This window comes from Amycolatopsis sp. NBC_01488 (assembly GCF_036227105.1).
Lineage (GTDB): Bacteria > Actinomycetota > Actinomycetes > Mycobacteriales > Pseudonocardiaceae > Amycolatopsis.
In genome coordinates, this window is the sequence record NZ_CP109434.1 from 7,847,679 (window position 1) to 7,963,021 (window position 115,343).

A 115,343-nucleotide genomic window follows, 5' to 3' on the forward strand; every position below is an offset into this window, starting at 1 on the left:
GAAGATGTCCCCACGCCCACCGCTGGAAGCCTGCTCGTTGAACTGGTTGCCGCCGCGGCCGGCGCCCTGCTCGTTCTGGAAGATGTCGCCGCGGCCACCCGACGAAGCCTGCTCGTTGAACTGGTCACCACCGTGGCCACCCGAGCCCTGCTCGTTCTGGAAGATGTCCCCCCGCCCACCGTCGGCAGCCTGCTCGTTGAACTGGTCGCCACCCCGGCCGGAACCCTGCTCGCTCTGGAAAACGTCGCCCGATGAAGTCGTCATCGTGTGCACTCCTGACATTCGGATCGGTGAAGCCCGTGCCCCTCCGTTGTCATCCAGTCTCGGTCCGGCGGGCGCCCGGGTCATGAGTAGCGGCCTACTCGGGTTCGCCCACGCAAACGGCGAGAGCTACCTAGGGACCGTCGCCGGGACTACTCCCCGAGGCGAGCGGGCCTACCACCGACGCCAGCTCGCGCCGCCCGGAAATACCCAGCTTCGCGTAGACGCCGTGCAGCACGTTGTCGACCGTGCGCACCGAAACCACGAGCCGGTCCGCGACCGCTCGGCTCGTCAAGCCCGTCGCCACCAGGCGGGCGATCTCCAGTTCGCGGACCGTCAAGTCCAACGGCGTGTCCAGCGACGAAAGCGCCGGCGTCGCAGCGTCCTCACAGGACGCCAGCCACGCCCGCGCGCGCTGGGCCGACATCGCCGCGCTGCCGTTCTTGCCCTCCGCGCGGTACACCCGCGCGGCCTGGGCCGAGGCCTCCGCCGCGAGCAGCCGCGCGCCCACCTCGGCGAAGGACGAAGCCACCTCGTCCAACGCCGAAGCGTCCGACACCGCGCAAGCGTGCGCGGAGTAGAGCGCCGCCATTCCGCCCGCCGCCGGGATTTCCCCCGGCGAGGCACCGAATCTCACCAGGTCGTGGCGGATCTCGGCCGCGACCGCGAGCCGGCCGTCCGCCGAAGCCACGGAAGCCGCCGAAGTCGCCAGCTCCACCGCCCGGGACAGCTCGCCCCGCGCCGCGGCCACCCACGCGCCGTCCCACTCGCCGACCGGCTCCGTGACCCGGCCGCTCATCGCCGTCGCGCGGACCAGCGCCGCCGCGACGGCCGGGCGGAACTCGTGTGGCTGGTCGTGCGCGTCCGCGGCGAGGGCCTCGCGCAGCCAGCGGATCGCGCCGCGGACGTTGCCGTAGGCGAGCGCGACCGTCCCGAGCGACGCCGCCGCGCCCGCGACCGCCGGGCCCCACCGGTCCCGGACGGCGTCCCGGTAGCCGTCCCCGGCCCGGTCTTCAGCCTCCTCGAGCCGGCCCGCCCGGCACAGCGCGACGATCCGCGCGTGCTCCAGCCGCACGCGCGCACCGGGCGCGAACGCGTCCGGGATGCGACCGGCGATCTCCAGACCTTCGTCGACGACGCCGAGACACGCGTCCGTCCGGCCGGACGAAGCCAGCGCCCCGGCCGCGACGACCAGCGCCGCGAGCCGGAGCGCGTCGCCGCGCCGGTTGCGGTCCAGCACCGGCCCGAGCAGGTCCACCGCCTCGCGCGACGCCCCCGCCGCCGCGAGCAGGGCCGCCTGGGCGGTCGCCAGCTCATCCGCGGCCGAAGCGCCGGACACCGCCGTCTCGGCCGTGTCCAGCACCGCGGAAGCCTCGTCGCAGCGGTTCAGGCCGAACGCCAGGTTCCGGGCGCGAGTCGCGGCGACGCGGGCGTGCTGCGCGTCCGACACCGTCTCACCGGCGAGCTCCACGAGCAGCGAGTCGGCATCGGCGTGGCGGCCGCCGGCGATCCGGACCTGGGCGAGCAGGAACTTCGCGCCGAAGCCGCCGCCCATCCGGGCGGCTTCGGCCGCCAGCTGCTCGGCCTGCGGGAAGTCCTTGCGCAGCAACGTCTCCGCCGCGGCCCGGACCAGCTGCGGGTCGGTCGGCAGCCCGGCGGCCAGCCGCCACCGCACCAGCCGCGGCTTGTCCTCGGCGCGCCGCGCGCCGGTGAGGTCGAGAGTCTGCGCGAGCATCCGGTAGGTGTCGCGCTGCCGCAGCGGCGACGTCCGGCGCCGGATCACGTCGGCGTAGAGCGGGTGGGCGAGGCGGACGTTCAGCCGCCGCCCGGTCCGCTCGGAGACGACCAGCCCGGCCCGCTCGGTCGAGGCGAGGACGCGCTCGGCGCCGAGCCGCACCAGCGGTTCCACGCCCAGCGGCTCCCCGAACGCGAGCAGCTCCAGCAGCCGCCGCTCGTCGGCGTCGACCCGGTCGGTGCGGGTCTCGATCAGCTCGACCAGCCGCGGGGTGGCGGCCAGGGCGCCGCTCCACCGCCACACGCCGTCCTCGGCCGACAGCGAGCCGCTGTCGAGGCCGCCCTGCACCAGCTCGCGCAGGAACAGCGGATTGCCGAGGGCCAGGCTCCACAGCCGGTGCTCGGCGCCGTCGTCGAGCCGCCCGCCCAGCGCCGCGGTGATCAGCTCGGTGGTCTGCGGCCGGGTGAGCTCGCGGATGTCCAGCCGCTCGGCGACGCGGTCCTTCCACATCGCGAACACCGGGTCGGGCACGCTCACGCCGTGCGGCGCGATCACGAGCACGAACGCCGACGCGGTCGCGGCCAGCTGGTGCACCAGGGTCGCGGACAGGTCGTCGAGCAGGTGGGCGTCGTCGACGCACAGCACCAGCCGGCGCCCCTCCGCGCCACGGGTGAGGTGGCCGGCGACCTGGTTGAGCCGGTGCGCGCGGTCCCCCGTGCCGTCCGCGGTGCCGGGCAGCAGGTGGGCGAACGCGCCGAACGGGATCGTCGACGCCGAGGACATCGCGCGCACCCAGTGCGTGCGCGCCCCGCCGGCGGCCAGCTCGGCCAGCAGCACCTTGGCCAGGCGCGTCTTGCCGGCGCCGGCACGCCCGGTCAGCAGCAGCCCGCACACCTCGGGATCGGCCAGCGCCCGGCGCGCGAACGCAAGCTCCTGTTCGCGGCCGACCAGCGGCCAGTCGTTCGCCACACCCACTGCCTCCCCAACCCCTCACGGGCTTTCCGGTGCCCGCGCACAACCGTTCCTCGGATAATGACTACGCGGGCCCCGCCCAAGTACCGAATCCGCGCGGCGATTTGGCATAAATCGATGAGCGGTGCCGCGAATGCGACACAACGGACAGTCGATCTCCCATTTCGCGTGAGCATTTATCGGTCATTGCCGGAATACCGTTATCAGCGACTTCCCGGTGATTCTTTTTCCGGCGCGAGCATCATTCCTACGACGCGCGGCAGGACCACCGCGTTCCACCCGGCCATCGCGGTGACCAACGCCGGCTCCGGGCCGCCGGTCCACACGCGCACCTGGCCGGCGCGCAGGTCGGTGCCGAGCACGCCGGCCCACGGCACCTTCGGCGCGAACCACCGCCTGCCGCGCAGCCCTTCGGCGTCCGCGTCGATCCGCGGGTGCCCGCCCCCGCCGAACCGGGCGGTGGCGCCGGCCGTGATCGCGTCGACCGCCGCCAGCGCGATCCGCGGGCAGGCCGCCGATTCGACCAGCTCGACCAGCCGCCGCCACGTCTCGCGCGCGTCGTCCAGCTCGCTGCCGCCGCGGAAGGCGTCGAACACGAACCGGCTCCGCACGGGGCCGTGGGCCAGGCCCAGCGCGTAGCTGGCCTGGTGTGGCCGGGCCGCCGCGTGGTAGGCGACCCGGTCCACTTCGGCCAGCCGGAAGACCCGGTCCCCGATCACGATCACCTCGCCCGCCGCGGCGAGCGTGCGGCCGCCGCTCGAGACGCGGACCTCGCCGGACCCGGTGAACGAGAACTTCCCGCCCGCCATCGGATTACTTGCCGGTCTTCGCCAGGCAGAGCACGACGCCGGTGTCCCCTTCCTTGCCCTCCCAGAACACCTGGTCGGCGTCCGGGTACGGGGTGCACGCGCTGATCTGCGCCTCGATCTGGGTCTTGTCTTCGACGCGGGCGACGACCTTGAGCGTGGCCTCCGGCGTCCCGCAGTCGACGATCTTCACGGAGTTCTCGCCGCTTTCGGTGACGCAGTTGCCGACCTGGGCGTTCTCGCCGTTGGACCGGGTGGCCACCCAGACCAGCGCGAGGACCCCGGCGACCAGGATCAGGAACACGGTGAGCACGATCTTCTGCCGCCGCTTCGACTTCTTCGGCGCGGCCGGCGGCTGGGGCGGCGGGCCGGGCATCCCGGCCTGCGGCGGCACGGGGCGGGTCGGGTCCGGGTACTGGGGTCCACCCGTCTGGGTCATGGCGTTTCCTCCCTCGAACGTCCAGCTGTCGCCTTCTAGGCGTTCCACTCGCGTTCCACGGCGTTCCACCCGCAGTTCCGCGCCAGGGGCCAGGATGGGACCGCCCCGCCGCCGACGTGAGGACCCGAGGATGACCCGACTGCCGGCCTTGGCCGTCACCGCTCTGACCACCGCCGCGCTGCTGACCGGCGGGACGGCCGAAGCCGCGAGCCCGCCGTTCACCGCCTCGGTCTTCCGCGCGACGCACAACAGCTATTCCGGCGACGTCGACGGCGCCAAGAGCTCGATCGCCTACCAGCTCGACCACGGCGTCCGGTTCATCGAGTACGACATCCACGACAACGGCTACGCCACGAACCACGACTACGGCGTCGGCCACGACTCGCCCGGCAACGCCGTCGACCACAGCGGCGGCAACCCGGCCTCGAACAACCTGCGCGACTGGCTGTCGGTGGTGAACACGTGGTCGGCCGCGCACCCGGCGGCCGCGCCGATCGTCGTCATGCTCGACCTCAAGGACGACCTGACCGACAACGCGAACTACGCGGCGGGCAACCTCGTCGCGGTCAACGACGAGCTGGAGTCGGTGTTCGGCAGCCGGCTGCTGCGCGCCCAGGACTACCCGGCCGGGCAGCCGACCGTGGACGCGCTGCGCGGGCGCGTGCTGCCGCTGCTGTCCGGGGACGGCGGCACCCGCAGCGAGTACAAGCGCGACGTCGGGTACCACCCGGCCGTCGCGATCAACGGCCGCGGCCAGGTCGTCGAGTTGCACGACTCGGGCGGCGGCGCACTCTGGTACTGGACCGGCACGTACGGCGCCGACGGCCGGGTGACCTGGCTGCGGCACGGGAAGTACGACAGCGGCCAGACGCCGGCCGTCGCGCTGAACGACGACGGCGACCTCGTCGAGGTCCACCAGTCGCAGACCGCGTCGACGCTCTGGTACCACGTCGGCAAGCTCGGCGCCGACGGCGAGATCACCTGGCAGGCCAGCCACCAGTACGACAACGGCGTGCAGCCGACGGTCGCCTTCACCGACGCGACGCACCTGCGGGAGATCCACCAGAGCCAGAGCAGCAGCCAGAACTGGACCTGGAACGGCACCCTGTCGGCCACGACGGTCGCGTGGACCGGCAACGCCAAGACGTCCGACGCGCGGTTCGCCAAGGACACCGCCACCACCGGCACCCGGCGCGTGCGGGTGTGGACCGGCGCGGACGGCCCGACGCCGTCGAACACCCTGCGCGCGGACACCGCGAGCGTCCCCGGCGACCGGATCCGCTACCGGCAGGTCGCGTTCGACGAGTTCCAGCAGGGCGACAGCGCGGAGCTGCAGCAGGGCGCGCTGTTCTACGGCGCGCCCGCGACGGAGTCGGCGTTCATCACCTCGGCCCGCCAGTCGGGCAAGCTGGTCCGCGGCTGGGACTTCGACTCGGCGGGCGACGCGACCACGCCCCTGGCGAACTACCCGGCGACGAACCACCCGTACGACGCCTGGTACCAGACCATGGTCACCCAGAACGGCGCGGTCGAGTAGGCCCCGGCGGTCGTGAGTGGGAAACAGTGTCAGTACCCTGTTTCCCACTCACGAGCCGGTCAGCCGGGGTGGTAGGAGCAGCGGGTGCCGGTGCGGACGCCGTCGCGCAGGACGTCGCCGATCACCGCGTCCGCCGCGGCGATCCGGGTCAGCGCGCGGCGGATCGCCTTGCCCACCGCGATCCGCGCCTTCTCCTCGGCACCCGCGAACTCGCGGACGCGGCCGGCGAGCCCGGCGGCGGCCGACAGCTCGCCCAGCAGCCAGTCGCGTTCGGTGCGCACCTGCTCCGCGCGGCTCGTGTCGTGGTTGGCCTCGTGCTCGTCGAGCTCGGCCTCGAGGTTCGCGAGCCAGCGCCGGTAGTGCGCGGTCGCCGTCCGGTCGAGCACCGGCTGCCCGGACGTCACCTCGGCCACCACCCCGTGCGCCAGCTCGACGGCGGTCAGCTCGTGGCCCGGGTTGTCCAGCAGCGTCGCGAGGTAGCCCATGCCGACGCTGTGCTCGACCAGCGCGGACCGCCCGTCCAGGGCGAAGAGCCAGTGACTGCCTTGACGCCGGCACGTCACGCGCCGGTCGGCGACGCGGGAGGTGAAGTCCGGCAGCACCATCCCGAGCTGCTCGGCCTCGCGCGCCGCTACGGCCCGCTCCCGCCCAGCCTCGGCCGACGCGGGTCCGAGTGCCTGCGCGAGCCGGGCGCGGGACAGCGCCGCGGCCGGCCAGTGCGCCAGCGCGAGGTTGTCGCGCACCGCCGCCCGGAAGTGCTCCGCGGCGCACTCCGGTTCGCCCGCGGTCAGCATCGCCACGCCCAGCGCGTGCTGCACCGAGCCGAAGCAGGCGACGCCGAGGCTGGCCGTCATCGGCAACCGCGCGAACGGCGTCAGCAGCGCGTACGCCGCCAGCGCCGATTCGACGTCCGCGAGCAGGTACGCGGACTCGACGATCCCGTACAGGGACACGAGCCAGCTGCTCGACCGCGGCAGCAGCGCCAGATCCCGCCCGCGCAGCCGGGCCAGCGCCCCGGCGGCCTCGCGCTCGTCCCCGGCCGTCGCGGCGGCCACGGCCAGCCCGGCGATCATCGCGTTGTCGACGGCGCTGAGCGTCGGCGAATGCACCGTGTCCCGCAGCACCGGCAGCAGCTCGGCGACGCGGCCCTGGTACCAGCGGACCGCCCCGACCTGCGCGGTGTACCAGCCGATCACGTCGGCGTCCCCCGCCTGCTCGCCGCGCAGCGCGCAGGCCGCCGCGCGCGCTTCGGCCTCGGCGAACCGGCCCGCGCGGATGCTGAGCATGACGTCGATCGCGTCGAGCACGAAGCCGACCGCGAGGTGGTCGCGTTCGGCCAGCAGGCCGCGCAGGTCGGCGAGCCCGCGCTGGGCGTGCGGGTCGCCGTCGAGGAAGAGGTCGACCGTGCGCCAGAGCGTGCCCATCAGCAGGTCACTGCGCCGTCCGGTCCGGAAGCCTTCGGTGATCAGCTCCTGCGCGAGCGCCCGGCGCTGGCTGCCGTGGTCGGGCCCGAGCAGGCAGTGGTGGGCGAGGCTCGCGGCCTCGGCCCAGGCGACCGGATCGCCCGCGCGCTTGGCTTCTTCGAGGACGGCGAGGATCTCGTTGCTCTCCCCCGCCACGTAGTCGGCCTCGCCGGCGAGCCGGGCCTTGAGGCGCAGGGCCAGCGACGACCCCGGGTCGACCGCCGTGCGTGCGCTGCGCAGCCGCGCCTGCAGCAACGCCGCCGCGGGCGCGCTCCGGTGTTCGTGGACCCACAGCCCGCCCATGCCGAGCGCGGCGCGTGCCATCCCGGTGCCGTCGCACTCGGCCTCCGCGGCCCGGTACGCGCGGTCGAACCACTCCCGGCCGGCGCGCAGGTCGCCGTCGGCCTCGAGTGCGCGCTCCCCGTTGCGCAGCAGCTCGCCCAGTGCGGTGGCCGCCGGTCGCGTTTCGCTGTCCAGCATCGCCGCCCCCTCTCCCCCGGGAGATGGTGCCCGTGCGACGCGCCGGGGTCAACGTCCGAAAACCGGCGGGAAAACCCTGATCACGGCCGGGAATTTTCCGCCATCACGGTCCGCGCGCGGTCCACTCGCGACAGTCGCTGACGGCCGCCGTCAGCGCTTCGCCAGGAACCGGTAAGCCCGCGCGGCGAAGCTCCGCGACATGAAGAACCTCAGCGTCCTGATCTCCGGCGCCGGCATCGCCGGCCCCGCCCTCGCCTGGTGGCTGACGCGTTACGGCTGCACCGTCGCCGTCGTCGAACGCGCCCCCTCGGTGCGCCCCGGCGGCCAGGCCGTCGACTTCAAGGGCGCCACCCACCGGACCGTGCTGGAGCGCATGGGCATCCTCGACGAGGTCATCGCCCGCCAGACCGGCGGCACCGACCAGACGATCATCGACGCCGACGGGCGGCCGCAGGCGGTGATCCCCGGCGAGTTCACCGGCGGCGAGATCGAGATCCGCCGCGGCGACCTGGCCGACCTCCTGTACGAGCGCACCGCCCCGCACTGCGAATACCTCTTCGGCGACACCGTCACCTCGCTGACCGAGACTTCCGACGGCGTCGACGTCACCTTCGCCCACGCCGAGCCGCGCCGGTTCGACCTCGTCGTCGGCGCCGACGGCATCCACTCGAACGTCCGCCGGCTGGCCTTCGGGCCGGAACGCGACTACGTCACCTTCCTGGGCCACTACTACGCACTGGCCGAGCTGGGCGCGCAGGTCGCGGACGGCGAAGCCGTGATGTACAACGAACCGGGCCGGATGGCGGCGGTCGGCGGCCCGAAGGCGTCGGCGTTCTTCGTCTTCGCCTCACCCGAGCTGGACTACGACCGGGGTGACGCCGGAACCCAGCGGAAGCTGGTGGCCGCCGCCTACCGCGACGCGGGCTGGCGGGTGCCCGAGCTGATCGCGAAGCTCCCGGACGCCCGCGAGTTCTACCTGGACTCGCTCGCTCGCGTCACGATCGACCACTATTCGCGGGGCCGGATCGTCCTGCTCGGCGACGCCGCCTACGGCAACACTCTCGGCGGCTTCGGCACCGGCCTCGCGACTGTCGGCGCGTACGTGCTCGCGGGCGAGCTGCTGGCCGCGGACGGCGACCACCGCGTCGCCTTCGCCCGCTACGAGGAGCAGTTCCGCGGCTACGCGAAGATCTCGCAGCGCGGCAGCGCGGGCCCGTTCCTCGCGCCGCCGTCACGCCTGCGGATCAAGCTGCGGGACTGGACGTTCAAATCCCGCTTCCTGCTCGGCCTCCTGCTCAAGGCGACCGACGAGTTCGCCACGGACATCGAGCTGAAGGACTACGCCTCGGGCTCGTAGGCCAGGTTCGGCCGCAGCCACTGCTCGACTTCGGACCGCTCGACGCCCTTGCGGCGCGCGTAGTCCTCGACCTGGTCGCGGCCGAGCCTGCCGACGGTGAAGTACCGCGAGTCCGGGTGCGCGAAGATCAGCCCGGACACGCTCGCCGCCGGCGTCATCGCGAACGACTCGGTCAGGTCCATGCCCAGCCGGCCGGCCTCCAGCAGCTCGAACAGCTCGCGCTTCTGGCTGTGGTCGGGACTGGCCGGGTAGCCCAGCGCCGGGCGGATGCCGCGGAACCGCTCCGCGTGCAGGTCCGCCAGCACCGGGTCGGCGTCCGGCTCGAACCAGTCACGGCGGGCCCGCAGGTGGATGTGCTCGGCGAACGCCTCGGCGAGCCGGTCGGCCAGCGCCTTGACCATGATCGCGCGGTAGTCGTCCTGCTCGGCCTCGTAGCGGGCCGCGAGCGGCTCGGCGCCGTGGATCGCGACCGCGAACCCGCCCAGGTGGTCGCCTTCCGGCGCGATGTAGTCGGCCAGGCAGCGGTTGGCGCGGTCTTCCGGCTTCGACGTCTGCTGGCGCAGCATCGGGAACCGGACGTGCGCGAACTCGCCGTCGAGCAGGATGTCGTCGCCTTCGCTGTGCGCCGGCCAGAACGCGTAGGCGCCCTTCGCGGTGAAGCTGCCGTCGGCGACGATCTGGTCGAGCAGCGTGTTCGCGTCGTCGAACAGCTCGCGCGCGACCGGCTGGTCCAGGATCGCCGGGTACTTGCCCTTGAGCTGCCAGGCCAGGAACAGGAACTGCCAGTCGATCATCTCGCGCAGTTCGGCGATGGCGGGCTCGACGACGCGTGAGCCGGTGAACACCGGTGTCGGCACGTCGGCGAAGACCACCTGCTCGCGGTTCAAGCGCGCCTGCTCGAGCGTGAGCATGGGGCGGCGCTGCTTGCTGGCGTGCTGCTCGCGCAGCACCTCCTGGTCGGCGCGGTTCTTCTCGGCGAGCGCGATCGAGCGGTCCGGGTCCAGCAGGTCGGACACGACGCCGACCACCCGCGACGCGTCGAGGACGTGCACCGTCGCGTTGTCGTAGGCGGGCGCGATCTTGACCGCGGTGTGCTGGCGCGACGTCGTGGCGCCGCCGATCAGCAGCGGCAGCTTCAGCCCGCGCCGCTGCATCTCGGCCGCGACGGCCACCATCTCGTCCAGCGAGGGCGTGATCAGCCCGGACAGCCCGACCGCGTCGGCGCCCTCGGTGACCGCGGTGTCGAGGATCTTCGCGGCCGGCACCATCACGCCGAGGTCGATCACCTCGTAGTTGTTGCAGCCGAGCACCACGCCGACGATGTTCTTGCCGATGTCGTGGACGTCGCCCTTCACCGTGGCGAGCACGATCTTGCCCTGGCCGCCGGTCGACGCCAGCCTGCCCTCCTGGCGCGCCTTCTCCTTCTCCGCCTCCATGAACGGCTCGAGGTAGGCGACGGACCGCTTCATCACGCGCGCGCTCTTCACGACCTGTGGCAGGAACATCTTGCCGGAGCCGAACAGGTCGCCGACGATCTTCATGCCGTCCATCAGCGGGCCCTCGATGACGTCGAGGGGCCGGGCCAGCTGCTGCCGGGCCTCTTCGGTGTCCTCGACGATGTAGTCGACGATGCCGTGCACCAGCGCGTGGGACAGCCGCTCGCCGACCGTGCCTTCGCGCCACGAGAGGTCCACGACGCGCTTGGTGCCGCTGCCCTTGACGTTCTCGGCGAAGCTCACCAGCCGGTCGGTGGCGTCTTCGCGGCGGTCGAACAGCACGTCCTCGACCAGCTCGAGGAGGTCCTTCGGGATGTCCTCGTAGACCGCGAGCTGGCCGGCGTTGACGATGCCCATGTCCAGCCCGGCCTTGACGGCGTGGAAGAGGAACGCCGAGTGCATGGCCTCGCGCACGATGTCGTTGCCGCGGAAGGAGAACGAGAGGTTCGAGATGCCGCCGCTGGTGCGGGCGCCGGGACAGCGTTCCTTGATCCGGGGCAGCGCCTCGATGAACGCCTTCGCGTAGCCGTTGTGCTCGGAAATGCCGGTGGCGACGGCGAGGACGTTCGGGTCGAAGATGATGTCCTCGCCCGCGAACCCGGCCTGCTGCGTCAGCAGGTCGTACGCCCGGCCGCAGATCTCGACCTTGCGGTCGGCGGTGTCGGCCTGGCCCCGCTCGTCGAAGGCCATCACGACGACGCCGGCGCCGTAGTTGCGGATCGTGCGGGCCTGGGCGAGGAACGGCTCCTCGCCCTCCTTGAGGCTGATCGAGTTGACCACGCCCTTGCCCTGCAGGCAGCGCAGGCCGGCTTCGAGCACGCTCCACTTGGAGCTGTCGACCATCACCGGGATCCGGGCCACCTCAGGCTCGGTGGCGATGAGGTTGAGGAACGTCGTCATCGCCTCCTCGGACTCGAGCAGGTCGGCGTCCATGTTGACGTCGAGCAGGTTCGCGCCGCCGCGGACCTGCTCCAGGGCGACGTCGACGGCGCCCTGGTGGTCGTCGGCCTCGATGAGCCGGCGGAACCGCTTGGAGCCGGTGACGTTGGTGCGCTCGCCGATCATCACGAACCCGGTGTCGGCGCCGATGCCGAACGGCTCGAGCCCGCTGAACCGCATGTGGCTGCGCGGCGCGGGCACCTCGCGGGGCGTGACGCCCTTCGCCGCGGCGGCGATCTTCGCGATGTGCGCCGGGGTCGTGCCGCAGCAGCCGCCGACGACGTTGACCAGGCCGTCGCGGGCGAACCCGCCGACCAGGCCGGCGGTCTCGTCGGGCGTTTCGTCGTAGCCGCCGAACGCGTTCGGCAGGCCGGCGTTGGGGTGACAGGCGACATACGTGTCGGCGAGCCGGGACAGCTCCTCGACGTGCGGGCGCATCTCTTCCGCGCCCAGCGAGCAGTTCACGCCGACGACCAGGGGCTTCGCGTGCTCGATCGAGCTCCAGAACGCTTCGACGGTCTGGCCCGACAGCGTCCGGCCGCTGAGGTCGACGATCGTCACGGAGATCCACAGCGGCAGGTGCGGCGCGACGTCGCGGGCTGCGGCGATCGCGGCCTTGCAGTTGAGCGTGTCGAAGATCGTCTCGATCAGCAGCAGGTCGACGCCGCCTTCGGCGAGCCCGGCGATCTGCTCGGCGTACGCGGCCTTGACCTGCTCGAACGTCACCGCACGGTACGCCGGGTCGTCGACCTTGGGCGACAGGCTGAGCGTGACGTTCAGCGGGCCGATCGAGCCCGCGACGAACCGGCCGCCGGCCTCGTCGGCCGCCTGGCGGGCGAGTTGCGCGCCGCGGACGTTCATCTCGTGGACGTACGCCTGGAGGCCGTAGTCGGCCTGGCCGATGCCGGTCGCGGTGAAGGTGTTCGTCGTGGTGACGTCCGCGCCGGCCGCGAGGTACTGGCGGTGCACGTCGAGGATGACGTCCGGGCGGGTGAGGTTGAGCAGGTCGGGGTCGCCGGTGACGTCGTGGGTGTGCTCGCCGAAGCGGTCGCCGCGGTAGTCGGCCGGGGTCAGCCCGGCACCCTGCAGCATGGTGCCCCAAGCGCCGTCGAGCACCGCCACCCGCTGCCCGAGCAGCTCGCGCAGGCGCGCGGTGGCTTCGGTCTCGCTGGGGGTTTCTCGCGGGGTGATCGGGTTCACCGGCAGCCTCCCTCATCCGGGAGGCGCCCTTGTTCGGTGGTTCCCGGTCGAGCGTGGCGGACCCGGCGGTCCGTTGCAGCGCCTCTCGACCTGTGGTCCACGGTACTGGAAACGGGCATCGGCACGCCAACCCGCCTCGCCGGTGCGTCCACTGGCTGGGACACCGAGAGTCCACAATGGATTACTGGGTCCACCCCTGCCTCCGTGTCTTCCCGGGTCTCCACCTTGCCGCGTCGCGCGCCGGCGCTCTGCTCTTCGCCTGCTGACGCGCGTCGCCTCGATCATCGCTCGAGCGCGCCTCGACGTTACTCTCCGCGTCCACGTTGCCACTTTTCGCACTCGCGCCCGACCTTGAAAACTGAAACACGTTCTAATACGCTCCTCGCGTGGACTACGGAATCGTGCTGTTCACCAGCGACCGCGGCATCACCCCGGCTTCGGCGGCGCGCGCCGCGGAAGCCGCGGGGTTCGCCACCTTCTACGTGCCCGAGCACACGCACATCCCGGTGAAGCGCGAGTCACCGCACCCGCGCACCGGCGACGCGTCCCTGCCCGACGACCGCTACAGCCGCACCCTGGACCCGTGGGTGGCGCTGGCGACGGCGGCGGCGGTGACGTCGCGGATCCGGCTGTCCACGGCGGTGGCCCTGCCGGTGGAGAGCGACCCGATCACGCTCGCGAAGACGATCGCCAGCCTGGACCACCTCTCCGGTGGCCGCGTCACGCTCGGCACGGGCTTCGGCTGGAACGTCGACGAGCTGACCGACCACGGCGTCCCCGGCCACCGCCGCCGCACGGCGCTGCGCGAGTACCTCGAAGCGATGAGTGCACTGTGGACGTCCGAAGAAGCCTCCTACGACGGGGAATTCGTCTCCTTCGGCCCGAGCTGGGCGTGGCCGAAGCCGATCCAGGCGCACATCCCGGTGCTGCTCGGCGCGGGCCCGACGGAGAAGACGTTCCGCTGGATCGCCCGCCACGCGGACGGCTGGATCACCACCCCGGCCGACACCGACCTGGACGCGCACGTGGCTCTGCTCAAGGAGATCTGGCTCGCCGAAGGACGCACGGGTGCGCCGCGGATCTGCGCGCTCGGGGAACGCCCGGACCAGGACCGGCTGGCGCACCTGGATTCCCTCGGTGTCACCGAGACCATCTTCGGGCTGCCGGACCGGTCGCCCGAGGAGGTCGAAGCCTGGATCGGGCGGCTGGCCGGAAAGCTCGGGCTCGCCGTCACCCTCTGAGGTCAGTCTCAGAACCAGTGCAGGCAGTGCGGGGCGCGCCCGGTGCGGAACAGCGCGTCGGCCAGGGAAGCGGCATCCGGGTGGTGGGCCCGGATCTGCCCGGCCCGCACGAGCGTGCCCGGCGTGACCCCGCCGAGGTACACCGAGCCCAGGTCGCTCACGTCCAGCGACAGGTCCGGCTCCCGATCGGTCGCCACGCAGTCACCCTTGCCGTCCCGGACCGTGAGCAGGTAGCGGCCCCGCTCGCCGAGGAACGGGTCGTCGACGTCGAGGACGAGATCGCCGTCGGACGCCCAGCCGCGCGCCGCCAGCGCCCGCGGGACGTCCAGCAGCCGCACCCACAGCCAGTCCGTCTCGTCGCTGATCCGGGCGGCGCGGAAGTCGGCCAGCTGCCAGCGCAGCGGGTGCTCCGGCGGGCAGTGCCGGAACACCACCTGGGTGGCCAGGTCGTGGTCGAGCAGGAACCGGGTCAGTGCCGTCGCGACGGCGTCGCCCGCGGCGATCGTCTCGTCGACCGTCAAGGTCTCGTCGAGCAGGTAGGTCGCGTACCCGTCCGGGACGCCGCCGGCGTCGCGGTGCAGGGCGACGTACCGCGGTGCCGCGGAGATCGGCGGCTGCCCCGCGCCCCGGGCCCACCAGTGGTGCGGACGGGACAACGCACCCGGCCGGCCGCGGCGGTACCGGTCGTAGACCTCCTCCAGGAGGTCGCCGCACTCGGCGCGCCGCAGCACCTCGATCGAGCCCTCCGCCGGGACAGCTGTCCTGCGCGGGGCGGCTCGGTGCCGTGGCACGGTCAGCCGGTGCGTGGTGGTCGCCGGTCCGTAGCCGAACCTGCGGTAGATCACGGCCTCGGTGGCCAGCAGCACGGACAGGAACTCCCCGCGCGCCCGCGCGTCGGCGAGCTGGTGGCGCATCATCGCGGTGAGCACGCCCCCGCGCCGATGGGTGGGCAGGACGCCGACGGCGGTCACCCCGCCGGCCGGGACGACGACCTCGCCGGGCAGGGTCAGCTCGAAGGAGTACGCGGCGGCGGTGCCGACGGCCCGCCCGTCCGCCACCGCGATCGAGCCGCGGTCCCATTCCAGAGCAGACCAGACGGCGTCCTCCGAGGCCGGGCAGCGCCCGAACGCGGCGAAGAGCGTGTCGACGAAGGTCTCGCGGTCCTGCTCGGTCGTGGAACGGATCTCCATCGGGGCACCGTCCCGCGGCGAAGCGGTGCCGGGCAAGCGAATTACGACGGGGCACGACGTCGCCGTCGTGCCCCGCCGCAATGATCCCCCGGGTCAGCTCTTGGCCGCGACCCCCTGGCGCGCCCGGAGGTCGAGCTCGATCTGCTCCAGCGAACGCCCCTTCGTCTCCGGCACGAGCCACTTGGTGAGCACGAACAGCACCACGTTGATCCCGGCGAACAGGAACATCGAACCGCCGATGCCGAGCGACTTCGGGTCGGAGATGAGCGGGAACACGGCGCTCACGATGCCCGTCGCCGCCCAGAGGACCACGCTGCTGACGCCCATCCCCGTCGCGCGGTACTTGAGCGGGAACACCTCGGACATCATCACCCAGACGACCGCGCCCCAGCCGAGCTCGTAGCCGACCAGGTACAGCACCATCATCACCAGCATCAGGATGCCGCGCGTACCGGTGTCGTGCACGTTGAGCACCACGAGCCCGGCCGCCACCAGCGTGATCACCATGATCACGTTGCCGATGAGCAGCAGCGGCTTGCGGCCCCAGCGGTCCACCACGAACACGACCCACGCGGTGAACAGGAACTTCGTGACGCCCAGCAGCACGCCGGACAGCAGCGCGGCCTGCGTGGCGAACCCGAGGCCGATCAGCATCGTCGGGAAGTACGCGTTGATCGCGTTGACCCCGCTGAACTGCTGGCCGACCGCCAGCAGCAGGGCCACCACCAGCATCGGCCGCACGAAACCGGAGAACAGGTCGCGCAGCCGCGGCTTCTCCTCGGTGTCGAGCCGGATGACCTCGTTGATGGTCTCGATCTCTTCGTCGAGGTTCACGGTGTTGCCGTGCGCGCTCGCCAGGACCCGCCGGGCTTCCTCCTCGCGGCCGTTCTTGACGAGCCAGCGGGGCGTCTCGGGCAGGAACGTGAGCCCGGCGAGCAGGATCGCCGCGGGCACGATGGCGCCGGCGAACATCCAGCGCCACGCCGAGATCGGCCCGAGCCAGTAGCTCACCAGGAACGCGATCAGGATGCCGAGCACGATGAAGATCTGGTTCAGCGCGCCCATCGCGCCCCGCAACCGCGCCGGGGCCAGCTCCGACAGGTACGTCGGCACGGTCGACGACGAAAGGCCGATACCGAGCCCGATGACCAGCCGCGAGAGCACGAGCAGCGTGAACGTCGGGGAGAACGCCGCCGCCAGGGTGCCCACGATGACGATCGCCGCGGCGACCTGGATCGTGCGGCGGCGGCCGAGGGCGTCGTTGGTGCGGCTGGAGAACAGCGCACCGACGATGGCACCGACCGACAGGCTGGCGGTGATCACGCCCTTGTCCCAGCTGGTCAGCGCCCAGAGTTTCCCGATGAACGGGAGTACCCCGGAAATCACGCCGAGGTCGTAGCCGAACAAGATGCCGCCGAGCGCGCCGAAGAAGTACAGAGTGGTTCGGCTGATATGCCGCGCCGGGGCTGTCTGCGTCATTGCCAGGTCGCCTCTTTCGTAGGTCCAGTCCAGCCAGCGGCCACCACACTCACACGCCGGAAAAAACCGGGCAAGACAGTCGTTGATAACGATTCAGAAACGTGATCGTCGTTCACATATGTGACACCGCTTGGCGCACAACATTGCTCCGTCCGCCACACCCTCCTTTCCGGTCGCCACCCCGGTACACAAAGGATCCCTGGAGTCCATAGTGGACGGTAACGGCAGGCGAAATCGTCGAAGACGTTTTACCTGGTCCGTGGAGGTTTACAACGCTTCGAGGGCAGGTCTACCGTTTTCTGGAAGCGCTCCCAGAACGAGTGGAGGCAGTCTTGCGAAGCCCGAAATCCCTGAGCCGAGTACTGGCGAGCACGCTCGCCCTCGTCGTCCCCGCCGCGATCGCGGTCACCGTCGCCGCGCCGGAGTCCCCGGCCGCCCCGGCGCCCTACACGTGGCGCAACGCCGAGATCGGCGGCGGCGGGTTCGTCCCCGGCATCGTCTTCAACCAGACCGAACCCGGCCTCGTGTACGCCCGCACCGACATCGGCGGCGCGTACCGCTGGAACCCCGCCACCGGCCGCTGGCTCCCGCTGCTGGACTCGGTGGGCTGGACCGACTGGGGCCACAACGGCGTCGTCAGCCTGGCCACCGACCCGCTCGACCCGAACCGCGTCTACGCGGCGGCCGGGATGTACACCACCAGCTGGGACCCCAATAACGGCGCGATCCTCCGCTCAGCCGACCGGGGTGCCACCTGGCAGGCCTCGGCGCTGCCGTTCAAGCTCGGCGGCAACATGCCCGGCCGCGGCATGGGCGAGCGGCTCGCGATCGACCCGAACCGCGACAGCGTGCTCTACCTCGGCGCTCCCAGCGGCAACGGGCTCTGGCGCAGCACGGACTCCGGCGCCACGTGGGCGAAGGTGACGGCCTTCCCCAACCCGGGGAACTACGCGCCCGACCCGAGCGACACGACGGGCTACTCCAGTGACAACGAAGGCGTCACCTGGGTGACGTTCGACCCGTCGACCGGCACCCGCGGCGGCACCACGCAGACCGTCTACGTCGGCGTCGCGGACAAGGCCAACACCGTCTACCGCAGCACCGACGGCGGCACGACGTGGGCGCGGCTGGCCGGCCAGCCCACCGGGTTCCTGGCGCACAAGGGCGTCCTCGACGCGACCGGCGGCTTCCTCTACCTCGCGACCAGCGACACCGGCGGCCCGTACGACGGCGCGAAGGGCGACGTCTGGAAGTACGCCACGAAGACCGGTACCTGGACGCGGATCAGCCCGATCCCGTCCGACAGCACGGACGACTACTTCGGCTACAGCGGCCTGACGATCGACCGGCAGCACCCGAACACGCTGATGGTCGCGACGCAGGTGTCGTGGTGGCCGGACGTGATCTTCTTCCGCAGCACCGACGGCGGCGCCACCTGGACGCGGATCTGGGACTTCACGAGCTATCCCGACCGGTCGCTGCGCTACACGCAGGACATCTCCTCGGTGCCGTGGCTGACCTTCGGCGTCCAGGCCGCTCCCCCGGTGCCCTCGCCCAAGCTCGGCTGGATGACCGAGTCCGCGGAGATCGACCCGTTCGACTCGAACCACCTGCTCTACGGCACCGGCGCGACGATCTACGGCACGTCCGACCTGACGAAGTGGGACAGCGGCGGGAAGATCACGCTCAAGCCGGTCGTCGGCGGCCTCGAGGAGACCGCGGTGCTGGACCTGATCAGCCCGCCGTCGGGCGCGCCGCTGCTCTCCGGGCTCGGTGACGTCGGCGGGTTCCGGCACGACAGCCTCGACGCCGTCCCGGCCACGATGTTCACCTCCCCGGTGTTCACCACGACGACCAGCCTCGACTACGCCGAGCTGACCCCGGCGACGATCGTGCGCGTCGGCACGCTCGACCGGACCGCTCGGCCGAACGACAACCGGATCGCCTTTTCCACCGACGGCGGCAAGAACTGGTTCCAGGGCGCCGAACCCGGTGGTGGCGCGAGCGGCGGGACGGTGGCCGCGGCCGCGGACGGCAGCCGGTTCGTGTGGAGCCCGGACGGCACGGGCGTCAGCTACTCCGTGGGCTTCGGTTCGTCGTGGACGGCGTCGGCCGGCATCCCGGCGGGCGCGGTGGTCGAGGCGGACCGCGTGGACCCGAAGAAGTTCTACGGGTTCGCGGCGGGCCGGTTCTACGTCAGCACCGACGGCGGCGCGACGTTCACCGCGACCGCGGCCACCGGGCTACCCGGCGCCCCGGTGCACTTCAAGGCGATGCCGGGCGTGACCGGCGACGTCTGGCTGGCCGGCGGCTCCGGGTCGACGTACGGTCTCTGGCACTCGACCGACTCCGGCGCGTCCTTCACGAAACTGAGCGGGGTCACCGAAGCCGACAACATCGGATTCGGCAAGGCCGCCCCCGGCCGGACGTATTCGGCGTTATACACGATCGCGAAGATCGGCGGGGTGCGCGGGATCTTCCGGTCGGACGACGCGGGTGCGTCGTGGACGCGGATCAACGACGACCAGCACCAGTACGGCAACATCGGGGCGGCGCTGAGCGGCGATCCGCGGGTGTACGGCCGGGTGTACGTGGGCACGAACGGGCGAGGCGTGATCGTGGGCGAGTCCGGCGGCGACCAGCCGCCGCCCACCACCACCACTTCTCCCCCGACGACGACCACCACTCCGGTGCCGTCGTCGTCGTGCACCGCGGCCTACACCGTCACGAACCAGTGGCCGGGCGGCTTCCAGGCGGGCGTGAAGGTCGGGAACACCGGGACGGCCCCGGTCAGCGGCTGGACGGTCACGTGGTCGTTCCCCGACGGCCAGCGCGTGACGCAGGCCTGGAACGCCCAGGTGACGCAGACGGGCCCGGCGGTCGCGGCGGCGGACGCGGGGTGGAACAAGACGATCCCGGCGGGCGGCACCGCCGAGTTCGGCTTCACCGGCACGTCCGGCGCCACCAACGGCAAGCCGGCGGTGCTCTCGCTCAACGGCCAGCCCTGCGCCGCCGCCTGAACGCGGTGGCCACCGCTGCCGGGCTCCGGGCCGCGGGGCAGCCGGGCGCGGAGCAGTGGGGCCGCGGGCAGCCGAGGCGCTCGGTGGCCGCCGGGCCGCGCGGCAGTGGGGCCGCCGGGCGGTTGGGCAGTTGATGTCGCCGGGTCGCCGGCCGCGAGCTGTGGGGTCGCGGGGCAGCCGGGGTCTCCACCGCCGAGCCGCGGAGCCGCGGAGCTGCCGGGCCGCGGGCGGGAAGGGGGTTTCAACCCACCCCCAGGCGGTTGAAACCCCCTCCCCGCGCCCCCAGCCCGGTGCTCTCGTGCCGAGCAGCCGCAGCCTGCTCGGGCGATCCTCCGGTGAGTATCACTCTTCCGGTTGCGGTCATCGGCCGCCATTCCTGCCGAAAGAGCACTTTTTCCTCCCGGCGCACCCGCGCTGACCTGGGCGAACGCGGTGTCGGGGTGTCGAATCTACCCAGCCGGACGGGCAAAACTTACCCGGGCGCCGGGCGTCAGGAGTCGGCCAGCACGACCTTGCCGACGTGCGTGCCGGATTCCAGGTGCTTGAGGGCCTCGGCGACCTCGTCGAAGGCGAAGCGGCGGTCGATCACCGGCCGGAGGCCGCTGTGCTCGATCGCCCGGTTCATCGCCTGGAACGTCTCCCGGGAGGCGTTGGTGAGACCGCGCAGGGTCAGCTGCTTGACCAGGACGAGCACCGGGTCGGCGGCTCCCTCGTGGGTGAGCACGCCCGCGACGCTGACGTGCCCGCCGTGGCGGGCGGCGATCATCGACTGGCCGATCGTGCCGCCGCCACCGACGTCGACGACGTGGTCGACGCCGCCGCCGGTCAGCTCGGCCGCGGCCGCGCCCCACTCCGGGGTGGTCGTGTAGTTGATCGTCTCGGCGGCGCCGAGCCCGGTCAGCCGCGCGAGTTTTTCGTCCGCGCTGGACGTCGCGATGACCCGGGCGCCGCCGAGCACGGCGAACTGCAGCGCGAACGTGGACAGCCCGCCGCTGCCCAGGGTGAGCACGGTCTGGCCCGGGGCGAGCCCGCCCTCCTCCACGACCGCGCGCCACGCCGTCACACCCGCGCTGGGCAGCGTCGCGGCCTCCGCGAAGTCCAGGTGCGCCGGCACGGCGACCAGCGCGTTTTCGGCGAACAGGGCGTACTCGGCGAGCACGCCGTCGAGCGTGCCGGCCAGGTCGTCCTCCGTCTTGGCCGGCGTGGCGGGGCCCGACGTCCACTTCGGGAAATAGGTCGCGGCGACGCGGTCGCCGGCCGACCATTCGCGCACGCCTTCGCCGACCGCGACGACCTCGCCCGCGCCGTCGGAGAGCGGGACCACGTCCGGCTTCACCGGCTTCGGGTAGAAGCCCTTGACGATCATGAGGTCGCGCGCGTTGACCGCCCACCCGCGCATCCGGACCAGCACCTGGCCGGGGCCCGGTTCGGGAACGTCACGCTCGACCACGACGAGCTCGGCGCCGGGACGCGGCAGGGAGAAACTCTTCACAGTGGCTCCAGTGGTGGGAGATTTCCTCAACCACGCCAGTGTGTCGAAGTCGCCAGCTCTTCGTCGACGATCTCCAGAAGTTCCGGCGTCAGTTCGGCGAGCGACGTCGCGATGTGCCGGACGCCGTACCCGATCATGAACTCCCGCTGCCGCGCGTGAGCCGGGCCGGCCGGGAACCCGATGAAGCCGGCGCCGTGCGCACGGGCGTCCTCGGCCACCCGGCTGACGTCGTCCACGAACACGACTTCGCCGTGCTCGGCGCCGAGCACGGTGCGGGCGATGTGGTCCACGCCCGGCCGGTGCTCGTTGATGCTCACGTACGGGACGTCGGGGTCCAGCAGGCCGACCAGGTCGCCCAGGTACCGGTCGAAGGTGTGCTCCCGGGTCCGTCCGCCGTAGCAGAGCAGCCGGACCGGGAGCTTCCCGAGCGCCTCCAGGCAGTCCCGCGCGCCCTCGGCGACGCGGATCGGGTGCTCGGCCAGGTGGTCCTGCCGCGCGGCCCAGAGCTGTTTCAGCGTTTCCTCCGCGGGCTGGTCGAGACCGCACAGGCGGGTGACCTTCTCGGCGACGACGATGTCGCGCAACCCGATCACGTCCCGCTCGGCCGCGGCGTCGTAGGTCCCGCCGTGGTCGGTGACGAACCGGGCGATCATGGCCAGGTAGGTGTCGTCGATGAGCACGCCGTCGCAGTCCAGTGCGACCGCGCGGAGCTTGCGGAGGCCGCTCACCGCTGCCCGAAGACTTCCCGCGCGGCCGCGATGGCGTTGAGCGCGGCCGGGAAGCCGCAGTAGAACGCCAGGTGGAGGATGATCTCCACGACCTCCTGCCTGCTGCCGCCGACGTTGAGCAGGCCGTGGACGTGGACCTTCAGCTGGGGCAGCGCGCTGCCCAGTGCGACGCACGCGGCGACGGTGACGATCTCGCGCAGGCGCAGGGTCAGGTGCGGCCGGCTGTAGATCTCGCCGAAGGTGAACTCGATGATGTAGGTCGCCAGGTCGGGTGCGATGTCCTGGAGCGCGGCAGCCACCTTCTCGCCCGCCTCGCCGTCGACGGCCTTCATCGCGGCCAGCCCGCGCTCGTAGCGGTCCTCGATCCCGGCCCAGGCGGCGTCGGCGGGCTCGTCCGGGCCCGGCTCCTCCGCGGGCAGGGTCTCGAACAGCGCTTTCAGCTCCCCCAGCGCGTTGAGCGTGGCCGGGAAGCCGGTGAACGAGCTGACCTGGATGACCGCCTCGACGAGCTGGCGGCGGGTGCAGCCCACGTTCAGCGCCGCCTTCGCGTGGAACCGCAGCTGCGAGCCCGCGTAGCCCAGGGCGGTCAGCGCCGCGACCGTCACCAGCTGCCGCTCCGGCAGCGCCAGGCCGGGCCGGTGGTAGACGTCGCCGTAGATGAACCCGACGCACTCCTCGCCGAACTCGGCCTCGCCGATGCTCGCGAACAGGTCCAGCACCGCGGGCCGGTCCGCACCGCCGAGCCGCTGGATGAGGTCCAGGCCCTGCGCGAACGACGAGGATCGGTCCTGCACTTCGGACATCGTGGTGTGTCCCTTCCGGATCGGTTTCGCTCAGCCGAGGTAGGCCCGGGTGGCCTGGTCGGCCTTGCGTCGCTCCAGGGCGTCGATCCGCCCCTGCGCGATCATGGAGTAGTCGATGGCGGCGGTCGCGACGGTGCGCCCGCCCTGGTGCACCGCCGTCGCGGCGCGGAACTTGCAGTGGGTCTCCCGGCCGAGGTCGGCCTCCTCGATCCGCGACTCGACCGTGGCCGGCAGCGGGAACAGGAAGTCGCGGAACGACAGGTCGATCCGCTGCCACACCCCGGCGTAGGCGACCGGGCCCAGCCCGGCGCGGACCGCGGTTTCGAACTGGGCGATGCAGATCTGCCGCATCGCCTCGACGATCACGATGCCCTGCACGTGCTCGCCGGTGTGGTGGTCGAGGATCAGCTCGTTGTCACGGTGGATGCGCAGGTCCGCCCGGCACAGCCGGTCCTCCGGGCTGTGCACGGCCGACAGCAGGACGTTCGGCTGCCGGTCCTTGTGCACGATCGCCGCCGGGGCGTACGGCTTCCGGAACCCCGCCGGGTCGGCCAGGCACACCGGGGCGCCGCTCTTGTCCGTGGCGGTCTCGATCAGGTCGCAGTCGGTGCCGTCGACACCCTGGCCGGCGTGGACGACCCAGTGGCCGTCCCCCGTCTCGGAGCCGGCGGCCTCGATCAGGGCCAGCAGGCCCGACATCGTGAGGACCCGGTCGCCGCGGGCGTAGCGAGCGAACCGGTCCGCCACCACCACTACCGCCCGGCGGCTGTGGCCGTCCAGCGCCCGGGACGCCGGGTCGCCCGTGTCCCGGCGCGCGGATCCGTCCGGTGCCACGCTCGATCCCTCCGTCGGGGCCGGGTCGGCCGTCACAGGCCCGCCGTCGTTTGTGTGTCCAGGAGCGCCTCGGCGAGGTGCCGGGCGGTCGCCGCCTTGCCCCAGCGGGGCCCGGACAGCTCGACGGCCAGCACCTTGAGCATGGCGTGCACCATGTCCGGCTGCTTGGCCACGTCCGCGGCGAGCAGCGGTTCCACTTGCGCGGCCGCCCCGTCCAGGTCGTCGAGCCGCAGGTGCGCGCGGCCGGTGTCGATGCGGATCATCGGGTCCATGGCTGCCCAGCGGCTTTCCAGCGAAAGCTTCTCGTAGGCCTCACGCGCGGTCCGGAACTCGCGCAGCGCCGCGGAGGCCTGGCCGACCGACAGCAACGACGTGCCCGCCATGTAGTGCCGGCGGTCCTTGGTGATGTTGAAGAACGGGTCTTCGCCGCCGGGGCCGAGGTCCGGGTCCTCGATGCTGGTCCAGCGCGCGATCGCCTCCAGCACCTGCGGCTCGGCCTGGACCGACGACCAGCCGCGGGCCTCGGCGAGGATCAGCGGCGCGTCCGTCATCCGGCTGCCGACGTGGTAGTTGAGCCCGTCCGCGGCCAGCTTCGCGGACTCGATCCCGTTGCCCGCCCAGAACGCGACGCGCGCCTGCGAGGTGCGGACCCAGCGCCGGGCCAGGAAATCGTCGGCGTACTGGGTGTAGAGCCAGGCCGCGGAGTTCAGCTGGCGGGACCGGCAGTACCGCCCGAGGTCACCCGCGATCCAGGCCATCATGGCGCTGCACTTCGCGCCGACGAGGAGCAGGTCCTGTGTCTGCTTCGGCCGCTGCCTGCCCTTCAGCAGCGCCGAGGTGCGCCGCTCGATCACGGCCAGCTGGCCGAGGATCGCGTCGGGCGCCGTCCGCGTGTAGGCGCCGCCCAGGAAGTCGAGGTCGGCCCACAGGTCGTCGAGCTGGACGTCGTCGACGTTGGTCTTCGTCAGCAGGATCGCGTCGTCGAGGGCGGCGGCGCCGAAGTCGGCGTCGGCCCGGGCCTCGACGCGGGCCGGGCGCGCCGGGGCGGTCTCGGGCGCGGCGGCCGGCGCCCCCGTGTCGGCGTGGTACTCGGCGAGGTCCTTGGCCGGCAGCTGCTCGAGGTCACGCAGCCCCAGCAGGGACTTCCAGCTCGTGCCGTAGACCTGGGCGAGCACGCGCAGGGCCGCGACGGTGGGCCGGACGCCGCGCTCGGGCCACTGCTCGTACTCCCAGATGCGGGTGCCGCGCATGCCGGCGCGGGGATCGCCGGTGATGGCGTTGTACTGGTCCGCCGCGACGTCGAGCGAGAGCTCCGAAGCCAGCCGCCACGCGGTGCGCGGCGGGATCCGGCATTCGACGATCAGGTTCTCCGCCACCCGGGCGGGCACCGCCTCCTCGGGGAACCCCAGGGTGGCCAGCCGGTCGCGCAACTGCGCACGGTAGGGCTTACTGCCCGGCTTGGCCTGTCGAGTCATCGCTCATCCAACGAATTCGGGAATTCGGGTGCACCGGGACGACAGTACCGCAGCGTGATCGGGAGAGCCCGTGATGTGACGAACGTGTGCCGGAGACGGCGTCCGAGTGCCGGCCGGCCTGGGGGTTGCCGGCCGGCACCGCGGACCGGGCCGTCGCGCTGACGGCACGGCCGGACGCCATCGTGCCCGAGCGGGCGCGATGACGCAGCCCCCTGAACCGGACAGGGGGCCCGCCCCGGGGTCAGCCCGCGGCGAGGAAGTGGGCGCGGACGCCCGCACCGAACGCGGTCGGCGTCCCGTCGTAGGCCGTGATGAGCGCGGGGCCGGTGCTGCAGTTCCAGGTGTTCCAGGTCCAGCCGAGGTAGGACGCCTGGTGCCGGTCGAGCCAGTCCATCAGGCCGGTGACGTACCCGCTCGCGCAGTCGTTTTCACCGATCTCCCCGGCCACCAGCGGCACCGCCGCGACGACCGGCGCGAGCTGGCTGTCCCAGCACGACGACGAGCTGCACGTGTTGAAGTTGTACGAGTGCCACGACGCGACCAGGTTGCCGGCGGGGTCGCTCGGCTTGTACTGCAGCCACCCGGTCAGGTCGTTGGAGTAGGCGAGGCCGCCGAGCATGAGCACGTTGGTGGCGCCGGTCGCGCGTACCGCGTTCACGAGCGCCTGCATGCCCGCCACCGGGTAGCCGATGCCCGTGCACGCGGCGCCGCCGTCACGCCAGCACGTCCAGGCCTGGGCCGAGCCGGACACCGCGCGGTCGAGGTAGGGCTCGTTGAACAGGTCGAGGATCGTGGCGTTGTCGCCCTTGAACGTGTTCGCGACCGAGGTCCACAGGTCCACCGAGTGCTCGCTGTCGGTCATCGGCTTCTGGCACGTCGCGTTGACGTCGCTGCACGCCGACGAGTTGCCCGTGTAGCTGCCGTGGGTCCAGTGCAGGTCGAGGATCGCGTCGAGGCCGTTCTGGTGCAGCAGGTCCACATAGGACTTGAGTGCCGCGCGGTAGGTCGCGCCGGCGTACTGCGGGTCCACATCGGACAGTCCGAGCCAGCAGTCCTCGTTGAAGGGCACGCGCACGACGTTCGCGTGCCAGCTCTTGATCGCGGCGACCGAGGCCGCGTCCATCGGGCCGTCGAAGAGGCCGTTGCCCTGCACGCACGCGAACTCGCCGCCGGAGCGGTTGACCCCGCGCAGCGTCACCGGGGTGCCCGCGGCGTCGGCCAGGCGGTTGCCCGAGACGTGCAGCTGCGGCGCACCGCCGGGCGGCGGCGTCGGCGTCGTGGTAGTCGGCGTCGTCGGCGTGGTGGTCGGCGGCTGCGTGCCGCCGCACGGTTCGCCGTTCACGCTGAACGACGCCGGTGCCGCGTTGGCCCCGCTGTAGCCGAAGTTCGCACCGGCGGTGACCGACGCGTTCGGGGCGATCGTGGCGTTCCAGGTCGCCGGGGTGAGCGTGACGGTCTTGCCGGACTGCGCCCACGTGCCGTTCCAGCCCTGCTGCAGTTGCTGGTTCCCGGCGTAGGTGTAGCTGATCCGCCAGCCGGACAGCGGCGCCGTCCCGAGGTTCTTCAGGCTGAGGGTGGCGGTGAACCCGCTTCCCCAGTCGTTCACCGTGTAGCCGACCTCGCAGGCCGTCGCCGCCTGGGCGGGCGATGGTGTGCCGAGCGAGAACGCCGTCGTCGCGCCGACGACGGCGAGCGCACTGAAGGCGCCGAGCAGTGCTGGTCCGGAACGCATCGATCACTCCCTTGGTCCTGAACGAGAATCGTGAGAGCGCTCCCAGCAGCGCTGCACAGTACCCGGCTCCGCCGGGAGCTGTAAACCCCGCCCCGATCTTCGGCAGGAATTCCCGGAATCCACTCCAACGGCCGCATCCGGCGACGCCGGGCGATGGCACAGCGCCACCCTGTGCTGCTTTGCCTCCCCACGACTTCGGCCGTTCAGGAGCGTTCAGTTCCCGCCGGATCCGGCAGGCGCTCCGAAAACGGACCACCGGATCGGCCCGCGTCCGGGTGGCGCTTTACAACGACGACACACCGGGGTTACCTTTCCGGCGGCTGGAAGCGCTCCCATGCCAGGTCGCCTCGACAGAACGCGGCCACCACCCAGGGGCGCCGTGGCGCGAGCCCCGGCGCCCCTGTCCGCGTCCCGGGAGGCCCCGATGCACAGGTTCGCCGCCGCCCTCGCCGGATTCTGCCTCGCCACCGCCGGGGCCACCGCGGTCGTCGCCGCCGGCCCGGCCACCGCCGCACCGGCCTGCGCGGTCGAATACCGCGTCGACCAGTGGCAGACCGGGTTCACCGCCGAGATCACCGTGACGAACGGCGCCACCGCGTTCACGTCGTGGGCGCTCACCTGGCACTACGCCGGGAACCAGTCCGTGACGTCGGCCTGGAACGCGACGGTCCGCCAGTCCGGGACCGCGGTCACGGCGGAAAGCCTGCCCTACAACGCTTCGCTGCCCGCCGGCGGCAGTGTGTCGTTCGGCCTCCAAGGCACGTCCACCGGCCCCGATCCCACGGACTTCGCGCTCAACGGCGTCGCGTGCGGGGACACCGCTCCCCCCTCGACGACACTGACGACACCGACCACACCGACGACCCCGACCACTTCCGCCCCGCCGCCCGCCGGGTGCGCCGACGCGGCGTTCTGCGACGACTTCGAGCAGCAGGCCGGCAGCGCCCCGGCCGGCCGCTGGACCGTCGGCGCGGCGAACTGCCAGGGCACCGGCACCGTCACCGTCGACACCGCGGTCGCGCACTCGGGCACCCGCTCGGTGAAGGTCACCGGAGGCGGCGGCTACTGCAACCACGCCTTCTTCGGGACGGGCGTGCCCACCGCCGGCGTGCTGTACGGCCGGTTCTGGGTCCGCCACACGACCGCGCTGCCCGCCGCGCACGTCACCTTCATGGCCCTGCGCGACACCGCGGACGGCGGCCGCGACCTGCGGGCCGGCGGGCAGAACCGGGCCCTGCAGTGGAACCGCGAGTCCGACGACGCGACGCTGCCCGCGCAGAGCCCGGCCGGCGTCGCCCAGAGCGTCCCGCTGCCGACCGGCACCTGGTCGTGCTTCGAGTTCGCGATCGACGGCGCCGCCGGGCAGCTGCGGACGTGGCTGGGCTCCGCCGAGGTGCCCGGGCTCGTCGTCGACGGCGTGCCCACCCCCGACGTCGACCAGCAGTGGCTCGCCCGCGCCTGGCACCCGGCGGTGGCCGACCTGCGGCTCGGCTGGGAGAGCTACGGCACCGACGCCGACACGCTCTGGTTCGACGACGTGGCCGTCGGCAGCTCGCGGATCGGCTGCTAGCCCGCGACGATCCGGTCGATCTCGGCCAGCTCGCCGCCGGAGAACTCGAGGTTCGCCGTCGCCGCGACGGTGTTCTCGAGCTGGGCGACGCTGCTGGCGCCGATCAGCGCGGAGGTGACGCGGCCGCGGCGCAGCACCCAGGCGATGGCCAACTGCGCCAGCGTCTGCCCGCGCCGCTTCGCGACGTCGTTCAGCGCGCGGATCGTCGCCAGGGTCTCTTCGGTGAGGCGCTCGCGGGTGAGGAACGGGCTGGCGCCGGCCGCGCGGGAGTCGGCGGGGACACCGTCCAGGTAGCGGTCGGTGAGCAGGCCCTGGCTCAGCGGCGAGTAGGCGATCGAGCCGACACCGTGCGCGTCCAGGGTGTCGAGGAGGCCGTCTTCGACCCAGCGGTTGAGGATCGAGTACGACGGCTGGTGGATCAGCAGCGGCGTGCCGAGGTCCTTCAGCGCGGCCAGCGCGGCTTCCGTCTGCTCGGGCGAGTAGTTGGAAATGCCCGCGTAGAGCGCTTTCCCGGACCGGACCGCGGTGTCGAGGGCGCCCATGGTCTCCTCGATCGGCGTCTCGGGGTCCGGGCGGTGGGAGTAGAAGACGTCGAAGTGGTCGAGGCCGGTGCGCGTGAGGCTCTGGTCCAGGCTGGCCAGGAGGTTCTTGCGGGAGCCCCACTCACCGTACGGGCCGTCCCACATCAGGTAGCCGGCCTTCGACGACACCAGGATCTCGTCGCGGTACGGGCGGAAGTCGGCGGCGTAGTGCCGTCCGAAGTTCGCCTCGGCCGCGCCGGGCGGCGGGCCGTAGTTGTTGGCCAGGTCGAAGTGCGTCACGCCGAGGTCGAACGCCCGGCGCAGCACCGCGCGCTGGACGTCGAGCGGCTTGTCGTCCCCGAAGTTGTGCCACAGGCCGAGCGACACGGCGGGCAGCTTCAGCCCGCTGCGCCCGGCCCGCCGGTACGGCATGTCCGCGTAGCGGCCTTCGGCGGCGGCATAAGGCGACATGGTTCTCCTCATCGGAAGGGGTTCCCGGGCAGTCTAACGACGCGTGATCAACGCGCCGGCGAACGACGCGGCGGCCGGCAACACGGGCAGGAGCGTCGCCTGGTAGGCGTGGTAGATGTCCGGCTTGCCCGCCCAGACGGCCGCCGCGGGGCGGTTCTCCGGGTCCAGCTCGTGGTGCCACGAGCCGAGTTCGCGGTCGACGAAGCACGCGTCGGCGTGGTCGCACCATTCGCGGAACCGGTCCAGGTAGGCCGGGTCGCCGGTCGCCTGGTGCAGCGTCCACGCGGCGGCGATCGCCTCCGCGACGACCCAGTGCAGCCGGGTGCGCACGACCGGCGTCCCGGCGAAGTCGGTGGTGTAGCCGAATCCCGGGTTTCCGTCGACGGCCCAGCCGTGGCGCGCCGCGGTCGCGAACAGCGCCTCCGCGTCCGGCACCAGCCACTCCGGCGCGTCCGTGCCCAGCGCGCGGTCGAGGTGCACGGCCAGGCGCGCCCACTCGAAGAGGTGGCCGATCGTGGCGCCGAACGGGCGGAACGGGTGAGCGGGCTCGTCGCGGTTGTGGTCAAGCCGCACGTGCCAGCTCGCGTCGTAGTGCTCCGGAAGCAGCCAGCCGTGGGCGCGGGCCTCGCCGTGCACCAGCTTGTCCACAATAGACAGTGCACGGGTGGCCCAGACGCGGTCCCCGGTGACGTCGGCGGCGGCCAGGAACGCCTCGACGGTGTGCATGTTGGCATTGGCGCCGCGGTAGTCCTCCAGCCGTGTCCAGCCGCGGTCCCAGACGTCGGCGACGCGGCCGGGGCCCGGTTCCCAGAACCGGCGTTCGACGACGTCGAGGGCGTCGGCCAGCAGCGGTTCCGCGCCCTCGGCGCCGGCCGCCACGGCGCTCGCCGCCGCCAGGACGACGAAGGCGTGTTCGTAGGCGCGCTTCTCTGACAACGTTGTCGTCGCATACCAGCCGCCGTGGTCCGGGTCGCGCAGCAGGCCGGTCAGCGCTGCGACGCCGTGGGTGACCTGCTCCCCGGTGTCGGAGCCCTGGAGCCGGGCCAGCGCGAAGACGTGCGTCATGCGGCAGGTGATCCAGGTTTCGACGGGCCGGTCGAGGACCGGCCGCCCGGCGTCGTCGAGCCAGGCGAAGCCGCCGCCGGGATGGGCCGCGCGGGCGGCGAAGCCGAGGAGCCGGGCGGGTTCGGCGCGCACCCAGGCGGGAACCGATGACGGACTGTCCACTCTCTGCCCTTCTCCATGGCCGGCCCGGTGATCGGCTGCCTCCGCCAAGGTAGGCCACGACGTCCCCGGCGGTCACCGCGGGATGTTCCGGAAGTGACGGCCACCGCGTATCCTGATCGTGAGAGCGCTCCCAGTCTTCGACGCACGCTACCCGACGAAGGGACAGACGTGACCAGGAGACGAAGTACGATCCTCGCCGCCGTCACCGTGCTGCTGGCGAGCTTGACGGCGATCCTGCTGAACACCGGCACGGCCGAAGCGCACGGCGCCATGATGAAACCGGGCAGCCGGACGTTCCTGTGCTGGCAGGACGGGCTCAGCTCGACCGGCCAGATCATCCCGCAGAACCCGGCCTGCGCGGCCGCGGTGGCCACCAGCGGCGCCAACTCGCTGTACAACTGGTTCGCCGTGCTGCGCTCCGACGGCGCCGGCCGCACGCGCGGCTTCATCCCGGACGGCCGGCTGTGCTCGGGCGGCAACCCGGGTTACGCCGGCTTCGACCAGGTCGGCGACTGGCCGCTGACCCACCTCACCGCCGGCGCGACGTTCGACTTCTCCTACAACGCGTGGGCCGCGCACCCGGGCTGGTTCTACACGTACGTCACGAAGGACGGCTGGGACCCGACGAAGCCGCTCACCTGGGACGAGCTGGAGGACCAGCCGTTCCTGACCGTGGACCACCCGCCGGTGACCGGGCAGGTGGGCACGGTGGACGGGCAGTACAAGTGGACCGGCGCGCTGCCGGCGAACAAGTCGGGCCGGCACATCATCTATTCGGTCTGGAAGCGCTCCGACAGCACCGAGACGTTCTACGGCTGCTCGGACGTCACGTTCGACGGCGGCCACGGCGAAGTGACGGGCGTGCACCAGCCGGGCACCCCGCCGACCACGCCGACGACCCCCACCAGTCCCCCGCCGACCGGCGGCTCGTGCATGGCGATGTACGAGGTGACGAACGCCTGGAGCGGTGGCTACCAGGCGACGGTGACGGTGATGAACCACGGCACCGCGGCGTACAGCGGCTGGCAGGTGGGCTGGACGCTCCCGGCGGGCCAGACGATCGGCAGCGTCTGGAACGGCACGCTCAGCCAGTCCGGCTCGGTGGTGACGGTGCGCAACGCCGACTGGAACGGCGTCGTCGCCCCCGACGGTTCGACCACGTTCGGCCTGGTGGTGACCGCGTCCGGGACGAACCCGGCCCAGCCGTCCCCGACCTGCCAAGGCACCTGAGCCGGTTGTCGTGGGCAGCACCGGTCCCGTCAGCGGGCGGGGCCGGTGCTGCCGCGCGTGACGAGCCGCGGCCGGGAGGCGCAGACGTCCCCGACGTCCTGGCCGGCGATGAGGTCCCGCAGCATCGACGCGGCGAGCGCGCCGAGTTCCGGCAGCGGCCGCCGGATCGCGGTGAGGGCCGGGCGGACCAGCCGGCAGAGTTCGGAGTCGTCCCAGGACACGACCGAGAGGTCCCGCGGCACGGACAGCCCGAGTTCCCGAGCGGCGGCAAGGGCGGCGACGGCGAGCGAGTCGGTGTCGCAGAGGAGGGCGGTGGGCCGGGGATGGGTGCCGAGAACGCGCCGGACCGCGTCGGCTGAGGGTTCGGTGTGGCCGGTGGGCCGGTTTCCTGCGCCGGGAACACTGCCCGCAACCCGAGTTTCGATACCCGCAGCCGGATCCACGCCGGAGACGGCATGGGGGTCCCCGGGACCGGCTGCGCCGGCACCCACGCCCCGGAACTCGGCCGACCCAGCACACGCGGCCCGCGCACTCGCCAACCCCAGCCGCCGACCGTCGGCAGCGAAAGCCGACCTCCGCTCCCCCGCACCCGCGTACCCCGCCACACCCGCGACCCCGGACTCGGCCGACCCCGGAGGCGCAGTCTGCCCACTCTCCGACCCCAGCCGCCGCCCCTCGGCACCAAAAGCCGACTCCCCTGCTTCCGCGAACGCCGCCCCTCCCACGCCCCGGGACTCGGCCGACCCAGCACCCGCAGTCCACCCACTCGCCAACCCCAGCCGCCGCGCCTCGGCAGCAAGAGCCGACTCCCGCTCCCCCGCACCCGCGAACGCCGCCCCTCCCGCAGTCCGTGCACCGGCCAACCCCAGCCGCCGCGCCTCGGCGGCGAAAGCCGACTCCCGCTCCGCCGCGTCCGCGAACGGCGCCGCTCCCGCGATCCGGACCACGTGCCGGTGTCCCAGCGCGGCCAGGTACTCCAGTGCCTCCGCCGCGCCCGCCGCGTCGTCCACCCGGACCGAGGGCACGTCCGGCACTCCGCCCGCGCCGCCGAGCACCACCGCCGGCAGGCCGATCCTCACGACCTCCGCCGCGCACTCCGGGCCGGTGAGCAGCACGCCGTCCACCCTTCGCTCCGCGCGCCACCGGCGGTAGACCGCCAGCGCTGCCTCGCGGCCGGCGGTGACCTGGACCAGGAGCTCCGGCGAGAACCCGTCGAGCAGGGCCGGGAAGCACGCCTCCGCCGGCCCGTCCAGCACCAGGCCGATCGCCCCCGCCCGGCCGCCGGACAGGGCGCGCGCCGTGCTGCTCGGGGACCAGCCGAGCTCGCGCGCTATCCGCGTGATCCGGTGCCGGGTGGCTTCCGAGACGCCCGGGCGGCCGTTGAGCGCGTACGACACCGCGCCCTTCGACACGCCCGCTTCCCGCGCGATGTCGGTGATGGTCGGCCGCTTCATCGCCCTCCGTCCCCACCGGAATCCGTGTCCGCGCGGACACCCGCCGTCGCACACCTTGACACCCGGCGGCCCCGGAACCGACACTCCGTCCGGGAGCGCTCCCAATCACGAGGGAGTGACCCGCGAAGGGGGAGCGCATGAGGGTGATCCGAAGACGGCTGGCGTTCGCCGTCGCCGTCGTCCTGCTCGTCCTGACCGGCGGCTGCGGCCCCGGCACGCCCGAGCACATCACGCTCACCCTGGCGACGTTCGGCGAGTTCGGCTACGACGACCTGATCCCCGGCTACGAGTTCACCCACCCCGGCACCACCATCCGCCAGGTGAAGACCGAGCAGGGCGGCCCGTACCACCAGGACCTGCTGGCCAAGCTGCAGAGCGGACAGGGCCTCGCGGACGTCCAGGCCGTCGAAGAGGGCCACCTGGCCGACATTCTGGCGCAGTCCGGGAAGTTCACCGACCTGGCCGAGGCGGGCCCGCCCGACGTGAAACCCGGGCGCTGGCTCGAATGGAAGTACGAGGCGGGCCGCAGCAAGGACGGCAAGCTCGTCGGCTACGGCACGGACATCGGCCCGCTGGCCATGTGCTACCGCAAGGACCTGCTCGAGGCGGCCGGGCTGCCGGCCGACCCCGGCTCGGTCAAGACGATGTTCGCGACCTGGGACAGCTACTTCGAGGCCGGCCAGAAGTACGTCAAGCGCTCGAAGGGCAAGGCCTGGTTCGACTCGGCGGCGCAGAACTTCAACGCCATGGTCAACCAGCTGCCCGTCGGCTACCTCGACCGCCAAGACCACTCGACGCTCGAGACGAACACCGCCCTCCGCGCCGCCTGGGACCAGGTCACCACCGCCGTGAAGCAGGGGCAGTCGGCCGGGCTCACCGCGTTCGCCGAGGACGGCAACAACGGCCTGCGCGTCGGCGCCTTCGCGACGAAGGTCTGTCCATCGTGGATGCTCGGCGTCATCGAGCAGCAGGCCGGGCTGGGCAACGCCGGCAAGTGGGCGATCACCGACGCGTTCCCGGACGGCGGCGGCAACTGGGGCGGCTCCTACCTCACCGTGCCGGCCGCGAGCGAGCACCCGAAGGAGGCCGCCGCGCTCGCCGCCTGGCTGACCGCGCCCGAGCAGCAGCTGCACGCGTTCCGGGTGAGCGGGAACTTCCCCAGCCAGGTCGACGCGTTCACCTCGCCCGACCTGCTCAGCGAGATGAACGGCTACTTCGGCGGCGCGCTGAGCGGCCAGGTCTTCGTCGCCCAGGCCCAGAAGGTCGGGAAACCGCAGTACAAGGGCCCGGGCGACGGCAAGATCCAGGAGACGGTGGTCGCGCCCGCGCTCAAGGCGGTCGAGCACGGTGCCGACCCGGCCGCCGTCTGGCAGCAGGTGCTCATCGGGGTGCACCAGGTGGTGCCCTGACGGGCGGCGCGCCGGATCTTGTTCAGGGCAGGACACCCGCGACTCCTGTCAATGGTCTGAACCACGGTGAACTGGACCAGCGGGTGGCGAGGTTTCCGCCGCACCCCGCCTGCTGCTCGCGGGCGGCGTCGCGCCGACCGCCCCACCGGCGACAACTTCTCCGCGAATGGGTGGACCCGGGCCGGACGGCGGCTGCGCGGCACCGCCCGGCCCGGGAGCCTGCTACTGCACCGCCGGGTAGGCGTTCTGGACGAGCTCTTCGAACTGGGCCTCGAACCACTTGCCGGACAGCGGCGCGTTCGGCAGGGCGCCGGTCAGGTTGCCGCCGTTGGCCTGCTGGCTGCCGTGGAAGGTCGGGTCGCACATCTGGTCGAAACCCTTGCCTTCGTCGTTCGGGATCTGCGAGCTCGCGCCGTCGGACTCACCCGGCGGCTTGATCCAGACGTAGGCGTCGAAGTGCGCCGCCGGTGACGCCGTCGGGCGCACGCCCAGCCCGGCTCCGCTCTGGTTGCACCAGTTGCCGCGGTGCAGCCGCCGGTCGATCCGGCCGGAGTTGACGTAGGCGTCCACAGTGGACCCCGACGCGCCGCTCGGCCGGGCCGCGCCGCCCCAGCCGTTGCGCGAGGTGTCGACCAGCATGCCGATCCCGCTGGGCAGCCCCGCGGAGACGAACGCGTTGTACATCGCCGTGGCGAACGGGATCTCGGCGAAGTACGGGTTCCACTGGTAGAACGTCGCCGACTTGAGCTGCTGCCCGCCGACGGTCAGGTTCGGGTCCGGCAGGTTCGGCTCGGTGAGCGGGGTGTAGTTCGCCGTGTCGCTGATGAAGCCGTCGATGCTGTTCACCCCGGCCGTCGTGCCCTGCAGGGTCTGCTTGACCAGGTTGACGAACGGGCCGAAGTTGCTGTCCCAGCCCAGCCACGCCGAGTGCGCGATGTCGAGGTAGTTGTAGACGTTCGAAATCGCGTGGAGCTTGTTCAGCGCGTACTGGATACCCTGGGTGTACGCCCCGCTCGACTGCGCTTCGGCGCACTTCGCCGTCGCGGTGTTGGTGATCAGGTTGGGCAGCGAGTCCGGTTCGACGATCGCGACGACCCGCAGCGGTGCGTACTTGGCGTCGGACAGGATCGAGGCGATCGGGTCGATGTACTCGCTCTTGTACCGGGCCAGGCCGTTCTGCGCGACCTGCAGTTCGCCGTTGGACGCCAGCGCCGCGCAGTCGCGGTTGGGCAGGTCGTAGACGACGATCTGGATCGTCACCGGCGTCCCGCCGCTCGCCTGGGCCAGCGCGGCGTCGAGGTGGCCGCGCAGGCCGCGGGCGCTCGACGTGCCCTCGATCGCCGCGATCCGGTCGAGCCACACCGCCGTCGAGGTGTTCGCCACCTTGGCCATCTGGGCGCCGAGCGTGCCGCCCTTGGCCGCGGCCGCGGTGGACACCTCCGACGACCAGTCGGGGTTCACGTACCCCTTCGCGCCGGCGTACGGGTTGTCCACGTGCGTCCCGGGCTGGGTCGGCGTGGTCGGGACCGTCGGGGTCGTGGGCGTGGTCGGGGTGGTCGGGGTGGTCGGCGTGGTGGTCGGGCCGCCCGTGCTGCCGTCGCAGACGACGCCGTTCAGCGTGAACGACGTGGGGACGGCGTTCGTGCCGGAGTACGAGCCGTTGAAGCCGAAGCTGGCCGTCGCGTTCGACCCGAGCGCGCCGCCCCACGACGGGTTCTTCGCGCTCACGTGCTTGCCGGTCTGGCTGAACGTGGCGCTCCAGCCCTGCTGGACCTGCTGGTTGCCGGCGAAGTCCCACTGGACGTCCCAGCTCGAGACGGCGTCGCCGAGGTTGGTCACCGCGACGTTCGCGGTGAACCCGGTGTCCCACTGGTTGACGGTGTAGGTCACCTTGCAGCCGGTGGCGGCGGTCGCCGGGCTGCCGCCGGCCACCACCAGGCCGGCCACGACGGCCGCGGCCGTCACCGAGGACGCCACGGCGAGCCGTGACTTCCTCTTCGCGGACCAGAAATCACTCTTCATCGAGTGTGCTCCTTCGTGTTGTCGGGTCAGGAGGTGCAGGGGGTGGCCCCGACGGCGAACCCGCCGGGACTGCCGGTGGCCGAGCCGGTCGCCTGGAAGCCGATCGACGTCGACGCGCCGCCGGCCAGGTCGGGCGCCCACGTCGGCGCCTTGGCGCTCGCCTGCTGCCCGGACTGGGTGACGGTGGCGCCCCAGCCGCCGGTGATCTGCGTCCCCGCAGGCACGGTCCAGCCGAGCGTCCAGGTCTTCAGCGGCGTGGTGCCGGTGTTCTTGAGCGTGACGGAGGCGACGAACCCGCCCTGCCACGCGTTGTCGACGTGGTAGGCGACCGCGCAGCTCACCGCGGGCGGCGGATCGGTCGTCCCGCCACCGCCGCCGACCGGCGGGATCAGGTACGGCTGCAGGATGGCCTGCTTGGCCTGGTTGACCGTGGTCCAGTCGTCGTTGAGGATGCCGCCGGTGTCCCCCGAGTTGGGGTTCCACGACCAGTAGGTGAAGCTCATGCCGGTCGGTCCGGTGCCCGCGTACTTCAGCAGCTCCTGCAGCCAGACCTTGTCGCGCGGGTCGGCGAGCGTGGTGCCGAACTCGCCGAGCAGCACCGGCGCGATGTTCTGCTTCTGCAGGTAGCCGAAGAAGTGGTCCCAGAGCGCCGGCAGGTTCGCCGGGAACGACGGGTCGGAGAACCACGGCTGGGCGAACACCGACGTCGCGTACTCGTGCGCGGAGTAGACCAGCTTGTCCGGTTTGGACAGTCGCACCGGGAACTGGCGCGCGCCGGAGAGGTTGCCGCCCCACCAGCCGCACTGCGGGTCGCCGGTGCCGGCGACGCAGTCGACGCCCTCGACGATGACCAGCCAGTCGGGATTGGCCGCGAGGACGGCGTTCCCGCCGCGTTCGGCGGCCAGCCGCCAGTCGGTCGCGGTGTCGCCGCAGCCCCAGCACGCGCCGCCGCCACCCTGGATCGAGTGGGGCTCGTTGTGCAGGTCGGCGCCGATCACCGTGGGGTTGCCCTTGTAGTGCTGGGCGAGCATCGTCCAGTCGGACAGCCACCGGCTCTCCGGATACGCGCTGGTGTACCAGAGCGGGGACTGCGCACCGGAGTCCGGGCGGTGCTGGTCGAGGACGACGCGCATGCCCTTGGTGCCCGCGTAGGCGATGATCTTGTCCAGTACCTGGAGCCCGGAAAGCCCTTGCAGATCGGGATTCTGGACGGCGTCGATGCTGTTCGGCGTGACGCCGGGGTCGAACAGCTGGTTGGAATACGGCAGCCGCAGCGTGTTGTAGCCGAGGCTCGCCATCTGGTCGAGCATGTCCTTGTAGTTGCGGCTCCACAGGCCGTGGGGCGCGTAGTTGCCGGTTTCGGCACCGAACCAGTTGACGCCGGTCATCCGCACGGGCGCACCGGTGGCGTCGACCAGCTGGGAACCGACAGCGTGCCAATAGCCGGTTCCGGTGCCGGATGCCGCGGGAGCCGCGGTGGCCGGGGACGCCGTGAGAACGGCGCCCCCGACCAGTGCGGCGACCGCGAGTGCGAGCAGTCGCTTCATCGAGAACCTTTCAGCCGAACAGGACGACGTGCGCGGCGAACGCCGTGGCGATCTCCGACTGCGCCCAGAACCGGTGGTAGGTGAACGTCGGCGCGGCGCCACCGTCCAGGTAGGCCTGGACCTTCGGCCACTGCGGGTCGCTCTTGTAGAACGACCGGATCGACTCGAACGTGGAGCTGGAGTTGATCGCGTCGCCGTTCGGCATCGTGCCGGTCCAGCCCGAGGGCACGTAGAGCCCCTGGTCCGTGGTGGCGTTGTAGGCGTCGTCGAACCGGTTGTAGTCCGTCCGGGTCTCCGGCACCGCGATGCCCTTGCTGTCGGTGTTCGCCGAGAGCGCGGTCAGCAGCTGCTCGCCCACGGTCTTCGCCTGGGCGTTGTTCGAGCCGGACGCGTAGTAGAGCAGCGTCTTGGCCAGCGAGGCCGCGACCCCGACGTCCTGGCTGTAGTTCTTCACCGTGACGTGCAGGCCGGTGTTCGAGCCGGGGCTGGTGGCGTTCCAGGTGTCCGGCGCGCCGCTCCAGCCGAGGTCGGACGGGATCTGGAAGCTCCCGCCGGCCCCGACCGTGGTGTTGGCGATGGCCCACGGGACCCACTTGTCGAGGATCTTCTTCGCCCGGGCGTCGCCGGTCGCCTGGTAGTACTCGGCGATCCGTTCCATGCCCCAGGTCTGGAAGCCGAACCACTGGTTGCTCGGCGGGTCGTGCCAGACCGGCTGCTGGTCGTAGAACATCCCGTAGAACGTCGGCGTGCCGGCCGGCGGGGTGCCGTACTGGCCGTCCCAGCTGTTGGTCGCGCCGCCGGCGAGGCCGCCTTCGGACGACTGGAGCCACTGCAGGAACTCCAGCTGCCGCCCGAGGCTGGTCGCCCAGTCGCTCGCGCCGGTCGCCGAAGTGACCTTCAGCCCCGGATCCGTCGACAGCGCGTACGCCGCCAGCGGATTCTGGTAGCCCTGGTGCGCCGCGCCGTCTCCGATGCGCCACGCCCACGCGCTGCCGGTGTCGAGCGAGCCGCCCCACGCGTAGTACCACGAGATCAGGTAGTGCTCGCTGTCCTTGCCGGTGCCGGCGGCACAGCTCGACGCGCCGACGCAGTTGCCGATCTTCTTGAAGTACTTGTCGAACAGCGAGTACCGCAGGTAGTCGCCCATCTTCGACGCCTTCTTCACCACGGCCGCGACGTCGGCGCTCTTGCCCTGCGCCTGAGCCCACTTCTCGGCCTGGAAGGCCACCTGCACGGCGCGGGCGTCCGCGTCTGGCGCGTCGGTGTACTTCCACTGCTTCGCGTACGACGAGTCGCCGGTGAACAGGTCGAGGTAGCCGTTCTTGCCGCCGAACTTCATCGTGTCGCAGCTGGGCTGGGTGACGGTTTCCCAGACCGACTCCTGGGAGCCGCGCTGGAAGGTGTTGATGAATGCGGGCGCGGTGTTCGTGCCGTCCTCGCAGTGGCCGAACCCGTAGATGTTGTCCACGTCGAGCAGCCAGTGCATGCCGTAGACGTCCGCCGAGCCGTAGGCCGCCTTGAGCTCCGCCGCGATCGGGTCGCTGCCGACGGAGACGCCGGTCTGCAGCTGCGACGGATAGGACTTCGGGCTCGGGTACTCGGCCGCGTAGGTCGCCGGCTTGCTCGCGTTGTAGCCGCTGTTGGTCGGCTGGTCGGCCGTCGACGGGATCGCGTACGTCTCGATCGACGTCCAGGCCTGGTTGAACGGCGCCCAGTCCCCGGTGATCCGGCCGTAGGACGCTTCGAGCCAGAGGTAGTAGCTGAACGCCTCCGACGTCGTCTCGTGGCCGTAGTCCGGTGCCTCGACCATCAGCGTCTCGATCGAGTGGTAGGGCACCAGAATGTTCCCGAACTTGCGGAAGTAGCCGTTGTTCGGGTCCTTGATCTTGTTGTACTGGGTCAGGAACGCGAGCTGGTAGTCCGATGTGGACGACGAGATCTCGTTCACCGTGACGGTGGCCGCGGTGTAGCCGCCACTGCTCGCGGTGAAGGTGGCGCTGCCCAGCGCCCCGCCGTTGTCGGCGCTGGTCACCGTGACGTTCTGCGGGGTGTTCCAGTTCGCCGTCGTGAAGGTGAGGCTCGCCGGGGTCGCCGTCAGGTCGGTGCTGCCCGCCGTGCGTGCCACGGCGACGGTGACCGGGGCGGTCGGCGCGCCGGCGAGGGTGACGGCGAAGGTCGCCGTCCCGCCCTGCTTGACCTGCGTGGTCGCCGGGGACGCGACGATCGTGGGTCCGGAAAGGACCTTCACGCTCACCGGGCTCGACGTCGTCGACGCGTTCTTGTTGTCATACGCCTTGGCCGTGATCGCGTACGTCCCGGCGGGGACGTTCGCCCAGCTGCCTTCGAACGGCGCGGCGGTGTCGGTGGCCAGCAGCGTGTCGCCGGCGTAGAACTCGACCTTGCTGATCGTGCCGTCGGCGTCGGCGGCCGTGGCGGCGAGCGGGATGGTGGCCGGGGCGTAGTAGGTGCCGGTCGAGGCCGGCGAGGTCAGGCTGACGGTGGGGGCTTTGTTGGCGCCGGTGCAGGCGCTGCCGTTGACGGAGAAGTCGGTCGGCGGGCGGTTGGCGGACCCCTTCGAGCCGTTGAAGCCGAACGACGTGCTCGCCCCGGTGCCGAGGTGGCCGTTGTAGGAGAGGTTCGTCGCGGTGACCGCGGCGCCGGTCTGGGCGAAGCTGGCGCTCCAGCCCTGCTGGACCTTCTGGCCGTCGAGGAACGTCCAGCCGACCTGCCAGCTGTCGAGCGGCGCGCCGTCGTTGCGCAGCGAGACGCTGGCGGTGAACCCGGTGTCCCAGTCGTTGGTGGTGTAGGTGACGGAACAGGCGACGTCGGCGCCGAGCGCCGGGGGTGGGGCGACCAGCGCGGCGGCGGCGGTGACCATGGCCGTGACCAGGGCCAGCGCGCGGGCGCGCGGCAGGCGCGTTCGGCGCCATCGGTGCATCCGGGGAGAGGAACGCATGGCTGCGGAACTCCTTTGTCCGTAGGGAGCCAGCGATCTGGGAGCGCTTCCAGGCGCAGACGGTAGCCAGCCGGAAACCTGGATGTAAAGAATCGAGTCAGAAGGACACCGCGGCTGCGGATGTCACAGCAACGCTCCCCGCTCGGTCCCACTCACTGAACGCTCCTGAACAGCCGCCGCCGATCGTCGCCACCTCACTCGAACGGCCCAGTGACATGGTCACGCAGAGTGCCGAGCGAACGCCGTTTAGGGCCGAAGGCGTGCACCTCAGCCGGGACCGCTCCCAGCCACCGGCGCCCCACGCCGTGTCGACCCTCCAGGCACGCGTGTCGACCGTTCCGGCACGGAGTTCAGCGGCCCGGCCGTGCGGCAGAGGTCGGCACGCGTGCTCGGCGGGCCGACACGGCGTCAGCTCGAGGCGCGGACCGCCAGGGAGACCGGGAGGATCTGCTGCCGCGGCTTGAGGCTCTGGTCGTCGAGCAGCTGCAGCATCGTCTCGACCATCGCGTGGATCTGCTCGCGCGGGTCCTGGTGGACCGACGTCAGGGGCGGGTCCATGGCCGGAGCCAGGGTCGCGTTGTCGTCGAAGCTGACCACCGCGACGTCCTCGGGGATGCGGCGGCCCGCGGCGTCCAGGGTGCGCAGCGCGCCCACCGCCATCATGTCGCTCGCGACGAACACCGCGTCGAGGTCCGGGTGGCGGGCCAGCAGCGCGGACATCGCGTTCGCGCCGCCGGACAGCGTGAAGTCGGCCTCTTCGGCCAGGTCGGTAGGGTCGAGCCCGGCGTCCAGGAGGGTCTTGCGCCAGCCGGCGAGCCGGTCGATCGGGGCGCTCTGGTCCTGCGGCCCGGCGATGGTGCCGATCCGCCGCCGCCCGGCCGCGACCAGGTGCTCGACCGCCAGCCGGGCGCCGCCCTCGTTGTCGAAGTCGACGACGTGCACGCCGCGGCGGATGCCGGCCGCCTGGCCGCCGAACACCACCGGGATGCGCAGCAGCCGCAGCGCCTTGGGCAGCGGGTCGGCCCGGTGCGGCGCGAACACGAGCGCGCCGTCGACGTGCCCGCCTTCGAGGAACCGGACGGTCCGGCTCAGGTCCTCGCGGATGTCGCTGAAGATCAGCACCATCTGCCGGCCGACGTCGGCGAGCTCGCGGTAGCCGGCGCGCATGACGGCGGCGCGGTACGGGTCGTCGAGCAGCCGGGACTCCGGCTCCGACAGCACCACGGCGACGGCCCCGGTGCGGCGGGTGACCAGCGAGCGGGCCGCCTGGTTCGGGGAATAGCCCAGGTCGCGGGCCGCGGCGTGGACCTTCTCGCGCGCCGCCGCGCTGACGTACGCGTCGTCGTTCAGCGCGCGTGACGCCGTCGACCGCGACACGCCGGCGAACGCCGCGACGTCCTCCAGTGTCGGCCGCTCTTCATCCCCTGCTCGAGGCCCCACGCCTACCGCCCTCGCTCCCTCAACCACCCGGACGTCGACAGCTTAACCGGCACGCGGGCGTGAAGTCCGGGAGCGCTCCTCGCAGGAAACACTCCGGTCACGACCCCTTGACACCGGTGGGGGCCCCCAGCAGACTCGGCGGCACCTGGGAGCGCTCCCAGTCCGGCTCCCAGCAGTGAGAGCGCTCATTCCCGTCAACAAGGTGGTTGAACACGTGAGAACGATCCGGAACGGCCTGGTCCTCGCACTGGGCATCACGATGACGGCGCTCGGCGCCTCGGCCTGCGGTAGCGGCGGTGACCAGACGCCGGCCGCGGCGGGCCCGAACGAGCACGTCGACCTGACGCTGTCGACGTTCACCGAGTTCGGCTACGAGGCACTCATCCCGGAATACGAGCGGCTGCACCCGAACATCAAGATCACCCACCGCAAGACCGGCCAGGGCGGCCCGTACCACCAGGACCTCATCACCAAGCTGGCCGCCGGCTCGGGTCTGGCCGACGTCGCCGCGGTGGAGGAGGGCCACCTCTCCGACGTCCTCGACAAGGGCTCGAAGTTCAACGACCTCAGCAAGATCGGCCCCGCCGACGCCTCCCCGGACCGCTGGCTCGGCTGGAAGTACGACGCCGCGAAGACCAAGGACGGCAAGGTCATCGGCTACGGCACCGACATCGGCCCGCTGGCCATGTGCTACCGCAAGGACATGTTCGCCGCGGCCGGCCTGCCGACCGACCCCGACCAGGTCAAGCCGCTGTTCGCCACCTGGGACAGCTACTTCGCCGCCGGCGCGGACTACTCGAAGAAGACCGGCAAGGCCTGGTTCGACTCGGCCTCGCAGAACTTCAACGCCATGGTCAACCAGCTCCCGACCGGCTACCTCGGCACCGACGACAAGCTCGCCCTCGAGGGCAACCAGGGCATCAAGGACGCCTGGACCAAGGTCACCGACGCCGTGGCCAAGGGCGAGTCGGCCAAGCTCACTGCGTTCAGCAACGAGTGGAACACCGGGTTCAAGCAGGGCGCGTTCGCCACGAAGGTGTGCCCGTCGTGGATGCTCGGCGTGATCAAGGAGCAGGCCGGCCCGGAGAACGCCGGCAAGTGGGCGGTCACCGCGGCCTTCCCCGGTGGCGGCGGCAACTGGGGCGGCTCGTACCTGACCGTGCCGACGCAGTCGAAGCACCCGAAGGAGGCCGCCGAGCTGGCCGCCTGGCTGACCGCTCCGGAGCAGCAGATCAAGGCGTTCCAGGCGAAGGGCAACTTCCCCAGCCAGGTCAAGGCGCTGACCGACCCCGCGCTGCTGAGCCAGACCGACGCCTACTTCGGCGGCGCGAAGGTCGGCGAGCTGTTCGCCGAGCAGGCCAAGAAGGTCCAGAAGGCGCAGTACAAGGGCCCGGGCGACGGCCAGATCCAGGAGAACGCGGCCAGCCCTGCCCTGCAGGCGGTCGAACAGGGCAAGTCGGCGGCGGACGGCTGGCAGCAACTGGTCGACTCGGCGAAGAAGATCACCCGCTGACCTCATGACCGTCATCGACAAGGTCGCGCCGGAAGGGAGTAAGGCCGGGGAGCGCACGTCTCCCCGGCCCACCTTCCGGCACAAGCTGAGCCGGTGGGACGTCAAGGTATCGCCGTACCTCTACGTCGCGCCGTTCTTCATCGTGTTCGGGATCGTCGGGCTGTTCCCGCTGCTGTACACGGCGTACGTCTCGCTGTTCAAGTGGAAGGCCGGATCCGACGACCCCGACTTCATCGGCCTCGACAACTACAAGGAGCTCTTCGGCGACGCCCAGTTCTGGAACGCGCTGACCAACACGATCAGCATCTTCCTGCTCTCCAGCGTCCCGCAGATCATCATCGCGGTGCTGCTGGCGGCGCTGCTCGGCGCCCGGCTGCGCGGCGCGACCGGCTGGCGCGTCGGCATCCTGCTGCCGTACGCGGCCAGCCTCGTCGCCATCGGCATCATCTTCGCCAACCTGTTCGGCCCCAGATACGGGCTGATCAACGGCGTCCTGCAGACGATCGGGCTGGACCCGGTCGACTGGCAGGCCAGCCGCATCGGCAGCCACATCGCCATCGCGATCATGGTGAACTGGCGCTGGACCGGGTACAACGCCCTGATCGTGCTGGCGGCCATGCAGGCCATCCCGAAGGAGCTGCACGAGGCGGCGCTGATCGACGGCGCGGGCACGTGGCGCCGGTTCTTCCACGTCACCCTGCCGCTGCTCAAGCCGACGCTGGTCTTCGTGGTCATCACCTCGACGATCGGCGGCCTGCAGATCTTCACCGAGCCCAAGCTCTTCGACGCCCTGCCCGGGTCGAACAACGGCGGCTCGACCAACCAGTTCCAGACCGTGACGCTGTACCTGTACCAGTCGGCGTTCGAGAACTACAACCTCGGCTACGCCTCGGCGATCGCCTGGGTCCTGTTCGTGATCATCGTGCTCATCGCGCTGGTGAACTTCTTCCTCACCGGCCGGCTGGCGCGCACCCCGGCGGTGAAGAAGAAATGACAACTGTCCAGAGTGGACTCCGCAGGTCCGTCGCCACGCTCGGAAAGCCGCGCAAGGCGACGTACGTCGTGCTGGCGGTCTTCGTGCTCGGCTCGCTGTTCCCGTTCTACTGGTCGTTCCTGGTGGCCAGCCGGGACAACGGGATGCTCACCGAGCGCATCCCGCCGTTCCTGCCCGGCGGCAACTTCTTCGCCAACGCCTCCCGGGTGTTCGACTCCGTGCCGTTCTGGAAGGCGCTGGGCAACAGCGTCATCGTGTCCGGCACGGTCACCCTGACCACGGTCCTGTTCTCGTCGCTGGCCGGGTTCGCCTTCGCGAAACTGCGGTTCAAGGGCCGCAACGGGCTGTTCGTGTTCATCGTGGTGACCCTCGCGGTGCCCACCCAGCTGGGGATCATCCCGCTGTTCATCGCCATGTCGGAGCTCGGCTGGGCCGGCCACCTCGAGGCGGTGATCGTGCCCAACCTGGTCACCGCGTTCGGCGTCTTCTGGATGCGCCAGTACACAGTGGACGCCCTGCCGTACGAGCTGATCGAGGCCGCGCGCGTCGACGGCTGCAGCATGATCCGGATCTTCTGGAACGTCTGCCTGCCCGCCGTGCGCCCGGCCGCGGCGATCCTGGCGATGTTCACGTTCATGATGTCCTGGAACGACTTCCTGTGGCCGCTGGTCGTCCTGGACGCGGGCAACCCGACCGTCCAGGTCGCGCTGGAGAAGCTCCAGAGCGGCTACTACGTCGACTACTCGCTGGTGCTGGCCGGCACGACCCTGGCCACCATCCCGATCCTCATCGTCTTCGTCCTCCTCGGCCGCCAGATCGTGGCCGGGATCATGCAAGGTGCCGTGAAAGGGTGACCATGTCCGTACATCCCGACAGCGTTCGGGCGGAGACAGCGCTGATGTTCCCGCCCGGCTTCGTCTGGGGCGCCGCCACCGCGGCGTTCCAGGTGGAAGGGGCCACCACGGCCGACGGTCGCACCGACTCGGTCTGGGACGTCTTCGCACGCCGTCCGGGCGCGGTCGTGGGCGGCGACACCGGCGACCCGGCCGCCGACCACTACCGCCGGTACGCCGAGGACGTCGCCCTGATGCGCCGGCTCGGCCTCGGCGCCTACCGCTTCTCGCTGGCCTGGCCCCGCGTCCGGCCGGACGGCGGTGCCCCCAACGCCGCCGGGCTCGCGTTCTACGACCGGCTGGTCGACTGCCTGCTGGAAGCCGGGATCCAGCCGTGGGCGACGCTCTACCACTGGGACCTGCCCCAGACGCTCGAAGAGCAGGGCGGCTGGACCAACCGGGACACCGCGTACCGCTTCGCCGAGTACACCGAGACGGTGCTGGCCCGCCTCGGTGACCGCGTCGCGAGCTGGTCGACGCTGAACGAGCCGTGGTGCGCGGCGATGCTCGGCTACGCGGGCGGCATCCACGCGCCCGGCCGCACCGACCACCCCGCCGCCGTCGCCGCGACGCACCACCTGCTGCTCGGGCACGGGCTGGCGATGGACATCATCCGCAGGCACGCGCCGGGCACCCCGGCGGGGATCACGCTGAACCTGTACCCGGTGGCCCCGCACGACCCGGCGAACGTCAGCGACGTCGCCGCGGCCCGGCGGATCGACGGCCTGCAGAACCGGCTGTTCCTCGACCCGGTCCTGCGCGGCGGCTACCCGGACGACCTGGTCGCCGACCTCGCGCCGTTCGGGCTCGGCGACGTCGTCCGCGAGGACGACGCGGCGGTCATCGCGGCGCACGTCGACTGGCTGGGCGTGAACTACTACCGCGACTACCGGGTGGCGGGCCGCCCGGTGCCGGGCAGCGAGCCGGCGGGCCCGGAGTGGGTCGGCGCGGGTGACGTCCACTTCGTCCCGGACCCGGCGGCGCCGCGGACGGACTCGGGCTGGGAGGTCCAGCCGGCCGGCCTGACGGAGTCCCTGCTGCAGGTCCACCGCGGCTACCGCCAGGTTCCGCTGTACATCACGGAGAACGGCGCGGCCTACCCGGACGTCGTCGCGGACGGCGGTGACATCGTCGACACGGACCGCGTGGCGTTCCTCGACTCGCACCTGCGAGCGGCGCACGACGCGCTGGCGGCCGGGGTCGACCTGCGGGGGTACTTCTACTGGTCGCTGCTGGACAACTTCGAGTGGGCCGAGGGGTACGCGAAGCGGTTCGGCCTGATCCACGTCGACTACGCCACGCAGGTCCGGACGCCCAAGCGGAGTGCGCACTGGTATTCCGGGGTGATCGGGGCGAACGGCCTCGGCTGAGGCGGGGCGAGGGGTGCGGCCGGGCCCGAGGGATCCGGGCCCGGCCGCCACGGGCGTGCATTCCGCGGCCGCCGTTGCCAGACTGGCCGGTATGGGACTGCGCAGCGAAGCTTGGTTCAACAACCCCGCCGACCCCGGAATGACCGCCCTCTACCTCGAGCGGTACCTGAACTGGGGCCTCACCCGCGAAGAGCTCCAGTCCGGCAAGCCCGTCATCGGCATCGCCCAGACCGGGTCCGACCTCTCCCCCTGCAACCGGCACCACCTGCAGCTCGCCGACCGGACCCGGGAAGGCATCCGCGAAGCCGGCGGGATCGCCATCGAGTTCCCCGTGCACCCCATCCAGGAGACCGGCAAGCGCCCGACCGCCGCACTGGACCGCAACCTCGCCTACCTCGGACTGGTCGAGACGCTCTACGGCTACCCGATCGACGGCGTCGTCCTCACCACCGGCTGCGACAAGACCACGCCCGCGTGCCTGATGGCCGCCGCCACCGTCGACCTCCCCGCCATCGTGCTGTCCGGCGGTCCCATGCTCAACGGCTGGCACGACGGCGAGCGCACCGGGTCCGGGACCATCGTCTGGAAGGCCCGCGAGCTGCTCGCCGCCGGGGAGATCGACGACGCCGGGTTCATGGAGCTCGTCGCGTCGTCCGCACCGTCGCCCGGGCACTGCAACACCATGGGCACCGCCTCGACGATGAACGCGCTCGCCGAAGCGCTCGGCATGAGCCTGCCCGGCTGCGCGGCCATCCCGGCGCCGCACCGCGACCGGGCGCGGATGGCCTACCGCACCGGGCTGCGGATCGTCGAGATGGTGCGCGAGGACCTCAAGCCGTCGGACATCCTGACGCGCGAAGCGTTCGAGAACGCCATCGTCGTCAGCTCGGCCATCGGCGGCTCGACGAACGCGCCGATCCACATCGGCGCGATCGCCCGGCACATCGGCGTCGACCTGCCCCTCGAAGACTGGCAGCGGCTCGGCCATGCCGTCCCCCTGCTGGTCGACCTCCAGCCGGCCGGCAAGTACCTCGGCGAGGAGTTCCACCGCGCGGGCGGCGTCCCGGCCGTGGTGCACGAGCTGATGCGCCACCACCTGATCCACGAAGACGCCCGCACGGTCAACGGCACCACGATCGGCGACAACTGCCGCGACGCGGAGGCCGGCGACCGGGACGTCATCCGCACCTTCGGCACCGCCCTCATCGAAGACGCCGGTTTCCTGGTCCTCCGGGGCAACCTGTTCGACGCGGCGATCATGAAGTCCAGCGTGATCTCGCCGGAGTTCCGCCGCCGGTACCTGGCCGGCGGCGTCTACGAGGGCAACGCGGTCGTCTTCGACGGCCCGGAGGACTACCACGCCCGCATCGACGACCCGGACCTCGGCGTCGACGAGTATTCGCTGCTCGTCATGCGCGGCACCGGCCCGCTCGGCTACCCGGGCGCGGCCGAGGTGGTGAACATGCGGCCGCCGGCGGCGCTGATCAAGCGGGGCATCCGCGAGCTGCCGTGCCTGGGTGACGGCCGTCAGTCCGGTACGTCCGGATCGCCGTCGATCCTCAACGCCTCCCCCGAAGCCGCGGCGGGCGGCGGGCTCGCGGTGCTGCGGACCGGCGACCGGGTGCGGATCGACCTCGCTGCCGGCAAGGCCGACGTCCTCGTGCCGGACGAAGAGCTCGCGCTGCGCCACAAGGAACTGGCGGAGGCGGGCGGGTACCCGGTCCCGGAGGCCCAGACGCCGTGGCAGGAGATCCAGCGGTCGATGGTCGACCAGCTCTGCGACGGCATGGTCCTGCGCCCGGCGGTGGCCTACCAGCGGATCGCGAAGACGAAGGGCATCCCCCGCCACAACCACTGAGTTCCGGCCGGAAGTGCCGCTTCGAACGGGCGCGGAGCGGGTATCCCAGCGGTAGCCGAGGCGAGGAGGCCCATCATGCTGCCGGAGCGAGAACGCCACGCGCTGCGCGAGATCGAGGCGGAGCTGCAGGCGAGCGACCCCGCGTTCGCCGCTGCGTTCGACGGCCGCTCCCTGCGGGAGGCCAAGCGGTGGCACCTGCTGCTCCTGCTCTGCGACATCACGGCGGGCGTCATGCTCGTCGTCGGTCTCTTCGCCCGCGACGCCGGGCTCGTGCTCTGGGGCACGGTCGGCGGCGGCGGGCTCGTGGCGTGGCACATCGCCCGCGCCGAGACGAACCGCAAGCCCACTCCCGACGGCACGAACCCGGCCGCCGACTCGCACTGAGCCGGCCGGCCGGGTGTCCGGTCCGGACTATCCGGCCGCCTTCGCCGCACCGGCCACCGCTTCCGCCATCGCCGGCACCAGCGCCTCGTCGAACACGCTCGGCACGATGTGCTCCGCGTCCAGGTCTTCGCCCACCACGTCCGCCAGTGCGCGTGCCGCCGCCAGCAGCATCTCCCCGGTGACCCGCGGCGCGCCCGAGTCGAGCAGGCCGCGGAACATCCCCGGGAAGGCCAGCACGTTGTTGATCTGGTTGGGGAAGTCGCTGCGGCCGGTGGCGACGATCTCCGCGTGCTCGCGCGCCGCGTCCGGATCGACCTCGGGGTCCGGGTTGGCCAGCGCGAACACGATCGCGCGGTCGGCCATCGCGGCGACGTCGCCCGGCTCGAGGAGGCCGCCCGCGCTGACGCCGACGAACACGTCCGCGTCGCGCAGCGCGTCCTGCACGCTGCCGGTGGTGGCGGCCGCGTTGGTGTTGTCCGCCAGCCAGTGCTTCTCCCCCACCAGGTCCCGGTCCGGGTGCAGCACGCCTTCGCTGTCGCAGACGACGATCCCTTCGGACCGGTAGCCCGCGCGCAGCAGCAGCCGGGCGATCGCGCTGCCCGCCGCGCCCGCTCCGGCGATGACGACCGACGTGCCCGCCGGCTCGCGGCCGGTCAGGTTCAGCGCGTTGTGCAGGGCGCCGAGCACGACGACGGCCGTGCCGTGCTGGTCGTCGTGGAACACCGGGATGTCCAGCTCGTCGTGCAGCCGGCGTTCGACGGTGAAGCACCGCGGCGCGGCGATGTCCTCGAGGTTGATCGCGCCGAACGACGTCGCCAGGTCCCGGACCGTGCGGACGAGGTCGTCGGGTTCGCGGCTGACCGGGCAGATCGGCCACGCGTCGACGTCGGCGAACCGCTTGAGCAGCGCCGCCTTGCCCTCCATCACCGGCAGCGCGGCGGCCGGGCCCCGGTCACCGAGCCCGAGCAGGGCGGACCCGTCGGACACGATGGCGACGGAGTTGCCCTTGACGGTCTCGCGCGCGAGCACCGACGGGTCGTCCGCGACCCGCTTCGCCTGGTCCGCGACGCCCGGCGTGTAGTGCTCGGCCAGGTCGTCGGGCGTGTCGAGGGCGACGCGGGCAGCGACTTCGACTTTTCCTCGGCTCCGTGTCATGCGTGCGGGTTACCCGACGCGCGCGCGGCGGAACCGCGAGTTTAACCGGCCGCGGGACGGGGGAACTCCGGCACATGCCCGATTCCCCCGGCGCGGAGCCGCCGGACAGCACAGATCTCGACGCGCTGCGGTCGGCCGCGGCCGGGTGTCGCGGATGCTCGCTCTACCGGGACGCGACGCAGACCGTTTTCGGGGAAGGTACGAAGAAAGCGAAGATCCTGGTCGTCGGCGAGCAGCCGGGCGACCAGGAGGATCTCGCGGGCGAGCCGTTCGTCGGACCCGCCGGGAAGCTCCTGGAGCGCGCCTTCGACGAGGCCGGTTTCGACCGGAAGACGCTGTACGTCACCAACGCGGTCAAGCACTTCAAGTTCAAGCGCGACGAGCGCGGCAAGCGGCGCATCCACCAGAAGCCCGGCCGCACGGAGGTGGTCGCCTGCCGGCCGTGGCTGCTGGCGGAGCTGCGCGCGGTGCGCCCGGAACTGGTGCTGCTCCTGGGCGCGACGGCCGCGCAGTCGGTGCTGGGGGCCAAGTTCCGGCTCACCGCGCACCGCGGGGAACTCGTCGAGGCGCCCGAAGACGTGGCCGAACTGGTGCCGTCGGCGGTCGCGACGGTGCACCCGTCGGCGGTCCTGCGCGCCCCGGACCGCGACGAGGCTTACGCGGCTTTCGTCGCCGATCTGCGGGCGGCAGGCAAGACCCTCAAGTGAGCTGCTTCAGCGCCGCCTCCGCCGAGGCCGCGTGCGCGTCGAGGTCCCGCCACGGGTCGTCCTTGCGCGCCACGCGCTGCTTCTCCTTGGCCAGGCTCCAGCCGGCCGGCTCCGCCTTGCCCAGCTCCCGCCAGTCCAGCGGGGTCGCGGCCGCCGCGCCGGGACGGGCGCGCAGCGAATACGGCGCGACGAACGTCTGCGCGTAGCCGTTGCGGTTGGCGTCCAGGAAGATCCGGTCGCCGCGCTTGTCCTTGCGCTGGGCCGTCGTCAGGCGGTCCGGGTCGTCCGCGGCGACGGCGTCGGCCAGCGCGCGGGACAGCTCCAGCACGACCTCGGTGTCCGACTTCGCGTCCAGCGGCGCGAGCACGTGGAAGCCGCGGCCGCCGGTCGCCTGGACGAACGGCGTCAGCCCGGCCCGCTCGTAGTGGTCACGGATCCGCCGCGCGACCGCGCGCAGCTCGGCGACCGGCGTGCCGTCCGGCGGGTCGAGGTCGAGCACCAGCCGGTCCGGCCGCTCCGGCGCGTCCACTGTGGACAGCCAGACGTGGAACTCCAGGGTGCCCTGCCGCGCCAGGTAGTCGAGCGTTTCGGCGTCTTCGCAGACCACGTAGTCGTCCGTGCCGCCACCGCGCCGGGGGACGCTCTCGACGCGGATCGAGTCCGGGAAGTGCTCCCCCGGGTGCTTCTGGAACCAGCCCTGCCCGTCGATGCCGTCGGGGAACCGACGCAGCGTCAGCGGGCGGCCGCGCAGGTGCGGCAGCAGCACGCCGGCGACCGCGCGGTAGTACTCGACGACGTCGCCCTTCGTCAGCCCGTCGCCGGGGTAGAACACCTTGTCCGCATGGGAAATATCGGTCATGCCCGCTCCCGCACGACGTCCGCCGCCTTCTTGTCCTCGCGCAGCCCGGCGAACCGCGGGTGCCGCAGCCGCCCGTCGCGCGTCCATTCGGAAAAGTCGATCTGGGCGACCAGATCCGGCCGGACCCAGTGCGCGTCTTTCTCCTTCACCGGCCCGGAGAACGGCGACCGCGCCGTCTCACGCGCCCGCAGCTGCGCGTGCAGCGACGCGAGGAGCTTCTCGTCGAAGCCGGTGCCGACCTTGCCGGCGTACTTCAGGCCGCCGTCCTCGTGGTAGCCGAGCAGCAGCGCGCCGAAGCCGTGCCGCGCGCCCTGGGGGTCGGTGAACCCGCCGATGACCAACTCCTGGCCCTGGGCGCACTTGAACTTCAGCCAGTCGGGTGACCGCCCGTGGTGGTACGGCGCGTCCGCCCGCTTCGCGATGACGCCTTCCCAGCCGCGCCGGCAGGCCTCCGCGTAGAACTTCTCGCCTTCGGTGTTGCGGTGCGACGACAGCCGCAGCGGGTCTTCGAAGTCGAACGCGTCGCGCAGCAACGCCTTCCGCTGCCGCAGCGGCAGCCCGGTCGTGTCGTGGTCGTCGTAGTAGAGCAGGTCGAACAGGTAGTAGTAGACGCGGACGCCGGTGGCCCGGGCGCGGGCCGGGTCGCTCACGTGGATCCGTGGCTGGAGCGCGGCGAAGCTGGTGTTGGCGCCGTCGAACGCCACGATCTCGCCGTCGGCCACGAACCGCGGGCCGCCCTGCGCCGCCAGTGCCTCGACGAGCTCGGGGTAGGCGTTGTCCATCACCTTGTGGTTGCGCGAGTAGAGCGTCGGCGCGCCGGAGTCGCGCACGCAGATCGCCCGGACGCCGTCCAGCTTGCGCTCGTAGATCCAGTCCTCGTCGGAGAACCGGCGGCCGGTGAGCGTGGCCAGAGTCGGTTCGCGCCAGCCGGGACCGGTCACGACGCCTTCAGCGCCTTCTCCAGCTCGGCGCGCGTCATCTTCGACCGGCCCGGCACGCCCTGCTCGCGGGCCAGCTTGTCGAGGTCGGCCTTCGACAGCTCGCCGAGGTCCGGCTTGGGCTTCTTCTTGTTCTTGCCACCGCCGCCCTTGCGGTTCTTGACACTGCGCGACAGCGCCTCGAAGAGATCGACCACGTCGGCCGAGGGCTCCGGCTCCTCTTCGTGCGCGATCTCCTTGCCCTGCTTCTTGGCCTTGATCAGCTCCTCGACCCGCTCGGCGTACTCGTCGCGGTACTCCTCGGGCTTCCACGGCGCGGTCATCTCGTCGACCAGCGCGAGCGCCATGTCGAGCTCCTTGGGCCGCGGCTTCGGGAGACTGGGCAGCCCGCCCATGACGTCCTTCGGCTTCCGCAGGTCCGCGACGAAGTGCAGGGTGTTGAGCACCATGACGTCTTCGCCGGCGCGGATCGCGCAGAGGTACTCCTTGCCGCGCAGGACGAACTTCGCGACCCCGGCCTTCTCGCTGCGGTCCATCGCCTGCAGCAGCAGGCCGTACGCCTTGGCGAAGTCCTCCTTCGCCGGCTTGAGCCAGTACGTGCGGTCGTAGAACCACGGGTCGATCTCGTCGAGCTCGACGAACTGCTCGATGTCGATCCGCCGGGACCGCTCGGGGGCGATCTCGTCCAGCTCGTCGGGCTCGACGAGCACGTGGTCGCCGCCGCCGAGGTCGTAGCCCTTGACGATCTCGTCCTGGGTCACCTCGTCGCCGGTCCGCTCGTTGACCCGCCGGTTGCGGATCCGGTCCGACGTCCCGCGCTCGAACTGGTGGAAGTGGATCGTGTGGTCCGCCACCGCCGGGTACAGCTCCACCGGAACGGTGACCAGCCCCAGGCTCAGCGCGCCGCTCCACACCGGTCTGGCCATGTCTCGACCTCCTCACCAGCAGCGATACCCGCCGGGCCGGTGCGCGAAACGCGGCGTCGTAGCTGTGCGTGACACGACGGAGCCCGCCGGGACCGGGGGTCTCGGCGGGCTCCGGCGCGCTCGTGCGTCAGGCGACTTCGCTGCTGCGGCCGCCAGACCGGTGCAGGCCCAGCATGTCGAGCAGCTGCGCGCAGTCCTCGGGGTCCTTCGCCCGCGCCGCGACGGCCAGCGCCGCCTTGCGCCGGGTCGTGGCCTGTGCCGGGGTGTCCCCGCCCTCGAGGAGGAGGTCCACCACCGGTCGCAGGTCGTTCGGCTTGTCTCGCATGATCGCTCCCCTCCGGCATCCGTTCGCCGGCCGATTACCCGATCTCACCCTGCCCAACACAGGAGGCGCCGAACGGGTTCCCGGAGACGGCCGACGCTAGGCCGAACGAGTGAATTCGATGGGCTCCGACGCGGAACCCGGCAAGGTATGTGAGACCCACGTCACACCAGGAGGCCGGATGGGCACCCAGATCCGCATCAGCCGTGAGGACGGGTCGCTGCCCTGCGAAGTCTGCGGCTTCCCGACGATGCACGTGGCCCAGGTCGTCGCCGACGACGGAACGGTCCTCGGCCGGACCCTGGTCTGCACGACGTGCCAGCGCAGCAGGCACCGGCCCGACGCGGTCACCGAGGCCGAGGCGCCGCCGGACGAAGTGCCGACCAGCTAGGCCCCGAGCCGGCCGTCACGTCGTGGTCGTCGCGACCGCGGCCACGAACTCCGCCGCGACTTCGTGGAGTTTCCGGTTGCCGTCCTGGGAGCGCTTCACCAGCCGCTGGAACGCCTCCTCCGCGGTGATCCGGTGCGCGGCCATCAGGATCCCCTTGGCCTGGTCGATCACCGCCCGCGTCTCGAGCGCGCGGTTCAGCTGGTCGATCAGCTCGCGCGCGGCGAAGTAGCGGCGCGCGCTGCGCAGGCCGATCACCACCGTCGCCGTGTACAGCTCGAGGATCTTCGTGCCCAGCTCGCTGAAGCCGTGCTCGCCGAAGCCGAACAGGTTCACCGCACCGGACATGTCGTCGTCCACGGTCAGCGGCGCGGCCAGGAAACTCGCCACGCCCAGCTGCTCGGCCTTCGACACGAACTGCGGCCACACGTCGCCCACCGCGCCGACGCCGACGCGCACCGGCTGCCCGGTCTCGGCCGCGCGCAGGCACGGCCCGTCCCCGATCCGGTACTGCTCGCGGTCGAAGTTCACCGCCCGCTGGTCGGTGCTCGCGACGGTCTCCGGCTGGCCTTCGCGCACGAGGGTGATGCTCGCCATGTCGGCCCCCGGCACCACCTGCACCACGTGGTCGCACACCGCCTGCAGCATCTGGCCGAGGTCCAGCTCGGTGTCCAGCATCGCGGTCAGCGACTCCATCGCGACCGTGACCTCGTCCAGCCGCGCGGAGAGCTGCTCATCGCCGCCCGTCATCCTGGTGACGCCCCTCTTCTCGGTTCACAGGGCGCTCTGGACCAGGGAGGACCCGGGCGCGCGCCACTAGTGGGCCGCTAGCGCTTTAACGGGTCCAGCGCGAGATTACTGCATCCCGGCCACCGCAGGCACAAGCGGTCGCCGCCGCGGCGCACCCACGCGCCCGTTCGGAGCAACGTCGGTTGCGGTCCGCACGCCCGTGGTTAGGCTCGGGTGACGGTTCAGCACAGCAGCCGGCTCGGAACACCACGAGCGCGGCGCTCCGGCTCCGCGCCGCACCGGACGGCGGCGAACCGCATGCAGGTCCTTCCACCCCGAAATCCCCTCTTGCGGCTGCGCACGACGTGGCCCGCCCCGCACGCGGTGCTGATCACCGCCCGCGGCGCCCTCGACTCCGCGACGGCGGCCGACCTGGCCGCACTCGTCTCAGACCGCCTGTGGGCGGTCCCGGAGCGGCTCACCCTCGATCTGTCCGAAGTGGACTTCCTCGGCGTGGCGGGCGTCCGCGTGCTGCTGCACGCGGCGCTGCAGGCCGAGCAGAACGGCACGGAGCTGCTGGTGGTCACCGGGACGAGCACGATGGTCCGCCGGGCCCTCCAGGTGACGGAGGCCGACCGGCGCCTCACCATCGCCACGCGCCGACCCGAGCCCGCACCGGCCTGACCGGCACGGCGGGCGCGTCAGCGTGGCGAGCCCGCCGATCCGGCGTGCCCTTCGCGCGTCCCGGCCGGGTCCGCGTCCCGGTCGAGGGCACGGGCCTGGGCCCGCTTCGAACGGACGTACCGCTCCTCCTTCATCCGCTCGACCGCCTCCGGGTGGTGCAGCTCGAACGCCGGGCGCTCCGAGCGGATCCGCGGCAGGTCCAGGAAGTTGTGGCGCGGCGGCGGGCACGTCGTCGCCCATTCGAGGCTGTTGCCGAAGCCCCAGGGGTCGTCGACCAGGACCTGCTCGCCGTAGCGGTAGCTCTTCACCACGTTCCAGATGAACGGCAGCGTCGACGCGCCCAGGATGAACGCGCCGATCGTCGAGATCGTGTTCAGCGTCGCGAAGCCGTCGGAGGACAGGTAGTCCGCGTACCGGCGCGGCATGCCCATGTCGCCCAGCCAGTGCTGGATGAGGAACGTCGTGTGGAAGCCGATGAACGTCGTCCAGAAGTGCCACTTGCCGAGGCCCTCGTCGAGCATCCGGCCGGTCATCTTCGGGAACCAGAAGTAGATCCCGGCGAACGTCGCGAACACGATCGTGCCGAACAGGACGTAGTGGAAGTGCGCCACGACGAAGTAGGAGTCGGTGACGTGGAAGTCGATCGGCGGCGACGCCAGCATCACGCCGGTGAGACCGCCGAACAGGAACGTCACCATGAAGCCGACCGACCACAGCATCGGCGTCTCGAAGGACAGGTGCCCCTTCCACATCGTGCCGATCCAGTTGAAGAACTTGATCCCGGTCGGCACCGCGATGAAGAACGTCATGATCGAGAAGAACGGCAGCAGCACCGCGCCGGTGGCGAACATGTGGTGCGCCCACACGACCGCGGACAGCCCGGTGATCCCGACGGTCGCGAACACCATCAGCCGGTAGCCGTACAGCGGTTTCCGGCTGAACACCGGGACGATCTCGGTGACGATCCCGAAGTACGGCAGCGCCACGATGTAGACCTCGGGGTGGCCGAAGAACCAGAACAGGTGCTGGAACATGATCGCCCCGCCGTTCTCGGGGTCGAACACGTGGGCGCCGAGCCGGCGGTCGGCCTCCAGCCCGAACAGCGCGGCGGTGAGAATCGGGAACGCCAGCAGGATGAGGACGGCGGTGAACAGGATGTTCCAGGTGAAGATCGGCATCCGCCACATCGTCATCCCGGGGCAGCGCAGGGTGACGATGGTGGTGACCATGTTGACCGCGCCGAGGATGGTGCCGAGGCCGGACACGATCAGGCCCATGATCCACAGGTCGCCGCCGACGCCGGGCGAGTGGATGGCGTTCGACAGCGGCGTGTAGGCCGTCCACCCGAAGTCGGGCGCGCCGCCCGGGGTGAGGAACGAGCTGATCACGATCAGCCCGCCGAACAGGTAGAGCCAGTAGGCGAAACCGTTGAGCCGCGGGAACGCGACGTCCGGCGCGCCGATCTGCAGCGGCAGGATGTAGTTCGCGAACCCGAAGAGGTTCGGGGTGGCGTAGAGCAGCAGCATGATCGTGCCGTGCATGGTGAACAGCTGGTTGTATTGCTCCGGCGACAGGAACTGCAGCCCCGGGCGCGCCAGCTCGCCGCGCATCAGCAGCGCCATCGCGCCGCCCGCCATGAAGAACGCGAACGACGTCGTCAGGTACAGCAACCCGATCTGCTTCGGGTCGGTGGTGCGCAGCAGGGCGAGCAGCGTCCCGCCCTTCGGGCCGCGCCGCGCCACGGCCAGCGGCACCGCTCGCAAGGTCGGTGTCGGCTTCACCTCGGTCATCCGCAACTCCTGTCGCCGGACTGCTCCGTAACCGGGTACTACTCCTGCCGGCGACGCGCCGCGTTCCCCCGAACGGGTGGAACTACGCCCGCAGCGCCGGGAGCAGCTCCTTCTCTGCGAAATCGAGGAAGCCGTCCTGCTGGTCGCCACCGATCTGGACGAGGGCGACGTCGGTGAAGCCCGCCTTCTCGAACTCGCGCAGGCCTTCGACGATCGGCTCGACGTCCGGGCCGCACGGGATCGAGCCGGCGACGTCGTCCTCGCGGACGAACTGCGTCGCGCCGGCGAACCCGGCCGGACCCGGCAGCTCGGCGTTGACCTTCCAGCCGCCGGCGAACCAGCGGAACTGCTCGTGCGCGCGCTTCACGGCCGCGTCGCGGTCGGTGCCCCACGACACCGGCAGCTGCCCGATCTTGCGGGTCGGCGGGCCCAGCTTCGTCGCGTCCCACTCGCTCGAGAGCTCCACCTTCGGCTCGACCGCGATCATCACGTCGGCGATCGGGGCGAACCGCTTGATCGACTGCGAACCGGACACGGCGACGCCGATCGGCGTCCGCTTCTCCGGCAGGTCCCACAGCTTCGCCGAGTCGACGCGGAAGTGCTTGCCCTCGTAGTCGAAGTAGCCGCCGTCGAAGAGGCCGCCGATGATCTGCAGGGCCTCGGCGAGCATGTCGTGCCGGACGTTGGCCGACGGCCAGCCGCGGCCGACGACGTGCTCGTTGAGGTTCTCCCCCGCGCCGAGCCCCAGGGTGAACCGGCCGGCCGAGAGCGCCTGGACGGTCGCCGCCTTCTGCGCCACGACCGCCGGGTGGTAGCGCATGGTCGGGCAGGTCACGTAGGTCATCAGCTCGACCCGTTCGGTGCTCTGCGTGACCGCGCCCAGCACGCTCCAGGCGTACGGCGCGTGCCCCTGCTCGGCCAGCCAGGGCGAGTAGTGGTCGCTCATGACCTCGAAGTCGAAGCCGGCCTGTTCCGCACCGGCGGCGAACCGGACCAGTTCGTTCGGCCCGGTCTGCTCGGTCATCAACGTGTAGCCGATCCGCATCGGCGCCTCCTCTCGTCAGCTCCCCGCATACCCGCCCGGCGCGCGGGGTAACCGACCGCCATGGGCGAACTTCGCACGCTCGCGCGCAAGCTGATCGACGACCACCTGGTGGACGGCGAGCCGGTCGCCGGCGCGGAGATCGGCCTGCGGATCGACCAGACGCTCACCCAGGACGCCACCGGCACCCTGGTCATGCAGGAGCTGGAAGCCCTCGGCCTAGACCGGGCGAAGACCGAGGTGAGCGTCCAGCACGTCGACCACAACCTGCTGCAGGCCGACGAGAAGAACGCCGAAGACCACGCCTTCCTCCGCTCGGCCTGCGCCCGGTTCGGGCTCTGGTTCTCCAAGGCGGGCAACGGTGTCTCGCACCCCACGCACATGCAGCGGTTCGGCAAGCCCGGCCGGACGCTGGCCGGCTCGGACTCGCACACCTGCGCCGGCGGCTCGCTGGGCATGCTCGCCATCGGCGTCGGCGGCCTCGAAGTCGCCCTGGCGATCGCCGGCGAACCGCTGTACCTGCGGATGCCGGAGATCTGGGGTGTCCGGCTGACCGGGTCACTGCCGGACTGGGTGTCGGCCAAGGACGTCGTGCTGGAGATGCTGCGCCGCCACGGCGTGCGCGGCGGAGTGCACCGGATCGTCGAGTACCACGGGCCCGGCCTGGCCGGTCTCACCGCGATGGACCGGCACGTGATCGCGAACATGGGCGCCGAGCTGGGCGCCACCGCGACGGTCTCCCGGCCGACGACGCGGTCCGAGCGTTCCTGCGGGCCGAGGACCGCGAAGACGACTTCACCGAGCTGCACGCCGACGAGGGTGCCGCCTACGACGTCGAGGACGAGATCGACCTCGGCTCGCTCGAGCCGCTGGTCGCGAAGCCGTCGTCGCCCGGCAACGTCGTCCCCGTCCGCGAAGCCGCCGGAACCACCGTCGACCAGGTGGTGCTGGGCTCGTCGGCCAACCCGGGCTTCCGCGACTTCGCCGTCGCCGCCGAGATCGTCAAGGGGCGCCAGACGGCCGGCTCGGTCAGCTTCGACGTCAACCCGACATCCCGCCAGATCCTCGTCGACCTGACCCGGGCGGGGCACGTCACCGCGCTGGTCGCGGCGGGCGCGCGGATCCACCAGACGGGCTGCCTCGGCTGCATCGGCATGGGCCAGGCACCGGCGGCGGGCCAGACCTCCCTGCGGACCTTCCCCCGCAACTTCCCCGGCCGCTCCGGCACCGCCGACGACGCCGTGTGGCTGTGCTCGCCCGAGACCGCCGCGGCCTCGGCGCTCACCGGCGTCCTGACCGACCCGCGCGCCTACGCCGCCGAGCACGACCTCGCCCACCCCGACCTCACGCCACCCGAGCGCTCCGCGGTCAACACCGCCATGCTCGCCGAGCCGCTGCCCGCCGGGGAAGCCGAGCGGGAAGAGCTGGTCAAGGGCCCGAACATCTCCGGACTGCCCGAGTTCGACCCGCTTCCGGACCGGCTGGAGGCGCCGGTGCTGCTGGTGGTCGGCGACGACGTCTCCACCGACGAGATCTCCCCCGCCGGGGCCCGGGCGCTGCCGTTCCGCTCGAACATCCCGAAGCTCGCCGAGTTCACCTTCACCCGGATCGACGAGGACTACCCGGCCCGGGCCGCCGAGACCGGCGCGCACTTCGTCGTGGCCGGCGCCAACTACGGACAGGGCTCCTCCCGCGAGCACGCCGCCATCACCACCCGCCACCTCGGCCTGCGCGCCGTCCTGGCCTGCTCGTTCGCCCGGATCCACGGCCAGAACCTGGCCAACTTCGGCGTCCTGCCCCTCGAGTTCGCCGACGACGCCGACCGGGAGCGGATCTCCGCGGGCGACACGCTGGTGCTCGACGGCCTGCGCGACGCGCTCGTCGGGGGCGAGCTCACCGTCCGCAACACCACCCGGGACGAGGACTACCGGGTGACCCACCACCTGTCCGCGCGCCAGGTCGAAGCCGTCCTCGCCGGCGGGCGGATCCCGCTGCTCGCCGCCCGGAAGTAACGTTTACCGGAAGATCCACCGGGTATTCCCCGCGCGGGAGAGAAGGGAGCGGTCATGCCCCAGTCGTGGAGCAAGAAGCGCGAGCGCCAGTACGAGCACGTCAAGGACTCGGCGGAGGACCGCGGCGCGAGCACCAAGCGGGCCAAGGAAATCGCGGCCCGGACGGTGAACAAGAACCGCGCCCAGTCCGGCGAGTCCCGCGAGGCCAGCAAGACCTCCCTGCGGGACAAGTCCCCGCAGCAGCGCGGCGGCGAGCGGTCGGGCAACCGCAAGGGCCCGGGCGGCCCCACGAAGGACCAGCTCTACAACGAAGCCAAGAAGCGGAACATCGACGGCCGCTCGAAGATGACCAAGAAGGAACTCGAACGGGCGCTGGGCCGGTGACGAAGCCGGAAACCCCTGACCACGAAGTGTCAGTATCCACCCAGATGGGTAGTACCCCCGGCATGGAAGAAAACCAAAGCGGCTCACCCGGCGGCAAGCCGACGCTGGAAGAGCTGCTCGAGGAGCTGGTGGAGCTGCGCCTGCCCGCCATGGCGGAGCAGATCCCGCTCGTCCGCATGCTCACCCACGGCGTCGTCTCGCGCGCGGACTTCGGCCTGGACGCGATCGCCGACGCCAAGATGGCCGTCGACGAGGCGTGCGCCCAGCTCGTCCAGCTGGCCGAGCTGGGCGCCCAGCTGCACTGCCGCTTCCGGCAGGGCGCCGATGGCCTACACGTGACCGTCTCGACCCGCTCGAGCGACCCGCGGCCCCCCAGCGAGCGGACGTTCGGCTGGCACGTGCTCACCACGCTGAGCCGGTCGGTGACCGCGCACTGCGACGTCCTTCCGGGTGGGGGCGCGGGCATCGTCACGATCGAGCTGGTGCTCAACCCGGGAACGAGCGCGTGAGCCCCGAGCGCAAAACCCTCCTCCACCGCCCGGACGAATACGCCCACTGCGAGCCGCTGTTCGAGGAGCTGGGGACCCTCGACGCCGACGACCCGCGCCGCGACGTCGTGCGGGGCAAGCTCGTCACCGAGCTGCTGCCGCTGGCCGAGCACATCGCGACCCGGTTCTCCGGCCGCGGCGAGCCCCGCGAGGACCTGGTCCAGGTGGCCCGGATCGGCCTGATCAACGCGGTCGACCGCTTCGACCCGACGCGTGGCCACGACTTCCTGTCGTTCGCCGTGCCGACGATCATGGGCGAGGTCCGCAGGCACTTCCGGGACACCGGCTGGTCGGTGCGGGTCCCGCGGCGGCTCAAGGAGCTGCACCTGTCCCTGAGCCAGGGTTCGGCGGCGCTGTCGCAGCGCCTGGGTCGCGCGCCGACGCCGACCGAGCTGGCCGAGCACCTCAACCTGGACGTCGACGAGGTCCGCGAAGGGCTGCTGGCCGGCAACGCCTACCAGGCCCTGTCCGTCGACAAGCCGGTGCACGACGACGCCGAGGCGCTGTCATTGGCGGACACCATGGGGGAACCCGACCACGAGATGGCCATGGTCGAGAACCACGAGGCCCTCCAGCCGCTGCTCCAGGAGCTGCCGAAGCGGGAGCGCGCGATCCTCGTGATGCGGTTCTTCGGCGGGCTGACGCAGACCCAGATCGCCGACCGTGTCGGCATCTCCCAGATGCACGTCTCCCGGCTGCTGTCGCAGACCCTGGAGCAGCTGCGCGGGAAGCTCACCGGCGAAGGCTAGGGCCGGCCCGACCGGCCGGCCCCGCCCGCCGGGTCAGCCCGGCCCCTTGATCAGCTCAGCCAGCCCGGACGGTCGCCCTTGCGAAGCCGCCGCCATTCCCCCGAGAACCGCTCACGCAGCTTCTCGGCCCTCTCGGCGTCTCGCGCGTACAGCATCCCGAACGTGAAGGTGTTCTGCCCTTCGCCGTGCCCGGCGATGGTGAGGTGGTGCAGGAGGTCGCGGCCGACCACGGTGTCCTGGTGCTCGCCCAGCGTGCTCTGGACGGCCTTGACGTTCTTGCGCCACTCACGCAGCTTCTTGCCGTAGACCGGCTTCACGGTGTCGGCGGCGTAGCGGGCCCGCTTCGCCTTCTTGCGGACCTCGTGCAACGCCCGTTCGCGCTCCTGGCCGTCCAGGCCGCGCGCGGCCGCTTCGGCGCGGCGCAGCTTCCGGGCGGCCTTGCGCACCGGCTTGCGCAAGGCGGCTTTCGCGGGCTTGCGTGCCTTGCCGGTCAGCGGCGGCGCCTCGACCACGGCGTCCAGCGCGCGCAGCAGGTTCAGGTACCGCTTGCCGGTCAGCGCCGCCATCGCCCGGACCCGGCCGTCCTCGGCCTCGCGGGCGAAGTAGCGGGTGAGGTACTGGCGCAGGGGCCCGAACACCAGCTCGGACGGGAGCTCGTCGAGCTGCTCGCGCAGCCGTTCCTCGCTGACCTCGGCGTCGCGGGCCGGCGCCAGCTGCCGCCCGAGCCACTTCAGCTCGGCCGCCACCGGTCCGGTCGCGTCCTGGTCCACAATGGACCCGAACGTGCGGAGCGCGCTGCGCAGCTTCCGGGTCGCGACCCGCATCCGGTGCACGGAGTCCTCGACGTCCAGCCGCACGCCGACGTCCGCGCGGCGCAGCTGGTCGTAGTGCTCCCGTAGCGACGTCAGCACGACCTCGCCCGCCTTCGGCTTCTTCCGGCCGCGAGGCGCCGCCGGGACGCGGTCGCCGATCAGGCGCCGGAGCTTCGACGGCCACGGCGAAGCCGACGCACCGGCTTCGGCCAGCGCCCGGTCGAATTCGTCGAGCCGGGTGGGTTCGGTCTCCGGGTCCAGTTCCAGCTCCAGCTCGCGCCACTCGTCGAGCCGCGCGCTCTCGCCGCCGGCCTCCCCGGTCACGTGGTCGTCGGTCAGGATCGCGACGGTCCTGCCGTCGCCGTCGGCCAGCCGGTGGGCGAACCGGTCGGTGCGCAGGTGCGCGATGGGCACCAGCTTTTCCCCCAGCGCGTACGCGCGCACGAGCCGGCGGAGCCGCCCGGGGACCTTGTTCGGGTCGCCGCCCAGCGGCAGCTGGATCTCCTGCCGCTCGTCGGCGGAGACCGGCAGCTTGAGGTGCCAGCCCGCGTCGTGCCCGCCGACCCGGCGCCGGAGCGTGATGCCGCTCCTGGCCAGTGCGAAGGTTTCGGTGTCGTAGTAGGAAGCGTCGAGGATCTGCTCGACCGGGTCGTCCTGGGTCGCGACGCCCGCGACGCCGACGAGCCGGGGCACCCCGCTTCCCGGCACGACCTCGTACTTGCGCTCGCGCTCGGTCACCGACGACGGCGCTGCCATGATCATCCTCCTTGGGGGCCGGTTCTCCCGACGGATACCCGGTGGGTGCGCCCCGAACACGGGATTCGGCGGCCGGGCAGCGGGTAACCGTCCGGGAAAAGCGAGTCCCGAGCAGGAGCGTGCATGAACAGCAGACAGCCCGCAACCGACCTGACCACCGTCCTCGCCGGTGACCACCGGGAACTGGACCGGCTGTGCACCGAGCTCGACCTCGGCCAGGGCAGTCCCGAGAACCGCAAGGACCTCGCCGACCACCTCATCGCGGAGCTGGTCCGCCACACCGTCGCCGAGGAGTCCTTCCTCGACGGCGAAGGCGATCTCACCGAGGCCGACGGGCTGATGCGGCAGCTGGAGGGCGCGGGACCGCAGGAGACGCGCTTCGAGCGCCTGCTGAGCGGGCTGATCCGCGCCGTCCGGCGGCACGTCCACGAGGAAGGCCCGGAGGCGGTGCGGCAGGTCCGGCTCACCTGCTCGCCGGAGCGGCGGGCCGAGCTGGGCAAGGAGGTCCTGGCGGCTCGCGACGCCGCCGCGACGGTGCCGCACCCGGACCTGTCCGACCGGGTGCCGCAGGCCGAGCAGCTGTGGCCGGGGCCGGGTTTCGTGGACCGGGCGCGGGCCGCGCTGCGCCGCGCCGCCGGCTCTCCCGGTTGAGCACCGGCATCGGGTTGAATGGAGGTCCATCCCCGAGGACGACGGAGACGCATGAACATCGGCGAAGACGAATGGGCGCGGGAACGGGCCCGGTTCGGGCTGGACGGCGACCGGCAGGCCGGTCTCCTGACGAGGCAGTTCGCCGAGCTCACGCGCACGCTGCTCGACGTGACGCCGACCGTCGGGGGCGTGCTCCGGCTCGTCGTCGGCGCCGCCAGCGCGATCGTCCCGGACGCCGACCTGGTCAGCGTCACGCTGCGCGAACCCGACGGCCGGTACCACACGCCCGTCGAGACCGACCCGGTCGCGGTGCGGCTGGACCAGGTGCAGTACGACCACGGCGAAGGGCCGTGCGTCGAGTCGGCCCGCCCGGACGGCCCGGCCATCGGCTGGTCCCAGGACCTCGCCCACGACCCGCGCTGGCCGTCGTTCGGCCCGGCGGCGGCCGCCCACGGCTACCACTCGGTGCTCGCGACGGCCCTGCTCCCCGACGCCCGCCCGCCGCGGCGCTCGGGCGCGCTCAACATCTACTCGAGCAAGCCCGGCGCGTTCGACACCGCGGCGATCGACCTCGCGCTGCTGCTGGCGACGCACGCCTCGCTGGCGCTGGCGCACACGGAAGCCGTTCTCGCGGCCGAGCTGGAGTCGGCGAACCTGCGCCGCGCGGTCGACAGCCGGGACGTGATCGGCCAGGCGAAGGGGATCCTGATGCAGCGCCGCGGCATCACGGCCGACGAAGCCTTCGACGTGCTGCGCCGCGCGTCCCAGGACCTGAACGTCAAGCTGGCCGACCTGGCCCGGACGCTGGCTGCCCGGCACACCGAGGTGGACCTGCCGGTGGCGGAGGCCTGAGCCCGGGCACGGGCGAAGGCGGCACCTTCCGGGGAAGGCGCCGCCCTCGAGGCGCTACTGGGCCGAGTACGGGGACCGGTTCTCCAGCGGCGGGCTGACGTCCGGGTAGCCGCCCGGCTGACCCGGCACCGGCGTCACCGTCGGGCTCTGCGCCTCGGGTTCGACGCGCTGCCGGCTGCCGCGCTGGACGACCGCCTCCACTTCCTGCTCGCCGCGGATGCGGGCGAGCGCGGCGAGCGTGATCGCATGCGCCAGGGCGAGGATCAGCAGCAGCACGCCGAGCCGGCCGACGACGCCCGGCAGGTCGCTGCCACCCATGTCGATGGTCGAGACCAGTGCCAGCACCCCCAGCGTGGCCAGGTGGAACAACACGGTGACCAGCCGGGTCATCGAAGCGCCGGCCGCCGGATCGCCGTAGGAGTTCTCCAGGTAGCGGCGGCCGCTGCGGTAGATGATCTGCCCGTCTACCAGGACCAGCGCCACGCCGATCGCGAGGAACGACAGATACGCGTTCGTGGTCATGCGGGGACGCTCCTTCTCCAGGGGGGACCTCTCCGGGGGAAATACCCGGCCCGCTGCGCAGGGAAACGCCTCGGTCACCCGGTGAAGGTATCCGGGTCCGGCCCGGTGCGCCGGCCGTCGTCGAGCTTCCCGATCGCGGTCATGTCCTCGTCGTCGAGCTCGAAGTCGAAGACGTCGATGTTCTGCCTGATCCGGTCGGGCGACGACGACTTCGGGAAGACGATGTTCCCGAGCTGGATGTGCCAGCGCAGCACCACCTGCGCGGCCGTCCGGCCGTGCTTCTCGGCCAGGTCCCCGAGCACCGGGTCCTCGAGGACCTCCGCCTGGGCCAGCGGGCTCCACGCCTCGGTCGCGATGCCGTGGGCCTGGTGGTAGGCGCGCAGCTCGGTCTGCTGCAGCGCCGGGTGCAGCTCGATCTGGTTGACCGCGGGCACCGTGCCGGTCTCCTCGGCGAGCCGGTCGAGGTGGGCGGGCTGGAAGTTCGAGACGCCGATGGCGCGGGCCTTGCCGGCCCGCAGGATGTCTTCGAAGCCCTGCCACGTCCGGACGTAGTTGTCCTTGTGCGGCAACGGCCAGTGGATCAGGTAGAGGTCGACGTAATCGAAGGCGAGGCGCCGCAGGCTGCCTTCCAGCGCCGTGATGGCGTTGTCGTGGCCGTGCGCGTCGTTCGCCAGCTTCGTCGTGACGAACACCTCTTCGCGCGCGACGCCCGACTCCGCGATACCGGCGCCGACGCCTTCCTCGTTGCGGTACATCTGCGCCGTGTCGATATGGCGGTAGCCGGCCTCCAGCGCGGTGCGCACGGCCTGGGCGGTCTCCTCGGGCGGGATCTGGAACACGCCGAACCCGAACTGCGGGATCCGCACGCCGTTGGTCAGTTCCACGGCCGGAACGTGGGGGGAAGTCATGCCTGCCGCCTACCCGAGGCCTCCGGACGCGAAACACGGCGGGACGGTGTCCGCCCCGCCGTGTCACCCGATCGGGTAGTCCTACGTCCCCGGCCGCTCCACGTCACCGCGCCAGCCGCCGGTTTCCCGGCCGCGCTGCTCGATGAACTCCTTGAACCGCTTGAGGTCGCCCTTCACCCGGCGGTCGAGGACGCCGAGCTTGTCGGCGACGTTCTCGGCGAAGCCCTCCGGATCGATGTCCATCTGCGCGGTCACCCGGGTGTGCGCGTCGTCGAGCCGGTGGAACGTGATCACGCCGGCGTGGTCCGGCCCGGAGTCGGACGTCCAGGCGACCCGCTCGTCGGGGTGCTGCTCGGTGATCGTCGCGTCGAACTCGCGCGTCACGCCACCGAACTTCGTCACCCAGTGGGTGTGGGTGGCGTCGACCTGGCGGATCTCCTCGACACCTTCCATGAACCGCGGGAACTCCTCGAACTGCGTCCACTGGTTGTAGGCGGTCGAAACAGGGACTTCCACGTCCACGATTTCGGTGATCGTGCCCATGCACTCCTCCTCGTCGGTTGGTGGCACCGCTCGGCTACCCGGTGCCGGACCGGTCAAACCCGGCGTGGTTGACCCCGGGCCGGCCCGGGTACACGGCGGCCAGGCAAGGAGGTGTTCCGTGATCGAAGAGGTGAACAAGAAGCCGGCGGCCGACCGCTCGGTCGGTGAGCTGGTGACGGACCTGACCGACGAGGTCAAGCGGCTTGTCCGGGACGAGATGCGGCTCGCGGCCTTCGAACTGCAGCGCAAGGGCAAGAAGATGGGCCTCGGCGCCGGGTTGTTCGGCGCGGCGGGCCTGTTCGCGCTGTTCGGCGGCGGCACGCTGGTCGCGGCCGCCGTGCTCGCGCTCGCGCTGGTGCTGCCCGGCTGGCTGGCCGCGGTGCTCGTCGCGGTCGCGCTGTTCCTGGTCGCCGGGATCGCCGCGCTGGCCGGCAAGAAGGAAGTCACGCAGGGCGTGCCGCCGGTGCCCGAAGAAGCGATCAGCGGGGTCCGCCAGGATGTGGACACCGTGAAACAAGGAGTGCGCACATGAGCGGGGACTTCCCGAAGAACGCCGAAGAGGCGCGGCTCGACCGCGACACGACCCGGGAAGAGCTGACCGAGACCCTCGAAGCGCTCGGGCACAAGCTCGACGTGAAGACGCGGGTCAAGGAGAACGTCGACGAGAAGCTCGACAAGGCCACCGCGAAGGTCGCCGACGTCACGAACGAGCCGACCGCGGTCAAGTTCCGCCAGGGCGCCGATGTCGTGCGCGGCAACCCGGTGCCGATCTTCGCCGGCGTGCTGGCGCTGCTGATCGTGATCCGGCTGATCCTGCGACGGAGGAACGACTCGTGAACAAGGTGCTGTACAAGCCGCTGAGCTGGATCGCCGGTGCCCTCGGCGGCGTGCTCGCCGGCCAGGCGTTCAAGCAGGTCTGGAAGCGCGTGGCCGGCGAGGAGGACGCGCCCGACGCCACCGACCGCGACTACACCTGGCGGCAGGTGATCATCGCGGCGGCGGTGCAGGGCGCGATCTTCGCCGCCGTCAAGGCCGCCACCGAGCGCGCGGGTGCCATGGGATATCAGAAGGCGACCGGCGACTGGCCGGACGACTGACCGCAGCTTGCCGGTCCGTGGTGTCCACAGTCCACAGTGGACGGCGGGAGGCGGGACCGCCGGGCGGTCACGCCTCCCGGCCGGGCTCGGGAACCGGGGTCAGGCCCGCGACCGCGGCACCGACCCGGGGGTGGATCTCCAGCAGCACGTCCGCGCCGGTGACCTCCAGCGAGCGCGTGACCGCGTGACCGCCGGGGACGACGGCGAGGTCGGCCCGGGCGTTCGCCTCGAGCAGCGACCGGACGCCGGCGCAGCTGACGAAGGCGACCCGGGTCAGGTCGACGACCAGCCGCCCGCCCGTCGCGAGGGCTTCGTCCAGGGTGTCGACGGTGGCCGCGTCGATGTCCCCCACCAGCGTGATGACGGTGATCCCGCCCGGTCGCGCGGTGGCGGTGTAGGTCAACCCGGACGGTTCTTCGATCGTGCGAAAGCAGTACATGGCGCTCCCTATCGCAGGTTAAGGGGCGCTGACCGGAGCACGTGTCTGAACAACAGCCAACGCCTTGACCGTACGCCCCTGGGCCGCCAGGTCAACCCCGCGGGTTTCCCACCTCCGGCCCCGGGTAATCGCCGGAAGACGGACATCCGGCCCGGAAGGAGATCCATGCGAGTCGTGATCGTCGGCGGCGGGTTCGCCGGTTACCACGCGGCGAAGAGCCTGCGAAAGGCCGCCGGTGCGGACGTCGAGGTGGTCGTGCTCAACCCCACGGACTACTTCCTCTACCTGCCGCTGCTGCCGGAAGTGGCGGCCGGGATCCTCGACCCGCGGCGGGTGACCGTGTCGATCCCCGAGACGCTGCCGGGCGTCCGCCTGGTGCTCGGCGTCGCCACCGGCGCCGATTTCGGCGCCCGCCACGTCGCCTACACCGACCCCGAAGGGCAGGAGCACCGGATCGGGTACGACCGGCTGGTGCTCGCGGCGGGCAGCGTCAACAAGCTGTTGCCGATCCCGGGCGTCCCGGAGTACGCCCACGGGTTCCGCGGCGTGCCCGAGGCGCTGTACCTGCGTGACCACATCACGCGCCAGATCGAGCTGGCCGCGGCGGCCGAGGACCCCGCCGAACGCGACGCGCGCTGCACGTTCGTGGTGGTCGGCGCCGGCTACACCGGGACCGAAGTCGCCGCGCAGGGCCCCGCGTTCACCGAGGTCCTCGCCGCGCGGCACCCCGAGCTGGCCGGGCAGAAGATCCGCTGGCTGCTGCTCGACCTCGCCGAGCGGGTGCTGCCCGAGCTGGGCAAGCGCCTCGGCAAGACCGCGGACGACGTGCTGCGCGCCCGCGGCGTCGAGGTGCTGATGAAGACCTCGATCGACCACGCCGACGACAAGGGCGTCACGCTGACCAACGGCGACGCGGTGCCGACGCGGACGCTCGTGTGGTGCGTCGGCGTGCGGCCGGACCCGCTGGTGGCCGACCTCGGGCTCGAGACGGCGAAGGGCAGGCTGGTCGTGACCGAGCAGCTCACCGTGCCCGGCCGCGACGACGTCTTCGCCTGCGGCGACGCGGCCGCGGTGCCCGACCTCACCCGCCCCGGCCAGTACACCGCGATGACCGCGCAGCACGCCGAACGGCAGGGGAAGCTCGCCGGGCGCAACGTCGCGGCGTCGCTGGGCTACGGCCGTCCCGGCACCTACCGGCACCACGACCTCGGCTTCGTCGTCGACCTGGGTGCGGGCGCCGCGGCCGCGAACCCTTTGCACGTCCCGCTTTCCGGCCGGCCGGCGAAGGCCGTGACCCGCGCCTACCACCTGATGGCGATGCCCGGCAACCGCGTCCGCACGGCCACCGACTGGCTCCTCGACCGGCTCACCGGCCGCCAGACCGTCCAATTGGGACTCGTCCGCTCCGGCGCGGTACCGCTCGACACGGACTCCCCGGAACTCCCCCGTCGCTGATTAGGAAAGCACCATGGCCGCCGATCCCGATTACACCCGTTCCGCCGGCCCGGCCGTCGTCACCGCGGGCGACCCGTCCGGGCCGAAGCTCGTCGTGCTCGACCCGGCGGGCGCCGCCCGGCACGACGAGCTGCCCGCGACCTGGCGGCCCCTGGCCGAGCGGCGCGGGATCTTCTGGTGCCGGGTCCCGGCGGGCGGGGCCCTGACCGAGGCCGACGACCTGGTGGGCGACCGCGGGCCCGGCGACCCCGAGATCGCGGTCGTGGCGAGCGGTCCGTTCGCGGCCGAAGCCCTCCAGCTCGTCGAGCGCCACCCGGGCGCGGCCACGCACCTGCTGCTGGTCGACCCGGCCTCCGATGCCTTCCTCCCGTCCGGCGACGCCGCGGAGGCCAACGAAAACTGGCTGGCCGAGCACGACGACGTCGTGGCGAAGCTGCGCGAGACGGGCACCGAGGTCCGGGTGGTCGCCTCGACCACCGGGGGGCCGGCGGACCGCGTGCCGCCGCCGCTGCCGCTCGGCCACCCGGACGTGGTGGCGGCGGTGCAGTCGGCGCTCGGCGAGCGGTAGCCCGAAGACGTACCCGCGGACCATCGCCGAAAGGAGTCCTTTGTGGACACTGCCACGTTGCGCGACCTGACCGCCGACGACGGGCCGTTCGCGTCCGTGCACTTCGACTTCTCGCACGACACCGAGGACGCCGCGAAGCAGCTCGAACTCCGCTTGAAGGAAATCGAGGCGTCGCTGAGCGACCAGCGGGCCGATCCGGCGACGATCGAGGCCGTGCTGCGGGCTGTGCGCGCCAGCGAGCCGCCGGTCGGCAAGGCCGGCCGGAGCATCATCGCCGCGCACGGCTCGGTCCTGCTCGACCGGCGCCTGGCCGCGCCGCCGCCGTCGCAGGTCGTGCGCTTCTCGGCCCTGCCGTACCTGCTGCCGCTCGCGACCCACGCCGAGGAGAACCCGAAGTACGTGCTGGTCGTGGTCGACCGGGTCGGTGCCGAGATCACCGAGTACGCCGACGGCGGACCGCGGACCGAGACGGTCGAGGGGGAGAACCACCCCGTGCACAAGGTCCGCGGCGGCGGTACGGCCCACCACAACCTGCAGAACTCCGCCGAAGAGACGGCCCGTCGCAACCTGGTCGACGTCGCGGACCACGTCGCGAAGGCGGTGGAACGGAGTGGCGCGCACCTGGTCGTCCTGGCCGGGGAGAAGCAGGCCCGCACGGCCCTGCACGAGACCTTGCCGGAGGCGGTCCGCCGGATCGCCACGGAGGTCGACGCGGGCAGCCGAGCCGACGGCTCGTCGCGTGAGGGGCTCGACCGGCAGGTGCACGAGCTGCTGACCGGCCGGCGTCTCGCGGCGCTGGACGACCTGGCCGAGCGGTTCCGTGCCGGGTCGGGCCGCGAAGGCGGGCTGGCGGTGACCGGCCTGGAAGCGGTGACGAGCGCCCTCGCCGAGGCGAACGTCGAGACGCTGCTGGTGGGTTCGCCGGGCGACACCACGGTGTTCGGCGGCCCGGACCCGGCGCAGGTCGCCGTCGGCAAGGCCGGGCTGCAGGCGCTGGGCGTGGCCGAACCCGAGCAGCGCCGGGCCGACGAGGCGATCCCGTTCGCGGCGGTGGCGACCGGCGCGCAGGTCGCGGTGCTGGACGAGCGCGTCGACCTCTGGGAGGGCTTCGGCGCCATCCTGCGCCACAGCTGACGACCACGGAGCGGCCGTGCGAGGTTGTCCTGACGTCAGTCGTCGTCGAACACCGACAGGGCCTGGCGGCGGTGCAGCAGGTCGACGGCGGCGTCGAGCTGGTGTTCGAGGTCCTTGAGCCGGAGCCGCTCCTGCGGGGTCAGCCCGCCGTGGTGGAGGGCACCCTTGCGCAGCCGGTGCTCCTCGTCGATCAGGTCGGCGATGCGATCGGTGATTTCGTGGCCTCCCATGGGAAATCCCCTCCTGTCCGCCGTGAGCATACGCCGCGCGGGTAGCCTCGCCGGGGTGATCCACGTCGCCGAACTGGTGCGCGCCCGCGGAGCGCGGGCGAGCCTGTGCGTGCTCCGGGACGGCCGGACGCTGCTCGACATCGACGTCGGCGGCCCACCGGACGCGCTGTTCTGGATCTTCTCGGCGAGCAAGCCGTTCGTGGCGCTGCTCGTGCACCAGCTGGCGGCGAGCGGGGTCCTGGACCTGAACGCGCCGGTGGCCCGGTACTGGCCGGAGTTCGCGGGCGGCGGCAAGGGGGCGGTGACGATCCGGCAGGTGCTCACGCACCGGTCCGGCTTCGCGACGGCTCGCGGTTTCGCGGGCGACGCGCTCACGATGACCGACTGGCCGCGCGCGGTCCGGGCGATCGAGCGCGCGCCGCTCCGGTGGCCGCCCGGGACCGTGGCCGCCTACCAGCCGATCGTGTACGGCCACCTCCTCGGCGAGCTGGTCCGGCGCTTGTCCGGCGTTCCGGTGGCCACGCTGCTGCGGTCGGAGGTGCTGGCCCCGCTGGGTCTCGCCGACACCCACCTCGGCCTGCCCGCGTCGCTGTGGCCCCGGCGGGTCCCCGTCCGTGGCTACGGCCTGGGCGGCCCGGTGACGGCCCGGATGGTCAACCGCCGTTCGGTCCGCCGGGCGGTGATCCCGGCCGCGGGCATCTCGACGACGGCCCGCGACCTGGCGACGTTCTACCAGGCGTTGCTGGACGGTTTCGCGTCGCCCGCGGTGACGGAGGCCCGCCGGCCGTCGGGCGACGCGGTGATCGACCGGACGATCGGCACCCGCATCCGCTGGGCACAGGGCTTCCAGCTGGGCGGGGCGGGCCGGCCGATGGGGACGTCGAGCGGCCGGGAGACGTTCGGCCACAACGGAAGCAACTGCTGCATCGCCTGGGCGGACCCGGTGCGCCGGGTGGCGTTCGCGTACCTGACGGACCGGCTGGTGTCCGGCCACAGCGCGGCGGCCCACCTGGGCGAGGTGGCGGACGCGGTCCTGAAGACCTGCGACTGACGCGGACCGGCGGCGCGGCAGGCACCCAAGCGGAGTCGGTGCGCAGCTCACGCCGCCACTTACTCGCGCGCGCCGCGGGCCAGGTCCACGAATGCGCGTACCACCGGTGCCACCGCCCCGCTCCGCCAAGCCAGCCCCAGGTCGATCACCGGTGCCGGCTCTTCCAGCCGCCGCAGGACGACTCCTCGTCGGCGCAAGGCGCGGGCGCGGTGTTCCGGGACCGCCGCGATGCCCGCGCCCTCCGCGACCGCGCGCACCAGCTGCTCGTCCTCCGGTTCCTCGCGCACGATCCGCGGCACCCCGCCCGGCCAGACCTGTGCGCTGATCGCGTCGTACTGGCCCGGCCCGTTCGAGCGCGGCCAGAACACCACCGGTTCCGCGGCGATCCACGCTCGCCGCAGCCGCCCGCGGCGCCGGGCCAGCGCGTGCGCCGACGGCAATGCGATCAGCACTTCCTCCGACCCCACGACCGCCACCTCGATCCCCGGCGAAACCACCGGCGGCCGGACGAAGCCCACGTCGATCTCCCCCGCGGCCAAGCGGGCCAGGTTCAGGCTCGTCCACCCCGTCTCGAGCGCCAGCGAGACGTCCGGATACCGCTCCCGGTAGGCCGCCACGAGGTCAGCGGCCAGCGGACCCGGCGCCGAGCGTGTGTACGCGATCCGGAGCCGCCCGGCGTCGCCACGGCCGGCCGCGGCGATCACCCCGCGCGCGCGGTCCAGGCGGCCCAGCAGCTCCCGTGCCTCCGCCGCCGCGACGCGACCGGCCTCCGTCAGCGCGAACCGCGGGCCCGAACGGTCGAGCAGCGCCACGCCCAGCTCGGCTTCGAACGCCCGGATCTGCTGGCTCAGCGAAGGCTGCGACACGAACAGCCGCGCGGCCGCCCGCGTGAAGTGCATCTCCTCGGCGAGCACGGCGAAGTAGTGCCAACGGCGCAGGTCCACCCAGCCACTATAGGACCGGCCTATAGATCAAGAGGGACGAAGTCTTGGACCGGTCCGCACCGCCGGCCCGAGACTGGGGACGTGAACCGCACCGACCGCAAGCTCCGCGCCCTCGCCGCCGCCACGGACCGGAACCTCCTCGATCCGCTCGCCGGGTTCGTCGACCTCGCCGGGATCCGCGAGGCCGTCGAAGACCTGACCAAGGCGTTCGCGCCACTCGGGCGCGTCCAGCACACCGTCGCCGCCAAGGCGTGCGGCCTGGCGCCCGTCCTGCGGTACCTGGCCGACCTCGGGGTCGACGCCGAAGTCGCCAGTCCGGGCGAGACGGCGGTCGCCGAAGCCGCCGGCCTGCGCGGCTCCCGGCTCGTCCTCGACTCCCCCGCCAAGACCATCGCCGAACTGACGCACGCCCTGAGCGAGGGCACCGCGATCAACGCCGACAACTTCCAGGAACTCGCCCGGCTCGACGCGCTCGTCGAGGATGCCCCACGCTCGGTGCTCGGCCTGCGGATCAACCCCCAGGTCGGCGCCGGGCGGATCGACGGCACCAGCACCGCGACCACCACGTCGAAGTTCGGCATTCCGTTGCGGGACAACCGGTCCGCGATCATCGAAGCCTTCATGCGACGACCGTGGCTGACCCGGCTGCACGTCCACGTCGGCTCGCAGGGCTGCCCGCCGGAGCTGATGGCCGACGGCGTCGCCGCGGTGCACGCGCTTGCCGAAGAAATCAACACCGAGGCCGGGTACCGGCAGGTCACCAGCCTCGACCTCGGCGGCGGCCTGCCGGTGAACTTCGCCTCCGACGCCCCGGGCCCGACCTACGCCGACTACGTAGCGACCCTTCTGGCGAAGGTCCCGGCCCTCGCCGACGGGCACTACTCGTTCGTCACGGAGTTCGGCCGGTCGCTGCTGGCGAAGAACGGCTTCCTCGTCAGCACCGTCGAGTACACGAAGGTCGCGGGCGGGCGGCCCATCGCCGTGACGCACGCGGGTGCGCAGGTCGCGGCCCGCACGGTGCTCCAGCCCGAGCACTGGCCGCTGCGGCTGACCGCGCTCGACGCCACCGGCACCCCGAAGACCGGGCCCGAGGTGCCGCAGGACGTCGCCGGGCCGCTGTGTTTCGCGGGCGACCTCCTGGCGAAGGAACGGCCGCTTCCGTTGCTGGAGCCGGGCGACTTCGTCGTCGCCCACGACACCGGCGCCTACTACTTCGGCGCGCACTACGCCTACAACACGCTGCCACGCCCGGCCGTGCACGGCTTCACGGTCGACGAGCGCGGTGACGTCCGGTTCACGCCGATCCGCCGCGCGCAGTCCGTGGCCGAGCTGGTCGCGGACGCGGGCGCCGAACACGTCGGAGCGCTCCCGGAAGCGTGATCTCCGGCGTACGATCCGGGCACGCGAGGGGAGACTGCCATGGGGGCCGGTCGTACGCGAGCTTTTCGGGGGCCCGGGCCGGAAGCCCGGTCGGCACAGCTGCCGCGGTTCGCCGCACTGCCGGTGGGCCTCGTCGTCGCCGTGCAGGCGGTGATCCTGACCGCGCTGTCGGGCCGCTACGGCTTCCACCGCGACGAGCTGTACTTCGTCGCGGCCGGCCACCGGCCGGACTGGGGCTACGTCGACAACCCGCCGATCACGCCGTGGCTCGCACGCGTGTCGACGGCGTTGTTCGGCGAGACGCCGAGCGGCCTGCGCGTGGCCGCGACCCTGCTCGGCGTGGCGACCGTCGTGGTCGTCACGCTGATCGCCCGCGAGTTCGGCGGCGGCCGCGGCGCGCAGCTGTTCACCGCCCTCGCGACCGCGCTCTCCGCGTACGTCCTGGTCGTCTCGCACATGCTGGCCACCAACTCCGCGGACATGCTGCTGTGGTCGCTGATCGCGCTGTTCGGGGTGAAGCTCCTGCGCACCGGCGACGGCCGGTGGTGGCTCGCCGTCGGCGCGGCGGCCGGGATCGGGCTGGCCAACAAGTGGCTGGTCCTGCTCCTGCTGTCCGGGCTGGGCATCGGCGTGGCCGCCGCGGGACCGCGCCGGGTGCTGCGGACGTGGTGGCTCGCGGCCGGCGTCGGCATCGCCGTCGTGCTGGCCGCCCCGATCGTGGTCTGGCAGGCGGCGCACGGCTGGCCGATGCTCACCGTCGCCGGGGGGATCAGCGACGACGACGGCGTCGAGAACCGCGTCCTGTTCGTGCCGATGCAGCTGGTCTACCTCTCGCCCGTGCTGGTGCCGGTGTGGATCGCCGGGCTCGTGCGGCCGTGGCGCGATCCCGGCCTGCACTGGGCCCGCGCCCTCGCGATCGCCTACCCGGTCGTCTGCGTCGAACTGCTGGTTCTGGGCGGGAAGCCGTACTACTCGGTGCCGTTGCTGCTGCCGCTGGTGGCGCTCGGCGCGGAGCCGGCCCTGCGGTGGCTCGGCCGCGGCCGGGTGACGCGGCGGGTGCTGACCGGCGCGGCCGCCGTCGTGGGCGCGGCGGTGTCCGTCCTCACCGGACTCCCGATCGTGCCGCCGCCGTCACTGAACGGCCCGCTGCTGGCGATCAACAAGGAACCCGGCGAGCAGGTCGGCTGGCCGGAGCTCGCCGACGCCGTCGCCGCGGCGTGGGCGCGGATCCCGGCCACCGAGCGGGACACCGCGGTGATCGTCACCGGGAACTACGGCGAGGCCGGCGCGATCGAGCACTACGGGCCCGCGCGCGGGCTGCCCCAGCCGTACTCGCCGCACATGTCCTACGCCGACTGGGGTCCGCCGCCGGACCGGCTGGTCGGCCCGGTGCTGGTCGTCGGCGGCTTCGAGCGCGGCTCGCCCGCGTCGCGGCTGCTCACCGGCTGCCACGCGGTGGCCAAGCAGCACAACGCCGAAGGCGTCGACAACGACGAAGAAGGCGTCGTGCTCTCGCTGTGCACGCTGACCGAGCCGTGGTCGACGGCGTGGCCGGCCCTGCGCCGGTTCTACTGACGCGTTCTTCCCACCACACCGAGCCCGCGGTGCGGTGGGAAGAACACCGGCAGCTAGCTCCAGGCGATCTTGAACACCCAGGCGAACCGGCCCGCCTGCCGGGCCGCGGCCGGGACGTCGATCACCAGCGAGCCGTTCTCCACCGTCCAGTGCAGGTTCCCGCGGTACCCGAGCAGCGTCACCCGGTCACCGGAGCGGATCGGCACCGGTGCGTCGACCACCAGCCTGCTGCCCGGCGCCACCAGCGAGTGCACGTAGAACGCTTCGTTCTGCTTCACCGTGAACCGCAGGTCGCCGAGCTGGGCCATCCGCGACCAGTAGGTCGTGCCGTAGATGGCCTCGCCGTTGACCTTCAGCCACGCACCCGCGTCGCGCAGGTGCTGCTGCATGACGTCCGGGATCGTGCCGTCGAAGTCCGGGCCGATGTCGAGCAGGAAGTTGCCGTTCTTCGACACGATGTCGACGAGCGTGCGGACGACCTCCTCCGCCGTCATGTACCGGTCGTCGGGGGTCGCGCGGTTGTAGCCGTAGGAGAACGGGTCGAGGCCGCGGCTCGCCTCCCACTTCGCCACCACCGTGTTCGGGTACGTCGTGTACTCCGGCGTGGTGAAGTCGTGGTCGGGGATGCCACCGCGGTCGTTGTAGGTGACGTCCTTGGGGCGCTTGCGGTTCTTCGCGTGGTTGAAGTACTCGGTGAGCACGGTCCGGCTGTCGTTGACGCCGCCGATGTCGAACCACAGGACGTCCGGGTCGAACTCCGAGATCAGCTCGAGCACCTGCGGCGCCTGGTAGTCGCGGACGAAGTCCTTCCCGGCGGTGTAGCCGGTGTAGGGCACCGGCGCGCCGGTGTACGGGTTGCGCGGCGCGTGGCCCATCCACGGGTTGTCCGGGTTGAACCACTCGGGCAGCGAGAAGTACAGGCCGTTGCGCAGCTGCGGGGTGTACTTCCGCGACGCGGCGAACAGTTCGGCGATGACGTTGCGCTTCGGGCCGAGCTTCACGGCGTTGCGGTCGCTGACCTTGGTGTCCCACAACGCGAAGCCGTCGTGGTGCTTGGACGTCAGGACGTAGTACTCGGCACCCGCGTCGGCGATCAGCTTCAGCCAGCTGCGCGGGTCGAACTTCGCCGCGGTGAACATCGGGATGAAGTCGTCGTAAACGAAGTTCTCGCCGTACTTTTCCCGGTGGTAGGCGTAGGTCGCGCCGTTCGGGTCCTGCTGGTTCTGCCAGTACCACTCCGCGTACTGCTGCCCGACCGGCGCCCACGCGGGCACCGCGTACACACCCCAGTGGATGAAGATGCCGAACTTGCTGTCGGTGAACCAATAGGGCGCGCGGTGCGTCGACAACGACGCGTCGGTCGGCCGGAAGTCCGGTATCCCGAGGGTGATCGGGACCTGCTGGGTGGCGAGGGTGCCGCGGCCGGCCGTGACGCGGATCTGGCCGTTCGTGGTGGTTCCGGGCGGCACGGACGCGTTCGGCGCGAGCCCGAGCCGGACGGTCGCCTGCTCCCCCGGCGCCAGCGCGCGGATGCTCGCCGGCACGGTCGTCCGGCCACCGGGGACGTCGACGGTGACGGAGATCCGGTCGCCGGCCCCGAGCCACACCGTGCCCGCGTTGACGACGGTCGCCTCGGCGGCCTGCGGGCCGCCGTCGGACAGGATGTTCGCCGTCGAGCGGCCGTCGAGGATCAGCGCCGAACGGCCGACGGCCACCGGCTGCAGCGTGAGCGCGAAGACGTGCAGGCTGGACACGTTCGGCGCCGGGTTCGCGGTCGTGGGCAACGTCAGGGCGACGGCTTCGCGGGCCGGGTCGACCCAGACCTGGCCGATGGCCAGGGAAACCGGGTTGTTGTCGACGACCCCGCCGGGCGCGTAGCGGAAGGGCGAGACCAGGGCGCCCGAGCCGCTGTACCAGTCGGGGCCGGAGAGCGAGCCGGTGCTGGTGGTGCCGTCGGCGTAGTGCACCGTCGCCGTGCCGCCGGTGGCGCCGTAGCTGGCGGCGACCAGGAAGTAGGCGACGAAGTAGCGCCCCTTCGGCAGGTCGATCGTCTGGCCGGTGGCGGCGATGTCGTTCTTGGCGCCGGCGGCCGCGGACCCGAGCGTGAACGGGACGCCGCCGACGGTCGTGGTCTGCCCGGCGGGCAGGTGCTCGGCCGGGAACGTGTAGCCGGAGCCGTCGAAGTCGCCCCCGCCGGCCGACGCGCTGTCGATGCCGTCGTTGGAGAACCAGGCGTCGAGCGCGACCGGGACGGGTGGCGGGGGCGGGACGATCGGGGTGCCGGGGCTGTCCGGAGCGGCGTCGACGGGCACGGCCGCACCGGCGGGACTGAGGCCGGCGGCGCTGAGCGCGACGGCACCGCCCAGGGCGATGCCGAGAGCTTGACGGCGGGGGAAGGTCGTCACTGAACCTCCAGGGATCGGATGACTACGGCGGAATGACGACAGAGTTCGCCCGTAGCTGGCCGATCTGCCGTTGGCGGAGCTGATTCATCCGATGACTGACCCTGCTCGCTGACCCTCGTCGTGTCAAGGGGCGATCGAAGTGAACCTCGCTCATGTCCAGCGCGTAGTCCTCAGTGAGAGCTGCAGCACTCGCCGCCACGACCAGCCGCACCGAAAGGCCAGACCGATGTCCCCCTACCCGAACGCGCTGAGCCGTCGCGCGATCGCCATGCTCAAGGCGATCGGCGACGGGCGCGCCGAGCTCCGCTGCAGCTGTGAACCCGACCTCCGCGTGGACGGGCTGTCCTGCTGCGACCAGAACACCGCCCACGACCTGGCCCGTGCCGGGCTGATCCGCGCCGTCGGCACGCCGGCACCGGGCCAGTGGGCCCCGGCGGAGCTGACCGCCGCGGGCCACCAGGCCCTGGGCGGAGATGTCCCCGCCGCCGCCTGAAGTTCCGCCCCGGACGGCCCGGCTCGCGAGCCGGGCCATCGGCGTGTGCACGGCCGGTTCGCCGCGGCGTCTGCGGCTGGGTGACGACGGCTCCCCTTCGGACCGGCTGCCACCGCTCGGCGAGCCCGGCCACGCCGCGCCGCGACCCGGCCGCACCGCGATTCGCGGCCAAATCGCGCGCTGCGCTGAACCGCCCCGCACCACCGGCCGTGCATGGGGTGAGGGCGTCTCGCACACGCCCTCCGGGGTCGCCACGACGCACCGATCCGGGCCAGCCTCCGCCCGATCGGGACCGGGCACTCCGGCGAGCGGCCGTCGCGGCAACGGCCTCCTCGCGCGGGCCCGTCCGGCATCCCCAGAATCCCGGACGGGCCCGCCCCCGGCTCCCGGGGACTGTCCGGGATCTTGTCCGCTTCGCTCACCTGATCAGCGGTCCCTGGGCCGGAGCAGCCGCGCCACTGTGAGTGCATGCGACGCTTCCTGGCCGTGAGCGCGGCAGTCCTGGCGGGGTTCGGCATCCTCACGACGTCCGGCAGTGCCAAGCCGGCCAGTGCCGATTCACCGAATGCCGTCCCAGCCGCCGAGCACGCCGTGAACGGCTGGGTCGGCACCTGGGCCGCCGCGCCCGCGGCCGCCGTGGCGAACACCCCGGACGGCTACCCCGGCTTCTCGATCCGCAACGTCGTGCACACCAGTGCCGGCGGCGGCCGCACGCGCGTCCACCTCTCGAACGCCTTCGGGGCCGCGCCCCTGACCTTCGGGCACGTCACCATCGCCGTGCAGGCCACCGGTCCCGATGCCGTGCCCGGCACGCTGCGGTCGCTGACCTTCGGCGGCGCGCCGAGCGTCGTCGTCCCGGCCGGCGCCGAAGCCTTGAGCGACCCGGCGGACGTGCGGATCCCGGCGGACGCGAACCTGCTCGTCACGACCTACGTGCCCACGAAGTCCGGCCCGGTCACCTACCACCCGGCCGCGTCGCAGACGTCCTACTTCACCCGCGCGGGCGACTTCGCCGGGAGCGAGTCGGGTACGCCCTACACCGAGCAGACCTCGGTGTGGCACTACGTTTCCGGCGTCGACGTCCAAGGCGGTGCCGAGGCCTCGGTCGTGACGCTCGGCGACTCGATCACCGACGGCGTCGGCTCGGTCGCCGGCGCCAACCACCGCTGGCCCGACTACCTCGCCGACCGGCTGCACGGCCGCTTCGGCGTCCTCAACGAAGGCATCAGCGCCAACCGGCTGCTGCTCGACGTGCCCGGGTCCGGCGCCGGCCAGAACGCGTTGTCCCGCTTCGACCGCGACGTGCTGAGCGTCGGCGGCGTGCGGACGCTGATCGTGCTGGAAGGCATCAACGACATCCAGCAGGACCCGCACCAGACCGACCCGAACGCGATCACCTCGGCCTACCGCCAGCTGGTGACGCAGGCGCACGCGCGCGGCATCCGCGTCCTCGGCGGCACGCTCACGCCGTTCAAGGGCTGGCAGGTCTACGACGCGACCCTCGAAGCCACGCGCACCGCGGTGAACACCTTCATCCGCACCAGTGGCGTCTTCGACGGTGTCGTCGACTTCGACGCCGCCGTCCGCGACCCGGCCGACCCGCTGCGGATGCTGCCCGCCTACGACTCCGGCGACCACCTCCACCCGGGCGACGCGGGCTACGCGCGCATGGCCGCCGCAGTCCGCCTAGACCGGCTGTGAGCGCGGGATGAACAGCACGGCCACCAAGCTGAGCAGCGCCACCGCGACGAGGTAGAGCGACACCGAAAGCGAAGTCCCGGTGGCGGTCTGCAACGCCGTCGCGATCAGCGGCGCGAACCCGCCGCCGAGCACCGCGCCCACCGCGTAGGAGAACGACGCGCCGCTGTAGCGGTACCGCGGCTCGAACAGCTCCGCGAACAACGCCGACTGCGGCCCGTACGTCGCGCCGAGGCCGAGGTTCAGCACCACCACCGCGACGATCAGCCAGACCGTGGCCTTCGTGTCCACCAGCAGGAAGAACGGGATCGGCCAGCCGACCAGCAGCACCGATCCGGCCAGGTACACGGGTTTGCGGCCGACCCGGTCCGACCACGCCGCCGTGACGAGGATGCTCGCCAGCCACGTCACGCTGCCCACGATGACGACCACCAGCAGCGTGGTGCGGTCGATCTTCAGCACCGACGTGCCGTAGGACAGCAGGTACGCCAGGAAGATGTACCCGATCGCGGTGTTCGCGATGAAGCTGCCCGACGCGACCAGCAGTGCCCGGGGTCGCTCGCGCAGGACGTCGACCATCGGCCGGCTGCTGCGGGCGTCCTCCTCGCGCAGCAGCGCGAACACCGGCGACTCCTCGATCCGCAGCCGGATCACCAGGCCGACGCCGACGAGCACGATGCTCGCCAGGAACGGCACCCGCCAGCCCCACGCCGCGAACTGCGCGTCGGTCAGGGTGCGGCCGAGGACGAAGAACAGCAACTGCGCCAGGATCAGCCCGGCCGGGACGCCGATCTGCGAGAACGCGCCGTACCGGCCACGCTGCCCGGCCGGCGCGTGCTCGACGGCCATCAGCGACGCCCCGCCCCACTCGCCGCCCGCGCTCAGCCCCTGCAGCAGCCGCAGGACGAGCAGCAGGATCGGGGCCCAGACGCCGATCGCGGAGTACGTCGGCAGCAGGCCGACGCCGACGGTGGCCACGCCCATCAGGAGCAGCGACAGCACCAGCATCGCCTTGCGGCCGGCGCGGTCGCCGAAGTGGCCCCACAGGATTCCGCCGACCGGGCGGGCCAGGAACCCGACGCCGAGCGTCGCGAACGCGGCGAGCGTGCCGGACGCGGGCGAGAGCGACGTGAAGAAGAGCTTGCCGAACACGAGCGCCGTCGCCGTGCTGTAGATGAAGTAGTCGTACCACTCGATCGTGGTCCCGATCGCGCTTGCCACGGCAACCCGCCGCAGCTGCCGTGCCGCGACCGGCGCGCTCACGTGCCGGCGAGCGCGGGGACGAGATCTTCGGCCAGCAGGTCCATCAGCAGCCCGTCGTGCCAGCTGCCGTCCGGGCCGCGTTCGTAGGAGCGCATCGTGCCGACCGGCCGGAAGCCGAGCGACTGGTAGAGCTGGATCGCGGACTTGTTGTCCGCCGCGGGGTCGATCACCAGCCGGTGGTGCCCGCGCACGGTGAACAGGTGCTCGGCCAGCGTCCGGATCGCGTCCGAGCCGAGGCCCTGGCCCTGCCAGTCCGGGTGGACCGCGATGTCGATGCCGGCGTGCCGGTACTGCGGGTCGGCTTCCTCGAAGGCCAGCTCGATGCCCACGACGGTGCCGGTGCCGTCGGCGTGCTCGATGGCGTAGGTCGTGGTGCCCTCGTCGGGGTCCAGCAGGTAGGACACCTGGGCGGCCACCGGTTCCTCGGCGTCCGCCCACCAGCGGGCGATGTCCGGGTGCGACAGGATCTCCTCGAACCGGGCGGCGTCCGCGGCTGCGGCGGGGCGCAGGCGGACGCGGCTTCCGGTGATCAGGCCGGTCATCGGCCCAGTGTCGACCCCCGGACGCCGTCTGTCGAGCGGTGGCCGCGCCCCCGCGTCAGCCGTCCATGTCGGTGTCGGAGTCGTCCCGCCGCGGCCGCTTGGCCGGCGGGGAGCCGTCCGGCGAGCCCGGTGGCGTGTGCACCGGCTTCGGGTTCGACGGCCCGGCCCCGGACGGTCCGGGCTGCGGAGCGGCGCCGGGCTGCGGCTTGACCTCTTCCCACGAGTGCCACGGACCACCCTGCTGGGCGAACCCGGGGTCGTTGCGGTCCCAGTACGAGCGGTGCGCGTTGTCGCCGGGGTGCGGGCTCTTGTAGCGGTCTTCGTGCGCGCCGCTCGCGTTGGAGCGCTCCTTGGACTCGATGCCGTGGTAGGTGCTCTCCTGGCGGTTGTGCTCCAGGTTCTCCTTGCGGCTCCGCCCCATCCCTTCCCGGTTCCAGTTCGACCCGGCGGCCTCGTCGTGCCCGAGCACGCCGTTCTTGTGGCCCTTGATCTCGTTGCCGCTCGCGCCGGTGTAGGACTCGCCGGGCTGCTTGGTGTCGAAGCGGCGGTTCGGGTCCATCAGCCACTTCTTGTCGGCCGCCTTCCCCGCCGGGACCGGCGACAGCGCGGCGTCCTTCCACAGCGGGAGCATGTTGCCGTGGTCGTGCTTGGGGTTCTCGTACCCGGCCGCGGTCCGCCGGTCGTACTTCTGGGCCCCGCTGGGCTTCTTCGCGCCGTACTTCCCGGCCGGCGACATCTGCTGGTAGAGCCGCCCGCCCGGCGAATGGTCCGTGCCGACGTTGTTCGGCACGTTCGTGTTGATCTTCAGGTTCGGCTTCCCGCCGCCCGTCCCGCCCGCGGCGCCCTGCGCGCTCGTGCCGCCGTTCTTGCAGCTGCCGGGGGCGAGCCCGAGTGGGTCGACCCACGCGTGCGGGTTCTCGACGTAGGCGTGCGGGTTGGGCCCGGCGCCGAGCCCGATCGGGTCCGGGCTGGCGTACCGCCCGGTCGACGGGTCGTAGTAGCGGAAGAAGTTGTAGTGCAGCCCGCTTTCGGCGTCGAAGTACTGGCCGGCGAACCGCAGGGGCGTGCCGGTCGCGGTCCGGGTCTCCTCGACGGTGGCGCCCCACAGGCTCAGCCGGGCGAACCAGGCGACGGCGCCGCGGTCGTCGACGAGCTCGGTGGGCGCGCCCGACGGGTCGGCGACGACGACGTGGAACTGCTCGCCGAGCGGCTCCCGCGGCGAGCGGAACAGCCGTTCGCGCTGGAGCACCGGCTGGAAGCTGTCCGGCTCGTAGTCCCAGACGGTGACCCGGCCGCCGGTGCCGTCCGCGTGGGCCTGCTCGACGAGCACTTGGTCGTCCCAGGTGAAGTCGACGCGCTCGGCGACGCTGACGCCGTCCGGGGCGAGCCGTTCCTTGCCGATCCGCCTGCCGAGCGGGTCGTAGGTGTAGCGCCACTGCGTGCCGTCCGGCGTCCGCACCCCGGTGAGCCGGTCCTGCGGGCCCCAGGCGTACTGCCAGGTCCCCGCGCTCTCGCTCTCCCGGAGCACGAGGCGGCCGCGCTCGTCGTGCGCGAAGCGGGTGCGCCCGGCCGTCCGGACGACCGAGCCCGCGAACGAGCGGGGCCCGACCGCGTCCTGGGCCGCCGATGCGGGCCACACGGCGTCGGTGACGTTGCCCGCGGCGTCGTAGGCGTACCGCTCGGACCAGCGCGGTGCCTGCACGCCGACGACGCGGGCGCGCTGGTCCAGCGTGAAGCCGCGCGGCCCGGTGAGCCGGTCCTGGACGCCGGTCAGCGCGCCGTCCGGCCGGTACGCGTAGGCGCGCTGCTGGCCGAGCTGCCCCGTCGCGCTGGTGATCGTCTGGGACAGCAGCTGGGTGTCCGCGGTCCACGCCTGGCTGATCGCCGCACCGGAACCGAGCACCCGGCGGACTTCACGCCCGGCGGGGTCGTACTCGAACCGCAGGGTCCGGCCGGCCGCGTGCACGGCGAGCGGCCGGTCCTGCGCGTCGTACTCCCACACGGTCTCCGCGCCCGACGGTGTCCGGCGCCGGATCCGGCGGCCGAGCGCGTCGTAGCCGGACTCGACGGTCCGGCCGCCGACGGTTTCGGCGGTGATCCGGCCCGCGGCGTCGCGCTGGAAGGTCACCTTGGTCCGGCCGTCGTCGGCCTCGAGCAGGTGGCCGGTCGTGCTGAACGCGTACCGCGTCGTGACCGGGCCGCAGGTGTGCTCGACCACGTTGCCCACCAGGTCGTGGCGGAACGTCGTCGTCTCCCCCGCGTGCGTCCGGGCGACGAGCTGCCCGGCGGCGTCGTAACGGTAGTCCACGGCGGTGCCGGCGAAGTCCGTCTCGCGCACCAGGTTCCCGGCGGCGTCGTACTCGTAGCGCCAGACGAGCCCCTGCTCGTTCGTGACGGCGGTGAGCCGCAGCCGCGTGTCGTAGGCGAACTCGACGCGGGTGCCGTCCGGCTGGATCCGGGCCGCGGGCAGGTCGAAGTGCGTGGTCTCCGCCCGGGTCGTCGCGCCGGCCGCGTCGGTGTGCGCGACGTCGTTGCCCTCGCCGTCGAAGACCCAGCGGTCGACGGCGCCGCTCGCGTGCCGGTGCCACGCGAGCCGGCCGTCGACCGTGTAGCCGTAGCGCTCGACGCCGCCCAGCGGGTCGATGATGGCGCGGACGCGGCCGAAGAGGTCGCGCTCGTAGCGTGTCACGCCGCCGAGCGGGTCGGTGGTCGCGATCGGCAGGCCGCTGTCGTCCGTCTCGACGCGCAGGGTGTTGCCGAGCGCGTCGGTGACGGCGGCGACGGTGCCCGCGTCGTCGTAGGTGTAGCGGGTGGTGGCACCGGCCGGGTCGGTCACCGCGGTGAGGCTGCCGCGCTCGTCGTACTCCCAGCGCGTGACGACGCCCGGCGCCTCGGTCATCGTCAGCGGCAGGCCGAAACCGTTGCGCTCGAAGGTGATCACGGCGCCGTCGGGCCGGGTGATGGCGGCGAGGTTGCCCGCGTCGTCGTAGGTGTTGACGGTGGTGCGGCCGAGCTGGTCGGTCTGGCGCAGCAGGCGGTCGTGGGCGTCCCACTCGTTGACGATCGTGCCGCCGAGCGGGTCGACCTCCTTGACGACCTGGCCGGCCTCGTTGAGGTGGAACTCGGTGGTGTGCCCGAGCGAGTCCGTCGAGTAGGTGACGCGGTGCTCGGTGTCGTAGGCCATGGTGCCGGTGAAGAAGCCCCCGGCACCCTCGGTGCGCACGCACCGTCCACTGTGGTCGTAGGTGTAGCGGTACCACTCGCCGTTGCGGTCGGTCCAGCCGATGATCCGGCCCGCCGCGTCGTAGGTGTACCGGAACGCCAGCCCAGAGCCGTTGGTCACCGCGGTGAGCCTGCCGTCGGTGTAGGCGTACCGCATCAGCTCGACCTCGGTGCCGTCGGCGGCGGCCGCGTGCAGGGCCGCGACGAGCCCGCCGTCGGTCTCCACCCGGACCGCGTAGCCGCCGCTGTGCCGGATCGCGGTGGGCACGCCGTGCTCGTCGTGCTCGAACGCGATCCGGTTGCCGTGCCGGTCGGTGACCGAGGTCAGCGGCAGTTCCGGGCCCCCGGGCGCGAAGTACAGCACGAGCGCCCGCGCGAAGTCCTCGATCAGGTAGCCGCCGTCGTCGGTGCGGGTCAGGCGGCGGTCGGGCCCCTGGCCGGCGGTGGTCCACCCGCCGACGACCGGGTGCGGGAACGCCTGGATCGTGCCGTCGGCCGCGGCGAAGGTGACGCCGGTGCCGTCGACGGCCAGCCGCTGGTCCACTGTGGACACCCAGCTCGCGCCGAACCACCGGCCGGCGCGGCGGGCCGAGAAGTGGGTCCGCTCGAGGACCAGCGGCAGCACGCCGAGGAACTCGGCGTCGACCTCGCTCAGCACCATCTGGCCGCTGGAGACGTCGATCGGGTCGTTCACGCAGCGCAGGTTGTCCTGCGAGCGCGGGTTCGGCTTCTCGTCCTTCAGCGGCGGCGGGCTGTCCTTGCCCTTGCCGCCGGAGCCGGGGCCGTCGAGGCCGCGGGACCCGGTCGGGCCGTCCGGAGTGGGGTCCGGGGACTTCGGGGGCTCGTCCGGTGCCTTGGACGCGGGCGGCGGGTCGGCCTTCGGGGGCGCGTCGGGGCCGCCTTTCGCGCCGGACGGCGTCGTGCCGTCGCCGTGCGCGCCCGACGGCGTCGTGCCGTCCCCCTTGGAAGTGGGCGGCGGGTCGGTCTTCGGCGGCGGCGCGTCCGGCCCGCCCTTGCCCTTCGGCCCGTCCAGCCCCTTGGGGTTGCCCTTGATGTCGATGCTCTTCGGCTTCGGCGCGGCCTTGCCCGGCTTGATGTTCTTCAACGCCTTGGCCGCATCCGCGAACAGATCACCGGCCCGCTTCAGCAGCGGAATCAACGCCTGCAACGCCTTGACCAACCGCTTGACCAGATCCGCGATCTTCGACGCCGTCTTCGCCACCGCATTGATCACCTGCGGCACGACCCACGTCATCCCGATCCCCAGCGTGAACACCACCTGCAACGCCCAGCTGATCAAATGCCCGACCAGCTCCGCGATGATGTCCCGCACCAACGCCCGCACCGCACCGACGACCTCACCCGCCGTCTTCACCCCACTGGACGCACCCTCGCAGCCCTTCTGCGCCGTCTCCAGCAACGTCACCGTGTCCTGCGCACGCTGGCGGTAGGCGTCTCCGGCGGTGCCGGTCCAGGACGCCGTGTCGGTCTTGACCATGCCGGTGAGGTCCTCGCCGATGCTGCCCAGTTCCGTGGCGACGTTCTTCCACGTCTCCGACTGCGCGGCGATCTCATCGGCGTTGCCGGTCAGCCCGTTCAGCGCTTCCTTCAACGGTCCGACATGCTCGATCAACCACCCCACCCCGGCAGCCAGGATCGCGCCGAACGGATCCATCGCCATCGACAACGCATCCAGCGCCGTCCCGACCGCACCCATCGCGACCGACGCCCAGTCACCCGACTCGATCGCCGACTTGAGGTCGTTCGCCGATTCCAGCAACGAAATGCCGGAGTACGCCTTGGTCGAGTCCTTGGTCTCCGCGACCAGCGGATTGCTCACTGTGAAGCCTTCCTGCCGGCCACGATCGGCCGGGTCACCAGGGGTTGTTGTCGTCCTCGTCGGGGTCCGTGCGCCGCCGCGACGGCGGCGGGGCCGGCGGCGGCGGGGCCGCCGTGCCGCCCGCCGGGGACGGCGGCACGGGGCCCGGCTCGGCGGGCGGTGGCGCGTCGTCCGGCTCGTCCGGGTCGGGGAACCGGCCGCGCAGCGAGTCGAGCAGCGCGGCGCGGGTCTCGCGGTCCTCGTCGCCGAGCTGCTCGGTCATCACCCCGGCCACCTTGTCGGCGATGCCGGCCTGCGCCCGGCGCATCGTGGCCAGGATCGTCCGGGAGAGCTCCTCCAGCGGGAACGACTTGACCTTGGTGCCGAACGTCAGGTCGGTGACCGTGCCGTCGGCGCCGACCGTGACGCTCACGGCGCCGTCGCCGCTGCTCGCGGTCAGCCGCAGCCGTTCGGTCTGCTCCTGCGCGGCCTGGTAGCGCTCGGCCTTGGCCGCGAACCCGGCCGCCCAGTCGTCCATCCGGCGGATGGTCTCGTCCGGGTCCCGGATCAGGTCGCCCAGGCCGTTGTTCGGGCTCGTCATGCCTGCGCCCGCACTTCCGCCGTGCGCGGCGCGGCTGTCAGCTGCCGTTCGAACGGCTGGGCGTTGCCCTCTTCACCGTCGCGGTAGGACTGCGCCGCGGTCTTGACGTTGTCGGAGAGCCCGCGCACGCCTTCCGTCGACGCGTCCAGCGCTTCCTTCGCCTTCTCCCCCGTCGGCCGGATGATCGGCGGGAGGAACGCGCACAGCAGCCCGTAGGCGTGGTCCGACATCGCCGTGTCGGCCGCGGACGCCGCCGTGGTGAGCCGGTCCACCAGGCTCTCGACGTGGCTCGCGTGCGCGACCAGCTCGTCCGGCTCTACCTCGAAGCCTGCGGCCGTCATGCGCTCACTTCCAATCCTGGTTCTTCCAGTCACCGATCACCGGGGGCGCCACCGCTTCTTCGCCCGCGAAGAAGTTCGGGTCGTCGCTCTCGAGGTAGTCGGCTGCCTTGTGTTCCTTGTCGTCTTCCTTCTTGCCGCCCTTGGCACCGGCACCCATGCCGCCCATGCCCGGGCTGCCCGCCGCACCGGCCTTGCCGCCCATGCCCGCGTTCCGCGCGGCGGCCGCTTCGGCCTCCGCGGCCGCGCCGGACGCGGCGCCGCCGCTCAGGCTGCCCGCGCCGCGCATGCCCGCGCCACCGGCACCGGCGCCGCCGATGCCGCCGCCGGCCCCGCCACCGCCGATGCCGCCGAGCCGGCTCGCGATGCTTTCGCCGTTGATCCCGCCGCCCCGGCCGACGGTCGGCATCTTGCCGGTGCCGACACCCCCGCCGGGGATGCCGCCCGGGCCGGTGCCGAGCGGCAGGCCGGTGAGCGGGTCGATGCCGGGCGAGGGGAAGCCGGGGAGCGGGCTGCCGCCGCGGATGCTGCCGCCGCCCCCGCCCGAGACGTCCGGGATGGTGGGGATCGACGGCGGCGTGTAGCCACCGCCGCCGGTGCTCCCGCCGATGCCGGAGGGCGTGAAGCCGGCCGACGTCGTCGAGTCGCCGCCGATCGGCATCGACGAGCCGGGGATGCCCGCGCCGGTGAAGCTGCCGCCACCCGGCGTGCCGGGGGTGTCGAAGTTCGGCGGGGTGAAGCCGGAGCCGCCCGAGCCGCCGATGCCACTGCCGCCCACGCCGCTGCCGCCACCGGGGATCCCGCTGCCCGAGAAACCGGAACCGCCCGAGCCGTCACCCGGGATGCCGCTCCCGGGAATACCACTGCCGGGGAGGCCACTGCCGGAGAAGCCGGAGCCGCCGGTTCCCGAGCCGCCGCCCGGGATGCCCGCGCCGCCGTAGGCGCCGCTGCCGCCGGCGCCGCCCGGGCCGTCGAGCGCGGCCGCGTCGAGGCCGGCCGGGGTCCGGCCCGCCGCCGTGGGGTCGAGCGCCGGGTCCGTCGCGGTCCGCGGCATCAGCGGCTGGGCACCGCCCGTCCCGGCGCCGCCCGAGGCCGGGGTGCCGGCCAGGCGCGGCGACGCGGTGGCCGTCGGGAGCTTCGGCGGGGCGGGGAACCGCGGCGTGGCGACCGCGCCGCCGATCGTGTCGTCGTACTGCGTCATGATCTGCGCCGCGTGGTCCCGGGCGGCCGTCTGCGCCCGGTAGGTCTGCATGGCCTCGCCGGCCGCCGCCGCGTACTGCACCGGGTCGGTCATCGACATCAGCCGCTGGTTGGTGCTCTGCAGGTCGAACTGCACCGGCGGGTTGGCCGCCATCTGCCGCTGGGTCTCGTTGAGCGCCTGCGAGTGGATCTCCTGCTGGCGCCCGGCCAGCGTCGCGCCCTGCGCGGTCGCGCCCAGCCACTTGCCGACGCCGGCGAGGTGCTGGCGGACGGCGTCACCGGCATGGCCCTGCCAGTTGCTGGTGCTCGCGTTGATCGCGCTGGCCAGGGTCTGCTGGTGGGTGCCCAGGTCGTTGCCGACGCGCACCCACTCCTCCGACGTCTCCGCGACGGTCGCCGGGTTGGCGTCCTGCGTGATGGCGTCGTTCATCTGCTCGTGGCTGGCGTTGGCCCACAGCGTCTTCGGGGCGCCGCCGTTCTCGCGCATGGCGAGGCCGTCGTCGAGGCCGTGCTTGGCGTCGTCGAGGTGCTGCTGGTAGAGCTCCTGGATCTTCTTGTCGCGCAGCACCGGGTCGACGGCGGGGCCGAGCCAGCCGGCCCGGATCTCGTCGTCGATCTGCTTGGTGGCCATCTCGCGGATCTCGTCGCCCGAAGGCGAGTTGTCCGTGGTCAGCGGCCCGACGTAGTACTTGGACGACGAATCGGCCGTCACGTCGTAGAGCGGGCTGCGCGGGTTGTAGTCCGGCGACGAGGGGTCCGACACGGACTCGGCGGTGGCTGCCACGGTCTCCCTCAGCTCTGGTCGGCGGTCGGGAGCGAGGTCAGCGTCGTGCGCGTGGTCTCTTCCCGGGACTTGTAGTTCTGCTTGGCCAGCTTGATGGCCTCGATGTAGGTCGGGAACTCCTGGCGGGCGGCCTGCAGCTGGGTGACCAGGCCGTGCTCGTCGGCCGCGGTGCTCACCATGTGCGCGGACACCCACTGGCCGGTCGCGGTCCTGCTCATCGCCGGCGCGTCGTGCAGCCGCTGCAGGTTGGCCCAGCGCTGCTCGAGCGACTCGAGCACGCCTTCGAGGGCCTCGATCAGCTGGTTGCCCGTGGTGTCGTCGATGGCGAAGCCACCGGACTGCGCGAGCCGCTTCAGCTGGGCGCCGGCGAGGCCGACGCGGACCGCCGCGAGCGCCTTCGTCTCGGGGGTCGTCGCGGACTGCAGCTGCGCGGTCGCCTGGAGAGCCTGGGCCGCCGCCTCGGTCTCTTCCGTCATCAGAAGCTGTTCCTTCCCGGTCAGTAGACGGCGGCGATCGCTTCGCGGATCGCGCGCGCGAGATCGGCGCGGCCGGCCGGCACGTATTCGGCCGTGAGCTCGCCCGACTCGCCGGTCGTGGTGTGCACCAGGTAACGGCCGTCGGCGGTGTCGAGCCAGCTCAGCGGTTCACCCGCGAGGCGCTCGCCGCGCCTGCCCTGCGCGCTGACGGCGATGTGGCCGCCGCCCAGCCGCGGCTCGGCCAGCACCCGCTCGAGCACCGCGACGTCCGACGGCTTCGGCGCCGCGGGCCGCCGGCCGGGTCGCACCACGGCCTTGACCTCGATCATGCCGAAGGCGTCGGTCTCTTCCTCGTCGAACTCGGCGTCCGCGATCCGCTTCGCCGCCATGGCCGAGACCTCGCGCCCGGCGGCGCGGTGCACGACGTGCTTGCCGGTGGTCGCGGCCGGGGCCGGCGGCAGCACGCCGGTGACGACCTCGACCAGGTCCTCGTCGGCGAACAGCGAGAACAGCAGCTCGTCGGTGTCCGGGGCCTGGGTGATGCCGAGCGCCTGGGCGCCGTCGGTGACCACCAGCACGGCGACGTCGGCGCCGAGGCCGTCGATCCCGCTCACCGCAACCGAAACGCGCGGCTCGGCCAGCAGCTCGAACGCCGTCCGCACCCCGGGGTGCAGTTCGCCCGACACGGAAAGCCGTCGTTCCTCGAGCGCGTCGTACACCTGGCGCGCGACCCGCACGAACCGCACCGGGTCCGCCGGGAGGTTGCCCGCGCGCAGCGGGTAGCGCCGGACGTCGCCACCGGTAGCACGGCCGACGACGAGGGCTTCGACGACCTCGAGGACGAACTCGAACCTGTCCGCCATTTCCCCTCGCTGCTTCTTTGTCAAACCCTCAAGCAACTCTCCTGCCGAAGGTTAGCAGTGCCCGGGGAACGGGCGTCGGCGCCGCCACGCGGGTGCCCGAAAGACCACGATCCCCGGCCTGTGCGGGCAAAAGCGCGATCGGTGACGACGTCACCCGATGCGGTGCTGGTGCACGCGCAGCTGCAGGGTGACGAGATCGAGAAGCGGGACGGCAACGCCCAGCTCACGGGCACGCGCGGTGAGATCGCCGAAGATCTGGTCGCCCTCGACCGAGTGACCGCCGAGCAGGTCGCGGTAGAGCGAAGATCCGCCCGTCCCGGGGTCGGTGACGGCCTTGCGCGTCGCGGCGAGGTCGGCGGCGGGCACCGGGTACCCGGCGGCTTCGGCGACGGCGGCCGCTTCGGCCACGACGGCTTCGGCGAACTCCGTGCCGCCCGGCACGGCGACGACGTCGCCGATCGTGGCGCGCAGCAGGGTGTTCACCGCGCCGATCGCCGCGATGAACACCCACTTCGACCACATCGACTCGGTGATCCGCGGGTCCAGGACGGCGGGGAACCCGGCGTCCCGCAAGGCAGCATCGACGTCGGCGAGCTTTTCGGGCGCGGGCTCCGAGCGGGCCCCGTAGGCCAGGCTCTGCAGCGGGCCGAGCCGCCGGATCGCGCCGTCGTCGTCGACGGTGGTCTGCACCTTGGCGACCCCGCCGAGCACCCGGTCCGCGCCGAACCGCGCGTCGAGCGCGTCGAGCGCGTCGAGGTGCGCGAGCCCGTTGAGGAACGGCAGGATCAGCGAGCCGGGGCCGACGGCGGCCGCGAAATCGTCGACGGCCGCGGTCAGGCCGGTCGCCTTCACGGCCAGCAGCACGAGATCGTAGGTCCGGTCGAGCGTCCCGGTCTCGACGATCTCCGGTTCGAGCACGGTGTCCTCGCCGAGCCCGGCGATCCGCAGGCCGCGTTCCCGCAGCAGCTTCGCCCGGCCCGGCCGCACCAGGAAGGTGACGTCCCGGCCGGCCTGCACCAGTCGTCCGCCGAAGTACCCGCCGGTCGCACCGGCGCCGACCACCAGAATCTTCACGTCGCTCACGACGTGACGCTACGCCTTTTCGAACCACAGCATCTCCACAGCAAGACACAGCTCGAGGACAGGTCGATCCGGGAACACCGGCCGTTGGCCAGGCATGGGAAGACGAATCCGCTGGACGCTGGCGGGCGCGGGGCTGGCGGCGGCCGCGATGACGGCCGGCGTGGCGGTGTCGGTGGACGGGCACCAGGTGACCCCGGCGGCGGTGCGGGCGAGCCCGCCGACGGCATCGGACTCCCCCGACGACACGGCCGTGAGCCCGGTGGCCTCGACGACCGAGGCCCCGTACCCGGATCTGTCGTCGGTGGCCCGCGACGTGAGCGACGCGGTGACGGCGGCTTCCCGCGGAACGAGCGTCGGATTCGTCCTGTACGACCGGGAATCGGGCAAGGAACTGGCGGCAGTGGACGCGGACCGCCCGTACTACACGGCATCGGTGGTCAAGCTGCTGATCGCGATCGACGAGGTCCGCACGAACGACGGAACGTGGGCCCTGCCGGACGCGGACGCGGTGGAGGATCTGACGGACATGCTGGAGGGCAGCAACGACGCGATCGCGTCGCAGTTCTGGGAGCAGAACGGCGGCAACGCGATAGTGACCCGCACGGCGGCCCTGATCGGCTTGACGCACACAACACCGCCGACGGACCCGACCCAGTGGGGAATGGCGAAGACGAGCGCAACCGACGTGGTGACGACGTACGAGTACCTGCAGGACGTGATCCCGGACGAGGTGGCAGCCCCCTTGCTCGAGGCCCTCGGCAACGCCCGCAACCCGGCCGACGACGGATGGGACCAGTACTTCGGCATCCCGGACGGCCTGCCGGGCCGCCCGTGGCAGATCAAGCAGGGCTGGATGATCCTGCGCAACGCCCTGGTGTTGAACACGACGGGCATCGTGGGTGGCCGGTACGTGGTGGTGCTGATGACGCAGCAGCCGCCGATCACCTCGGCGAAGGGAAGGGCGGCGGTGACGGCGGGAATCAGGACATTGGCACCCCTGCTGACCCAGCTCGACGCCACGTGATCGGTCACTGGCCCGGAATTCGCCACGCGACGGCTTGGGTGAGCCGATCGGTGTGGCGGCCGAGAGAGTCGCCGCCCGTGGGATTCGTGCGCTGCCTTCGGGTACAGCAACTCGAGGTGCGAGAGGCCCGCGCTGTCGGGAGGCAGGCCGTGCTGAAGACCGTACGCCCACACTGAGTTGCAAGGCGCTCGAGAGGGTGCGGACCCTTGCAGGTCTCGAACGTGAGCCGAGTGGCTAGGCCGACCGACGCTTGCCACACCGTTTCGCCGTCCATGCGCCAAGATTACCGGCACCCGAACGCATGTTCATCACACGAACAGGTGATCATCACAGCCCACCGCCGCGCGGAAAAAGAGGCGACGTCAGCCGCGAGAACCAGCAACAGACCGAGCCCGATCGATATCCGGCCCCCGATAAAGCCGCTCCGGGATCCGAGCGAGGGTCGACGGATGAACCTGAGGACCCAACCCGTAAAGCTTCTGAAAGCTCATGATCAACGGCCGCCAGGCATCCGGGTCGATGTGGTCAGGACTCCCCGGCACCCGGATGTCGTCGTGCACGAACACCCGCTGAACCCGCACCTCGATGGCCACCACACCGCCACGCTGAGCGGAATCCTCATCAGCGATCGGATGCACAGCCTCGACAACGGCCTCCATCGCAACGGGACACTCGGCGACCCGAGGCGGCGAAACGGTCTCGGACGGAACCGGAGTCAGCCCCGCACGCGAGAACTTCTCGGAGACGTGGAAATAGCCACGCTTCACCTTCCCGGCAGGAACGGGATCCGAACCCGTCGTCAACGCCAGCCGGTCGACCGTGGCCGCGAGTGCGTCCGAAGGGAGGTTCAGCACGCACTCCCGCGTGCGCAACAGGTTCTGGGTGGTCTTGGATCGGGCACCGAGCCCGAGCATCGCGCGCCAGCCGAGCCAGAACGCCGAGGACATCGGGGCCAGGTTGGCGGAACCGTCCTCGTTCTCGCTGGAAATCAGGACGACCGGGGTGCCGAAGTACAGGATGCCGGGCTCGATCGGCGTGTGCGCAAAGGGTTTCACGCCCTCGATGCTGCCGTCGGGACGCCAGGGCCGCTGGCGGGAATCGGCCGTCGCGATCACCGGCGCCGCACGCGGCGGCGCCGGTGATCGACGTACGCGTCAGCTCGCCTGGGTCAATGCCCTCCGAGTCAGGACGCGCGCCAGGTGGCGGCGGTATTCGGCCGTCGCGTGGGGCTCGTCCGGGGGGTTCGTTCCCTCGGCCGCCAGGTCGGCCGCGGCAGTGAGCGACGCGCCCGAAGCCAGCGCCGACTCCGTGGCCGACGCGCGCAGCGGGACACCGCCCATGTTCACCAGGCCGACGCGGCCGCCGACGACCGCCACCCCCACCATCGCCCAGTCGAGCGCGCGGCGGGTGAACTTCTCGAACCCCCAGCCGAGGCCGGTCTGGCGGGGGACCCGGACCTCGGTCAGCAGCTCCTCCGGCTCCAGCGGCGTCGTGAACGGGCCGAGGAAGAACTCCGACGCGGGGATGCGCCGCTCCCCCGCCGGGCCGCGGGCGACCAGCACTGCGTCCGACGCCAGCACCGCCGCCGGCAGGTCCGCCGCGGAATCCGCGTGCACCAGGGAACCGCCGATCGTGCCGCGGTGCCGCACCTGCCGGTCGCCCACCGAACCCGACACGTGCGCCAGCAACGGCGCGTGCTCCAGCAGCACCGGGTCCCGCACGAGGTCGCTGTAGCGCGACAGCGCACCGATCACGACGTCGTCGCCGTCGAGCCGGACGTAGCGCAGCTCGTCCAGCGAACCGATGTCCACCAGGTACTCCGGCGCGGCCAGGCGCAGTTTCATCAGCGGCAGCAGGGAATGCCCGCCCGCCAGCACCTTGGCGTCGTCGCCGTGCGTCGCGAGCAACGCCAGCGCCTCGTCCACTGTGGACGCGCGCGCGTAGCTGAACTCGGCGGGGATCACCGGTCCACCTCCTGCCCCGACGCGTCGATCACGGCACTCACGATGTTGTGGTAGCCGGTGCAGCGGCAGAGGTTCCCCTCGAGCCCGGCCCGGACCTCGTCGCGCGTCGGCTTCGGGTTGTCGGCCAGCAGCGACACCGACGCCATGATCATGCCCGGCGTGCAGAACCCGCACTGGAGCCCGTGCTGCTCGCGGAAAGCGCGCTGCACGGGGTGCAGCGAACCGTCCGAACCGGACAGTCCTTCGACGGTCGTGACGGCGTGGCCGTCGGCCTGCGCGGCCAGCACCGTGCAGGACTTGACCGACTCGCCGTCGAGCAGCACCGTGCAGGCGCCGCAGGACGTCGTGTCGCAGCCGATGTTCGTGCCCGTCAGCCCGGCCGTGTCGCGCAGGAAGTGCACCAGCAGCGTCCGGTCCGGCACCTCCTCGGCCACCGGCCGCCCGTTGACCTCGATCGAAACCTTCACCGCGCGTTTCCCTTCCGAGCTTCTTCGAGTGCGGCCCAGACCCGGATCGGGGTCGTGGGCATGTCCAGGTGCGTGACGCCGCGGGCCGAAAGCGCGTCCACCACGGCGTTGTGCACGGCCGGCGTCGAACCGATCGTCGCCGCCTCGCCGATTCCCTTGACGCCCAGCAGGTTCCGGTCGGTCGGGGTGGCCATGTCGACCAGCTCGAAGTCCGGCAGCTCGGCCGCCGTGATGAACGAGTAGTCCGCCAGCGTCGCAGTCGTCGGGTTGCCGTCTTCGTCGTAGGTGACGACCTCCATCAGCGCCTGCGCGGCGCCCTGGCCGAGCCCGCCGTGGCGCTGGCCGCGGAAGGTCAGCGGGTTGACGATCGGGCCGGCGTCGTCGACGGCGACGATCCGGCGCAGCTCGACCTTGCCGGTCTCGGTGTCGACCTCGACCACGGCCAGGTGCGCGCCGAACGGGAACGTCGGCGTGCCGCCGCCGAACCAGACGTCGGCCGACAGGAGCTTGCCTTCACCGGCGGTTTCGGCCACCTGCGCCCAGCTGAGCACGCCGCTCGACGGCGCGCCGCGGACCTGGAAGACGCCGCGCTCGGTGTCCAGCTCCAGGTCGTCCGGGGACGCTTCGAGCAGGTCGGCGGCCAGTTCGCGGGCTTGGGCGATCACTTCGTCGGCGGCCTGCCGGATCGCCGAGCCGCCCAGCTGCAGCGACCGGGAGCCGAACGTGCCGACGGCCTTCGGCACCTCGTCGGTGTCACCGTGCCGGACGGTGATCTTGTCCAGCGGCACGCCCAGCTGGTCCGACAGCAGCATCGCCAGCGACGTCCCGAGGCCCTGCCCGTGCGGGGAGCTGCCGGTCCAGGCCACGACCGAGCCGTCCGGGTGGATGTCGACGCGGCCGCTCTCGCCACCGCCGTCGCCACCGGTGATCTCGACGTAGGAGGCGATCCCGAGGCCGAGCTCGACCGGGTCGCCCGCCTCGCGCCGCCGCTTCTGCTCGGCGCGCAGTTCGGCGTACCCGGCGGCTTCGAGGGCCTTGTCGAGCGCAGCCGCGTACTCGCCCGTGTCGTAGGACGCCCCGGTCGGCGTCTGGTACGGGAACTGCTCGGGCCGGATGAAGTTGACCCGCCGGACCTCGGCCGGGTCCAGGCCGATTTCGGCCGCGAACACGTCCATGGCGCGTTCGACCGCGGCCGTCGCTTCCGGGCGGCCCGCGCCGCGGTAGGCCGCGATCGGCGTCGTGTTCGTGACGACGGCGCGGCTGCGCGTCTCCACCTTCGGGAACCGGTACACGCCGACGGCCATGAGCTCGGTCAGCGTCGGCAGGAACAACGTCCGCGGGTACGCGCCGGCGTCCTGGATGACGTCGAGGCGGTACGCGAGGACGGTGCCGTCGCGCTTGCCGCCGATGGTCACGGTGTTCTGCTGCGCGCGGCCGTGCGTCATCGCGGTGAGGTTCTCGCTGCGCGACTCGACCCAGCGCACCGCCCGGCCGGTCTCCTTCGCGGCCCAGCCGAGGACGGTCACTTCGGGGTCCGCGCCGATCTTCGCGCCGAAGCCGCCGCCGACGTCCGGTGCGATGACGCGGACCTTGTCTTCGCCGACGCCGACGCTCGCACCCAGCTGCGTGCGGGCGATCTGGGCGTTCTGCGTGGAAAGCCAGACCGTCAGGCGGCCGTCCTCGCCCCAGGCGCACGACGCGCCGCGGACCTCCAGGGGCGCGGGGGCGACGCGCTGGTTCACGATGGCCTGCGTGACGACGACGTCGCAGTCCGCGAAGATTCCGTCATCGAACTCCTTGGCGCCGTTGACCTGCACGACGTTGCTGCCGATCTCGGGGTACAGCAGCGTCTCGTCCGCCAGGCCTGCGTCGATGCTCGCGACGGCGTCGAGCGGGTCGTAGTCGATGTCGACCAGCTCGGCCGCGTCGGCCAGCTGGTAGCGCTCTTCGGTGAGGACGAGCGCGACGGGCTCGCCGACGTACCGGACCACCCCGTCGGCCAGCCACGGCTCCTTCACCGGTCCCGCGGCGTGCGGGTCGAGGCCGAGGTCGGCAGCGGTGAACACGCCGAGCACCCCCGGTGCGGCCTTCGCCTCGGTCACGTCGATGCTTTCGATCCGCGCGTGCGCCACCGGACTGCGCACGAACACCGCGTGCGCGGCACCGGAAAGCGCTTCCTCCCGGAGATCGTCCACGTAGGTGCCGCCCGCGGTGATCAGGTTCTGATCCTCCTGGCGGACGACCCGGGTCCCGACAATGCTCATCTGGTCTCCTGCTCGCCGATACCCCGCCGATCATGCCCTGTTTTCAGGAGAACGCCAGTACCGCCGCGAGCCCCAGGCCGGCGATCCCGATGCCGATGCGCAGCGGCGTGGCGGGCAGGTGGCGCACGAGGGTCGAGCCGAGCCACGCGCCGCCGAGGGACCCGAGGCAGACGGCGAGGGCGGCCGTCCAGACGACCTTGCCGGTGACGGCGAAGACGATCGCGGCGAGCAGGTTCGCCGACCCGGTGACCAGGTTCTTCGCGGCGTTCGTCCGGGCGAGCGGCTGGGTCCAGACGGAGACGAGCAGGGCGAGCATGAGCACGCCCGCGGCGGCACCGAAGTAGCCGCCGTAGATGCCGATGAAGAAGGCGGCGACACCGGTGGCCGGGCGCAGGCCGTGGTGCTCGGCGCCTTCGGCCAGCCGGCGCAGCCGCGGCCCGGCCATGAGGACGACCGAGGCGGCGCCGATGAGCCACGGGACGATCGCGGTGAAGGCGTCGGACGGGGTCAGGAGCAGGACCAGGCCGCCGCACGCGCCGCCGACGGTGGTGATGACGCAGAGCGGGACGATCTTCTGCCGTTGGCCGGCGAGTTCGGGCCGCGCGCCGGCGGCGCCTCCGGCGGTGGTGCCGAGCATGGCGACGGTGTTGGTGATGTTGGCGGTGACCGGCGGCAGCCCGGCAGCGAGGAGGGCCGGGTACGAGACGAGCGACGCCAGCCCGGCGATGGCCCCGGTCAGGCCGGCACCGACACCGGCGAGGACGAGCAAGAGGAGGATGCCGGGGTCCGTGATCACGTTGTCATCCCACCACGCGCCGGCGGGTGTGCCCCGGTGAGATTGCTCCCACCGGCGGTCACGCACGCATGCTGGGGTCGTGAGTGAGAAACAGGCTTAGAACACTGTCTCACTCACGACCCCCGGCGCCCATCAGCCAGCGGTATCGGTCGTCACACGAATTACCGAGGTCTTGTCCGAAACCGGACGGGATCCGGCGCCGGGCTTGCCCCGCCGTTGCGGGGCGTCCCAGAATCCACGCTGACAAGGTTGTCAGCGAGCGGAGACCGGACCATGGGTGAGGTGACCCGGCGGAAGGCCCTCGTGGGCGCGGGCGGCGTCGCGGCCCTCCTGGCCTCGGGACTGCTGCCGGTCGTCCCGGCGGCGGCAGCGGCCGCGACGACGTCTCCCGGGCCGCCCGACCCCGTCGCCGCCACCTACCTGCGGGTCCTCCTCCGCCACACCCGCTGGGCCGAGCAGCAGTTCGACCGGGCCGCCGGGATCTACCCCGCCCGAGACTTCACCTTCGCCGTCGTCCTCGGCAACGCCCTCCTCCTGACCCGCGACGGCTACGACGCCACCGCGGCCGGCGTCGACCAGGCCACCCTCAAGGCCCACACCCTCGCCACCATCGAGCACTTCGCCGCGTCGAACCTGCTCACCGGCGGCACCGAATGGGGCCGGAAGCTGTTCTTCGACACCACTTTCCAGTCGTACTTCCTGCTCGCGGCCCGGCTCTTGTGGACAGACCTCGACGACGCCACGAAACGGAACGTCGAACGCATCACGACCGGGCAAGCCGGCTACACCACCGCCCTCGGCACCCGGGACGACCCGGCCTCCGGCGGCTGGACGCCCAACGGCCTGAGCGGCGGGTTCGTCGGGGACACCAAGCTCGAGGAGATGGGCGTCTACGCCCAATCGCTCGCCCCGGCTCTGGCGTGGGCGCCGGGAGACGCGAGAGCGAAGGACTGGCGCGACGCCTTCGGCCTCTGGAGCCGCAACGAGGGTGGGTTGCCGGCCGCCGACCTCGCCAACCCGCGGCTCGTCGACGGCGTCCCGATCAGCGCGAACACCGCCACGAACCTGTACGACACCTTCCTCGTCGAGAACCACGGTTCGTTCGGGCCGCACTACCAGGAAGAGCTCTGGCGCACCTCCGGCCGCAACGCCATGCACTTCCTCGCGGCTGGTACCCCGCTGCCCGAAGTCCTCACCGCCCAGCCGAACGGCGAACTCCTCTGGCGCACCATGCTGCTGATGACCAGCGACGCCGGCGAGCCGCTGATGCCGATGGTCGCCGACCGCGAGCACCTCTACGGCCGCGACGTCATCCCGCTCGCCTTCCGCGCCCAGGTCCTCGGCGACCGCCACGCCGCGCGGGCCGAGGCCGACCTCGCCGCGCGGCTCGAGCCCTACCAGGCCTACGCGCCCGCCGACCGGATCACGAAGTTCTCCGGCGAGCCGAAGTACGAGCCGGAAGCCCGCGCCGAGCTCGCCATCAGCTACCTGCTCCACGAGTGGCGCGCCAACCAAGGCCCGGTGAAGCCGGTGACCACCGCGGAATTCGACGCGCACGCCGCCGGAGTGGCCGACTTCGGCGCCGGGCCCGGCCTGCTTGCCCACCGCTCGCTCGCCGCCTGGGCCGCCACCGTGACCAAGCCGGGCTTCGTCAAGTTCGCCTGGCAGCCGCACCACGACGACTGGCTGTTCGTGCTCGGCGGCGCCAACCCGATGCTGCTGCCCGCCACGAACATCGTCGTCAAGGAACGGCACGCCACCACCTACGCGAAGGTCCGCGACGGCTTCGACGGCACCGTCGGCGTCCTGCGCTTCGACAGCGGGTACGCGGCGCTCGCCACCCTCCCGACCGGCGCCGCCGTCTACGCCAGCACCGGCGTCGCCGAGGACGAAGGCGTCCTGAACGTCTACAACCTCGCCATGCCCGGCGTCCCCGGCCTCGACGGCAACCGCACGTACACCGCCGCCGAAGGCAAGGTGACGATCAAAGCCCAGGCCGCGCCCACCGGCGCCCGGACCGACGACCTGACGTTCGCCCCGGTCACCGCCCGGCACGTCCGCATGCTCGGCGTCCAGCCCGACCCGCAGTACGGCTATTCGCTCTGGGCCTTCGAAGTCCGCGACGGCGACGGCCCGGACCTCGCGCCGGGCGGCACGGCGTCGGCGTCGTCGGCCTCCCCCGGCAAGGAGGCCGAGTACGCGAACGACGGCGACCCGGCCACCCGCTGGGCAGTGTCCACATCGGACCGTCCACGCGCCGACAGCTGGCTCGCGGTCGACCTCGGCGCACCGCGGACCTTCGACCGCGTCCGGCTGAGCTGGGAAGCCGCCGCCGGGCGCAAGTACCGCGTCGAGACCTCCCAAGACGGCCTGACCTGGACGACGGTGGCGTCCTACCCGGTACCCGCCCTCCGCAGCACCGGCGGCTGGCTGGACATCGACGGCCGGGCCGGGATCCTGGTCGACAGCCCGAACCCGCTCACCGTCACCGGCGACCGCGTCACGCTCTCCGACGGGCCCGCCGCGCCCCTGCTCGCCGAGCTGTACCCGGCACCCCGGCAGCCAGGCACCCGCGTCACCACCGGTGCCGCGCCGGTCCGGGCGACCGTCGCCGACGGCTTCCTCGTGCTGCTCAACCTTTCCGGCGCGGCGGCGAGCGGCACGGCGACCCTCCCGAAGGACGGCGACGCGTACCGGCTGTACCCCGGCGAGCAGACCGTCACCAGGACCGGCACCGAAGTGCCTTATTCCCTCGCCGCGGCGGAAGGCCGGATCGAACCCCCGCGGTTCACCGTGCGCGGCCCGGCCGGGCTGAAGGCGGTCGTGCGCGACGCGAGCCGGGTCGACCTCACCGCGCCGGGTTTCCTCCCGGTGGTCGTCACCGTGACGCCCGAGGGCGGCCGGCCGCGACCGGTGGTGCTGCCGCCGCGCCGGACGGTGCCGGTCGTGTTCGGCGACGTCCGGCCGTACCCGCTGGCCGACCTCGCGCTCGGCCGGACCACCTTCCCCGCGGCACCGCTGCCACCCGGGATGTCGGATCCCGCCGCGGCCGTCGACGACGACCCGGCGACGGCGTGGCGCCCGGGCCCGGACGGCCGGATGGTGGTCGATCTCGGGGCGGTGACGGCGGTTTCCGCGGTCGAGCTCGCCTGGACGCCCGGACGCAGGCCCGCGACGAGCGTCGAGACCAGCGTCGACGGCCTCACCTACCGGACGGCGGAGACCGGCCCCGCCCGGTACGTGGCGGTCCGGACGCGCTGGCGAAGCGGCGACGCGAGTCTCGTGCGGATGTCTGTCCGCACTTGATCGATCTCGCACCGCTCGCGGCGGGCCCCGGGGCGAGTACCTTGGCACCACAGGTCACGCCTGCCCGGGAGGACGGATGCGCGTCACGATCGCCGAGGTCGCCCGCCGCGCCCGGGTGAGCAAGACGACCGTGTCGCGGGTGCTCAACAACAAGGCCGATGTGGACGCGGCGACGGCGATCCGGGTCCGCGAGGTGATCGCCGCGACCGGGTACATCCCGAGCGCCGGTGCGGTCGGGCTGGCCCGCGGCGTGACCCGCACGGTCGGGATGCTGGTGCCGGGCCTGACCTGGCCGTGGATGGGCGAGGTGCTGCAGGGCGTCGCCGACGTCGTCGAGGCCAAGGGCTACGGCCTGCTGCTGTCCACGGCCAACCGCGGCGCGGACTCCCTGGGCGAGTTCTCCCGGCAGGTGTCGGCGAAGGCGTTCGACGGGCTGCTGCTCGTCGAGCCGCCGGACGCCGTGCGGCACCTGCGCGTGCTGCACGACTCCGGGTTGCCGGTGGTGGTGATCGACGACCGCGGGCGGCGGCCGGCGTTCCCGTCGGTGGGCACGGACAACCGGCAGGGCGGCGCGACCGCGGCCCGGCACCTCCTGGACACCGGCCGCACCCGGCTCGCCACCGTCACCGGGCCGCGCGACTTCGGCTGCACGAGCGACCGGCTCACCGGCTTCCGCGACGTGATCCGCGAAGCCGGCCTGCTGCTGGACCCGAACCTGATCATCGAAGGCGACTTCACGAGCGAAAGCGGCGAGGCCGCGATCCTCCAGCTCCTCGCCACGAGTCCCCCGTTCGACGCCGTCTTCGCCCACAACGACCTCACCGCGGCCGGCGTGCTGGCCGGGCTGCGGAAGGCCGGGCGCGCGGTGCCGGAGGACGTCGCCGTGGTCGGCTTCGACGACATCCCCCTGGCCGCGCACACCCAGCCGCCGCTGACGACGATCCGCCAGCCCCTGCGGGAGATGGGCGAGGCGGCGGCCCGGCAGCTGCTCGATCGGCTGGGTGGCGCACCCCAGCCGGACGAGCCGCTGATCGTCCCGACCTCCCTGGTGGTCCGGGAGTCGACTCAGGAGACGGTCAGCGCCGCCGACAACGGAAGATTCCGCGAGGAATCACCGAGGTAGACGCGGTACTGGCCCGCGTTCGCCGTCCACGACCCGGTCCAGTGCGCGAGGTCCCGCGGCGTGAGCGGGAACGACACCGTCTGGCTCTGCCCGGCGTTGAGCTGGACCTTCTTGAATCCCTTCAGTTGTTTGGGCGGTTCGCCGTTCGCGGCGGGCTGGCCGACGTAGAGCTGCACGACGTCGGCGCCCGCGCGGGTGCCGGTGTTGGTGACCGTCGCCGTCACGGTGGCCGTGCCGTTCGTGCCCTGCGGCGTGACGACCAGGTTCGAGAACCCGAACGTCGTGTACGACAGGCCGTAGCCGAACGGGAAGAGCGGCTCGATGGTCCGGCTGTCGTACCAGCGGTACCCGACGTTCAGGCCTTCCGAGTACTCGATCCGGTCGTTGGCGCCCGGGAACTGCTGGACGCTCGCCGTCGGCAGGTCGGCGAGCTGCTTCGGGAAGCTGATCGGCAGCTTGCCCGACGGGTTGACGTCGCCGAAGAGCAGCGACGCGAGCGCGTTGCCGTTCTCCTGCCCCGGGTACCAGCCCTCGACGACCGCCGCGGCCTTGGCGAGCCACGGCATCGTCACGGCCGACCCGGTGTTGAGCACGACGATCGTGCGCGGGTTCGCCGAGGCGACCGCGTCGATCAGGTCGTTCTGCTGGTGCTGCAGGTCGATCGTGTCGAGGTCCTGCGTTTCCGACTCGCCGTAGCTGGCGAACACGATCGCGACGTCCGCCGCCTTCGCCGCCGCCACCGCCGCCGGGATGTTCGGCGTCTGGACGTGCTCACCGGCACCGTCCACATAGGACACCGTGACGCCGGAGCCGGCTCGCGCCTTGATCCCGTCGATCGGGTTGACCGACGCCGGTGACGGGTTGACCTTCGCGCTGCCGCCGCCGATGTCCTGCGGGTCGATCCCGTCGCCGCCGGACAGCGCGATCGATTTCGTGGACGCGTTCAACGGCAGGACACCGTTGTTCTTCAGCAGCACCGACCCGGCCGCCGCGACGTCCCGCGCGGTCGTCACGTTGGCGGCGTTGGTCACCACGGCAGCAGGTGTGCCCCGCCGGGCCCGGTCGAAGACGCCGAACCGGAACATCTGCGTCAGCACGCGCCGGACCATGTCGTCCACGCGAGCCTGGGTCACCTCGCCGCGCGAGACGGCGTCGAGCAGGCCCTGGCCGAAGAACGCGCCGCCGGGCATCTCCATGTCGAGCCCGCCGTTGGCCAGCTGCCGCGCGCCGCCGGTCGCCGAACCCCAGTCGGAGCCGACGAACCCGCCCCAGTTCGCGTCCTGCTTGATCGCCGTGGTCAGCACCCCGGCGCTCTGGCACGCCGGGACGCCGTTGATCTCGTTGTAGGCGCACATCATCGACGCGACCTGGCCCTGGCTCGCCACCTGCTGGAACGCGGGCAGGTACAGCTCGTGCAGGGTCCGGTCGTCGACGATGACGTTGTCCGACGGCGTCCCGCGCGACGCCCCGGCCTCGACGTTGTAGGCGGCCGCGTGCTTGGCCTGCGCCATCACCCCCTGGCTCTGGATGCCCTGGATCGTCGCCGTCCCGGCCGCCCCGGCGAGGTACGGGTCCTCGCTGTAGGTCTCGAAGTTCCGGCCCCAGCGCGGGTCGCGCACCAGGTTGATCGTCGGGCCGAGGGCGATGTCGACGCCCTTGCCCGCGAACTCGGCACCCATCGCGGAGCCGTACCGGTTCATCAGCCCGGTGTCCCAGGTCGCGGCGGCCGACACCGGCGCCGGGACCTGGGTGACGCCGTCGAGGCCGTCGCCGACCCCGGCCGGCCCGTCCTGCAGGCCGAGCGCCGGGATGCACAGCTCCGGCACGGCGTCGGTGTTGCCGATGTACGGCCCGGTCGCGCCGTTGCCGTGCAGCACCTTGATCTTCTGCTGCGCGGTCATGGCCGCCATCAGCTGGTTCACCCGGTCGGCGACCGGCGCGGTGGAGCCCACCCACGGGCAGCCGCCCGGGTTGGTCGGCGTGGTCGTCGGCGGTGCGCTGTCGCTGGTGTGCACGGCGAACTCCCACAGCGAGTCACCCCACGGCGTTGCCCGGGCCGTGGCGTTGAGCCGGACGTACCTCGCGGTCCCCGATACGGCCGGGTGCTCGGTGCCGCCCGCGCCGGTCACGGTCGCCGCCGTCGTCCACGTCGAGCCGTTCGTGGACAGCTGGATCGTGTACGCGCTCGCGTACGCGGTCTCCCACGTCAGGTCCACGCCGCAGACCGGGCGCGAGCTGCCGAGGTCGACCTGGATCCACTGCGGGTCGGCGGCCAGGCTCGACCAGCGCGTCCCGGCGTCGCCGTCGAACGCCGCCGACGCCGGGAAGGCGTCGGACTGGACGCTGGACGCCGTCGCGGGCTGGCGCAGGGCCGCGTTCGCGCTGCCGCACGCCTGCGCCGTGCCGTCGCCGAAGACCTGGAACTCCCACAGCGAGACGCCCCACTGGGTGGCGCGCTTCGTCGTGGTCAGGCGGACGAACCGGCCGGTGCCCGACACCGGCAGCGTCTGCGTGCCGCCGGTGCCGGTCGTCGTCGAGTACACAGTGGACCATTGGCTGCCGTCGGCCGACGCCTCGATCGTGAACGCCGTCGCGTAGGCCGCCTCCCACTGCAGCACGACCTGGTTGAGCGGGTGCGACCCGCCGAGGTCGACCTGCAGCGCCTGCGGGTCGGCCGCGAGGCTCGACCACCGGGTGCCGGGGTCGCCGTCGACGGCGGCCGAAGCGGGGAACGCGGCGTTCTCCGTGGAGGACGCGGTCACGGCGTGCCCTTGCGAAAGCAGCGTCGGGGCCGCCTGGGCGGTGAACAGCGGGGCGGTGAGCAGTCCCGCCACCACCGCCGCACCCATGATCAGCGCGAGCCGGCGCCTCACTGGTAGACCCGCACGTAGTCGATCACCATGTCCTGCGGGAGCACGGTCCCCGCTCCCGGCGGGCCGGGGAAGTCCCCGCCGATGGCGTTGTTGAGGATCAGGAAGAACGGGTGGTCGTACACCCACGGCCCGCGCGTGCTCTCGACCGTGTCGCGGTTGATCGTCTCGAACGCGTTCCCGTCGACGGAGAACGTCATGTGGTTCGCGTCCCAGTCCAGGCCGAACTTGTGGAAGCCGGCGGAGACGTCCTGGCCGAGGTCGAAGGGCGCCCCGATGCCGCCCGCGCCGTTGTAGGCCGGGGCGTGGATGGTCGAGTACGCGAGGTTCGGCGACTTCCCGACGTGCTCCATGATGTCGATCTCGCCGCAGTTGGGCCACGGCGTGCCGCCGAAGAAGTTCGCGCCCAGCAGCCAGAACGCGGGCCAGAGACCCTGCGTGCCGGACACCTTGATGTTCGCCTCGACGTGCCCGTAGGTGAAGCTGAACTTGCCCGCGGTGTTGATCCGGCCCGAGGTGTACTGGCAGGTGCCGCTGCCGCTGACCGGGTCGACGGGGCAGGCGCTGCCCGGGGTGGCTTCGCGGCGGACCTGGATGACGAGGTCGCCGTGGCCGTCCTGCTTGGCGTTGTTGTTGTTCGTGTAGTACTCGAGCTCGTTGTTGACGCCGGGGCCGGTCTCGGCCGTCCACTTGCTCGCGTCGGGAGCCGCGCCGGCGGCGCCGTTGAACTCGTCGCTCCAGACCAGCGTGCCCGGGAAGTGCGGGGCCGGCGGCGCGGGCGGCGGCTGGGTCGGGTTGCCGCCGGTGCCGTAGACGTCGAAGCCCCACAGCGAGTAGCCGTAGCCGTTGGACCGCGCGGTGCCGTACATCCGGACGTACCGGCCGCTGCCGTTGACGGTCAGCGTCTCCTTGAAGCCCTTGCCGGTCGTGGTCGAGTAGATCGACGTCCAGTTCGCGCCGTCGTTCGAGACCTGGATCTGGTACGCGACCGCGTAGGCCGGGTCCCACTGCAGGACGACCTGGTGCACGGCCGCGACGGCGCCGAGGTCGACCTGGATCCAGCCCGGGTCGACCCAGCCGGTGGTCGCGCTGGTCGCCCAGCGCGTGGCCGGGTCGTGGTCGAACGCCTTCGCCGGCAGGCAGCCGGGGCAGGCACCGTCGTCCTGGTACGAGGAGGCCGTGCCGGACTTGCCGTACGAGAGCAGGACGTCGCCGGGCTGGGTGGTGCCGCCTCCGCCGTAGACCTGGAACTCCCACAGCGAGTAGCCGTACTGCGTCGCGCGCTGGGTGCCGGTCAGCCGGACGTACCGGCCGCTGCCGGTCACGGTCAGCGTCTGCGTGCCGCCGGTCCCGGCGGTGGTCGAGTACAGCGACGTCCAGGTGGCGCCGTCGGCGGACGCCTGGATCGTGAAGGCCTTGGCGTAGGCGGCTTCCCAGTTCAGCACGACCTGGGACAGCTGCTGGGTGGAGCCGAGGTCGACCTGCAGCCACTGCGGGTCGCTGAAGGCGCTGGACCAGCGGGTGCCGGGGTCGCCGTCGACGGCGGCCGAGGCGGGGAAGGCGGCGGACTCCGTCGAGGACGCCGTCACCGGACGGCCTTGCGAGAGCAGGACGGGGGCGGCCTGGGCCACCGGTGCGGTGAACAGGGCGGCCAGGGTCAGGGCGAGGACAGCGAGAACCCGGGTTCTCGGCATGCGGCGTTGCATGGGCACCTCCACGGCGAACCGGCGCCGGGGCGGCCTTGCCCCGGCGCGGATCGGCTCACGTGGCCCGCGGCGCGGGTGTGGGTCCCGTCCGACGGCACGCTCTTAGTTCAGGATATAAATAAAGAGCCGTAAAATGTCAACGCCGTTGCGCCGGACGGTCGCGGACCACGCCGCGGACTGGTCCGGGAGAACGAATCCGCGCCGGACGCTTGACTACGCCGACGCACGCGCTGTTAACTGCGAGCCGCCGGTCGGAACCGGTTCCGTGACCGCCACCCGGGATCGTTCCGCCGCGACACGCACCTCTTCGGGCTGACCGGTTCGCGCCGTCACTCCCCTCGCCGCCGCTCCTCCGGCTCACGGCGCCGAGCGGGTGAGGCGGCCGCGGACCGTCGCACCACCCGACGCCGGCGCGAGCTGTGGGGCTCGCCCGGTCCGCCGCCGCCCGGCGCCGCCGCGCGGTCGTTTCTCGTGTTTCCCCCCGATCAGCAGGCAGGCAGATGAGATCAACGACGTTCTCCCCGGTGCACCGCCTCCTCGTCCTCGCGACCACCCTCGTCACCGCGATCACGACCGCGGTGGTGGTCGGCTCCGCACCGGCCCAGGCCGCCGCGTGCGGGACGGCGAACCTCGCGCAGGGCCACCCCGCGACCGCGTCCTCGACCGAGAACGGCGGGACGCCCGCGTCCGCCGCGGTCGACGGCAACTCCGGGACGCGCTGGTCCAGCGCGTTCAGCGACCCGCAGTGGCTGCAGGTCGACCTGGGCTCCGCGCAGCAGCTCTGCGACGTGGTGCTCAGCTGGGAAACCGCGTACGCGAAAGCGTTCTCCGTCCAGCTGTCCGCGGACGCGAACACCTGGAGCACGGCCTACTCGACCACCACCGGCGCCGGCGGCACGCAGACCGTGTCCGTCACCGGCACCGCCCGCTACCTGCGGATCTACGGCACCCAGCGGGCGACCGGCTACGGCTACTCCCTCTGGGAGGTCGCCGTGCACGGCACCGGCGGCGGGACCATCCCGCCGACCGACCCGCGCAACCCGGACCTCGGGCCCAACGTGTCGGTGTTCGACCCGTCGACCCCGGCCGCGACGATCCAGGGCCGGCTGACGCAGATCGCCGACCAGCAGCACACCAACCAGTTCGGCAACGAGCGCTACGCCGTCCTCTTCAAGCCCGGGACCTACACCGCCGACGTCAACCTCGGCTTCTACGAGCAGGTGGCGGGCCTGGGCCTCTCCCCCGACGACGTCAACCTCAACGGCCACGTCCGCGTCGAAGCGGACTGGTTGCAGCAAGGCAACGACCCGAACAACAAGGGCAACGCGACGCAGAACTTCTGGCGCTCCGCCGAGAACCTGTCGGTGACGCTCCCGGCCGGGCAGGTCGAGCGCTGGGCCGTCGCGCAGGCCGCGCCCTACCGCCGGATGCACCTCAAGGGCAGCCAGATCCAGCTGTGGAACGGCGGTGACGGCTGGGCCAGCGGCGGCCTGATCGCCGACAGCAAGATCGACGGTGTCGCCGTTTCCGGTTCGCAGCAGCAGTTCCTGACCCGCAACAGCGAGCTGGGCGGCTGGCAGGGCGGTGTCTGGAACATGGTGTTCGTCGGCTCGACCGGCACCCCGCCGGCGTCGTTCCCGAATCCGCCCGAGACGGTCGTCGGCCAGACGCCGGTGATCCGCGAAAAGCCGTTCCTCTACGTCGACGGCTCGGGCAGCTACAACGTGTTCGTCCCGGCACTGCGGCAGAACTCCGTCGGCACCAGCTGGGGCCACGGCGCGCCGGCCGGGCAGTCGATCTCGCTCAGCGAGTTCTACGTCGCGCACCCGTCCGACTCGGCCGCGACGCTCAACGCCGCACTGGCCGCGGGCAAGAACCTGCTCGTGACACCGGGCGTGTACCACCTCGACCAGGCGCTGAACGTGACGCGCCCGGACACCGTGGTGCTCGGCCTCGGCCTGGCGACGCTGATGCCCACCAACGGCACCGCGGCGATCACGACGTCCGATGTGGACGGCGTGAACATCGCCGGCCTGCTGATCGACGCGGGCGCGGTGAACTCGCCGGTGCTGGTGCAGATCGGGCAGCCCGGCTCGGCCGCGAACCACGCGGCCGACCCGGCGTCGCTGCACGACGTGTTCTTCCGGATCGGCGGCGCGGCCGTCGGGAAGGCCACGCAGACACTGGTGGTCAACTCGAACAACGTCATCGGCGACCACATGTGGCTGTGGCGCGGCGACCACTCGAACGGCGTCGGCTGGAACGTCAACACCGCGGCGAACGGCCTGGTGGTCAACGGCGCGAACGTGACGATGTACGGCCTGTTCGTCGAGCACTACCAGCAGTACGAGGTGCTCTGGAACGGCAACGGCGGGCGGACGTACTTCTTCCAGAACGAGATGCCGTACGACCCGCCGGACCAGGCGTCCTGGTCCAGCGGCGGCGGCCGGCAGGGCTGGGCGGCGTACAAGGTGGCCGACTCGGTGACCAGCCACGAAGGCTGGGGCCTGGGCAGCTACTGCTTCTTCAACACGAATCCGTCCATTGTGGCCAGTCACTCCTTCGAAGTGCCGAACAACGGCGGGGTCCGGTTCCACGACCTGGTCTCGGTGTCGCTCGGCGGCGTGGGCACGATCGCCCACGTCATCAACGACACCGGTGACCCGGCGAACACGGCCCACCAGGTGAGCCCGCTGGTCAGCTACCCGTGACCCGGTCGTGAGTGAGAAACAGGGTGCTAACCCGGTTTCTCACTCACGACCCCGGCACCGCTGCAGGGCCCGGCTTGCCTCGGCCGGGTCCTGCAGCACCGCGGCGACGTGCGCGTCCGGGCGGACCAGCCAGGCTTCGCCCGGACGCGCACCCAGCGCGCCACCTACCGGGATCTCCGCCGAACGCAGCCCGGCGGCGGCGACCCCCGGCGTCGTCAGCAGCAGGAACCCCTGCCGGGCCAGGTCGCGCAACCGTCCACTCGCGACGGTGACGTCCGGCAGCAGCACCCCCGGCCCCGGCGGGGGCAACGCTCCGCGTGGCGGCCGTCCGGCGAACGGACGCGACGGGTCCGGCGTCGTCAAGGGCGAATCCGGGTACCAGTAAGGCTCGGCCAGACGCCCCGAATCCACCTGCTCGCACGCGGCCGGATCGTGCGCCGCGCGCGTGAGGACGTCCAGGCGGCGCGCCCGCTGACCGTCGTCCTGGGGCACCAGGAAGTCCATCGTGGCCGTGGTGACGGCCGCGTTCTCCACCGCCGCCGCGTGCCGCTCGCTGTGGTAGCTCTCCAGCAGTTCCTCCCCCGCGTCCCCGCGCAGGACCCAGGCCAGCTTCCACGCCGCGTTTTCCGCGTCGGCCACCCCGGAGTTGAGGCCGCGCGCCCCGAACGGCGCGACGAGGTGCGCGCAGTCCCCGGCGAGCAGCACCCGGCCGACCCGCATCCGCGGGACCAGGCGCGTGTGGAAGCGGTATACCGATCGCCACACGACTTCGTAGGGCACCGAGCCGATGATCGCGCGGATCCGGTGGTCGAGGGCCCCGCCCGTCTCCTCGGCCGCGAGGTCGTAGTCCTCGGGGACCTGCCAGTCGATGCGGAACTCCGAGTCCGGGCACGGGTGGATCAGCACTTGCCGCCCGGGGTTCCACGGCGGGTCGAAGTAGAACCGCCGTTCGGCGGCCCAGCCCGGCAGGTCGGCGCGGATGTCGCAGATCAGGAACAGGTCCCGGAAGGACACCCCGGCCAGACGCTGCCCGAGCTCCCGCCGCACGACGTCGCCGCGCGCCCCGGTGCAGGCGATGGCGTAGTCGGCCTCGATCCGGCGCGTCCCGCCCGCGGTCTCGCACTCGACCACCACCCGGCCGGGCTGGATCAGCCCGGTGACGCGGTGGCCGCGGCGGACGTCGATCAGCGGCTGCCCGGCGATCAGCTCGTCCAGCACTTCCTCGACGCGGGCTTGCGAGAGGTTGACGAACGGCGGCAGGGCCGAGCCGCCGTCGGGCAGCTTCAGCGAGAACAGCTCGGTGTCGCGGTGGAACGTCCGCGCGATCGTCCAGGTGAGGCCCTCCTCGGCGAGGCAGCCCGCCCCGAGCGACGCCCAGACGTCCAACGTGTCCCGTTGCTGGCAGATGGCCTTGGACCCCACGGGGTCGCGCACCTCGTGCTCGTCGACGAGCACCACGGGTACGCCCCAGCGCGCGAGCAGCAGCGCGGCCGTCTGGCCGACCGGGCCGCTGCCGAGGACGGCGACGGTCATCGAGCTAGCCTTGGAGCTGGTCCCAGACTTCGCGGTCGCGTTCGGCGGTCCAGATCACCGGCCGTTCGACGCCGCCGAGCTCGTCCCACAGCCTCGAGACGTCGAAGGGCAGGCAGTGCTCGAAGATCGGCCACTGGCCGTACTGGCCGGCGAGGGCCGCGTGGGTGTTTTCGAAGGCTTCCTTGAGCGTGCCGCCGGCGTCGCGGACCGCGCCGACCTCGCGGATCATCGCGTCCAGGAAGTGCCGGGTCTGCGCGATGGCGGCCTGGACGGCCTCCGCCCCACGGCTGACCCCGCCGCGGCCGCCGATCAGCGTCTCGGCGCCGAACGCACCGACTCGGTCCAAAGTGGACGACGCCCACTCGCGGTGGAACGCGTCACCGGTGTAGAGCGCGGCCTCGGCCTCCACGAGGTCGCCCGCGTACAGGATCTTCTGGCGTGGCAACCACGCCACGATGTCGCCTTCGGTGTGGCCGCGCCCGCAGTACTGCAGGACCAGGTCGCCGCGGTCGCCGCCGAGGTCGATGGTGAGCCGGTCGGAGAAGGTCAGCGTCGGCCAGGTCAGGCCGGGCACCGAGTCCGCGGCCTTCGCCAGCCGCGGCATCCGGCCGAACTCGCTTTCCCAGTCCTCCTTGCCGCGCTCGGCGACCAGCGCCCGGGTGTTCTCGTGCGCGACGATCACGTCGGCGTCGAACGCGGACGCGCCCAGCACGCGCACCGCGTGGTAGTGGCTCAACACCAGGTACCGCACGGGTTTGTCGGTGTGCTCACGCAGTTTCGCGAGCCACTCGCCCGCCGCGACCGGGGTGGCCAGCGCTTCGAAGCAGACGAGGAAGTCCTCGCCTTCGATGGCGCCGATGTTGGGGTCGCCCTCCGCGGTCAGCGCGTAGACGCCGTCGTCCAGGACTTCGAGGGTCTGCGCTTTCTCCGCCAGGTCGGCCGAAGAGGCGAACGCTTTCTTCGTCACGGCGAGCGCTCCTTTGATCAAAGGTTTGACTATCTCGCCGGTCACAGTAGCCCGCCACGGCGGCGCGCGGAACCCTTGCGCCTAATCTGGGCCGCATGACCGACCGACCGGCCGAAGACCTCGACTACCTTTCGTTC

Annotated in this window: 92 protein-coding genes, 1 pseudogene and 1 riboswitch (2 of these 94 cut by a window edge); of the genes and pseudogenes, 38 read left to right on the top strand and 55 right to left on the bottom strand. The window is 72.1% G+C overall.

All coding sequences use genetic code 11. From position 1 onward, the window contains the following. The 4 genes from OG738_RS36865 to OG738_RS36880 form a co-directional block, all read right to left on the bottom strand. Nucleotides 1–264, bottom strand: the 5' end (the start) of a protein-coding gene (locus OG738_RS36865) for a glycoprotein (protein WP_329047942.1). Its footprint begins 798 nt before the window's first position; only the first 264 of its 1,062 coding nucleotides appear in the window; it begins with the start codon at nucleotides 262–264; its stop codon lies off the left edge, out of view. Nucleotides 265–394: 130 nt separating this feature from the next. Continuing rightward, nucleotides 395–2,965: a helix-turn-helix transcriptional regulator gene (locus OG738_RS36870; RefSeq protein ID WP_329047944.1), complete on the bottom strand. Its 2,571-nt coding sequence runs from the start codon at nucleotides 2,963–2,965 to the stop codon at nucleotides 395–397. Between the two features lie 206 nt (nucleotides 2,966–3,171). Further along, on the bottom strand, nucleotides 3,172–3,777 hold the full coding sequence (locus OG738_RS36875) for a hypothetical protein (protein ID WP_329047945.1): 606 nt from the start codon (nucleotides 3,775–3,777) through the stop codon (nucleotides 3,172–3,174). A gap of 4 nt (nucleotides 3,778–3,781) precedes the next feature. Continuing rightward, complete coding sequence (locus OG738_RS36880; protein WP_329047947.1) at nucleotides 3,782–4,213, bottom strand: LppU/SCO3897 family protein; 432 nt, start codon at nucleotides 4,211–4,213, stop codon at nucleotides 3,782–3,784. Between the two features lie 130 nt (nucleotides 4,214–4,343). Here OG738_RS36880 and OG738_RS36885 point away from each other — a divergent pair, with 130 nt between their 5' ends. Continuing rightward, a complete protein-coding gene (locus OG738_RS36885; protein WP_329047949.1) occupies nucleotides 4,344–5,750 on the top strand; it encodes a hypothetical protein in 1,407 nt (468 codons plus the stop codon). A gap of 59 nt (nucleotides 5,751–5,809) precedes the next feature. On the opposite strand, the gene OG738_RS36890 is transcribed toward OG738_RS36885, so the two are convergent. Continuing rightward, complete coding sequence (locus OG738_RS36890) at nucleotides 5,810–7,693, bottom strand: hypothetical protein (RefSeq protein ID WP_329047951.1); 1,884 nt, start codon at nucleotides 7,691–7,693, stop codon at nucleotides 5,810–5,812. 199 nt (nucleotides 7,694–7,892) lie between these two features. On the opposite strand from OG738_RS36890, the gene OG738_RS36895 reads away from it, so the two are divergent. Then, nucleotides 7,893–9,050: an FAD-dependent monooxygenase gene (locus OG738_RS36895; RefSeq protein ID WP_329047952.1), complete on the top strand. Its 1,158-nt coding sequence runs from the start codon at nucleotides 7,893–7,895 to the stop codon at nucleotides 9,048–9,050. On the opposite strand, the gene metH is transcribed toward OG738_RS36895, so the two are convergent. Then, a complete protein-coding gene (gene metH / locus OG738_RS36900; RefSeq protein ID WP_329047953.1) occupies nucleotides 9,032–12,685 on the bottom strand; it encodes a methionine synthase in 3,654 nt (1,217 codons plus the stop codon). The genes OG738_RS36895 and metH overlap by 19 nt on opposite strands. Nucleotides 12,686–12,699: 14 nt before the next feature. Next, nucleotides 12,700–12,778, bottom strand: a riboswitch (S-adenosyl-L-homocysteine riboswitch). 293 nt (nucleotides 12,779–13,071) lie between these two features. Here metH and OG738_RS36905 point away from each other — a divergent pair. Continuing rightward, a complete protein-coding gene (locus OG738_RS36905) occupies nucleotides 13,072–13,926 on the top strand; it encodes a TIGR03619 family F420-dependent LLM class oxidoreductase (protein WP_329047954.1) in 855 nt (284 codons plus the stop codon). A gap of 8 nt (nucleotides 13,927–13,934) precedes the next feature. Here OG738_RS36905 and OG738_RS36910 read toward each other — a convergent pair whose 3' ends face one another. After that, the gene (locus tag OG738_RS36910; protein WP_329047955.1) at nucleotides 13,935–15,116 is read right to left on the bottom strand and encodes a GNAT family N-acetyltransferase; all 1,182 of its coding nucleotides are present in this window, start codon (nucleotides 15,114–15,116) and stop codon (nucleotides 13,935–13,937) included. A gap of 93 nt (nucleotides 15,117–15,209) precedes the next feature. Continuing rightward, nucleotides 15,210–16,595, bottom strand: a complete 1,386-nt coding sequence (locus OG738_RS36915; RefSeq protein ID WP_329047957.1) for a sugar porter family MFS transporter — start codon at nucleotides 16,593–16,595, stop codon at nucleotides 15,210–15,212. Between the two features lie 332 nt (nucleotides 16,596–16,927). Here OG738_RS36915 and OG738_RS36920 point away from each other — a divergent pair, with 332 nt between their 5' ends. Beyond that, nucleotides 16,928–19,615 (top strand): cellulose binding domain-containing protein, encoded by a 2,688-nt coding sequence (locus OG738_RS36920; RefSeq protein ID WP_329047958.1) that lies wholly within the window; start codon nucleotides 16,928–16,930, stop codon nucleotides 19,613–19,615. Nucleotides 19,616–20,105: 490 nt separating this feature from the next. Here the strand turns inward: OG738_RS36920 and OG738_RS36925 are convergent, their stop codons facing one another. The 6 genes from OG738_RS36925 to OG738_RS36950 all read right to left on the bottom strand — a co-directional run bounded on the left by OG738_RS36925 (nucleotide 20,106) and on the right by OG738_RS36950 (nucleotide 26,679). Beyond that, on the bottom strand, nucleotides 20,106–21,107 hold the full coding sequence (locus OG738_RS36925) for a zinc-dependent alcohol dehydrogenase family protein (protein ID WP_329047959.1): 1,002 nt from the start codon (nucleotides 21,105–21,107) through the stop codon (nucleotides 20,106–20,108). 26 nt (nucleotides 21,108–21,133) lie between these two features. Next, nucleotides 21,134–21,835 (bottom strand): HAD family hydrolase, encoded by a 702-nt coding sequence (locus OG738_RS36930; protein ID WP_329047960.1) that lies wholly within the window; start codon nucleotides 21,833–21,835, stop codon nucleotides 21,134–21,136. Next, the gene (locus OG738_RS36935) at nucleotides 21,832–22,638 is read right to left on the bottom strand and encodes a carboxymuconolactone decarboxylase family protein (RefSeq protein WP_329047962.1); all 807 of its coding nucleotides are present in this window, start codon (nucleotides 22,636–22,638) and stop codon (nucleotides 21,832–21,834) included. Before OG738_RS36935 ends, OG738_RS36930 begins: the two co-directional genes overlap by 4 nt. Before the next feature lie 30 nt (nucleotides 22,639–22,668). Then, a complete protein-coding gene (locus OG738_RS36940) occupies nucleotides 22,669–23,472 on the bottom strand; it encodes an AfsA-related hotdog domain-containing protein (protein WP_329047964.1) in 804 nt (267 codons plus the stop codon). Between the two features lie 32 nt (nucleotides 23,473–23,504). After that, on the bottom strand, nucleotides 23,505–24,902 hold the full coding sequence (locus OG738_RS36945; protein WP_329047966.1) for a hypothetical protein: 1,398 nt from the start codon (nucleotides 24,900–24,902) through the stop codon (nucleotides 23,505–23,507). A 286-nt stretch (nucleotides 24,903–25,188) separates the two neighbouring features. Continuing rightward, a complete protein-coding gene (locus OG738_RS36950; RefSeq protein ID WP_329047967.1) occupies nucleotides 25,189–26,679 on the bottom strand; it encodes a cellulase family glycosylhydrolase in 1,491 nt (496 codons plus the stop codon). 424 nt (nucleotides 26,680–27,103) lie between these two features. Here OG738_RS36950 and OG738_RS36955 point away from each other — a divergent pair, with 424 nt between their 5' ends. Then, nucleotides 27,104–28,249, top strand: coding sequence for a cellulose-binding domain-containing protein (locus OG738_RS36955; RefSeq protein ID WP_329047969.1), 1,146 nt, complete (start codon nucleotides 27,104–27,106; stop codon nucleotides 28,247–28,249). On the opposite strand, the gene mgrA is transcribed toward OG738_RS36955, so the two are convergent. Both mgrA and OG738_RS36965 read right to left on the bottom strand, forming a co-directional pair. Further along, nucleotides 28,246–29,241, bottom strand: coding sequence for an L-glyceraldehyde 3-phosphate reductase (mgrA, locus tag OG738_RS36960; RefSeq protein WP_329047970.1), 996 nt, complete (start codon nucleotides 29,239–29,241; stop codon nucleotides 28,246–28,248). The genes OG738_RS36955 and mgrA overlap by 4 nt on opposite strands. A gap of 33 nt (nucleotides 29,242–29,274) precedes the next feature. After that, a complete protein-coding gene (locus tag OG738_RS36965; RefSeq protein ID WP_329047972.1) occupies nucleotides 29,275–30,468 on the bottom strand; it encodes an AGE family epimerase/isomerase in 1,194 nt (397 codons plus the stop codon). 168 nt (nucleotides 30,469–30,636) lie between these two features. On the opposite strand from OG738_RS36965, the gene OG738_RS36970 reads away from it, so the two are divergent. Then, nucleotides 30,637–31,698 (top strand): lytic polysaccharide monooxygenase, encoded by a 1,062-nt coding sequence (locus tag OG738_RS36970; protein ID WP_329047973.1) that lies wholly within the window; start codon nucleotides 30,637–30,639, stop codon nucleotides 31,696–31,698. A gap of 29 nt (nucleotides 31,699–31,727) precedes the next feature. On the opposite strand, the gene OG738_RS36975 is transcribed toward OG738_RS36970, so the two are convergent. Beyond that, nucleotides 31,728–33,152 (bottom strand): LacI family DNA-binding transcriptional regulator, encoded by a 1,425-nt coding sequence (locus OG738_RS36975; protein ID WP_329047974.1) that lies wholly within the window; start codon nucleotides 33,150–33,152, stop codon nucleotides 31,728–31,730. Between the two features lie 137 nt (nucleotides 33,153–33,289). Here OG738_RS36975 and OG738_RS36980 point away from each other — a divergent pair, with 137 nt between their 5' ends. Continuing rightward, nucleotides 33,290–34,561: an ABC transporter substrate-binding protein gene (locus OG738_RS36980; protein WP_329047975.1), complete on the top strand. Its 1,272-nt coding sequence runs from the start codon at nucleotides 33,290–33,292 to the stop codon at nucleotides 34,559–34,561. A gap of 222 nt (nucleotides 34,562–34,783) precedes the next feature. Here the strand turns inward: OG738_RS36980 and OG738_RS36985 are convergent, their stop codons facing one another. From OG738_RS36985 to OG738_RS37000, 4 genes are all read right to left on the bottom strand, one after another. Continuing rightward, complete coding sequence (locus OG738_RS36985) at nucleotides 34,784–36,583, bottom strand: glycoside hydrolase family 6 protein (RefSeq protein ID WP_329047976.1); 1,800 nt, start codon at nucleotides 36,581–36,583, stop codon at nucleotides 34,784–34,786. Between the two features lie 26 nt (nucleotides 36,584–36,609). After that, complete coding sequence (locus OG738_RS36990) at nucleotides 36,610–38,130, bottom strand: cellulase family glycosylhydrolase (RefSeq protein WP_329047978.1); 1,521 nt, start codon at nucleotides 38,128–38,130, stop codon at nucleotides 36,610–36,612. A 10-nt stretch (nucleotides 38,131–38,140) separates the two neighbouring features. Continuing rightward, nucleotides 38,141–41,086: a glycoside hydrolase family 48 protein gene (locus OG738_RS36995; protein WP_329047980.1), complete on the bottom strand. Its 2,946-nt coding sequence runs from the start codon at nucleotides 41,084–41,086 to the stop codon at nucleotides 38,141–38,143. Between the two features lie 408 nt (nucleotides 41,087–41,494). Beyond that, nucleotides 41,495–42,490 (bottom strand): LacI family DNA-binding transcriptional regulator, encoded by a 996-nt coding sequence (locus tag OG738_RS37000; protein ID WP_329056948.1) that lies wholly within the window; start codon nucleotides 42,488–42,490, stop codon nucleotides 41,495–41,497. 250 nt (nucleotides 42,491–42,740) lie between these two features. On the opposite strand from OG738_RS37000, the gene OG738_RS37005 reads away from it, so the two are divergent. The 6 genes from OG738_RS37005 to OG738_RS37030 all read left to right on the top strand — a co-directional run bounded on the left by OG738_RS37005 (nucleotide 42,741) and on the right by OG738_RS37030 (nucleotide 49,538). Next, complete coding sequence (locus tag OG738_RS37005) at nucleotides 42,741–44,039, top strand: ABC transporter substrate-binding protein (protein ID WP_329047982.1); 1,299 nt, start codon at nucleotides 42,741–42,743, stop codon at nucleotides 44,037–44,039. 4 nt (nucleotides 44,040–44,043) lie between these two features. Then, nucleotides 44,044–45,033, top strand: a complete 990-nt coding sequence (locus tag OG738_RS37010; RefSeq protein WP_329047983.1) for a carbohydrate ABC transporter permease — start codon at nucleotides 44,044–44,046, stop codon at nucleotides 45,031–45,033. Then, nucleotides 45,030–45,887: a carbohydrate ABC transporter permease gene (locus tag OG738_RS37015; RefSeq protein ID WP_329047985.1), complete on the top strand. Its 858-nt coding sequence runs from the start codon at nucleotides 45,030–45,032 to the stop codon at nucleotides 45,885–45,887. Before OG738_RS37010 ends, OG738_RS37015 begins: the two co-directional genes overlap by 4 nt. Further along, nucleotides 45,884–47,296 carry a GH1 family beta-glucosidase gene (locus OG738_RS37020; RefSeq protein ID WP_329047986.1) on the top strand — a complete coding sequence of 471 codons (1,413 nt, stop codon included), beginning with the start codon at nucleotides 45,884–45,886 and terminating at the stop codon, nucleotides 47,294–47,296. The genes OG738_RS37015 and OG738_RS37020 overlap by 4 nt, the downstream gene beginning before the upstream one ends. Nucleotides 47,297–47,387: 91 nt before the next feature. Beyond that, the gene (locus OG738_RS37025; protein WP_329047987.1) at nucleotides 47,388–49,154 is read left to right on the top strand and encodes an IlvD/Edd family dehydratase; all 1,767 of its coding nucleotides are present in this window, start codon (nucleotides 47,388–47,390) and stop codon (nucleotides 49,152–49,154) included. Nucleotides 49,155–49,229: 75 nt separating this feature from the next. Next, entirely contained in the window at nucleotides 49,230–49,538 is a 309-nt protein-coding gene (locus OG738_RS37030; RefSeq protein ID WP_329047989.1) for a DUF3040 domain-containing protein, read from the top strand. Nucleotides 49,539–49,565: 27 nt separating this feature from the next. On the opposite strand, the gene OG738_RS37035 is transcribed toward OG738_RS37030, so the two are convergent. After that, nucleotides 49,566–50,693: an NAD(P)-dependent malic enzyme gene (locus OG738_RS37035; protein ID WP_329047991.1), complete on the bottom strand. Its 1,128-nt coding sequence runs from the start codon at nucleotides 50,691–50,693 to the stop codon at nucleotides 49,566–49,568. Between the two features lie 74 nt (nucleotides 50,694–50,767). Here OG738_RS37035 and OG738_RS37040 point away from each other — a divergent pair, with 74 nt between their 5' ends. Further along, entirely contained in the window at nucleotides 50,768–51,400 is a 633-nt protein-coding gene (locus tag OG738_RS37040) for a UdgX family uracil-DNA binding protein (RefSeq protein ID WP_329047992.1), read from the top strand. Here OG738_RS37040 and ligD (OG738_RS37045) read toward each other — a convergent pair. The 4 genes from ligD (OG738_RS37045) to OG738_RS37060 all read right to left on the bottom strand — a co-directional run bounded on the left by ligD (OG738_RS37045) (nucleotide 51,393) and on the right by OG738_RS37060 (nucleotide 54,448). Further along, entirely contained in the window at nucleotides 51,393–52,259 is an 867-nt protein-coding gene (gene ligD / locus OG738_RS37045) for a non-homologous end-joining DNA ligase (protein ID WP_329047994.1), read from the bottom strand. The genes OG738_RS37040 and ligD (OG738_RS37045) overlap by 8 nt on opposite strands. Continuing rightward, a complete protein-coding gene (gene ligD / locus OG738_RS37050) occupies nucleotides 52,256–53,200 on the bottom strand; it encodes a non-homologous end-joining DNA ligase (RefSeq protein ID WP_329047996.1) in 945 nt (314 codons plus the stop codon). Before ligD (OG738_RS37050) ends, ligD (OG738_RS37045) begins: the two co-directional genes overlap by 4 nt. Next, nucleotides 53,197–54,123 carry a non-homologous end joining protein Ku gene (ku, locus tag OG738_RS37055; protein WP_329047998.1) on the bottom strand — a complete coding sequence of 309 codons (927 nt, stop codon included), beginning with the start codon at nucleotides 54,121–54,123 and terminating at the stop codon, nucleotides 53,197–53,199. The genes ligD (OG738_RS37050) and ku overlap by 4 nt, the downstream gene beginning before the upstream one ends. A gap of 127 nt (nucleotides 54,124–54,250) precedes the next feature. Further along, entirely contained in the window at nucleotides 54,251–54,448 is a 198-nt protein-coding gene (locus OG738_RS37060; protein WP_329047999.1) for a hypothetical protein, read from the bottom strand. Between the two features lie 178 nt (nucleotides 54,449–54,626). Here OG738_RS37060 and OG738_RS37065 point away from each other — a divergent pair, with 178 nt between their 5' ends. Then, nucleotides 54,627–54,836, top strand: a complete 210-nt coding sequence (locus tag OG738_RS37065; RefSeq protein ID WP_329048000.1) for a hypothetical protein — start codon at nucleotides 54,627–54,629, stop codon at nucleotides 54,834–54,836. A 15-nt stretch (nucleotides 54,837–54,851) separates the two neighbouring features. On the opposite strand, the gene OG738_RS37070 is transcribed toward OG738_RS37065, so the two are convergent. Then, complete coding sequence (locus OG738_RS37070) at nucleotides 54,852–55,583, bottom strand: ANTAR domain-containing response regulator (protein ID WP_329048002.1); 732 nt, start codon at nucleotides 55,581–55,583, stop codon at nucleotides 54,852–54,854. Nucleotides 55,584–55,910: 327 nt separating this feature from the next. On the opposite strand from OG738_RS37070, the gene OG738_RS37075 reads away from it, so the two are divergent. After that, nucleotides 55,911–56,246, top strand: coding sequence for an STAS domain-containing protein (locus tag OG738_RS37075; RefSeq protein WP_329048003.1), 336 nt, complete (start codon nucleotides 55,911–55,913; stop codon nucleotides 56,244–56,246). Nucleotides 56,247–56,263: 17 nt separating this feature from the next. Here the strand turns inward: OG738_RS37075 and ctaD are convergent, their stop codons facing one another. Further along, entirely contained in the window at nucleotides 56,264–58,036 is a 1,773-nt protein-coding gene (gene ctaD / locus OG738_RS37080) for an aa3-type cytochrome oxidase subunit I (RefSeq protein ID WP_329048004.1), read from the bottom strand. A gap of 82 nt (nucleotides 58,037–58,118) precedes the next feature. Further along, nucleotides 58,119–59,081, bottom strand: a complete 963-nt coding sequence (locus tag OG738_RS37085) for an LLM class F420-dependent oxidoreductase (protein WP_329048005.1) — start codon at nucleotides 59,079–59,081, stop codon at nucleotides 58,119–58,121. A gap of 60 nt (nucleotides 59,082–59,141) precedes the next feature. Between OG738_RS37085 and OG738_RS37090 the strand changes: the two are divergent. From OG738_RS37090 to OG738_RS37105, 4 genes and pseudogenes are all read left to right on the top strand, one after another. Next, nucleotides 59,142–61,090: pseudogene (locus OG738_RS37090) on the top strand (aconitate hydratase). 54 nt (nucleotides 61,091–61,144) lie between these two features. Next, nucleotides 61,145–61,474, top strand: coding sequence for a plasmid stabilization protein (locus tag OG738_RS37095; RefSeq protein WP_329048006.1), 330 nt, complete (start codon nucleotides 61,145–61,147; stop codon nucleotides 61,472–61,474). 62 nt (nucleotides 61,475–61,536) lie between these two features. Then, nucleotides 61,537–61,983 carry an ATP-binding protein gene (locus OG738_RS37100; protein ID WP_329048007.1) on the top strand — a complete coding sequence of 149 codons (447 nt, stop codon included), beginning with the start codon at nucleotides 61,537–61,539 and terminating at the stop codon, nucleotides 61,981–61,983. Then, a complete protein-coding gene (locus OG738_RS37105; RefSeq protein WP_329048008.1) occupies nucleotides 61,980–62,771 on the top strand; it encodes a SigB/SigF/SigG family RNA polymerase sigma factor in 792 nt (263 codons plus the stop codon). Before OG738_RS37100 ends, OG738_RS37105 begins: the two co-directional genes overlap by 4 nt. Before the next feature lie 50 nt (nucleotides 62,772–62,821). Here OG738_RS37105 and OG738_RS37110 read toward each other — a convergent pair whose 3' ends face one another. Continuing rightward, nucleotides 62,822–64,339 (bottom strand): CYTH and CHAD domain-containing protein, encoded by a 1,518-nt coding sequence (locus tag OG738_RS37110; RefSeq protein ID WP_329048010.1) that lies wholly within the window; start codon nucleotides 64,337–64,339, stop codon nucleotides 62,822–62,824. Nucleotides 64,340–64,462: 123 nt separating this feature from the next. Here OG738_RS37110 and OG738_RS37115 point away from each other — a divergent pair, with 123 nt between their 5' ends. Next, nucleotides 64,463–64,990, top strand: coding sequence for a hemerythrin domain-containing protein (locus OG738_RS37115; protein WP_329048012.1), 528 nt, complete (start codon nucleotides 64,463–64,465; stop codon nucleotides 64,988–64,990). Between the two features lie 51 nt (nucleotides 64,991–65,041). Next, nucleotides 65,042–65,842: a GAF and ANTAR domain-containing protein gene (locus OG738_RS37120; RefSeq protein ID WP_329048013.1), complete on the top strand. Its 801-nt coding sequence runs from the start codon at nucleotides 65,042–65,044 to the stop codon at nucleotides 65,840–65,842. Between the two features lie 54 nt (nucleotides 65,843–65,896). Here the strand turns inward: OG738_RS37120 and OG738_RS37125 are convergent, their stop codons facing one another. The 3 genes from OG738_RS37125 to OG738_RS37135 form a co-directional block, all read right to left on the bottom strand. Then, nucleotides 65,897–66,364 carry a hypothetical protein gene (locus OG738_RS37125; RefSeq protein WP_329048014.1) on the bottom strand — a complete coding sequence of 156 codons (468 nt, stop codon included), beginning with the start codon at nucleotides 66,362–66,364 and terminating at the stop codon, nucleotides 65,897–65,899. Between the two features lie 74 nt (nucleotides 66,365–66,438). Next, nucleotides 66,439–67,272 (bottom strand): aldo/keto reductase, encoded by an 834-nt coding sequence (locus OG738_RS37130; RefSeq protein ID WP_329048015.1) that lies wholly within the window; start codon nucleotides 67,270–67,272, stop codon nucleotides 66,439–66,441. Nucleotides 67,273–67,353: 81 nt separating this feature from the next. Then, nucleotides 67,354–67,815 carry an SRPBCC family protein gene (locus OG738_RS37135; protein WP_329048016.1) on the bottom strand — a complete coding sequence of 154 codons (462 nt, stop codon included), beginning with the start codon at nucleotides 67,813–67,815 and terminating at the stop codon, nucleotides 67,354–67,356. A 118-nt stretch (nucleotides 67,816–67,933) separates the two neighbouring features. Between OG738_RS37135 and OG738_RS37140 the strand changes: the two genes are divergently transcribed. Genes OG738_RS37140 through OG738_RS37150 form a run of 3 tightly spaced genes read left to right on the top strand, consistent with a single transcriptional unit; the run spans nucleotide 67,934 to nucleotide 68,912 of the window. Next, nucleotides 67,934–68,347, top strand: coding sequence for a phage holin family protein (locus OG738_RS37140; RefSeq protein WP_329048017.1), 414 nt, complete (start codon nucleotides 67,934–67,936; stop codon nucleotides 68,345–68,347). Further along, nucleotides 68,344–68,652 carry a DUF3618 domain-containing protein gene (locus OG738_RS37145; protein ID WP_329048018.1) on the top strand — a complete coding sequence of 103 codons (309 nt, stop codon included), beginning with the start codon at nucleotides 68,344–68,346 and terminating at the stop codon, nucleotides 68,650–68,652. The genes OG738_RS37140 and OG738_RS37145 overlap by 4 nt, the downstream gene beginning before the upstream one ends. Further along, nucleotides 68,649–68,912, top strand: coding sequence for a DUF4235 domain-containing protein (locus OG738_RS37150; protein WP_329048019.1), 264 nt, complete (start codon nucleotides 68,649–68,651; stop codon nucleotides 68,910–68,912). The genes OG738_RS37145 and OG738_RS37150 overlap by 4 nt, the downstream gene beginning before the upstream one ends. A gap of 67 nt (nucleotides 68,913–68,979) precedes the next feature. Here the strand turns inward: OG738_RS37150 and OG738_RS37155 are convergent, their stop codons facing one another. Then, nucleotides 68,980–69,351: an STAS domain-containing protein gene (locus OG738_RS37155; protein ID WP_329048021.1), complete on the bottom strand. Its 372-nt coding sequence runs from the start codon at nucleotides 69,349–69,351 to the stop codon at nucleotides 68,980–68,982. A 165-nt stretch (nucleotides 69,352–69,516) separates the two neighbouring features. Here OG738_RS37155 and OG738_RS37160 point away from each other — a divergent pair, with 165 nt between their 5' ends. The 3 genes from OG738_RS37160 to OG738_RS37170 are packed head-to-tail and all read left to right on the top strand — an operon-like array spanning nucleotide 69,517 to nucleotide 72,508. Further along, nucleotides 69,517–70,806, top strand: a complete 1,290-nt coding sequence (locus OG738_RS37160) for an NAD(P)/FAD-dependent oxidoreductase (RefSeq protein ID WP_329048023.1) — start codon at nucleotides 69,517–69,519, stop codon at nucleotides 70,804–70,806. 13 nt (nucleotides 70,807–70,819) lie between these two features. Then, nucleotides 70,820–71,374, top strand: a complete 555-nt coding sequence (locus OG738_RS37165; protein ID WP_329048025.1) for a hypothetical protein — start codon at nucleotides 70,820–70,822, stop codon at nucleotides 71,372–71,374. A 42-nt stretch (nucleotides 71,375–71,416) separates the two neighbouring features. Then, the gene (locus OG738_RS37170) at nucleotides 71,417–72,508 is read left to right on the top strand and encodes an Rv2629 family ribosome hibernation factor (RefSeq protein ID WP_329048028.1); all 1,092 of its coding nucleotides are present in this window, start codon (nucleotides 71,417–71,419) and stop codon (nucleotides 72,506–72,508) included. Between the two features lie 35 nt (nucleotides 72,509–72,543). On the opposite strand, the gene OG738_RS37175 is transcribed toward OG738_RS37170, so the two are convergent. Continuing rightward, on the bottom strand, nucleotides 72,544–72,738 hold the full coding sequence (locus OG738_RS37175; protein ID WP_329048029.1) for a DUF2630 family protein: 195 nt from the start codon (nucleotides 72,736–72,738) through the stop codon (nucleotides 72,544–72,546). Nucleotides 72,739–72,793: 55 nt separating this feature from the next. Between OG738_RS37175 and OG738_RS37180 the strand changes: the two genes are divergently transcribed. Next, nucleotides 72,794–73,789, top strand: coding sequence for a serine hydrolase domain-containing protein (locus OG738_RS37180; RefSeq protein WP_329048030.1), 996 nt, complete (start codon nucleotides 72,794–72,796; stop codon nucleotides 73,787–73,789). A gap of 59 nt (nucleotides 73,790–73,848) precedes the next feature. Here the strand turns inward: OG738_RS37180 and OG738_RS37185 are convergent, their stop codons facing one another. Continuing rightward, complete coding sequence (locus OG738_RS37185) at nucleotides 73,849–74,733, bottom strand: LysR family transcriptional regulator (protein ID WP_329048032.1); 885 nt, start codon at nucleotides 74,731–74,733, stop codon at nucleotides 73,849–73,851. Nucleotides 74,734–74,814: 81 nt separating this feature from the next. Between OG738_RS37185 and OG738_RS37190 the strand changes: the two genes are divergently transcribed. Together OG738_RS37190 and OG738_RS37195 are read left to right on the top strand one after the other, a co-directional pair. Further along, nucleotides 74,815–76,113, top strand: a complete 1,299-nt coding sequence (locus OG738_RS37190; RefSeq protein ID WP_329048034.1) for a diaminopimelate decarboxylase — start codon at nucleotides 74,815–74,817, stop codon at nucleotides 76,111–76,113. A gap of 39 nt (nucleotides 76,114–76,152) precedes the next feature. Further along, nucleotides 76,153–77,688, top strand: coding sequence for an ArnT family glycosyltransferase (locus OG738_RS37195; protein ID WP_329048035.1), 1,536 nt, complete (start codon nucleotides 76,153–76,155; stop codon nucleotides 77,686–77,688). Nucleotides 77,689–77,741: 53 nt separating this feature from the next. On the opposite strand, the gene OG738_RS37200 is transcribed toward OG738_RS37195, so the two are convergent. Next, the gene (locus OG738_RS37200; RefSeq protein WP_329048037.1) at nucleotides 77,742–80,093 is read right to left on the bottom strand and encodes an alpha-L-fucosidase; all 2,352 of its coding nucleotides are present in this window, start codon (nucleotides 80,091–80,093) and stop codon (nucleotides 77,742–77,744) included. A gap of 226 nt (nucleotides 80,094–80,319) precedes the next feature. Between OG738_RS37200 and OG738_RS37205 the strand changes: the two genes are divergently transcribed. Further along, on the top strand, nucleotides 80,320–80,586 hold the full coding sequence (locus OG738_RS37205) for a hypothetical protein (RefSeq protein ID WP_329048038.1): 267 nt from the start codon (nucleotides 80,320–80,322) through the stop codon (nucleotides 80,584–80,586). A 468-nt stretch (nucleotides 80,587–81,054) separates the two neighbouring features. Then, a complete protein-coding gene (locus OG738_RS37210; protein ID WP_329048040.1) occupies nucleotides 81,055–82,287 on the top strand; it encodes an SGNH/GDSL hydrolase family protein in 1,233 nt (410 codons plus the stop codon). Here OG738_RS37210 and OG738_RS37215 read toward each other — a convergent pair. The 9 genes from OG738_RS37215 to OG738_RS37255 form a co-directional block, all read right to left on the bottom strand. Continuing rightward, on the bottom strand, nucleotides 82,273–83,505 hold the full coding sequence (locus OG738_RS37215; RefSeq protein WP_329048043.1) for an MFS transporter: 1,233 nt from the start codon (nucleotides 83,503–83,505) through the stop codon (nucleotides 82,273–82,275). The two genes, OG738_RS37210 and OG738_RS37215, sit on opposite strands and share 15 nt — an antisense overlap. A gap of 38 nt (nucleotides 83,506–83,543) precedes the next feature. Then, a complete protein-coding gene (locus OG738_RS37220) occupies nucleotides 83,544–84,089 on the bottom strand; it encodes a GNAT family N-acetyltransferase (RefSeq protein WP_329048044.1) in 546 nt (181 codons plus the stop codon). Between the two features lie 55 nt (nucleotides 84,090–84,144). Then, on the bottom strand, nucleotides 84,145–89,151 hold the full coding sequence (locus OG738_RS37225; protein WP_329048046.1) for an RHS repeat-associated core domain-containing protein: 5,007 nt from the start codon (nucleotides 89,149–89,151) through the stop codon (nucleotides 84,145–84,147). Nucleotides 89,152–89,185: 34 nt separating this feature from the next. Beyond that, nucleotides 89,186–89,731, bottom strand: coding sequence for a YbaB/EbfC family nucleoid-associated protein (locus tag OG738_RS37230; RefSeq protein ID WP_329048048.1), 546 nt, complete (start codon nucleotides 89,729–89,731; stop codon nucleotides 89,186–89,188). Next, nucleotides 89,728–90,072 carry a type VII secretion target gene (locus OG738_RS37235; RefSeq protein ID WP_329048050.1) on the bottom strand — a complete coding sequence of 115 codons (345 nt, stop codon included), beginning with the start codon at nucleotides 90,070–90,072 and terminating at the stop codon, nucleotides 89,728–89,730. The genes OG738_RS37230 and OG738_RS37235 overlap by 4 nt, the downstream gene beginning before the upstream one ends. Before the next feature lie 4 nt (nucleotides 90,073–90,076). Then, nucleotides 90,077–92,053, bottom strand: coding sequence for a WXG100 family type VII secretion target (locus OG738_RS37240; RefSeq protein WP_329048052.1), 1,977 nt, complete (start codon nucleotides 92,051–92,053; stop codon nucleotides 90,077–90,079). 8 nt (nucleotides 92,054–92,061) lie between these two features. Continuing rightward, nucleotides 92,062–92,529, bottom strand: coding sequence for a hypothetical protein (locus tag OG738_RS37245; protein WP_329048054.1), 468 nt, complete (start codon nucleotides 92,527–92,529; stop codon nucleotides 92,062–92,064). Between the two features lie 20 nt (nucleotides 92,530–92,549). After that, nucleotides 92,550–93,392 (bottom strand): ESX secretion-associated protein EspG, encoded by an 843-nt coding sequence (locus OG738_RS37250; protein ID WP_329048056.1) that lies wholly within the window; start codon nucleotides 93,390–93,392, stop codon nucleotides 92,550–92,552. Between the two features lie 150 nt (nucleotides 93,393–93,542). Further along, nucleotides 93,543–94,475, bottom strand: coding sequence for a 2-dehydropantoate 2-reductase (locus tag OG738_RS37255; protein WP_329048058.1), 933 nt, complete (start codon nucleotides 94,473–94,475; stop codon nucleotides 93,543–93,545). 94 nt (nucleotides 94,476–94,569) lie between these two features. Between OG738_RS37255 and OG738_RS37260 the strand changes: the two genes are divergently transcribed. Further along, nucleotides 94,570–95,499 carry a hypothetical protein gene (locus tag OG738_RS37260; RefSeq protein WP_329048059.1) on the top strand — a complete coding sequence of 310 codons (930 nt, stop codon included), beginning with the start codon at nucleotides 94,570–94,572 and terminating at the stop codon, nucleotides 95,497–95,499. Between the two features lie 362 nt (nucleotides 95,500–95,861). On the opposite strand, the gene OG738_RS37265 is transcribed toward OG738_RS37260, so the two are convergent. The 5 genes from OG738_RS37265 to OG738_RS37285 form a co-directional block, all read right to left on the bottom strand. Next, complete coding sequence (locus tag OG738_RS37265) at nucleotides 95,862–96,554, bottom strand: flavin reductase family protein (protein WP_329056950.1); 693 nt, start codon at nucleotides 96,552–96,554, stop codon at nucleotides 95,862–95,864. A 99-nt stretch (nucleotides 96,555–96,653) separates the two neighbouring features. Further along, nucleotides 96,654–97,463 carry an FAD binding domain-containing protein gene (locus OG738_RS37270; protein ID WP_329048061.1) on the bottom strand — a complete coding sequence of 270 codons (810 nt, stop codon included), beginning with the start codon at nucleotides 97,461–97,463 and terminating at the stop codon, nucleotides 96,654–96,656. Beyond that, nucleotides 97,460–97,930 (bottom strand): (2Fe-2S)-binding protein, encoded by a 471-nt coding sequence (locus OG738_RS37275; protein WP_329048063.1) that lies wholly within the window; start codon nucleotides 97,928–97,930, stop codon nucleotides 97,460–97,462. Before OG738_RS37275 ends, OG738_RS37270 begins: the two co-directional genes overlap by 4 nt. Beyond that, nucleotides 97,927–100,194 carry a xanthine dehydrogenase family protein molybdopterin-binding subunit gene (locus OG738_RS37280; RefSeq protein WP_329048065.1) on the bottom strand — a complete coding sequence of 756 codons (2,268 nt, stop codon included), beginning with the start codon at nucleotides 100,192–100,194 and terminating at the stop codon, nucleotides 97,927–97,929. Before OG738_RS37280 ends, OG738_RS37275 begins: the two co-directional genes overlap by 4 nt. 43 nt (nucleotides 100,195–100,237) lie before the next feature. Further along, entirely contained in the window at nucleotides 100,238–100,990 is a 753-nt protein-coding gene (locus OG738_RS37285) for a sulfite exporter TauE/SafE family protein (protein ID WP_329048067.1), read from the bottom strand. 273 nt (nucleotides 100,991–101,263) lie between these two features. Between OG738_RS37285 and OG738_RS37290 the strand changes: the two genes are divergently transcribed. Continuing rightward, on the top strand, nucleotides 101,264–104,296 hold the full coding sequence (locus OG738_RS37290) for a discoidin domain-containing protein (RefSeq protein ID WP_329048068.1): 3,033 nt from the start codon (nucleotides 101,264–101,266) through the stop codon (nucleotides 104,294–104,296). A gap of 76 nt (nucleotides 104,297–104,372) precedes the next feature. Further along, the gene (locus OG738_RS37295; protein WP_329048070.1) at nucleotides 104,373–105,419 is read left to right on the top strand and encodes a LacI family DNA-binding transcriptional regulator; all 1,047 of its coding nucleotides are present in this window, start codon (nucleotides 104,373–104,375) and stop codon (nucleotides 105,417–105,419) included. On the opposite strand, the gene OG738_RS37300 is transcribed toward OG738_RS37295, so the two are convergent. Next, nucleotides 105,362–108,292, bottom strand: coding sequence for a glycoside hydrolase family 3 C-terminal domain-containing protein (locus OG738_RS37300; RefSeq protein WP_329048072.1), 2,931 nt, complete (start codon nucleotides 108,290–108,292; stop codon nucleotides 105,362–105,364). The two genes, OG738_RS37295 and OG738_RS37300, sit on opposite strands and share 58 nt — an antisense overlap. Continuing rightward, complete coding sequence (locus OG738_RS37305) at nucleotides 108,289–109,983, bottom strand: discoidin domain-containing protein (protein WP_329048074.1); 1,695 nt, start codon at nucleotides 109,981–109,983, stop codon at nucleotides 108,289–108,291. Before OG738_RS37305 ends, OG738_RS37300 begins: the two co-directional genes overlap by 4 nt. Before the next feature lie 512 nt (nucleotides 109,984–110,495). On the opposite strand from OG738_RS37305, the gene OG738_RS37310 reads away from it, so the two are divergent. Beyond that, nucleotides 110,496–112,706: a discoidin domain-containing protein gene (locus OG738_RS37310; RefSeq protein WP_329048076.1), complete on the top strand. Its 2,211-nt coding sequence runs from the start codon at nucleotides 110,496–110,498 to the stop codon at nucleotides 112,704–112,706. Between the two features lie 39 nt (nucleotides 112,707–112,745). Here OG738_RS37310 and OG738_RS37315 read toward each other — a convergent pair whose 3' ends face one another. After that, nucleotides 112,746–114,239, bottom strand: coding sequence for an FAD-dependent monooxygenase (locus OG738_RS37315; RefSeq protein ID WP_329048078.1), 1,494 nt, complete (start codon nucleotides 114,237–114,239; stop codon nucleotides 112,746–112,748). A gap of 4 nt (nucleotides 114,240–114,243) precedes the next feature. Further along, nucleotides 114,244–115,206, bottom strand: coding sequence for an MBL fold metallo-hydrolase (locus OG738_RS37320; protein WP_329048080.1), 963 nt, complete (start codon nucleotides 115,204–115,206; stop codon nucleotides 114,244–114,246). Between the two features lie 95 nt (nucleotides 115,207–115,301). Between OG738_RS37320 and OG738_RS37325 the strand changes: the two genes are divergently transcribed. Then, nucleotides 115,302–115,343, top strand: partial view of a MarR family winged helix-turn-helix transcriptional regulator gene (locus tag OG738_RS37325; RefSeq protein ID WP_329048082.1) — the 5' end (the start) only. Its footprint extends 492 nt past the window's final position; 42 of the gene's 534 nt are visible here — the first part of the coding sequence; it begins with the start codon at nucleotides 115,302–115,304; its stop codon lies off the right edge, out of view.

Coding starts and splice junctions, on each gene's coding strand:
- OG738_RS36875 (WP_329047945.1), bottom strand. CDS start 3,777: ATGGCGGGCGGGAAGTTCTCGTTCACCGGGTCCGGCGAGGTCCGCGTC.
- OG738_RS36880 (WP_329047947.1), bottom strand. CDS start 4,213: ATGACCCAGACGGGTGGACCCCAGTACCCGGACCCGACCCGCCCCGTG.
- OG738_RS36885 (WP_329047949.1), top strand. CDS start 4,344: ATGACCCGACTGCCGGCCTTGGCCGTCACCGCTCTGACCACCGCCGCG.
- OG738_RS36890 (WP_329047951.1), bottom strand. CDS start 7,693: ATGCTGGACAGCGAAACGCGACCGGCGGCCACCGCACTGGGCGAGCTG.
- OG738_RS36895 (WP_329047952.1), top strand. CDS start 7,893: ATGAAGAACCTCAGCGTCCTGATCTCCGGCGCCGGCATCGCCGGCCCC.
- OG738_RS36910 (WP_329047955.1), bottom strand. CDS start 15,116: ATGGAGATCCGTTCCACGACCGAGCAGGACCGCGAGACCTTCGTCGAC.
- OG738_RS36915 (WP_329047957.1), bottom strand. CDS start 16,595: ATGACGCAGACAGCCCCGGCGCGGCATATCAGCCGAACCACTCTGTAC.
- OG738_RS36935 (WP_329047962.1), bottom strand. CDS start 22,638: ATGTCCGAAGTGCAGGACCGATCCTCGTCGTTCGCGCAGGGCCTGGAC.
- OG738_RS36950 (WP_329047967.1), bottom strand. CDS start 26,679: ATGCGTTCCGGACCAGCACTGCTCGGCGCCTTCAGTGCGCTCGCCGTC.
- OG738_RS36955 (WP_329047969.1), top strand. CDS start 27,104: ATGCACAGGTTCGCCGCCGCCCTCGCCGGATTCTGCCTCGCCACCGCC.
- mgrA (WP_329047970.1), bottom strand. CDS start 29,241: ATGTCGCCTTATGCCGCCGCCGAAGGCCGCTACGCGGACATGCCGTAC.
- OG738_RS36975 (WP_329047974.1), bottom strand. CDS start 33,152: ATGAAGCGGCCGACCATCACCGACATCGCGCGGGAAGCGGGCGTGTCG.
- OG738_RS36980 (WP_329047975.1), top strand. CDS start 33,290: ATGAGGGTGATCCGAAGACGGCTGGCGTTCGCCGTCGCCGTCGTCCTG.
- OG738_RS36985 (WP_329047976.1), bottom strand. CDS start 36,583: ATGAAGAGTGATTTCTGGTCCGCGAAGAGGAAGTCACGGCTCGCCGTG.
- OG738_RS36990 (WP_329047978.1), bottom strand. CDS start 38,130: ATGAAGCGACTGCTCGCACTCGCGGTCGCCGCACTGGTCGGGGGCGCC.
- OG738_RS36995 (WP_329047980.1), bottom strand. CDS start 41,086: ATGCGTTCCTCTCCCCGGATGCACCGATGGCGCCGAACGCGCCTGCCG.
- OG738_RS37010 (WP_329047983.1), top strand. CDS start 44,044: ATGACCGTCATCGACAAGGTCGCGCCGGAAGGGAGTAAGGCCGGGGAG.
- OG738_RS37015 (WP_329047985.1), top strand. CDS start 45,030: ATGACAACTGTCCAGAGTGGACTCCGCAGGTCCGTCGCCACGCTCGGA.
- OG738_RS37025 (WP_329047987.1), top strand. CDS start 47,388: ATGGGACTGCGCAGCGAAGCTTGGTTCAACAACCCCGCCGACCCCGGA.
- OG738_RS37030 (WP_329047989.1), top strand. CDS start 49,230: ATGCTGCCGGAGCGAGAACGCCACGCGCTGCGCGAGATCGAGGCGGAG.
- OG738_RS37035 (WP_329047991.1), bottom strand. CDS start 50,693: ATGACACGGAGCCGAGGAAAAGTCGAAGTCGCTGCCCGCGTCGCCCTC.
- OG738_RS37040 (WP_329047992.1), top strand. CDS start 50,768: ATGCCCGATTCCCCCGGCGCGGAGCCGCCGGACAGCACAGATCTCGAC.
- ligD (WP_329047994.1), bottom strand. CDS start 52,259: ATGACCGATATTTCCCATGCGGACAAGGTGTTCTACCCCGGCGACGGG.
- ku (WP_329047998.1), bottom strand. CDS start 54,123: ATGGCCAGACCGGTGTGGAGCGGCGCGCTGAGCCTGGGGCTGGTCACC.
- OG738_RS37060 (WP_329047999.1), bottom strand. CDS start 54,448: ATGCGAGACAAGCCGAACGACCTGCGACCGGTGGTGGACCTCCTCCTC.
- OG738_RS37065 (WP_329048000.1), top strand. CDS start 54,627: ATGGGCACCCAGATCCGCATCAGCCGTGAGGACGGGTCGCTGCCCTGC.
- OG738_RS37070 (WP_329048002.1), bottom strand. CDS start 55,583: ATGACGGGCGGCGATGAGCAGCTCTCCGCGCGGCTGGACGAGGTCACG.
- ctaD (WP_329048004.1), bottom strand. CDS start 58,036: ATGACCGAGGTGAAGCCGACACCGACCTTGCGAGCGGTGCCGCTGGCC.
- OG738_RS37085 (WP_329048005.1), bottom strand. CDS start 59,081: ATGCGGATCGGCTACACGTTGATGACCGAGCAGACCGGGCCGAACGAA.
- OG738_RS37095 (WP_329048006.1), top strand. CDS start 61,145: ATGCCCCAGTCGTGGAGCAAGAAGCGCGAGCGCCAGTACGAGCACGTC.
- OG738_RS37100 (WP_329048007.1), top strand. CDS start 61,537: ATGGAAGAAAACCAAAGCGGCTCACCCGGCGGCAAGCCGACGCTGGAA.
- OG738_RS37110 (WP_329048010.1), bottom strand. CDS start 64,339: ATGGCAGCGCCGTCGTCGGTGACCGAGCGCGAGCGCAAGTACGAGGTC.
- OG738_RS37115 (WP_329048012.1), top strand. CDS start 64,463: ATGAACAGCAGACAGCCCGCAACCGACCTGACCACCGTCCTCGCCGGT.
- OG738_RS37120 (WP_329048013.1), top strand. CDS start 65,042: ATGAACATCGGCGAAGACGAATGGGCGCGGGAACGGGCCCGGTTCGGG.
- OG738_RS37125 (WP_329048014.1), bottom strand. CDS start 66,364: ATGACCACGAACGCGTATCTGTCGTTCCTCGCGATCGGCGTGGCGCTG.
- OG738_RS37130 (WP_329048015.1), bottom strand. CDS start 67,272: ATGACTTCCCCCCACGTTCCGGCCGTGGAACTGACCAACGGCGTGCGG.
- OG738_RS37135 (WP_329048016.1), bottom strand. CDS start 67,815: ATGGGCACGATCACCGAAATCGTGGACGTGGAAGTCCCTGTTTCGACC.
- OG738_RS37145 (WP_329048018.1), top strand. CDS start 68,344: ATGAGCGGGGACTTCCCGAAGAACGCCGAAGAGGCGCGGCTCGACCGC.
- OG738_RS37155 (WP_329048021.1), bottom strand. CDS start 69,351: ATGTACTGCTTTCGCACGATCGAAGAACCGTCCGGGTTGACCTACACC.
- OG738_RS37160 (WP_329048023.1), top strand. CDS start 69,517: ATGCGAGTCGTGATCGTCGGCGGCGGGTTCGCCGGTTACCACGCGGCG.
- OG738_RS37165 (WP_329048025.1), top strand. CDS start 70,820: ATGGCCGCCGATCCCGATTACACCCGTTCCGCCGGCCCGGCCGTCGTC.
- OG738_RS37175 (WP_329048029.1), bottom strand. CDS start 72,738: ATGGGAGGCCACGAAATCACCGATCGCATCGCCGACCTGATCGACGAG.
- OG738_RS37195 (WP_329048035.1), top strand. CDS start 76,153: ATGGGGGCCGGTCGTACGCGAGCTTTTCGGGGGCCCGGGCCGGAAGCC.
- OG738_RS37205 (WP_329048038.1), top strand. CDS start 80,320: ATGTCCCCCTACCCGAACGCGCTGAGCCGTCGCGCGATCGCCATGCTC.
- OG738_RS37210 (WP_329048040.1), top strand. CDS start 81,055: ATGCGACGCTTCCTGGCCGTGAGCGCGGCAGTCCTGGCGGGGTTCGGC.
- OG738_RS37220 (WP_329048044.1), bottom strand. CDS start 84,089: ATGACCGGCCTGATCACCGGAAGCCGCGTCCGCCTGCGCCCCGCCGCA.
- OG738_RS37230 (WP_329048048.1), bottom strand. CDS start 89,731: ATGACGAGCCCGAACAACGGCCTGGGCGACCTGATCCGGGACCCGGAC.
- OG738_RS37235 (WP_329048050.1), bottom strand. CDS start 90,072: ATGACGGCCGCAGGCTTCGAGGTAGAGCCGGACGAGCTGGTCGCGCAC.
- OG738_RS37245 (WP_329048054.1), bottom strand. CDS start 92,529: ATGACGGAAGAGACCGAGGCGGCGGCCCAGGCTCTCCAGGCGACCGCG.
- OG738_RS37250 (WP_329048056.1), bottom strand. CDS start 93,392: ATGGCGGACAGGTTCGAGTTCGTCCTCGAGGTCGTCGAAGCCCTCGTC.
- OG738_RS37260 (WP_329048059.1), top strand. CDS start 94,570: ATGGGAAGACGAATCCGCTGGACGCTGGCGGGCGCGGGGCTGGCGGCG.
- OG738_RS37280 (WP_329048065.1), bottom strand. CDS start 100,194: ATGAGCATTGTCGGGACCCGGGTCGTCCGCCAGGAGGATCAGAACCTG.
- OG738_RS37290 (WP_329048068.1), top strand. CDS start 101,264: ATGGGTGAGGTGACCCGGCGGAAGGCCCTCGTGGGCGCGGGCGGCGTC.
- OG738_RS37295 (WP_329048070.1), top strand. CDS start 104,373: ATGCGCGTCACGATCGCCGAGGTCGCCCGCCGCGCCCGGGTGAGCAAG.
- OG738_RS37305 (WP_329048074.1), bottom strand. CDS start 109,983: ATGCCGAGAACCCGGGTTCTCGCTGTCCTCGCCCTGACCCTGGCCGCC.
- OG738_RS37310 (WP_329048076.1), top strand. CDS start 110,496: ATGAGATCAACGACGTTCTCCCCGGTGCACCGCCTCCTCGTCCTCGCG.
- OG738_RS37315 (WP_329048078.1), bottom strand. CDS start 114,239: ATGACCGTCGCCGTCCTCGGCAGCGGCCCGGTCGGCCAGACGGCCGCG.